General features: G+C 35.8%; 92 protein-coding genes and 1 tRNA gene. 62 read left to right on the forward strand and 31 right to left on the reverse strand.

Translation table 11 applies throughout. The annotated features are described in order from the left end of the window. The 7 genes from ACEN2H_RS09385 to ACEN2H_RS09415 form a co-directional block, all read right to left on the reverse strand. A tRNA-Val gene (locus tag ACEN2H_RS09385) sits at positions 1–75 on the reverse strand. Positions 76–162: 87 nt separating this feature from the next. Then, on the reverse strand, positions 163–1,383 hold the full coding sequence (locus ACEN2H_RS09390; protein ID WP_441732079.1) for a bifunctional folylpolyglutamate synthase/dihydrofolate synthase: 1,221 nt from the start codon (positions 1,381–1,383) through the stop codon (positions 163–165). A 46-nt stretch (positions 1,384–1,429) separates the two neighbouring features. Then, positions 1,430–2,221, reverse strand: coding sequence for an energy transducer TonB (locus ACEN2H_RS09395; RefSeq protein WP_441732080.1), 792 nt, complete (start codon positions 2,219–2,221; stop codon positions 1,430–1,432). 34 nt (positions 2,222–2,255) lie between these two features. Continuing rightward, entirely contained in the window at positions 2,256–2,648 is a 393-nt protein-coding gene (locus ACEN2H_RS09400; protein ID WP_441732081.1) for an ExbD/TolR family protein, read from the reverse strand. A gap of 81 nt (positions 2,649–2,729) precedes the next feature. Then, the gene (locus ACEN2H_RS09405; protein ID WP_441732082.1) at positions 2,730–3,434 is read right to left on the reverse strand and encodes a MotA/TolQ/ExbB proton channel family protein; all 705 of its coding nucleotides are present in this window, start codon (positions 3,432–3,434) and stop codon (positions 2,730–2,732) included. Between the two features lie 235 nt (positions 3,435–3,669). Beyond that, positions 3,670–4,896, reverse strand: coding sequence for a Glu/Leu/Phe/Val dehydrogenase dimerization domain-containing protein (locus ACEN2H_RS09410; RefSeq protein ID WP_441732083.1), 1,227 nt, complete (start codon positions 4,894–4,896; stop codon positions 3,670–3,672). 68 nt (positions 4,897–4,964) lie between these two features. Further along, positions 4,965–6,035, reverse strand: coding sequence for an anhydro-N-acetylmuramic acid kinase (locus ACEN2H_RS09415; protein WP_441732084.1), 1,071 nt, complete (start codon positions 6,033–6,035; stop codon positions 4,965–4,967). Positions 6,036–6,251: 216 nt separating this feature from the next. Between ACEN2H_RS09415 and ACEN2H_RS09420 the strand changes: the two genes are divergently transcribed. The 3 genes from ACEN2H_RS09420 to ACEN2H_RS09430 all read left to right on the forward strand — a co-directional run bounded on the left by ACEN2H_RS09420 (position 6,252) and on the right by ACEN2H_RS09430 (position 9,033). Continuing rightward, on the forward strand, positions 6,252–7,391 hold the full coding sequence (locus tag ACEN2H_RS09420) for an acyl-CoA dehydrogenase family protein (protein WP_441732085.1): 1,140 nt from the start codon (positions 6,252–6,254) through the stop codon (positions 7,389–7,391). A gap of 352 nt (positions 7,392–7,743) precedes the next feature. Further along, positions 7,744–8,421 (forward strand): SDR family NAD(P)-dependent oxidoreductase, encoded by a 678-nt coding sequence (locus ACEN2H_RS09425; RefSeq protein ID WP_441732086.1) that lies wholly within the window; start codon positions 7,744–7,746, stop codon positions 8,419–8,421. 12 nt (positions 8,422–8,433) lie between these two features. Then, the gene (locus tag ACEN2H_RS09430; protein ID WP_441732087.1) at positions 8,434–9,033 is read left to right on the forward strand and encodes a SprT-like domain-containing protein; all 600 of its coding nucleotides are present in this window, start codon (positions 8,434–8,436) and stop codon (positions 9,031–9,033) included. Between the two features lie 55 nt (positions 9,034–9,088). Here the strand turns inward: ACEN2H_RS09430 and ACEN2H_RS09435 are convergent, their stop codons facing one another. From ACEN2H_RS09435 to gcvP, 6 genes are all read right to left on the reverse strand, one after another. Then, positions 9,089–9,850 (reverse strand): ABC transporter ATP-binding protein, encoded by a 762-nt coding sequence (locus tag ACEN2H_RS09435; protein WP_441732089.1) that lies wholly within the window; start codon positions 9,848–9,850, stop codon positions 9,089–9,091. Continuing rightward, entirely contained in the window at positions 9,847–10,596 is a 750-nt protein-coding gene (locus ACEN2H_RS09440; RefSeq protein ID WP_441732090.1) for an MlaE family ABC transporter permease, read from the reverse strand. Before ACEN2H_RS09440 ends, ACEN2H_RS09435 begins: the two co-directional genes overlap by 4 nt. Positions 10,597–10,688: 92 nt before the next feature. Then, positions 10,689–11,537 carry a glycosyltransferase family 2 protein gene (locus ACEN2H_RS09445; protein WP_441732091.1) on the reverse strand — a complete coding sequence of 283 codons (849 nt, stop codon included), beginning with the start codon at positions 11,535–11,537 and terminating at the stop codon, positions 10,689–10,691. Further along, positions 11,537–12,061: a methyltransferase gene (locus tag ACEN2H_RS09450; protein ID WP_441732092.1), complete on the reverse strand. Its 525-nt coding sequence runs from the start codon at positions 12,059–12,061 to the stop codon at positions 11,537–11,539. The genes ACEN2H_RS09445 and ACEN2H_RS09450 overlap by 1 nt, the downstream gene beginning before the upstream one ends. A gap of 216 nt (positions 12,062–12,277) precedes the next feature. Beyond that, positions 12,278–13,336, reverse strand: coding sequence for a 3-oxoacyl-ACP synthase III family protein (locus ACEN2H_RS09455; RefSeq protein WP_441732093.1), 1,059 nt, complete (start codon positions 13,334–13,336; stop codon positions 12,278–12,280). Between the two features lie 301 nt (positions 13,337–13,637). Continuing rightward, positions 13,638–16,487, reverse strand: coding sequence for an aminomethyl-transferring glycine dehydrogenase (gene gcvP, locus ACEN2H_RS09460; protein ID WP_441732094.1), 2,850 nt, complete (start codon positions 16,485–16,487; stop codon positions 13,638–13,640). A 137-nt stretch (positions 16,488–16,624) separates the two neighbouring features. Here gcvP and ACEN2H_RS09465 point away from each other — a divergent pair, with 137 nt between their 5' ends. Next, on the forward strand, positions 16,625–17,437 hold the full coding sequence (locus ACEN2H_RS09465; RefSeq protein ID WP_441732095.1) for a hypothetical protein: 813 nt from the start codon (positions 16,625–16,627) through the stop codon (positions 17,435–17,437). Positions 17,438–17,496: 59 nt separating this feature from the next. Here ACEN2H_RS09465 and ACEN2H_RS09470 read toward each other — a convergent pair whose 3' ends face one another. Next, complete coding sequence (locus tag ACEN2H_RS09470) at positions 17,497–19,524, reverse strand: M3 family metallopeptidase (RefSeq protein ID WP_441732167.1); 2,028 nt, start codon at positions 19,522–19,524, stop codon at positions 17,497–17,499. A gap of 230 nt (positions 19,525–19,754) precedes the next feature. Between ACEN2H_RS09470 and ACEN2H_RS09475 the strand changes: the two genes are divergently transcribed. Then, on the forward strand, positions 19,755–20,426 hold the full coding sequence (locus ACEN2H_RS09475) for a hypothetical protein (protein WP_441732096.1): 672 nt from the start codon (positions 19,755–19,757) through the stop codon (positions 20,424–20,426). A 76-nt stretch (positions 20,427–20,502) separates the two neighbouring features. Here the strand turns inward: ACEN2H_RS09475 and purE are convergent, their stop codons facing one another. Beyond that, the gene (gene purE, locus ACEN2H_RS09480; RefSeq protein ID WP_441732097.1) at positions 20,503–20,991 is read right to left on the reverse strand and encodes a 5-(carboxyamino)imidazole ribonucleotide mutase; all 489 of its coding nucleotides are present in this window, start codon (positions 20,989–20,991) and stop codon (positions 20,503–20,505) included. A 49-nt stretch (positions 20,992–21,040) separates the two neighbouring features. Next, positions 21,041–22,198, reverse strand: a complete 1,158-nt coding sequence (locus tag ACEN2H_RS09485; RefSeq protein ID WP_441732098.1) for a 5-(carboxyamino)imidazole ribonucleotide synthase — start codon at positions 22,196–22,198, stop codon at positions 21,041–21,043. A 218-nt stretch (positions 22,199–22,416) separates the two neighbouring features. Between ACEN2H_RS09485 and hpt the strand changes: the two genes are divergently transcribed. From hpt to obgE, 4 genes are all read left to right on the forward strand, one after another. Then, entirely contained in the window at positions 22,417–22,947 is a 531-nt protein-coding gene (gene hpt, locus ACEN2H_RS09490) for a hypoxanthine phosphoribosyltransferase (RefSeq protein WP_441732100.1), read from the forward strand. 16 nt (positions 22,948–22,963) lie between these two features. Further along, positions 22,964–23,536: an adenylate kinase gene (locus ACEN2H_RS09495; RefSeq protein WP_441732101.1), complete on the forward strand. Its 573-nt coding sequence runs from the start codon at positions 22,964–22,966 to the stop codon at positions 23,534–23,536. A gap of 197 nt (positions 23,537–23,733) precedes the next feature. After that, positions 23,734–24,957, forward strand: a complete 1,224-nt coding sequence (locus ACEN2H_RS09500; protein WP_441732168.1) for a hemolysin family protein — start codon at positions 23,734–23,736, stop codon at positions 24,955–24,957. 152 nt (positions 24,958–25,109) lie between these two features. After that, positions 25,110–26,111 carry a GTPase ObgE gene (obgE, locus tag ACEN2H_RS09505; protein ID WP_441732102.1) on the forward strand — a complete coding sequence of 334 codons (1,002 nt, stop codon included), beginning with the start codon at positions 25,110–25,112 and terminating at the stop codon, positions 26,109–26,111. 79 nt (positions 26,112–26,190) lie between these two features. On the opposite strand, the gene ACEN2H_RS09510 is transcribed toward obgE, so the two are convergent. Both ACEN2H_RS09510 and ACEN2H_RS09515 read right to left on the reverse strand, forming a co-directional pair. Beyond that, positions 26,191–26,652 (reverse strand): Mpo1 family 2-hydroxy fatty acid dioxygenase, encoded by a 462-nt coding sequence (locus ACEN2H_RS09510; protein WP_441732103.1) that lies wholly within the window; start codon positions 26,650–26,652, stop codon positions 26,191–26,193. A gap of 233 nt (positions 26,653–26,885) precedes the next feature. Continuing rightward, positions 26,886–27,875, reverse strand: a complete 990-nt coding sequence (locus ACEN2H_RS09515) for a glycosyltransferase family protein (RefSeq protein WP_441732104.1) — start codon at positions 27,873–27,875, stop codon at positions 26,886–26,888. Positions 27,876–28,087: 212 nt separating this feature from the next. On the opposite strand from ACEN2H_RS09515, the gene ACEN2H_RS09520 reads away from it, so the two are divergent. From ACEN2H_RS09520 to ACEN2H_RS09545, 6 genes are all read left to right on the forward strand, one after another. Continuing rightward, positions 28,088–28,786, forward strand: coding sequence for a tetratricopeptide repeat protein (locus ACEN2H_RS09520; protein WP_441732105.1), 699 nt, complete (start codon positions 28,088–28,090; stop codon positions 28,784–28,786). Positions 28,787–28,839: 53 nt separating this feature from the next. Beyond that, the gene (locus tag ACEN2H_RS09525; RefSeq protein ID WP_441732106.1) at positions 28,840–30,195 is read left to right on the forward strand and encodes a UDP-N-acetylmuramate--L-alanine ligase; all 1,356 of its coding nucleotides are present in this window, start codon (positions 28,840–28,842) and stop codon (positions 30,193–30,195) included. Between the two features lie 9 nt (positions 30,196–30,204). Then, complete coding sequence (locus tag ACEN2H_RS09530) at positions 30,205–30,663, forward strand: GNAT family N-acetyltransferase (protein ID WP_441732107.1); 459 nt, start codon at positions 30,205–30,207, stop codon at positions 30,661–30,663. Positions 30,664–30,732: 69 nt separating this feature from the next. Continuing rightward, a complete protein-coding gene (gene radC / locus ACEN2H_RS09535) occupies positions 30,733–31,425 on the forward strand; it encodes a RadC family protein (protein ID WP_441732108.1) in 693 nt (230 codons plus the stop codon). 8 nt (positions 31,426–31,433) lie between these two features. Then, positions 31,434–32,123, forward strand: a complete 690-nt coding sequence (locus tag ACEN2H_RS09540; RefSeq protein ID WP_441732109.1) for a YjjG family noncanonical pyrimidine nucleotidase — start codon at positions 31,434–31,436, stop codon at positions 32,121–32,123. A gap of 2 nt (positions 32,124–32,125) precedes the next feature. Continuing rightward, on the forward strand, positions 32,126–32,881 hold the full coding sequence (locus ACEN2H_RS09545) for a hypothetical protein (RefSeq protein WP_441732110.1): 756 nt from the start codon (positions 32,126–32,128) through the stop codon (positions 32,879–32,881). 91 nt (positions 32,882–32,972) lie between these two features. Here the strand turns inward: ACEN2H_RS09545 and ACEN2H_RS09550 are convergent, their stop codons facing one another. Beyond that, positions 32,973–34,250, reverse strand: a complete 1,278-nt coding sequence (locus tag ACEN2H_RS09550; protein ID WP_441732111.1) for a replication-associated recombination protein A — start codon at positions 34,248–34,250, stop codon at positions 32,973–32,975. A 317-nt stretch (positions 34,251–34,567) separates the two neighbouring features. Here ACEN2H_RS09550 and ACEN2H_RS09555 point away from each other — a divergent pair, with 317 nt between their 5' ends. Next, the gene (locus tag ACEN2H_RS09555) at positions 34,568–35,350 is read left to right on the forward strand and encodes a rhomboid family intramembrane serine protease (RefSeq protein ID WP_441732112.1); all 783 of its coding nucleotides are present in this window, start codon (positions 34,568–34,570) and stop codon (positions 35,348–35,350) included. 37 nt (positions 35,351–35,387) lie between these two features. Here ACEN2H_RS09555 and rlmB read toward each other — a convergent pair whose 3' ends face one another. The 10 genes from rlmB to ACEN2H_RS09605 form a co-directional block, all read right to left on the reverse strand. After that, positions 35,388–36,122 carry a 23S rRNA (guanosine(2251)-2'-O)-methyltransferase RlmB gene (gene rlmB, locus ACEN2H_RS09560; protein ID WP_441732113.1) on the reverse strand — a complete coding sequence of 245 codons (735 nt, stop codon included), beginning with the start codon at positions 36,120–36,122 and terminating at the stop codon, positions 35,388–35,390. Between the two features lie 88 nt (positions 36,123–36,210). Further along, positions 36,211–37,059 (reverse strand): hypothetical protein, encoded by an 849-nt coding sequence (locus ACEN2H_RS09565; protein WP_441732114.1) that lies wholly within the window; start codon positions 37,057–37,059, stop codon positions 36,211–36,213. Between the two features lie 19 nt (positions 37,060–37,078). Further along, positions 37,079–38,464, reverse strand: coding sequence for a SusD/RagB family nutrient-binding outer membrane lipoprotein (locus tag ACEN2H_RS09570; protein ID WP_441732115.1), 1,386 nt, complete (start codon positions 38,462–38,464; stop codon positions 37,079–37,081). Positions 38,465–38,482: 18 nt separating this feature from the next. Next, positions 38,483–41,692 carry a SusC/RagA family TonB-linked outer membrane protein gene (locus ACEN2H_RS09575; RefSeq protein ID WP_441732116.1) on the reverse strand — a complete coding sequence of 1,070 codons (3,210 nt, stop codon included), beginning with the start codon at positions 41,690–41,692 and terminating at the stop codon, positions 38,483–38,485. Positions 41,693–42,545: 853 nt separating this feature from the next. Then, positions 42,546–43,439 (reverse strand): hypothetical protein, encoded by an 894-nt coding sequence (locus ACEN2H_RS09580; RefSeq protein ID WP_441732117.1) that lies wholly within the window; start codon positions 43,437–43,439, stop codon positions 42,546–42,548. Between the two features lie 15 nt (positions 43,440–43,454). Beyond that, entirely contained in the window at positions 43,455–45,164 is a 1,710-nt protein-coding gene (locus ACEN2H_RS09585; RefSeq protein ID WP_441732118.1) for a SusD/RagB family nutrient-binding outer membrane lipoprotein, read from the reverse strand. A gap of 10 nt (positions 45,165–45,174) precedes the next feature. Then, entirely contained in the window at positions 45,175–48,324 is a 3,150-nt protein-coding gene (locus ACEN2H_RS09590) for a SusC/RagA family TonB-linked outer membrane protein (protein WP_441732119.1), read from the reverse strand. Positions 48,325–49,182: 858 nt separating this feature from the next. Continuing rightward, positions 49,183–50,634 carry a SusD/RagB family nutrient-binding outer membrane lipoprotein gene (locus tag ACEN2H_RS09595; RefSeq protein ID WP_441732120.1) on the reverse strand — a complete coding sequence of 484 codons (1,452 nt, stop codon included), beginning with the start codon at positions 50,632–50,634 and terminating at the stop codon, positions 49,183–49,185. Positions 50,635–50,644: 10 nt separating this feature from the next. Further along, entirely contained in the window at positions 50,645–53,902 is a 3,258-nt protein-coding gene (locus tag ACEN2H_RS09600) for a SusC/RagA family TonB-linked outer membrane protein (RefSeq protein ID WP_441732121.1), read from the reverse strand. 680 nt (positions 53,903–54,582) lie between these two features. Continuing rightward, positions 54,583–56,295: a hypothetical protein gene (locus ACEN2H_RS09605; protein WP_441732123.1), complete on the reverse strand. Its 1,713-nt coding sequence runs from the start codon at positions 56,293–56,295 to the stop codon at positions 54,583–54,585. A 181-nt stretch (positions 56,296–56,476) separates the two neighbouring features. Here ACEN2H_RS09605 and rpsL point away from each other — a divergent pair, with 181 nt between their 5' ends. The 37 genes from rpsL to ctlX all read left to right on the forward strand — a co-directional run bounded on the left by rpsL (position 56,477) and on the right by ctlX (position 81,117). Then, positions 56,477–56,860 carry a 30S ribosomal protein S12 gene (gene rpsL, locus ACEN2H_RS09610; RefSeq protein WP_007136570.1) on the forward strand — a complete coding sequence of 128 codons (384 nt, stop codon included), beginning with the start codon at positions 56,477–56,479 and terminating at the stop codon, positions 56,858–56,860. 73 nt (positions 56,861–56,933) lie between these two features. Then, complete coding sequence (rpsG, locus tag ACEN2H_RS09615) at positions 56,934–57,410, forward strand: 30S ribosomal protein S7 (protein WP_007136569.1); 477 nt, start codon at positions 56,934–56,936, stop codon at positions 57,408–57,410. A 9-nt stretch (positions 57,411–57,419) separates the two neighbouring features. After that, positions 57,420–59,576, forward strand: coding sequence for an elongation factor G (gene fusA, locus ACEN2H_RS09620; protein WP_441732124.1), 2,157 nt, complete (start codon positions 57,420–57,422; stop codon positions 59,574–59,576). Positions 59,577–59,587: 11 nt separating this feature from the next. Further along, positions 59,588–59,893, forward strand: coding sequence for a 30S ribosomal protein S10 (rpsJ, locus tag ACEN2H_RS09625; RefSeq protein ID WP_040473603.1), 306 nt, complete (start codon positions 59,588–59,590; stop codon positions 59,891–59,893). Positions 59,894–60,047: 154 nt separating this feature from the next. Continuing rightward, positions 60,048–60,665: a 50S ribosomal protein L3 gene (rplC, locus tag ACEN2H_RS09630; RefSeq protein WP_091430435.1), complete on the forward strand. Its 618-nt coding sequence runs from the start codon at positions 60,048–60,050 to the stop codon at positions 60,663–60,665. After that, positions 60,665–61,294 carry a 50S ribosomal protein L4 gene (gene rplD, locus ACEN2H_RS09635; RefSeq protein WP_441732125.1) on the forward strand — a complete coding sequence of 210 codons (630 nt, stop codon included), beginning with the start codon at positions 60,665–60,667 and terminating at the stop codon, positions 61,292–61,294. Before rplC ends, rplD begins: the two co-directional genes overlap by 1 nt. A 6-nt stretch (positions 61,295–61,300) precedes the next feature. Then, positions 61,301–61,591, forward strand: coding sequence for a 50S ribosomal protein L23 (gene rplW, locus ACEN2H_RS09640; protein WP_441732127.1), 291 nt, complete (start codon positions 61,301–61,303; stop codon positions 61,589–61,591). Between the two features lie 9 nt (positions 61,592–61,600). Continuing rightward, complete coding sequence (rplB, locus tag ACEN2H_RS09645) at positions 61,601–62,425, forward strand: 50S ribosomal protein L2 (protein ID WP_035619640.1); 825 nt, start codon at positions 61,601–61,603, stop codon at positions 62,423–62,425. 7 nt (positions 62,426–62,432) lie between these two features. Then, complete coding sequence (gene rpsS, locus ACEN2H_RS09650) at positions 62,433–62,711, forward strand: 30S ribosomal protein S19 (protein WP_007136562.1); 279 nt, start codon at positions 62,433–62,435, stop codon at positions 62,709–62,711. 6 nt (positions 62,712–62,717) lie between these two features. Beyond that, complete coding sequence (rplV, locus tag ACEN2H_RS09655) at positions 62,718–63,128, forward strand: 50S ribosomal protein L22 (RefSeq protein ID WP_066081038.1); 411 nt, start codon at positions 62,718–62,720, stop codon at positions 63,126–63,128. A 6-nt stretch (positions 63,129–63,134) separates the two neighbouring features. Continuing rightward, positions 63,135–63,884 (forward strand): 30S ribosomal protein S3, encoded by a 750-nt coding sequence (rpsC, locus tag ACEN2H_RS09660; protein WP_441732128.1) that lies wholly within the window; start codon positions 63,135–63,137, stop codon positions 63,882–63,884. A gap of 19 nt (positions 63,885–63,903) precedes the next feature. Continuing rightward, positions 63,904–64,329 carry a 50S ribosomal protein L16 gene (gene rplP / locus ACEN2H_RS09665; RefSeq protein WP_441732129.1) on the forward strand — a complete coding sequence of 142 codons (426 nt, stop codon included), beginning with the start codon at positions 63,904–63,906 and terminating at the stop codon, positions 64,327–64,329. Positions 64,330–64,342: 13 nt separating this feature from the next. Continuing rightward, the gene (gene rpmC / locus ACEN2H_RS09670) at positions 64,343–64,540 is read left to right on the forward strand and encodes a 50S ribosomal protein L29 (protein WP_441732131.1); all 198 of its coding nucleotides are present in this window, start codon (positions 64,343–64,345) and stop codon (positions 64,538–64,540) included. A gap of 11 nt (positions 64,541–64,551) precedes the next feature. Continuing rightward, positions 64,552–64,812 carry a 30S ribosomal protein S17 gene (gene rpsQ, locus ACEN2H_RS09675; protein WP_441732132.1) on the forward strand — a complete coding sequence of 87 codons (261 nt, stop codon included), beginning with the start codon at positions 64,552–64,554 and terminating at the stop codon, positions 64,810–64,812. A 2-nt stretch (positions 64,813–64,814) separates the two neighbouring features. Then, positions 64,815–65,183: a 50S ribosomal protein L14 gene (rplN, locus tag ACEN2H_RS09680; protein ID WP_007136556.1), complete on the forward strand. Its 369-nt coding sequence runs from the start codon at positions 64,815–64,817 to the stop codon at positions 65,181–65,183. An 11-nt stretch (positions 65,184–65,194) separates the two neighbouring features. Further along, positions 65,195–65,509 (forward strand): 50S ribosomal protein L24, encoded by a 315-nt coding sequence (rplX, locus tag ACEN2H_RS09685; protein ID WP_441732133.1) that lies wholly within the window; start codon positions 65,195–65,197, stop codon positions 65,507–65,509. Positions 65,510–65,511: 2 nt separating this feature from the next. Beyond that, positions 65,512–66,063, forward strand: a complete 552-nt coding sequence (gene rplE, locus ACEN2H_RS09690; protein ID WP_441732134.1) for a 50S ribosomal protein L5 — start codon at positions 65,512–65,514, stop codon at positions 66,061–66,063. 3 nt (positions 66,064–66,066) lie between these two features. Beyond that, positions 66,067–66,336, forward strand: a complete 270-nt coding sequence (gene rpsN / locus ACEN2H_RS09695) for a 30S ribosomal protein S14 (RefSeq protein WP_007136553.1) — start codon at positions 66,067–66,069, stop codon at positions 66,334–66,336. A gap of 122 nt (positions 66,337–66,458) precedes the next feature. After that, positions 66,459–66,857 carry a 30S ribosomal protein S8 gene (gene rpsH, locus ACEN2H_RS09700; RefSeq protein WP_441732135.1) on the forward strand — a complete coding sequence of 133 codons (399 nt, stop codon included), beginning with the start codon at positions 66,459–66,461 and terminating at the stop codon, positions 66,855–66,857. A gap of 15 nt (positions 66,858–66,872) precedes the next feature. Next, positions 66,873–67,415 carry a 50S ribosomal protein L6 gene (rplF, locus tag ACEN2H_RS09705; protein ID WP_441732136.1) on the forward strand — a complete coding sequence of 181 codons (543 nt, stop codon included), beginning with the start codon at positions 66,873–66,875 and terminating at the stop codon, positions 67,413–67,415. 11 nt (positions 67,416–67,426) lie between these two features. Next, positions 67,427–67,777: a 50S ribosomal protein L18 gene (rplR, locus tag ACEN2H_RS09710; RefSeq protein WP_441732137.1), complete on the forward strand. Its 351-nt coding sequence runs from the start codon at positions 67,427–67,429 to the stop codon at positions 67,775–67,777. A 6-nt stretch (positions 67,778–67,783) separates the two neighbouring features. After that, a complete protein-coding gene (gene rpsE, locus ACEN2H_RS09715; protein WP_441732138.1) occupies positions 67,784–68,311 on the forward strand; it encodes a 30S ribosomal protein S5 in 528 nt (175 codons plus the stop codon). A 12-nt stretch (positions 68,312–68,323) separates the two neighbouring features. Next, complete coding sequence (gene rpmD, locus ACEN2H_RS09720; RefSeq protein WP_007136548.1) at positions 68,324–68,506, forward strand: 50S ribosomal protein L30; 183 nt, start codon at positions 68,324–68,326, stop codon at positions 68,504–68,506. Positions 68,507–68,517: 11 nt separating this feature from the next. Continuing rightward, a complete protein-coding gene (gene rplO, locus ACEN2H_RS09725) occupies positions 68,518–68,970 on the forward strand; it encodes a 50S ribosomal protein L15 (protein WP_441732139.1) in 453 nt (150 codons plus the stop codon). A gap of 10 nt (positions 68,971–68,980) precedes the next feature. Further along, on the forward strand, positions 68,981–70,327 hold the full coding sequence (gene secY / locus ACEN2H_RS09730; protein WP_441732140.1) for a preprotein translocase subunit SecY: 1,347 nt from the start codon (positions 68,981–68,983) through the stop codon (positions 70,325–70,327). Positions 70,328–70,331: 4 nt separating this feature from the next. After that, on the forward strand, positions 70,332–70,547 hold the full coding sequence (infA, locus tag ACEN2H_RS09735) for a translation initiation factor IF-1 (protein ID WP_007136545.1): 216 nt from the start codon (positions 70,332–70,334) through the stop codon (positions 70,545–70,547). Between the two features lie 12 nt (positions 70,548–70,559). Beyond that, positions 70,560–70,676 (forward strand): type B 50S ribosomal protein L36, encoded by a 117-nt coding sequence (gene ykgO / locus ACEN2H_RS09740; RefSeq protein ID WP_008992256.1) that lies wholly within the window; start codon positions 70,560–70,562, stop codon positions 70,674–70,676. A gap of 2 nt (positions 70,677–70,678) precedes the next feature. After that, entirely contained in the window at positions 70,679–71,053 is a 375-nt protein-coding gene (rpsM, locus tag ACEN2H_RS09745; protein WP_441732143.1) for a 30S ribosomal protein S13, read from the forward strand. 8 nt (positions 71,054–71,061) lie between these two features. Further along, positions 71,062–71,445 (forward strand): 30S ribosomal protein S11, encoded by a 384-nt coding sequence (gene rpsK, locus ACEN2H_RS09750; protein ID WP_007136543.1) that lies wholly within the window; start codon positions 71,062–71,064, stop codon positions 71,443–71,445. A 92-nt stretch (positions 71,446–71,537) separates the two neighbouring features. Beyond that, positions 71,538–72,143 (forward strand): 30S ribosomal protein S4, encoded by a 606-nt coding sequence (gene rpsD / locus ACEN2H_RS09755; RefSeq protein WP_441732146.1) that lies wholly within the window; start codon positions 71,538–71,540, stop codon positions 72,141–72,143. A gap of 21 nt (positions 72,144–72,164) precedes the next feature. Continuing rightward, entirely contained in the window at positions 72,165–73,157 is a 993-nt protein-coding gene (locus ACEN2H_RS09760; RefSeq protein ID WP_441732148.1) for a DNA-directed RNA polymerase subunit alpha, read from the forward strand. A 62-nt stretch (positions 73,158–73,219) separates the two neighbouring features. Continuing rightward, positions 73,220–73,708 carry a 50S ribosomal protein L17 gene (rplQ, locus tag ACEN2H_RS09765; protein WP_441732149.1) on the forward strand — a complete coding sequence of 163 codons (489 nt, stop codon included), beginning with the start codon at positions 73,220–73,222 and terminating at the stop codon, positions 73,706–73,708. Between the two features lie 331 nt (positions 73,709–74,039). Further along, a complete protein-coding gene (carA, locus tag ACEN2H_RS09770; RefSeq protein ID WP_441732151.1) occupies positions 74,040–75,140 on the forward strand; it encodes a glutamine-hydrolyzing carbamoyl-phosphate synthase small subunit in 1,101 nt (366 codons plus the stop codon). A gap of 1,261 nt (positions 75,141–76,401) precedes the next feature. Beyond that, on the forward strand, positions 76,402–77,694 hold the full coding sequence (eno, locus tag ACEN2H_RS09775; RefSeq protein WP_441732153.1) for a phosphopyruvate hydratase: 1,293 nt from the start codon (positions 76,402–76,404) through the stop codon (positions 77,692–77,694). Between the two features lie 154 nt (positions 77,695–77,848). Continuing rightward, on the forward strand, positions 77,849–79,126 hold the full coding sequence (locus ACEN2H_RS09780) for a citrate synthase (protein WP_441732155.1): 1,278 nt from the start codon (positions 77,849–77,851) through the stop codon (positions 79,124–79,126). 71 nt (positions 79,127–79,197) lie between these two features. Continuing rightward, positions 79,198–80,112 carry a dimethylarginine dimethylaminohydrolase family protein gene (locus ACEN2H_RS09785; protein WP_441732156.1) on the forward strand — a complete coding sequence of 305 codons (915 nt, stop codon included), beginning with the start codon at positions 79,198–79,200 and terminating at the stop codon, positions 80,110–80,112. Positions 80,113–80,181: 69 nt separating this feature from the next. Further along, positions 80,182–81,117 (forward strand): citrulline utilization hydrolase CtlX, encoded by a 936-nt coding sequence (ctlX, locus tag ACEN2H_RS09790; protein WP_441732157.1) that lies wholly within the window; start codon positions 80,182–80,184, stop codon positions 81,115–81,117. 46 nt (positions 81,118–81,163) lie between these two features. Here ctlX and ACEN2H_RS09795 read toward each other — a convergent pair whose 3' ends face one another. Next, the gene (locus ACEN2H_RS09795) at positions 81,164–81,793 is read right to left on the reverse strand and encodes a MarC family NAAT transporter (protein WP_441732158.1); all 630 of its coding nucleotides are present in this window, start codon (positions 81,791–81,793) and stop codon (positions 81,164–81,166) included. Between the two features lie 181 nt (positions 81,794–81,974). Here ACEN2H_RS09795 and ACEN2H_RS09800 point away from each other — a divergent pair, with 181 nt between their 5' ends. Then, entirely contained in the window at positions 81,975–82,340 is a 366-nt protein-coding gene (locus ACEN2H_RS09800) for a CoA-binding protein (RefSeq protein WP_441732159.1), read from the forward strand. Positions 82,341–82,433: 93 nt separating this feature from the next. On the opposite strand, the gene ACEN2H_RS09805 is transcribed toward ACEN2H_RS09800, so the two are convergent. Continuing rightward, positions 82,434–83,942 (reverse strand): sodium:solute symporter, encoded by a 1,509-nt coding sequence (locus tag ACEN2H_RS09805; RefSeq protein ID WP_441732160.1) that lies wholly within the window; start codon positions 83,940–83,942, stop codon positions 82,434–82,436. 142 nt (positions 83,943–84,084) lie between these two features. Here ACEN2H_RS09805 and recR point away from each other — a divergent pair, with 142 nt between their 5' ends. The 8 genes from recR (at position 84,085) to ACEN2H_RS09845 (ending at position 93,988) form a co-directional block, all read left to right on the forward strand. After that, positions 84,085–84,705 (forward strand): recombination mediator RecR, encoded by a 621-nt coding sequence (gene recR, locus ACEN2H_RS09810; protein WP_441732169.1) that lies wholly within the window; start codon positions 84,085–84,087, stop codon positions 84,703–84,705. A gap of 70 nt (positions 84,706–84,775) precedes the next feature. Then, positions 84,776–85,567 carry a polysaccharide biosynthesis/export family protein gene (locus tag ACEN2H_RS09815; RefSeq protein WP_441732161.1) on the forward strand — a complete coding sequence of 264 codons (792 nt, stop codon included), beginning with the start codon at positions 84,776–84,778 and terminating at the stop codon, positions 85,565–85,567. Positions 85,568–85,582: 15 nt separating this feature from the next. Next, positions 85,583–88,057 (forward strand): polysaccharide biosynthesis tyrosine autokinase, encoded by a 2,475-nt coding sequence (locus ACEN2H_RS09820; RefSeq protein WP_441732162.1) that lies wholly within the window; start codon positions 85,583–85,585, stop codon positions 88,055–88,057. Between the two features lie 12 nt (positions 88,058–88,069). Next, entirely contained in the window at positions 88,070–89,056 is a 987-nt protein-coding gene (locus ACEN2H_RS09825) for an SDR family oxidoreductase (protein ID WP_441732163.1), read from the forward strand. Between the two features lie 58 nt (positions 89,057–89,114). Beyond that, positions 89,115–90,506, forward strand: coding sequence for a UDP-glucose 6-dehydrogenase (locus tag ACEN2H_RS09830; RefSeq protein WP_441732164.1), 1,392 nt, complete (start codon positions 89,115–89,117; stop codon positions 90,504–90,506). A 598-nt stretch (positions 90,507–91,104) separates the two neighbouring features. Next, positions 91,105–91,569 carry a UpxY family transcription antiterminator gene (locus tag ACEN2H_RS09835; protein WP_441732170.1) on the forward strand — a complete coding sequence of 155 codons (465 nt, stop codon included), beginning with the start codon at positions 91,105–91,107 and terminating at the stop codon, positions 91,567–91,569. Between the two features lie 634 nt (positions 91,570–92,203). After that, a complete protein-coding gene (locus ACEN2H_RS09840; RefSeq protein WP_441732165.1) occupies positions 92,204–93,487 on the forward strand; it encodes a nucleotide sugar dehydrogenase in 1,284 nt (427 codons plus the stop codon). Positions 93,488–93,586: 99 nt separating this feature from the next. Next, positions 93,587–93,988: a four helix bundle protein gene (locus tag ACEN2H_RS09845; protein ID WP_441732166.1), complete on the forward strand. Its 402-nt coding sequence runs from the start codon at positions 93,587–93,589 to the stop codon at positions 93,986–93,988. Positions 93,989–94,073 lie beyond the last annotated feature (85 nt).

A 94,073-nucleotide genomic window follows, 5' to 3' on the forward strand; every position in this document is an offset into this window, starting at 1 on the left:
TGGGCAATGAGGGGTTCGAACCCCCGACCCCCTCGGTGTAAACGAGGTGCTCTGAACCAGCTGAGCTAATTGCCCTACTTCAATTTGGTAATTTTCATTTCCTTATTGCGAGTGCAAATATAGTGTTCTTTTATTGATATACAAGCAAAAAATAAAAAAAAATTATAAAATTTCTGCAACAACAAATGTGCTTCCACCAACGTAGATAAAGTCATTGTCTTTGGCAGCTTGTTTTGCTTTTTGATAAGCAGTTGTAATTGAATTGAATACTTCACCTTTTAGGTTGAAATCAAGCGCTTTTTTATAGAGTTCCTGAGAATCTAAACCTCTTGGGTTATTTGGTTTGCTAAAATAATAAATAGCATTCTTTGGTAGTAATGGTAGAATTTCATCTAAATTTTTGTCATTCACCACTCCAAAAACAATATGTAAAGTATCAAATGTCTCTTTTTCGATCTGACTTATTACTATAGACAAGCCTTCTTTGTTATGTGCGGTATCGCAAATGATTTTTGGTGAGTGTCCTAATTGTTGCCATCTTCCTTGAAGTCCGGTATTTTTTACAACATTGAGTAGCCCTGATTTTATTTGATCTTGAGATATTTTAAATTCTTTTTGTGAATTAATAATTTTGACTGTCTGTAGGACCGTTTTTTTATTGTGAATTTGATAGTTGCCCAGTAAATCAGACGGTAGGACTTCTGAAATTAAGTCTGATGCGAAATAGATTTCTGAACTATTTTCTTTGGCTTTTGCCAAAAACACTTTATTTGTTTCAGTTGTATATTCTCCAATTACCACAGGAAGTGTGTTCTTGATGATGCCCGCTTTTTCGAATGCGATTAGTTCGATTGTGTTTCCAAGAAATTGCGTGTGATCGAGTCCAATATTAGTAATTATTGATACAAGTGGTGTGATAATATTTGTAGCATCGAGTCTTCCGCCCATTCCAACTTCAATAATTGCAATGTCTACTTTCTCTTTCGAAAAATAATCAAATGCGAGACCAACACTCATTTCGAAAAAACTTATATCGTTAGCTTCAAAAAAGTCTTTATTTGCATTTATAAATTCGCAAACAAAATCTTCTGAAATCTCTTTTCCGTTAATTTTAATTCGTTCTCGATAATCTTTTAGATGAGGCGATGTATATAGTCCTACTTTGTATCCCGCTTCTTGAAGTATTGAAGACAGCATATGTGAGGTAGAGCCTTTGCCATTGGTCCCTGCAACATGAATGCATTTTAGGTTTAGATGTGGGTTCCCCAGATGTTGAACCAATAGCTGCGTATTTGTTAAATCTTTTTTATACGCAGTCGCGCCCTGAAGTTGATACATAGGAAGTTGTTTAAACAGCCATTCTGTAGTTTCTTGATAATTCATTCTATTTTGAAAGTTTAGAAAATTGAGTTCAGTTTTCAAATAAATATTATTCGCCTAATTTGAAATTCACTGTAATAAAACCTATTTGTGTTTCAGGGGCATTGGCATCTGCTTGCCATTTGTATTTTCTGGCTGTTGCCAAAGCAGGTTCCACTAGGCATGGGCTTGTATTTGTAGTTCCCTTGGTATATTTAGCAGCAATAACATTCCCATTTCTGTTCACCGTTATTTGTACTACAACAGTGCCAAATTCATTGCATTTTTGCACTTCTTTTCCTCGTGAGCTGATATTTCTGCCATTCAAGCCCCAGCCAATTCCGCTTCCAGTTGCGCTCCCAGAACCATAATAGCTGTTTGCATAAGGGTCTCCATTCAAACTTCCTTTATCGCCTGAAACATTGTCGTTGCCTTCGCCGCCTTTTGCTTTTCCGTCGGACTTGGGGCCATTTATCAAGCTGGATAGGGCATCTGACGTGCTTTTTGAAGGTTTTGGACTCTCTTTTGGCTTAACTTCTTGTTTTGCTATTTCTTTAGTTGGCTGCGCTTTTTTGACTTGCTTCATTACTACTGCTTCCTCTATGTCTTGAGAAAGTATTTCGTCCTCACTCGATGCAGCCTGTTTTGCAGCAGTAGCTTTGGGAGCCGATTGGATGGCTTCAGTGGGCTGAACATCTCCCGATCCAAACTCAGTTGTTCCAAAGTTTATCGCAATTCCATTTTCAGGGGGAGGGTCTAAAGAAGTTAATCCTAAATAAAAAAACAATACAAACATGACCACAAAAAGAACTGATGTGATGACAAATGATTTTTTTTCTTCTTCTGTTTCTAAATATTTCATGTAGAATCCGTCTTTTTTGAAGGTCAACTAAAGCCTACTTTGGCCTTACGGCTAAAACAACTTTGATTTGGTTTCTGTTAGCTATGTCCAAAACATTGACTGCTTTCTCAATTGGAACGCCTTCTTCGGCTCTTAAAATAATAGTTTTGGTCTTGTCTGCCGAAAAAAGCGACAATAGTTTTGATTCTAACTCAATTTCTGATACTGGCTTTTTGTCAATAAAAAACTCTAATTCTTTATTGATGCTCACAGCGATGTTATTATTGCTGTCTGTTTTTCCTTGAGCTTTAGGCAAAACTAAGTCCAGAGCATTTGTGGTTACCATAGTTGATGTTAGCATAAAAAATATAAGTAATAAGAATACAATGTCGGTCATGGATGACATGTTAAATTCGGCACTAACTTTATTTCGTCCTCTTAAATTCATAAGTAGATTTTGTTTGTTTTTATAGCAATATCCAGGGACTAAAAATTAGTAATTTTGTTTTTTTAGTCGTGAGCTGCGTAATTATGCTGGATCGTTTAATAAATCTAAAAAATCAACAGCATTAGCTTCCATCTGATGTACAATTTTATCTGTTTTGACAACTAAGTGATTATATCCTACATAGGCAATAATTCCTACTACCAACCCAACTACTGTTGTTGTCATTGCGGTATAGATCCCTTCAGAAAGCGCTCCAACCTCAATTTGTCCGCCTGCACTCGCCATTTTATGAAACGCCTGTATCATTCCAACAACTGTTCCCAAGAAACCAGTCATAGGACCCGCTCCAGAAATCGTAGCCAGCATACTTACATTTTTTTCAAGCTTATAAATTTCTAACTTTCCGGCATTCTCAATTGCAGTATTAATATCCTCAAGTGGTCTCCCTATTCTTGAAATTCCTTTTTCGATTAATCTGGCAACTGGTGATTTAGAATGTGCGCAGGCTATTTTAGCATTGTCGATGCGACCATTTCTTATGTTTTCTCGGATTTGCCCCATAAAATTACTATCAATTTTTGAGGCGGAGTTAATTGCCATGAGACGTTCAAAATAAAGATACAGTGCAGCAAAAAACATAAGGAATAAAGCAGTCATTATAATCTGACCCGCAATCCCTCCGCTAGTCAATAATTCAATAATTGATAAAGTTTTCTCAACAGGGGCAGCCTCGGCCAAACTTTCACGTGCAACAGACAAACTGTCCGTTTGTAGCAATATACTCATACAAATTTTCTTTATTATTGAAACGCTAATATATTATAAAAATTGTTACTTTTTAAGATTACAATGTCAAACAAAAATAGTGTTAATTGTGGAGGTATTTCCGAATCTTGGGGTCAAGTTTCAATATTTTATGAAAAAATCAGTTCAATAAATTCGCGTTAATGCGATTTCATCGAACTGATTAATTGGTATTATTGGGCACTATTAAAAAAGTGAAGTGACCCTAAATTATTTTTTAAACTAGTTGCTTTAAAGCAATTTCAAAAGCAGTAGCACTTATGTTTGTTTTTGAGTTGTTTAATTCGTGCGCTTTTTGAACTGCATTTTTTATAGTTGCGGAAGTGTCTTGAAAAATGGCCTCATCAGTCATGTGCACTTTCTTTTCCATGAAATAAGCAAAAACTCTCGCCATACCGCAGTTTGAAATAAAGTCCGGAATCAAGCTCACTTTGTTGTCTACATCTTCCATTATAGAACCAAAAAAGATTTTTTTATCGGCAAAAGGAACATTAGCACCACAGGAGATAACTTCCAGTCCATTAGCGATTAAACTGTCAATTTGAGATTGTGTAACCAATCTTGAAGCTGCACAAGGTGTGAATATTTCAGCACCAATTGTCCAAATTTTTTGATTGATTTCTTCAAAAGGAATCATATTCTCTGCGACTAATTTATTCCCGTCTTTTGCAAGGAACAAAGATCTTATTTCTTCAAAAGTGAATCCTTCTTCGTTTATCAGTCCGCCGTCCCTGTCGATTATACCAATGACTTTGACTCCCATTTCAGCTAAATAGAAGGCTGCTGCAGATCCTACATTTCCAAATCCTTGCACAATCGCTTTTTTTCCTTTTACGTCTCCTCCATATATAGAGTAGAAATGACGAACTGCCTCTGCAACACCAAAGCCAGTGATCATATCAGCTATTGTATATTTTTTGGAAACATCCGGAGAGAATTTAGGATTTTCGATTACTTTAACAACACCCTGGCGCAATTGACCAATTCTATTAATTTTATCTGCTTCGGTAGGTTTGAAATGACCATTAAAAACGCCTTCTTGCGGATGCCAGACCCCACATTCTTCAGTCATGGGTATTACTTCGTGAATTTCATCTACATTCAAATCACCACCAGTTCCATAATAACTTTTTAACAATGGAGATACCGCTTTATACCATCTTTGCAACACACCTTTTTTTCTTGGGTCATTTGGATCGAAGTTGATTCCAGATTTAGCACCGCCAATTGCGGGACCAGACACTGTAAATTTTACTTCCATTGTTTTTGCCAAAGACAATACTTCATTTATATCCAACCCTTTTCTCATTCTTGTACCACCACCAGCTGCGCCGCCACGAAGTGAATTTATTACCGTCCAACCTTCGGCTTCTGTTTCGGCATCTTTCCAGTTAAAAACAATTTCAGGCTCTTTATTTTCAAATTTCTTCAGTAAATCTTTCATTTAGTTGCGATATATTTAATTCACACAAATATAAAAAATAGAATTATGCGAATAGTGTATTTTGTGTTTTATTTCAAATTGTAAATCACACCCGAGCAGTGATTGCTAATAGCTCCGGTTACGCTCGACAAAACGTTGTTTTCTCCACGTAGCTTTAATATTCCAAGTAGGGCAAAAATTAAAGCTTCTTTGAATTCGAGAATTTTGACGTCTGGGATAATTATTGTTACATCGGGAAGGTGCTTTTGTATTCTTTCAATGTAGAAATTATTGTAGGCACCGCCACCAGTTATAAAAAGGCTACCTTTTTTGTTTGGTAGAGCCAATGCTATTTGCATAGCCGCGTGCTCCGTAAAGGTTCTTAACTTGTCTTCAGTGTTTATTTTGAATTTTTCGACAAGAGGTAAGACAGTTTCTTTTACAAACTCAAATCCCAATGATTTAGGATGTTTTCTGTGGTAATAAGGTAATTCGTTTAGTTCACCTAATAAGCTATGATTGATTTTTCCTGATCTTGAAATGGCCCCTTTGTCATCATAATCCAGCCCCAGTTGATTGGCATAGAAATTTAAAACTGTATTTAGGGGAGAAATATCGAATGCAATTCGTTTGCCGTTTTCTTCATAAGAAACATTCGAAAAACCACCTAAATTCATACAGTAATTGTATTCTGAAAATAAAATGCGATCGCCTATTGGAACTAAAGGGGCTCCCTGTCCACCAAATAGAACATCCTGCACTCTAAAATCACAAACTACTATTTGACCAATGATGCTGGAAATTTCGGGTAAATTTCCTATTTGAAGTGTTATTCCCTTTTCTGGTTGGTGTAAAATGGTATGTCCATGAGAACAAACGGCATCAAGATTTTCAATTTCATGTTTTTTTATAAAACTAGAAATAACGGAAGCCAGATACTTTGTGTAATCGAGGTTCGTTTTTTTTAGTTCAACTGCAGAAAAATCTACTGCCGATTTTAGGGTGTGTACCCATTCGTTACTATAGGAAACAGTTTCGCTTTCGAGAATCTGAAAGGTCCATTTATCACTGTTTTTATGAAACTGTATATGAGCCAAGTCGACTCCGTCAAGTGATGTTCCTGACATAACTCCTATAACGTTGTAATAATCCTCTTTCATGAGCCAAATTTACAAATCAAAATTGATAATTTCACAAGAATAAAGTATCTTTGAGTGCAATATTTAAACATAAAGCAAGATAATTTAGACAACATAAAGTAATCGTCAGTTCATAGGTAAAATAATATACAAATAAGTTCTAGAGTTAAATCTAAGGGGCCTTATGTTTTTTATTTTTAGAGAGAATTAACAAACTAATAAAAAAGTTATACAGTTATGGATTTTAATCTAACAGAAGAGCAGTTAATGATTCAACAAGCCGCTAGAGATTTTGCTCAAACAGAATTGTTGCCGGGAGTAATTGAAAGAGATGAATTTTCGAAATTTCCAACCGAGCAAGTTAAAAAGATGGCTGAGCTAGGTTTTTTAGGAATGATGGTTGACCCCAAATATGGAGGTTCTGGATTGGATAGTGTTTCTTATGTTCTAGCTATTACTGAAATTGCTAAAATTGACGCTTCTGCGGCAGTTATTATGTCGGTGAATAACTCATTAGTCTGTGCTGGAATAGAAAAATACTGTAACGAAGAACAAAAATTAAAATATCTTGTTCCCCTTGCCAAAGGAGAAGTAATTGGAGCTTTTTGTTTGTCTGAGCCTGAAGCAGGCTCTGATGCAACTTCACAAAAAACGACAGCGATCGATAAAGGAGACCATTATTTATTGAACGGCACTAAAAACTGGATCACAAACGGATCTTCTGCGTCTACATATATTGTCATTGCGCAAACGGATATCCAAAAAGGGCATAAGGGAATCAACGCTTTTATAGTTGAAAAAGCTTGGGCTGGATTTGATATTGGTCCAAAAGAAAAGAAAATGGGGATTCGTGGTTCAGATACACACTCTCTGCTCTTCAATGACGTAAAAGTTCCAAAAGAAAACAGAATAGGAGTAGACGGGTTTGGGTTCAATTTTGCTATGAGCGTTTTAAATGGAGGAAGAATAGGAATTGCATCGCAAGCTTTAGGAATTGCGACAGGTTCATATGAGTTAGCATTAAAATACTCTCAAGAACGTAAAGCATTTGGTAAAGAAATTTTCAAACATCAAGCTATCGCTTTTAAATTGGTAGATATGGCGACTCAAATTATGGCAGCTAAAATGTTAGTTATCAAAGCAGCAACTGAAAAAGACGAAGGAAAAGATATTTCTCAATCAGGAGCAATGGCTAAATTATTTGCCTCACAAACAGCGATGGACACTACTATTGAAGCGGTACAGATTCATGGCGGGAATGGGTATGTGGCAGAATATCATGTAGAGCGTATGATGCGTGATGCTAAAATAACTCAAATATATGAGGGGACTTCAGAAATATTGCGCATTGTAATTTCTAGAACTTTAGTTTCATAAATAAAATTTTATACTTTTTTTAAAACCCTTTCAAGTTTCGATTTGAAAGGGTTTTTGCTGTTAAGATCTAATTATTAACAGATTTAGAGAAAAGCTAATATTTCCTAAAATTAAAATTACTTTACAATGTTCTTGATGCATTTTGTCTGTCTATAAGTAGTTTTAATTACTGTGGTGAAGTTGAGGATTAATTTAAAGTGATGGATTTGGTACGTGTGATATTCTTAATTAATGAAATGATTGCGGCAGAGACTTAAATAGCCAATATGCTAAGTGGATAAATCCAAATGATTTCAGCTTTTTGAATGGCTGCCATAAGTGATGTTTTGTTTGTTTTGTTTATTTTTGTAGTATGAAAAACATTATAGTAACAGGTACAAGTAGAGGAATAGGATATGAGTTGGCTTTGAAATTTGCCAATGCGGGACATCATGTTCTCGCCATTTCCAGAAAAACGCCCAGAATTCTTATTGAAAATAAAAATATTACTTGCCTGTCTGTAGATCTGTCAAGTGAAGAGGATTTAGAAAAAGTGTGGAGCTTCCTATCGACTTCTTGGAAAAAAGTAGATGCGGTTGTTCATAATGCGGGTAGTTTTATGTTAAAGCCATTTTCAGAATCTACACAAAAAGATTTTGAAGATATTTATAAAGTAAATGTTTTTGCTGTTGCAAACTTGACTCGTGTTTGTTTGCCATATCTACAAAAAGGAAGTCACGTAGTTACCGTAAGTTCTATGGGAGGAATACAAGGCAGTCTTAAATTTGCTGGATTAGCAGCTTATAGTTCCAGCAAAGGAGCTGTTATTACTTTGTCTGAATTACTTGCAGAAGAATATAAAGAAAGAGAGATTTCTTTTAATGTTTTGGCTTTGGGGGCGGTACAAACAGAAATGTTAGAAGAAGCTTTTCCAGGTTACCAAGCACCAATAAAAGCCAGCGAAATGGCAGATTATATTTTTGATTTTACATTGACAGGAAACAAATATTTCAATGGGAAAGTATTACAAGTATCCTCAACAAATCCTTAATCAGTATAAATTTTGAGCGAAACACTTGCAAGGTATATCCCAGAACACGCTGTAAAACCAGTTTTTGAGCTAATTGTGGTTAATCGTGTGCATCTCAAAATTGTAAATGAAAGGCAAACACGTCATGGTGATTATAGGAAAGGGCTGAGTGGAAAGCATGAAATTACGGTTAATTCAAGCCTTAATAAATATAAGTTTCTGATTACCCTAATTCATGAAATTTCTCATTTGGTTGCTTTTGAGAAATTCGGACGAAATATAAAACCGCATGGGAATGAATGGAAGTATTCTTTTCAGCAGATGATGGTTCCTTTTATAAGGCCTGAAATATTCCCCAATAATCTGCTACCTTTAATAGCTAGGCATTTCAAAAACCCTACCGCAAGCAGTGATACTGACTCCACATTGTCTTTGGCGTTGAAGCAGTTCGACAAACAAAATGATAAAAATTATATATTTGAAATTCCGTATGGTAGTGTTTTCAGGATACAAAACGGAAAGATTTTTAAGAAAATAGCAGTAAGGACAAAGCGTTTTGAATGTCTTGAATTGAGTTCAGGAAAAATGTATCTTTTTAACCCAAATGCAGAAGTAGAGTTATTGCCGAAATGATTTAGGTCGGGCGTATATAAATCATTCAGAATAAATTTTTATCATTAGCTAAAAGTTAGTCTTTTAAGTAGGCTTCTCTGACTTTTTTGAACAAATTTGACGAATAAACAAAGTCTACAACATCTTGATTGTCAGTTCTAAAAACTTCTTCCTTTGTTCCTTGCCAAGCTTTCAATCCATTTTTTAGAAATAAAATGTTCTCGCCAATTTCCATCACTGAGTTCATGTCATGTGTGTTTATAACAGTGGTTATGTCGTACTCTTCTGTAATTTGTTTAATAAGGTTGTCAATTAATATAGCGGTGTTTGGATCTAAGCCGGAGTTGGGCTCGTCACAAAAAAGGTATTTTGGTTTATTTACAATAGCTCTTGCAATAGCCACGCGTTTTTGCATGCCGCCTGATATTTGCGAAGGCAGTTTATTGTGCGCGTCAACTAAATCAACTCTTTTTAGAACCTGGTCGACCCTTTCCTGAATTTTGGTATTATTATCTTTAGTAAACATCTTAAGTGGGAAGCCTACATTTTCGGCAACAGTCATTGAGTCAAATAAGGCACTGCCCTGAAAAACCATTCCGATTTCAGTTCTCAATTCTCTTTTCTCATCGTCTTCCAATTGGGAATATATTCTACCATCAAAACAGATTTTTCCTGACTCGGGGGTGTGAATTCCCAGAAGACTTTTTAATAAAACAGTTTTACCTGAGCCACTCTGTCCAATAATTAGGTTCGTTTTTCCAGTTTCAAATACGCTCGAAATCCCCTTGAGAATTTTGCTATCTCCGAATGATTTTTCTAGGTTTATTATCTCTATCATGATCCTAATAACAACTGGGTTAGTATATAATTGAATAGTATTATGCAAACTGAGGTCCATACGAAAGCTACAGTACTTGCTTTACCCACCTCTAATGCGCCGCCTTTCATATAATACCCATGAAAAGAAGGAATAGTAGCTAACAACATAGCAAATATTAGTGTCTTTATGAAAGCATATGCAATATGAAAGGGGATGAAATCCCTTTGTGCACCATCAACAAATTCTGCACTTGAGGTAAAGCCGCCGTAAACTCCTGCTATCCATCCTCCCAGAATACCTAGAAACATAGCGATTCCAATAAGGAAAGGGTATAGTAGCAGGGCAATTATTTTTGGGAATACAAGATAATTTAACGAATTGACTCCCATAACCTCCAACGCATCTATTTGTTCTGTCACCCTCATGGTTCCTATGCTAGATGTGATAAAGGATCCCATTTTCCCAGCCATAATTACAGAGATGAATGTAGGGGCAAATTCTAAGATAATCGATTGACGTGTTGCAAAACCGATTAGGTATTTGGGGATTAGTGGATTTGTGAGATTAAGTGCGGTTTGTATTGCTACAACTCCTCCAACAAAGAAAGAGATAAATGCAACTATACCTAACGACTCGATGATTAAATCATCAATTTCCTTGAAGATAAGCTTTTTCATTACAGACCATTTGGTTTGCTTGCTGAAAATTTCTTTTATCATCAAGAAGTATTTCCCTATCTGCGTTATATATCGAATGAGCATCATATGTTTTACGATTATGGACCTAAATTACAAAAATAGTTATGAGTTCTAAGTTATCGGTATTGAGTTTTTTCAAAAGACCTAATTTGATATATTTAAAGAAGCTTTTTCTTCATTTTTTTTAAGCGATAGCTCCTAATGAACTTTGCTTGTTCTGAGGTGACTAATAAGGGAGTTTTTGCAGCTTTCGCTTTCCAAAAACCTTTTATATAATCGATAAAGAGTAGTGGTTTTTTTTTCATTACCGCTAGTTTTGCCGATGCTATTGCTGTTATTGCAAATCCGTATCCCAGAGTGTAAAAGGCTTCGCCTTGCTTGTATCTTGCCGTTTTATTGTAATTGGCGCCTGTTGGTTTTAGGTGTTTTACAATTAAGGAGTCGTCAGTAATGACTTTCCAGTTGTAAAAATTACACAACAATTCATCAACAGTATCCCAACCCATCGCTGGTTTGAGGTTTCCTATTTGTTTAAAGCATTCTTTTCTATAGGCTTTAAATGCACCTCTGATATGATCCTTATCAGTTAGGTTTTCCAGAATCCATTCCCCATTTTTTTCGATGTAAGCAAATCCTCCCGCCATTCCTATTGTTGGGTCTTTTTGAAAATGTTCCATTATAGTTGCGAAATAATTATCGGGTAAAATAAGATCTGCATCTAGTTTTACAATAATATCGTAGTCGTCGTCCAAGGTTTCAAAGCCTTTATGAAAGGCCTGGATTACTTTACTGCCTGGTAAGTGTATCGCGCTTGATGTTTTGTTTACTAATGTGATAAACGGATTTTTTTGGGCGAATTCCAAAACAATTTCGGCTGTTTTATCAGTGGAATTATCATTGACCACAACCACTTTTTTTGGTAAATTGCTTTGTGAAATCAAAGATTGCAATGTTAAGGAGATAAAAGCTTCCTCGTTGTGTGCTGGGATAACAATATAGTAGTTCATTATTTTACTCTTTCGGCATAAACGATATAATACCTGTTGGTTAAACGACGCAATAGAGGACGTATACCCACTTTATTTACCGGATTTGTCCATTTTTTACGATCAATAATCTTCCAACCTGTCTTTTCTAAAAGCCAATCCAGTTGCCAATCTTCAAACTCGTGGTAGTGCCTATCCCACATGTCTGTTTTGCTCCTGTAAGCTGGTGAAAACCACAAACGCAGTGGTATGGAGATAAAAAGTTTATCGGATTGTATTTTACTTAATATTGTATAAGGATTCAAAAGATGCTCAAAAATTTCAAAAGCGGTTACCACGTCTTGCTTTTCTGTTGAAAAGATAGATTGGTCTAAATCTAAATCTTCTCCAGTACTGTTTTTTACTGAATAACCGGCTTCTTTCATGATTTTAGAGAAAGGATTTTCTACGCCAAGATCTAAAACAGTTTCAGTAGTCGAAATGTGTTTGTTTAAAAACTCTAAAGTGTGTTTGAATCTTTTATTTGGAAACGTTTTTTCGTACATTTTTTTAATTGGTATAAACAAAGCCGCAAAGGTACAAAGATATATTCCTTGTTTGAAAGATTTTTAGCCCAGATAGAAATGAAAAGTCCACAATTAAAAAAGATAGTTTTTATTATCTCAAACAAGTGATTGAAAGGAGCTCTTTTTGAGTTTTTTAAAAAACACATTTTTTAAGTGTGGACTTGTAGTGGATAGCTGGATTAGCTCCAGATAAAATTAATATCTGTAAATGAACGCGTTTACGTTCATGCCCGCTCCAACCGATGCAAACAGAAGAATATCTCCTTTTTGGATAGACTGATTTTTTATTTCACCGCGTATTAAAAGGTCGAAAAGGGTAGGCACAGTTGCGACGCTGCTATTTCCCAGCTCACTTATACTCATAGGCATAATGTCTAGTGGAACCGGTCTGTCGTGTAATTTATAAAAGCGCTGTATGATTGCTTCGTCCATTTTCTCGTTTGCTTGATGAATTAAGATTTTTTTGACTTCATCGATTGCGATACCACTTTTGTCCAAACAGCTTTTCATGGCTGCAGGAACAGTGGTTAAAGCAAATTCATAAATTTTACGTCCGTGCATTTTTATGTAACGAGTATTGGGGTCTAAATCGTTATTGTACGATTTTCCAAAAAACAAGTAGTTGGCTTCATCCATGGCATAAGTCCCACTTTCATAGGATAGCATACCAGTGTCGTCATCAGAAGCCTCAATAATGGAAGCGCCGGCACCGTCCGAGTATATCATAGAATCTCTGTCGTGATCGTCAACTACTCTCGACAAGGTTTCAGAACCTATAACCAAACACCTTTTTGCCATGCCAGACTTTATGTAGGCATTGGCTTGCAGCACACCTTCTATCCAGCCGGGGCATCCAAAAAGGATATCATAGGCAACACACTTTGGATTTTTTATTTGTAATTTATTCTTAACTCGAGTGGCTAAACTTGGAAGCATATCAGATTGATTTGTTCCGGAGTTTACATCACCAAAGTTATGCGCGAAAATAATGTAGTCGAGTGTTTCGGGATCGATAGCGGCATTTTGTATCGCCTTTTTTGATGCCATAAAAGCTAAATCAGAAGAGTTTAAATGGTCTTCGGCGTAGCGTCTGTGTTCAATTCCGGTTATACTTTTGAATTTTTTTATGACTACTTCGTTTGGGTATGCAAAAGAACTACCATCTTCATTTAAGAAAACGTGATTGCCAAAGTCAGTATTGCTTACTTTTTTCTCAGGAATATAGCTTCCTATTCCAGTTATTTTTATTTTCATCGGTTTATTTTGAAAAAAATTTTATGCTAATCTAAAGATAAAAAAATGATTACAAGCATGTTATTTACTATGCATGCATATAATTGTGAAATCTTATGTTTTTAGCTAAATTACTGATAAATTTTTAATTAAATTTTAAAAATACCTGTATTTTACGTAATGAGCGTAAAAGTATACAAACTATTTTGTTTTTAAATAAATCGCTTTAGTCAAAAAAAAAGATGTGAATTTAGTTTTGCATTTAACGTTATATAAAAAATGCCTCGAGTTACGAGGCATTTTTATTAATATAATATATGTATTAGCTTTCCATGTATGCTTCAATAGGTGCGCAACTACATACTAAGTTTCTATCACCGTATGTTTCATCAACTCGGCGTACACTTGGCCAAAATTTATTTTCAGCTACGTACTCTAATGGATATGCCGCTGTCTCTCTTGAATATGGTAATAACCAAGTGTCAGCAGTTAGCATTGCTAAAGTATGTGGAGAGTTTTTCAATACATTATTTGGTTCGTCTGCTGAAGACTCTTCGATTTCTTGACGAATAGCAATCATCGCATCGCAAAAACGATCTAATTCAGCAACATCTTCAGACTCTGTTGGTTCAATCATTAAAGTTCCAGCCACTGGAAAAGAAACTGTTGGAGCATGGAAACCATAGTCCATTAAACGTTTTGCAATATCAGAAACCTCGATGCCTTTTTCTTTGAAACTTCTACAATCTAAAATCATTTCGTGAGCTGCTCTTCCCGCTTCTCCAGTATACAAAATAGGATAATGTTCTTCTAAACGTGCCTTCATATAATTTGCATTTAAAATAGCATATTTAGTGGCATCTGTAATTCCTTCAGAACCTAACATACAAATGTAACCGTATGAAATTAAACATACTAAAGCAGAACCATAAGGAGCTCCAGAAATAGCGGTAATCGCTTTTTTACCACCTACTTGTACTAATGGATTGCTTGGTAAAAACGGAACTAATTTGTCGTTTACACAAATCGGACCAACACCCGGTCCTCCGCCTCCGTGAGGAATAGCAAAAGTTTTGTGTAAGTTCAAGTGACATACATCAGCTCCAATAGTTGCAGGATTAGTTAATCCTACTTGAGCATTCATATTCGCACCGTCCATGTACACTAGACCACCATTATCGTGGACAATTTGAGTGATTTCTCTAATTGCACTTTCAAAAACACCATGTGTAGAGGGATAAGTTATCATTAAGCAAGACAGTTGGTCTTTATACTTTAGCGCTTTTTCTTTTACATCTTCTACATCTATATTACCGTTTTCCATTGTTTTAGTAACGATAATTGTCATTCCTGCCATCGCAGCCGAAGCTGGGTTTGTTCCGTGGGCGGAACCAGGAATCAAACATATTTTTCTTTGATCATCGCCTCTTGATAGGTGATAGGCTCTAATGGTCATTAAACCAGCATATTCTCCTTGAGCACCCGAGTTAGGTTGCAAAGTAGTTCCTGCAAAACCGGTAATCACATTTAACTGATTCTCTAGTTTTTTAAGCATTTTAGTATAACCTTCTACTTGATCTAAAGGTGCAAAGGGATGAATTGTATTCCAATAAGGCATACTCAATGGCAACATTTCTGCTGCTGCATTTAATTTCATCGTACAAGAACCTAAAGCAATCATAGAATGGGTTAACGATAGGTCTTTACGCTCTAATTTTTTGATATAACGCATCAGACTAGTTTCAGAATGATATGTGTTAAATACTTCGTGCGCTAAGAATTCCGATTTTCTGTTTAAGGTCATCGGATAAATGTTTTCTGAAACGTATTCAGAAACTTCAAAAGCTTCTTTCCCTAATGCTTCCGCAAAAATCGCAATTATTTGATTAATGTCTGAAGATAAAATAGTTTCATTTATAGAAATGGAGACCGTTTCATTATCGACGTAATAGAAATTTACTTCATTTTTTTCAGCAATTGCTTTCACTTTTTGAGCATCGGCTTTTACTACTAGAGTGTCAAAAAAGGCAGTATTAGTTTGGTCGATACCTAACTTACTTAAAGCTAGCGCTAAAGTAGCAGTAGAAGAGTGTACCTTGTTAGCTATATATTTTAACCCTTTTGGACCGTGATAAACGGCGAACATTCCTGCCATAACAGACAACAATACTTGGGCGGTGCAAATATTTGAAGTTGCTTTTTCACGTTTAATATGTTGTTCACGTGTTTGTAGTGCCATACGCAAAGCACGGTTACCATTGACATCCTGCGAAACGCCAATGATTCGTCCCGGCATAGAACGTTTGTAATCATCTTTGGTAGCAAAAAAAGCAGCGTGTGGTCCACCGTAACCCATAGGGATACCAAAACGTTGTGTTGTTCCTACTACAACAGCAGCTCCCATTTCTCCGGGAGGTGTTAGTTTTACTAAAGACAAAATATCAGCAGCAACGGCTACTTTTATTTCATTATCATTCGCTTTTTTGATAAAATCAGCGTAATCGTAAACTTGACCGTATTTTCCAGGATATTGCAATATCGCACCGAAAAATTCATTTGAAAAATCAAACTCTTGATGATTTCCAAGTACTAATTCTACACCAATTGGAGCGGAACGCGTTTGTAAAACAGATATGGTTTGTGGTAATATTTCTTCGGAAACAAAGAATTTACACACGTTATTTTTCTTTTGATCTCTAGAACGAACATCGTACAATAGTGACATTGCTTCAGCTGCGGCTGTACTTTCGTCTAGTAAAGATGCATTTGCAATTTCCATTCCGGTTAATTCAATAACCATCGTTTGAAAATTCAGAATAGCTTCTAAACGACCCTGAGCAATTTCTGCTTGGTATGGTGTATAAGCTGTATACCATCCCGGGTTTTCAAAGATATTCCTTTGAATAGCAGCAGGGACAATTGTTGGGTGATAGCCCAAGCCGATGTATGATTTATATACTTTGTTAGAGCGACCTAGTAATCGAATATGATTTGCATATTCGTATTCAGTCATAATATGCTCCAACTCCAAAGGTTTTTTTAAACGTATGTCGCTAGGAATTGTTTCGGATATTAACTGGTCTAAAGTTTCAACACCGATGGTTTCTAACATTTTTGGCAAATCGTTTTCCCTTGGGCCTAAGTGTCTTAAAGCAAATGAGTCTGTTTTCATGTAAGTATGGTAATGTTGTGTTTTTTTAGTGCTGCAAAAATAAGTATTATAAACAATCTAATTCGTGTTTTGGACTGATTATTTATCAATTTTTCAACTAAATGATGTATTTGCTCAGAATTGACTAATTTTGTTTAATGATTAGTTTTAAAAAAATATTTGATTTCTATCTTAGAAGCAGTATTCATGTGGCTTTATCGGTATATGCTTTAGTGCGAATGACCCATTTTATGTTCAACATAACTGCTGATCAAGCTATGGCTAACTTTGCTTTTTGGGGAACTATTGTGGGCTATAACTTTGTGAAGTACGACGCGTTAGCCAGAGCCAAAAAAAGAGAAATGCGGAACGAGCTTAAATTGATTGCTTTGTTAAGTTTTATTTCATTGCTATGTGTTGGTTATTACTTTTTTCAGCTAGAATGGATTACTCAAATAGTCTCATTAGTTTTTTTAGTATTGACGTTATTGTATACGCTGCCTTTTTTCCCAAACAGGAAGAATGCTAGGAACTGGGCTGGTGTGAAAATTTATATTGTTGCTTTATGCTGGGTGGGAGTGACCTTGGTTTTACCTCTGTTAAACGCAGATATTCCGTTAGAATTTGATTTTTTTCTAAAATGTATTCAACGGTTTATATTGGTATTTGTGCTAATTCTAATTTTTGAGATACTTGATTTGACTAATGATGATCCGCATTTAAAAACCGTACCGCAACAAATAGGTGTGAAGCGAACAAAAATTGTAGGATTATTGCTGTTGCTTCCTTTTTATTTTTTAGAGCTTTTAAAGAATAATTTTATCGAAGAACAATTGATTGTCAATGCAATTCTAGTTCTCGCACTTTCTTTGTTTTTGGCTTTCGCCAATGAAAAGCAAACAAAATATTATACTTCTTTTTGGGTAGAGAGCATCCCGATTTTTTGGTGGCTTTTGGTAGTTTTCCTTTAATAAAAAAAACCGAAGCATCGCTGCCTCGGTTTTGAAATCAAATGTCTTTATTGTTATTTCTAAATTAGGCCAGCTCTTTTTAACAAAGCATCTGGACTTGGTTCGTGTCCTCTGAAACGTTTGTATAAAATCATAGGGTTTTCTGTCCCACCCTTGGAAAGGATATTGTCTTTGAATTTGTCGGCAACTTCTTTATTAAAAATGCCTTTTTCCTGAAAATATTCGAAGGCATCTGCATCTAGTACTTCGGCCCATTTGTAGCTGTAATAACCTGAAGAATACCCGCCTTGAAAAATGTGAGAGAATGAAGTACTCATGGCATTCTCTTTTACGTCAGGATACAATTGCGTCTCCGAAAATTGCTGCAATTCAAAAGTTTTTATGTCCTTGATGCTTGAAGGGTCTTGTGCGTGCCATCCCATGTCTAACATTCCAAAACTTAACTGACGCATGGTTGCCATTCCTTCTTGAAAATTAGAACTCTCCTTGATTTTTTGTACTAACTCAATCGGTATCATTTCATCCGTTTGATAGTGATAGGCGAACAGAGCCAATGCTTCGGGCTCGTAACACCAGTTTTCCATAATCTGACTTGGCAATTCCACAAAATCCCAATAAACGGAAGTTCCTGATAAACTCGGGTAGGTTGTATTGGCTAGCATTCCGTGTAAGGCGTGGCCAAACTCATGAAACAGTGTAGTTACTTCGTTAAATGTTAACAATGATGGTTTCGTTTCTGTTGCTTTTGTGAAATTGCAAACAATCGATATGTGTGGCCTTTCGTTAAGACCTTCTTTGATAAACTGTGATTTATAGGAAGTCATCCAAGCGCCATTTCGTTTCCCTTTCCTTGGAAAAAAATCAGCATATAAAATGGCAACTAATTGATTGTCTATATCCTTTACCTCATAAGTTGTTACTTCATCGTGGTATTTGTCAATTTCAAAAGTTTCCTCGAAAGTAATACCATATAGTTTTTTAGCTACTGTAAAGGCACCATCCAGCACTTTTTCTAGCTGAAAATAGGGTTTTAGTTTTTCGTCATCTAGATTAAAGAGTTCTTGTTTTAATTTCTCGGAGTAATATGCTCCATCCCATTTTTGCAACTGCTCAATTCCGTCGCGTTTTTTGGCGAAATCCGCTAACTCTGCAAATTCTTTCATTGCGGCCGGCTTTGCTTTTTGCATCAGGTCTGTAGCAAATGTTTTTACTTTTTCTGGATTCTCAGCCATTCTTTCTTCAAGAACAAAGTGGGAGTGGGTGGCATAACCTAAAACTTGCGCTCTCTCGAATCGCAATTTGGCAATTTTAAGTACATTTTCTTGATTGTCAAATTCGTTGTTTTGAAATCCTTTGGCGCCAAAAGCGACAGCCATTTTTTTTCTGAGCTCACGGTTGTCAGCATAAGTGACAAAGGGAACATAACTAGGGTAATCTAAAGTAAAAATCCATCCGTCGCTTTCCTGACTCTTGGCTAGTGAGCGAGCTGCCTCGATGGTTCCTTCTGGCAAACCGAATAGGTCTTTCTCATTTATAATGTGCAATTGAAAGCCTTGAGTTTCCGCTAAAACATTTTCGCCAAACTTAAGGCTTGTCTTCGATAGTTCTTTGTCGATTTCTCGAAGAATAATCTTTTTGTCTTCGGGCAAATTGGCGCCGTTTCTGGAAAAACTTTTGTATTTTTTGTCTAAAAGTGTGGCTTTTTCTGGATTGAGACTCAAGCTTTCTTTTTGATCGTACACGGCTTTTACTTTGGCAAATAAATCAGCATTTAGGGTTATGTCATTCCCGAATTCAGATAATAAAGGGGAAACTTCCTGAGCGATTTTCTGAATCTCGTCACTAGTTTCAGCCGAGTTCAGGTTAAAAAATATACTTGAAATGCGATCTAAGGCGTAGCCGCTAAAATCTAAAGCTTCGATAGTGTTCTCAAATGTGGGCTTGTCCTTGTTAGTTACAATGGCATCTATTTCATTTTTTGCCAATGCAATTCCTTCTAGAAAAGCGGGAAGAAAATCTTCATTTTTAATCATTGAGAAGGGAGCCGTGTCGTATTTAGTGTTGAATTTTGAAGTTAAGACTTTCATTGTATTGTAATTAGTTTTCATTATTTGAAACAAAATAATTTCAAACACAAATATAGCGATTTATAAAAAAATGAGATTAGAAAACAGGATGCATTTGCTACTTTAAATTTTAACTGTTGTGTTATAAAAATGTTATTTATTGCCGATAGTATTTTAAAAAGCTTAAATTGTAAGCTAAGATTAAATTTAGAAATAACTAATCACAAACAACAGAAAATAATATACAATAGATGAACTATCAAATTATAATAAAGAGTGTATTTAACGTCAATGAAATTGAAGGATATTGGTCAGATGAAGACTATGTCCAATTATTAGAAAAGTTCAATTATCCAGATGCATCTGCGGCCGAGAAACAGAATTTAGGCGAATTGCTTTCCATGGCCATATCAGATTATGAACCGAAAGAGGCCGCTGTAATGGTGTTGGAATACAAATTGAGCGAAAAGTTAAATGATGGTCAAATCCAACAAATATCAAACGACATGTTAATTGACACCGTTTGTGAGGAATATCCTGAGATAGATATGCAGGCGGCTTTGTTTAGTACGAATCAATTGCTTTTTAAAGCCTTTAATGGAACCTTCCCAAACGCAAAAGCTTCGGTTATTCGTTTTTCTATGGAGCCAAATGATGTTGAAGAAGTTAAAAAATTAACAGCAGAAAATGTGCTGAAATTATTGAACAACGGACTTTCAGATAGAAATTTGATTAAAAGATTGTTTGAAGATCAAATGACTCAAAACATCCCTTTCCCTGAAGCCGAAGATATAATTTGGGAACTAACTACGACAGATAATGTCAATTATAGTTTAGTAACTTCTGAGAAGTGGTTGAGTAAGGAAGATTTTATAGCTTCTGAATTTGAGGGTATTCTTGAAGAAATTGAAGAAGAGGACTAATTTCGATTGAAAGACAAAAATTTTAGCAATAACAAAGGCTTCCTATTAAGGAAGCCTTTGTTTGTATAAGGAAAGGTTATTTTTTAAGTAAACTTTCGGATGCAATAATTACGGACTCTTCTAGGCCTTTTTTATATTTGATTACCTTGTCTAAAACAGCTTTGTCGTGACTTCCGATTATTTGAGCTGCCAGGATTCCTGCGTTTTTTGCGCCATTTAAAGCTACAGTAGCAACTGGAACTCCTCCTGGCATTTGAAGGATTGACAAAATGCTATCCCAGCCATCAATAGAATTGCTTGATTTTACGGGAACACCGATAACTGGAAGAGGTGACATAGAGGCTACCATTCCTGGTAAATGTGCAGCGCCTCCAGCACCTGCAATAACGACTGAAATGCCACGAAGGTGCGCGTTTTTGCTAAAATCATAGAGCTTGTTTGGCGTTCTGTGAGCCGACACAATATCAACTTCTATTTCTATTCCAAACCCTTTCAAGACTTCAATGGCTTCTTGCATGACTGGCATATCAGAGATGCTTCCCATTATTATGGCTACTTTACTCATTGTGTTTTTTGTTTATAGTTTAATGTTTTTAACCTCTGTTGTAAACTGATTACTGCAAACTGATCACGCTTATTGTATTCTTTACATCCTCAGCAATTTGTCTAGCTTTATTCATGTCCTGGCTTACGATAGTCACATGTCCCATTTTACGAAAAGGACGTGTTTGTTTTTTACCGTAAATGTGTGGAGTGACCCCATTCCAGCCTAAAATAGTATGAATATTTTCATAAACTACATTTCCAGCAAACCCTTCTGCACCTACTAAATTAACCATTACGGCTGCAACCTTACTGTCTGTATTTCCTAATGGAAGATTTAATATTGCTCGTAAATGATTTTCAAATTGAGAAGTGTAGCTTCCTTCTATAGAATAGTGTCCCGAATTATGTGGGCGGGGAGCGACTTCATTTACTAATATTTCATCATCTTCAGTTTGAAACATTTCAACCGCCAAAAGTCCTACATGATTGAACTGTTCGGAAACGCTTAATGCAATGGCCCTAGCTTTATCGGCTACTTTGTCATCAATCCTGGCTGGGCAGATTACGTATTCCACCTGATTAGCTTCTGGATGAAACTCCATTTCCACCACTGGATAGGTTCTGATTTCTCCTGATGGATTGCGACAAACAATAACGGCCAATTCGTTTTTAAAAGGAATCATTTCTTCAGCGATACATTCTACATTAGGCAGCTCATCTAAATCAGAGATTTGTCTAATGACTTTGACTCCGTTTCCATCGTAACCAAATTCAGTGCATTTCCATACAAACGGGAATTTTGTTTTGTCGTCAAGGATGTCAATGATTAGACTTTTTAGATTGGTAAACCTGCCGTAAGGAGCAGTAGGTATATTGTGTTCTGTATAAAAATTTTTCTGAACTCCTTTATTTTGTATCAGTTTTAATGTTTTGGGCGAAGGATAAACATTCAATCCTTCTTCTTCTAATTTGACCAAAGCGGCAAGATTCACAAGTTCGATTTCAAAAGTTAATACATCTACCTGTTTCCCAAAATTATATACGGTTTCAAAATCCATTAAATCCCCTTTGAAGAATTTGTCACAGGCGATTTTGCAAGGTGCTTCATCACTTGGATCTAGAACGTAGGTCTGTATGTCAAATTTCCGAGTATCAAAAAGCATCATTTTACCCAATTGTCCGCCTCCTAGAATTCCCAATTTAAAATCCGAAGAAAAATAATTCATTGTATTAAAATTTTATTGAGAGCAAAGATACTTTTAAATGCTTAAGTAGGGAAATGATGCTTTATAATCTTTGTTGATTCTAGCTAATATGTTGCTAGTTTTGTGGTGTTTTTAGTTCTTTTATTTTAAAACTCAGATAAAAAGACAAAAATAAGTTCGTTTGCCAATTGTAAAAAGCGAATTCTGTATATTTGCGAATTATTTAAAATAGGATAATAATGATTCAACTTCACGATAAACAATTTGTTCCGTTTATTTCCGCCAAAGAAATAGAGTTTGCCATCACAAAAATGGTACAACAAGTGGAAGACGATTTTATAGATGAAACACCTGTATTTATTGGGGTTTTAAATGGCTCTTTTATGGTCGTTTCTGACTTCATGAAAAAATATACTAAACCCTGCGAAGTAAGTTTTATAAAAATGGCTTCTTATGAAGGGACTTCAACGACAAATGAGGTGAAACAATTGATAGGTTTAAACCAAGATTTGTCTGGACGGTCTGTTGTTATCATAGAAGACATTGTTGATACCGGTAACACTTTGGTTGAACTAAAGGAATTATTCAAACAACAGAATGTAAAGCATTTTAAAATAGCTACGCTTTTCTTTAAACCCGAAGCTTATAAAAAAGACATTAAAATTGATTATATAGGGATTAGAATTCCTAATAAATTTATTGTTGGTTTTGGTCTAGATTATGATGGTCTTGGAAGAAATTTACCCGAAGTATATAAACTAAAAGAATAACTACTCAACACACATTATGATCAACATAGTCTTATTTGGAAAGCCAGGAGCAGGAAAAGGAACTCAAGCAGAATTTTTGAAAGGAAAATACAATTTAACCCATATATCGACAGGTGATGTATTTCGTTTTAATTTAAAAAATGATACCGAACTTGGTAAACAAGCGAGAGTTTTTATGGATGCCGGTGATTTGGTTCCAGATGAATTGACAACCAAAATGCTTATTGATGAGGTTAATAAACACCCAGATACTAATGGAATTTTGTTTGATGGCTACCCAAGAACAATTTCGCAAGCTGAGGCCTTGGATGTCTTTCTTGAGTCAATTGGTTCTAAAGTCGCTGCTACAATTGCATTAGAAGCTGACGACGAAATCCTAATACAACGTTTGTTGGAAAGAGGGAAAACAAGTGGTAGGATTGACGATCAAGATGAAGAAAAAATAAGAAACCGTTACCAAGAATACAACGAAAAAACAGCTCCGTTAATGGGGTATTATAACGAGCAAGACAAGTTCTACGCCGTAAATGGGATAGGGACAATTCAGGAAATTACAGAGCGTTTAAGTACAGTTATAGACAAGTTATAGTAGCTATACAAGCTACGCGTTGTAAGTCATAATTTTTGTTGTGTTTGAAGTGTTGAAGTAAAAAGCGTCATTTAGTCGATTGAATGCGCTAATAAACCTGAAATAACGAGGCTGAAGTCTGTTCACTAGTATCTGGGCTGAAAAATATGGAAATACTAATAATATTTTTTTTAATACTGTTGAACGGGGTTTTCTCCATGTCTGAAATCGCATTGATTTCGGCAAGAAAAAACAGATTGGAATCTGCTGCCAAAAAGGGAAATAAAAGTGCTAAAGTTGCTTTGGAATTAGCCAATTCGCCAAACAAGTTTTTATCCACAATTCAAATAGGTATAACTCTGATAGGGATCCTAACGGGTATCTATAGCGGCGATAAGATAACGATGAATGTGGAGACTTTCGTCAAAACGTTTGATGTACTGATGCCTTATGCACATACCCTAGCAGTAGGGATAGTTGTAGTGGTCTTAACTTTTTTCTCATTGGTTTTAGGGGAGCTGTTGCCCAAAAGAATAGGTATGAACCATCCTATTGCCATTGCCAAAGCAGTTGCATTGCCCATGAAAATGGTTTCGATAATAACGGCACCGTTTATTTGGTTGTTAACACATGCTACAGAGTTTTTGTTGGGAATTCTGCAAATAAAACCAAATACAGACGGTAAGGTAACTGAAGAAGAAATAAAGGCATTTATAAAAGAAGGAACAGAAGGTGGAGAAGTTCAGGAAATTGAACAAGATATTGTAGAGCGCGTTTTTCATATTGGGGATAGAAAAGTAAATTCTTTGATGACCCACAGGAAGTCAGTTGTGTTTTTACCCTTGCATTCAAATAAAGTTAAGGTTAAGGAATGTATGTTAAAAGGACTGCATTCTATTTATCCGGTTTATGGCAATGATTATGACGACATTGTTGGTGTTGTGAATTTGAAAAGCATTTTTGCGCATATTGATGATGAAAGTATCAGTTTGTCGGAGATTATGACGGAAGCGCCATTCATGATGGAACATACAACGGCATACAAAGCCCTGGAAAGATTCAAGAAAACGGGTATTCATTATGCCTTTGTGGCCGATGAGTATGGCATTTTTCAGGGAGTTATAACATTGAATGATATTTTGGAAGCATTGGTGGGAGATGCTTCAGATTTTGATAAAGAAGATTTTCAATTGGTGGAGAGAGAAGATGGAAGCTGGTTGGTAGACGGACATTATTCGTTACATGACTTTCTCACTTATTTTGATCTGGACGAATTAATAAATGATTACAACGTGACTACGGTCAGCGGATTAATAATGACGGAACTTTCACATATACCAAAGCAGGGAGAAAAATTGTTTTGGCATAAATTTGAATTGGAAGTCATAGATATGGATGGAGTTAAGATTGATAAGGTAATGGTTAAATCATTGCGAAAATAAAAAGAGCTTGCCGCATTTAAAGTATTGTATAAATGCTCGATGCGGTAATTGAACATGGAATGCTAAAATAGATCACAGAAATTTGAAATTAAAAGAAGTACAGCCTGTGGCTGTCAGGTAATTTAATTTTTCAAATAAATACATTAGGAATTATGACTGAGGGGAACTTCGTAGATTACGTAAAAATATTTGTTTCATCTGGAAAAGGAGGGAAAGGGTCTACGCATTTACATAGAGAGAAATTTATTGAAAAGGGAGGACCAGATGGTGGTGATGGTGGTCGCGGTGGACACGTCTATCTTGTGGGTAACAAAGGGCTTTGGACCTTGTTTCACCTCAAGTTTGCACGTCACATTAAGGCAGGATTCGGTGGAGATGGTAGTGGAGACAGAAGTACCGGAGCTGACGGAGAGGACAAGTTCATTGAAGTGCCTTTAGGAACTGTTGTAAGAGATAAAGAAACCGGAGAAATATTATTTGAGATCACTGAAAATGGTGAAAAACAGGTGCTTTCCAGAGGTGGAAAAGGAGGTTTGGGAAACTGGCATTTTAGAAGTGCCACAAATCAAACTCCAAGATATGCGCAGCCTGGATTGCCCGGCAGTGAAATGGATGTTATTCTGGAACTTAAGGTTTTGGCTGACGTGGGTTTGGTTGGTTTTCCAAACGCAGGAAAATCGACATTACTGTCTGTATTGACTTCTGCAAAACCCAAAATTGCTGATTATCCCTTTACAACACTGAAACCAAATCTTGGGATTGTCGCTTACAGAGATTTTCAATCCTTTGTAATTGCTGATATTCCAGGAATTATTGAAGGAGCTGCAGAAGGAAAAGGATTGGGGCACTATTTTTTACGTCATATTGAGCGTAATTCTACTCTTTTGTTTCTTGTGCCGGTTGATACTCCTGACATCAAAGGAGAATATGATATTTTGGTAAATGAGTTAACAAAATACAATCCGGAAATGCTAGATAAAGAGCGTTTACTGGTAATTTCAAAATGCGACATGCTGGATGATGGTCTGAAAGCAGAACTAAAAACAGAATTAGATGTTTCTTTTAAGGGAATTCCTTATATGTTTATTTCGTCTGTAGCTCAACAAGGCTTAACAGAGTTGAAAGATAAACTTTGGAAAATGTTAAATGATTAAGTAAGTCTTTTTACATATTTAAAAAACCACTATGGAGCGAATGCTCTATGGTGGTTTTTTGTTTTAATGCCTTTGGAGTTTAATTCATTTTGAAGACCGAGTGAATAACCCAAGCTGGTCCAATGAGTAAAAATTGTAAATCTTTTATAAAGGAGGGCTTTTTACCTTCAATTTTGTGACCATAAAATTGACCAATCCAGCCTACTGTAAATACCAAAATAGAAAACCATAATAAAGGTACTGATTGAGCAATAATGTAGTTTCCAACTAGATAAATTGTAGTGAAAACAAGCATTTTTATTCCCATTACTATTGATAATCTGAAATAAAAAAACAGCACAAAAAGTAAGATTATAAAGGCCCAATTAGCCAAAACGGGATGTATTAAAGCGAATGGAGTTAGAATTTGGTTTGGAATACCCATAAAAAGTCCAATTACCGAAAAAAAGATTAAAGGAACACAGATGTAATGGATTTTTTTATTGGTTAGATTTTTGTGGCTAAGGCTATATTCTTCAAACCATTCGTTTAAGGTTTTCATGTGTCTTTTTTTAGAATTGCAAGCCAATTTAATAAAAAAATAGAACTGCCGATGTTTTGTTAGTTTCGATGAATTATTAGTTGGTGTAATCGTGGATTTATCCGACTTGGTTTTTTGGATGAGGGATAGCAGCAGAAATCCTTTATTGAGGTTTTTTCATCTCAATAAAGATTGTAGCGTATAGCCCGACCCACCTTTTTAGGTGGGGGAGCCCCTAAAAAAAAGAGGTCTTTTTAGTCTCTGTAGGTATCAAAAAGATATTCGAGAGTTTCTGGGATATTGTTAGCCTCTATTTTAGGGTATTTAAGGTCTAAATTGATCCAGTTTTCTATAATTGTATTGAAATCAGGGCCGGCTTCGTAAACGACAGGAACGCCCAGTTTTTTTAAAGCGGCCGCGTTGCATTCCTGTTCGTAATGATTGCGCACAGGAATAGAAAGCACTTTTTTGCCCAGATATAAAGCTTCCGATGGTGTTTCAAAGCCTCCTCCAGTTATTATGCCTTCGCAATTGATCAGGCTTTTGTTGAATTTTGTTTGATTTACCGGAAAATAGGTAATATTACCGATCGTGTGTTGTTGTTCTACTGTGTTTAAAAACCAATGAAATTGAATGTCAGGAATGCTCCTAAATGCTTTTTCTAAACAATCTTTGTCAAAAGAAGGAAGGTATATGGTTATGTGCTTTAAATTTATAGGCTGAGATTCTATAATCTCCTCTTTGATGATTGGAGGAAGTATAAAAGAATCGTATTTTTCAAAATGAAGACCAATGTTTTTAGGAGAAGGGGCATAGTATTTTAGAATCATTTCCCCCATAATACTCTTTTTTGTTGGTCTGGGTGTATGTTGTGAAATGAAACTAGCTTGATGTCCAAATTGTACCGAATGTAATTTTTGCATTTTACACCCTAATGAAGTAATGGAGTCAAAATCATTGATGATTATATCGTACTCTTTTAAGGGAAGTGAGTCGGCATCTTTGTAAATTTGGCGTGGTCTAATGTTTTTTACTATATCCCAGTAATTTAAGCCACCGCATTTGCTGTAATGTAGACTGCAGCCTTTACTTCTATATTTTATAGGCAATTTATTATCTAGAGTTGCATTATTGCCGCTTAGGAAAAAATCAACAGTCCCAAATTTTTGCAGATAAGGATACAGCTGCATCGCTCTACTTATATGTCCATTTCCAGTTGCTTGTATCGCATAAAATATTTTCATATAAGCCTTTTATTTAATGATAGAAGAACGATTTAGTTTAAACTATTGTTGGATTTTTTATGTTTTCTCAAGACAAAAGTAGTAGTCCTATGTTATGGTATAATGTTTTAAACTTTTCTAATACATTAAGATTTTAGTCGCGAGCTGTTTTTAAAGTTCCATGTTGGATAAAAATCTTTTCTATTCCTTTAAAATTTCCTTATTTTTGAAGAATGAAATATATTCTAACCCTCTGTTTACTGTTCCCATTGATAGTGTTCTGCCAATCAAGTTTTGATCAGGCCGAAAAACTATTTGAAGAAGGTAAATTAGAGCAGTCGCAAACTATTTTTCAAGTGGTTCTAAAAAAGGATCCTTCTAACCTCAAAGCAAATGAGTATTTGGGTGATATAGCGGGTCTTAATAAATCATGGGATGAAGCCATTACCTACTATGGAAGATTAAAGCAATTAAAACCATCTGAGGCAAATTTTTTTTACAAATATGGTGGTGCTTTAGGTATGAAAGCGTTAAGTGTTAACAAGTTTAGAGCGCTAGGGATGATAGATGAAATAAAAGGCTCTTTTGAAAAAGCTATAGAACTGGATGCGGGACATGTTGAATCTAGATGGGCTTTAATTGATTTGTATATAAAGCTTCCCAGGATAGTAGGAGGAAGCGAAACAAAAGCAATAAGATATTCAAATGAATTGTCAAAATTGTCTGCGGTGGATGGCTATTTATCACGAGGCCACATTGAGGAGTATTTTAAAAGATACAGTAGTGCTGAGCAACAGTATAAAAAAGGGATTTTATCTGGATATTCGAAAACAGGTTATCAAATGCTGGCTAATCTTTATAAGAATAAAATGAATGCACCTGAACGAGCCAAAATCGTATTGGAAGAATTCAGAAAGAAATCAAATAAATAATCGCTACTTCGGTTAATCAATTCACCTAGGAAAGTATAATAGAATCACAAAAAATGAAAACACACTTCATCGCAATAGGAGGAAGTGCAATGCATAATTTAGCATTAGCATTACACAATAAAGGATATCAAGTAACGGGAAGTGATGACGCTATATTCGAGCCATCAAAATCGCGTTTAGATAAAAAAGGAATTTTACCGATTGAACTCGGTTGGTTTCCTGAAAAAGTAACAGCTGATATCGAGGCTGTAATTTTGGGAATGCATGCAAAAGCAGATAACCCTGAATTGTTAAAAGCGCAGGAATTAGGATTGAAAATTTATTCTTATCCAGAGTTTTTATACGAGCAATCCAAAGATAAAACTCGTGTCGTAATTGGTGGCTCTCATGGAAAAACAACAATTACATCCATGATTTTGCATGTGATGCATTACCATGCCATTTCGGTGGATTATATGGTGGGTGCGCAATTAGAGGGTTTTGATACCATGGTTCATCTCACGGAGGAAAATGATTTTATCGTTTTGGAAGGAGACGAGTATTTGTCGTCACCAATTGATAGAAGACCTAAGTTTCATTTGTACCAACCTAATATTGCTTTGATTTCGGGAATTGCTTGGGATCATATCAATGTTTTTCCTACCTATGAGAATTATGTAGAACAGTTTGAGATTTTTGTCGAAAAAATTACCCGTGGTGGTATTTTAGTCTACAATGAAGATGATGCTGAGGTAAAGCGTGTAGCTGAAGCAGCGACAAATCCAACCCGTAGATTAGCTTATACTACTCCAAATTATAAAGTAGAGAACGGAACGACACTACTAGAAACTCCTGAAGGAGATATGCCTATTGAAGTTTTTGGAGCACACAATTTGAACAATTTGGCAGGAGCCAAGTGGATTTGTCAAAATATGGGAGTGGATGAAGCTGACTTTTATGAGGCTATTGCCAGTTTTAAAGGAGCATCAAAACGATTGGAAAAAATTGCCGAAAGCAGAACTAAAGTGGCTTACAAGGATTTTGCCCATTCTCCAAGTAAAGTCGCTGCGACTACAAAAGCGGTAAAGGAACAATACCCAGATCGAACCTTGGTAGCTTGTTTAGAGTTGCACACTTATAGCAGTTTGAATGCTGAATTCCTGAAAGAATACGAAGGGGCATTAGAGTTTGCTGATGTTGCTGTAGTTTTCTATTCGCCTGACGCTGTAAAAATAAAGCAGCTACAAGAAGTTAGTTCTGAACAAATAGCGAACGCTTTTAACCGAAAAGATTTAATTATATACACAAACCCAATAGAATTTAAAGACCATCTGTTTAGTTTAAATTTGGATAATTCCGCTCTGTTATTGATGAGTTCTGGAAATTATGGAGGATTGAATTTTGATGAGGTTAAAAAATTAATCGAATAATCTTTTTAGATGGATGATCAAATTAGAATTGTAAAAAGTACAAGCGAGAATAAAGATTTTATTGCGTTAGTTGCATCACTAGATCAGAGTTTGTGGGAAAGCTATCCGGAGTTAAAAGTTGATTATTGGGGGAATAACATAATGGAAATGAACCCTAATGTTGTGATTATTTATTTAAATGATGTGGCTGTTGCCTGTGCTTGCTTTAAGAAATACAATATCAATACAATCGAAATAAAACGTATGTTTGTTTCTGCCGAATTTCGTGGAAAAGGATTGGCTCAAAAGATGTTAAGAGAATTAGAATCTTGGGCAAAGGAAGTAGGGTTTTCCTTTTCTATTTTAGAAACCCTCTACAAACAAAATGCGGCCATTGCGATGTACCAGAAATTGGGCTATGTCGTTATTGAAAATTATGCGCCTTACATTGGTAGGGAAAGTAGTATTTGCATGAAAAAAAACATTTAAATTCAATTACGAGATTGGTTTTAAATAAATAACAAACGTCGGTATTTGTATCATTTTAAATCGTTAAGCGTGGAACAAAATAATTTTCCGATTACCCATTGGTCCGAAGACGACAGGCCACGCGAAAAACTGATGCTCAAAGGTAAGAGCGCTCTTAGTGATGCTGAACTTATTGCTATTTTGATTGGTTCGGGTAGTCGTAATGAATCAGCAGTCGAATTAAGTAAACGGATTTTGAAGAGTGTAAATAATAACCTGAATGCTTTAGGTAAATTATCCATTTCACAATTGATCGAATTCAAAGGAATAGGGGAGGCAAAGGCTATCTCTATTATTGCTGCTTTAGAACTAGGAAGGCGCCGAAGAACTGAGGATGCTGTTGAATTGATTAAAATCACGTCAAGTAAAATGATTTTCGAAATCATGCAGCCGATCATTGGAGAATTGGCACACGAAGAGTTTTGGATTGTTTATTTGAATAATTCTAATAAGATTATTTCAAAATCCCAACTTAGCAAAGGTGGTATTACTGGTACCTTGGTTGATGTGCGGCTGGTGTTTAAGAATGCGCTTGAAATGGGAGCGACTGGATTGATTCTTTGCCACAATCATCCTTCGGGGACTTTAGTACCAAGCGAGGCCGACAAGCAAATAACAAAGAAACTCAAAATAGCGGGCGATAGCTTAGAAATAAAAGTGTTGGATCATTTGATTGTTACTGAAGTAAATTACTTTAGTTTTGTTGATGAAGGAATATTTTAAAAAACAAAATGAAAATAACAGGTATAAAGAACATATTTTTCGACTTAGATCACACGCTTTGGGATTTTGACAAAAACTCGGAGTTAACTTTTGATACTATTTTTAAGAGAAATCACCCCAGTGTGCAGTTGAAAACATTTATCGAGAAATACGTACCCATAAATAGAGCGTGTTGGGAATTATTTCAATATGATAAAATTTCACATGCTGAATTGCGGTACAACAGATTGAAACACTCGTTTGACGCAATGGATTATGTAGTGTCTGATGAGGAAATTGAAAGTATTGCTCAAGAATATATTGATTTGTTGCCTGATAACAATCATCTATTTGATGGTACATTCGAAGTTTTGGATTATTTGAATAAGGATTACAATCTGCATATTATTACTAACGGTTTTGCTGATGTACAATTCAGAAAAATCAAAAATTCTAATTTAGCAAGCTACTTTGATACCATTACGAATTCTGAAATGGCTGGTGTTAAGAAACCAAATCCAATTATATTTGAATATGCGTTAGACTTGTCGAAAGCAAAAAAAGAAAATAGTATCATGATTGGGGATTCTCTAGAGGCGGACATTCAAGGAGCATTAGATATCGGTTTAGACGCTATTTTTTTTAATGAAAGAAATGTTCAAGCGGCACAAAACATTAAACAAGTGAATCATTTATTAGAACTAAAAAAATATTTATAATTATGAAAATCCGAATCTTTCTTATAGTTTTTTTTATTACGAGTTATAGCTTTTCGCAATCGGTTAACGATTTCAAAGCCCTAATTATACCATTAAAGTTTGATTTTTTAAAAAGCGATAATCAATACCGTCTTGCCACTATCTCAAAGTTTGAATTGGGTAAGGCTGGTTTTCAGGCCTATTATGATAATGAGCCTATCTTAGATCAAAATATCCAAAGGTGCGAGTTGCTGAATTTTGATGTAATTAATCAAAAAGCATTTTTGGCCACTAAATTGCACATTATTTTCAAAGACTGTTATGGTAAAATCATTTTTCAATCTGAAACAGGAGTTAGTAAAGAAAAAGATTATGAATTGGCTTATAAAGAGGCGTTAAGTAAAGCGTTTGTATCTATTTATGCTTTGAATTATAAATATACGGGAGAAAATAAAGTAAGTTCAGTGCCGAGTATTGAAGCGGAGGTTGTTAATGAATCGCTAGCTGTTGTTGCTACTAATGTGAGATCTGATGAATTGGTTGTTCAGGAAAAAACGAATCCAAACCTTCTTTACGCCCAACCAACAGCTACTGGTTTCCAATTAGTGGATAGTACGCCGAGTGTTGTTGTGGTTTTGTATAAAACGTCAATAAAAGAATGCTACATTGCGGTAAAAGGAAATAAGCAAGGGCTTCTCATAGCAAAGGGTAGCGAGTGGTTTTTTGAATACTATCAGAATGAAAAATTAACTTCAGAGAAAATAGAAGTGAAGTTTTAGATAATTGTTCTGTTTTTTAAAATGAAAATACATTAAAAATGGTTTAAAAAACGCGTTGAGGTAAACGTGTTTTTTAAACCATTTTTTGTTGTTAATAACCGTATTTGCCTTTCCAACGGTTTCTTAAAAATTCTCTGGTGCTGTTCTCCCGAGAATTATTTCCTGGAATATATATCGCTTTGTTGCTAAGTTCCTTAGGAAGGAACTCTTGTTCTGCAAAATTATTGGCGTAATCATGTGAATACTTGTACTCGTCGCCATAACCTAATTCTTTCATTAGCTTGGTGGGTGCATTGCGTAAATGTATGGGCACGGATAAATCACCAGTTTGTTTTACTAATTGTTGAGCAGTCCCGATAGCCATATAGGACGCATTACTTTTAGCAGACGTTGCTAGATAGATGGCGCATTGGCTTAATAGGATTCTGCTTTCGGGATAGCCAATTGTGGTAACTGCTTGAAAGGTATTGTTGGCCATTATGAAAGCGGTAGGATTTGCGTTTCCAATGTCTTCGCTCGATAGGATTAGTAATCGGCGGGCAATAAATTTCACGTCTTCACCACCCTCAATCATTCTGGCTAGCCAATATACGGCTCCATTTGGGTCACTTCCTCGGATCGATTTGATGAATGCGGAAACGATATCATAATGTTGCTCGCCACTTTTGTCATACAATACTGTGTTTTGTTGCACAAGTTGAAAAACCCGATCGTTAGTTATGACAATTTCGTCTTCAGCCGAAGCATTTACGACCAGTTCAAAGATGTTGAGCAATTTGCGTCCGTCTCCTCCAGAAAGTCGCAACAGCGCCTCTGTTTCTCTTAATTCAATATTCTTGGTGGCTAAAAAAGAATCAGTTTTCAAAGCACGTTGCAACAGGGACTCCAGATCCTCTTTAGTAAAGGCATTCAAGATATAAACTTGACAACGGGACAGTAAAGCGGGAATTACTTCAAAACTGGGGTTTTCGGTCGTAGCACCTATCAGGGTAATCCATCCTTTTTCTACCGCTGCCAGCAATGAATCTTGTTGCGATTTGCTGAAGCGATGGATTTCGTCAATAAACAGAATTGGATTTTTGGTGGTAAAAAGCCCGCCGCTTTGTTTAGCTTTTTCAATTACGTCACGGATGTCCTTCACTCCGGAGTTGATGGCGCTCAAGATATAAAACGGACGTTTTGATTCTTGGGCTATAATTTGTGCCAAAGTCGTCTTTCCTGTTCCCGGCGGTCCCCACAATATTAGTGATGGGATAATCCCTTTGGCGATTTGTTGGGTCAACGAACCATTAGGCCCAATAAGGTGTTCTTGGCTTATGTAGTCTTCCAGTTTTTGTGGACGTATGCGTTCTGCTAAAGGTGCTTCCATTTGTCTTTTTTAGTCTCAATTTCATATTCGTGTTCCTCTTCCTAGATTCATTTTTGTGATGCAAAATTACTCTATTTTTGGCGTTCTAGTTTTGAATCTGAATTTTTTTTGGAGCCACTTCCAGCTATCCGTTGCAATCTTTTTATTTCATTTGAATAAAATTGAAATAAAAAGGACTTTTCACTTCTATCTGGGCTATCATTTTTATAACAACTATTTATGCATACTGACAAAATAGCATTAAATTGCAAAGGGATAAATTTTTGCGATAGATTTTAAACAAGCAAGAAGGAAACCAAGACTAAAAAACCAATATAATGGATAAACATTTTAAGTATACGAATTCCGTTATAGGCCTGCCGCTTTTTTTTGTATTGTTCTTGTGGTTTGTTTATTGGTTAGAAATCCGTTTCGGTTTTGATTTCGATACTAATGGAATTTTACCTAGAACTGCTTCTGGATTGCAGGGAATCATCTTTAGTCCATTTATACATTCAGATATCAAGCACCTTTACAACAACTCTTTTCCTTTACTCGCATTACTGGCTGCATTACAGTTTTTTTATGCAAAGCAATCTTTTTTTATTATTGTGTTTGGCATTTTGTTTTCTGGTCTGATAACTTGGGTCATTGGACGGGAGAGTTACCATATAGGAGCAAGTGGTTTAATCTATGTCTTGGTAAGCTTTATCTTTTTTAAAGGTTTGATGACAAAATATTACCGATTAGTAGCACTTTCTTTAACCGTGATTATGTTATATGGAGGGATGTTATGGTATGTTTTTCCAAAAGTGGATGATACTATCTCTTGGGAAGGGCATCTGGCCGGATTAATAACTGGATTTGTTCTCTCTGTCATTTATAAAACACCGGAGTACAAGAAGGGAATCAAATACGACTGGGAAAAGCCTGATTTTGATCCAATCGAAGATAAATTTATGCAGCGTTTCGACGAGAATGGGAACTTTGTCAATTTACCTCCTGTAATTGAAGAGGATATTGAAGAGCCTGTAGCGCATTTAAGTTATTATACACCGACTTTTCCAGTCAATTATGAGATAGTCATAGACAAAAAAAATGAATCAAAGCCGGAGTCTTGATTCATTTTTGGTTAGATTCACTAAGGTAAAAGACGTGCTAATTCCTTTGTCTCACCGCTTCATATAAAAAGGCGCCGCAGGCAACCGATACGTTTAATGATCCGATCGACCCAAACATTGGTAGTTTAGCTTTTTCATCTACAATTTTTAATACAGATGGATTAACTCCGCGATCTTCTGATCCCATTATGATAGCGACTCCTTCTTTTAAATCAATATCATAAATGTTACTGTCGGTTTTTTCAGTTGCTGCTACGGTTTTGATACCACTTGCTTGCAGTAGGAAAATAGCGTCCTTAATATGTTCTACTTTACAAATTGGAATATTGAATACGGCTCCAGCCGATGTTTTTACCGTGTCTCCGTTAACTGGCGCAGAACCTGCTTTTTGAACAATGATTCCATTTACTCCGGTGCATTCGGCAGTTCGTATAATTGCTCCAAAATTACGGGCATCAGAAATTTGATCTAAAATCAAAAACAAAGGTTTTTTCCCGTTGTCGATAACGGATTCTATTAAGGTTTCTAAATCAAAAAAAGAGATAGGGGAGATGGTCGCTACAGCACCTTGATGGTTATTGGGCGTTAATCGGTTTAGTTTTTCAACTGGAACATAGGAGAAGTTTATATTACCACGCTTCATCACTTTCATCAAGTCTTTCATTAGTTCGCTGCTTGCTTCCTTTTGAATGTACACTTTGTCTACTGTTGCGCCTGCTTGTATAGCCTCGATAATTGCTCTAATCCCAAATATTTGATGTTCTTTTTCCATAGGGCAAATATAGTCATATTGTATGTAGAAAAAAACCGTTACTTATAAAGTAACGGTTTTTTAAAAGTAAAATAATAATTAATTTAAACTATTTACAAACTTTGAAATCTATTATACCTGCAGGATGTGCGCCGTCAACTGCTGAGTCCCAGTTGTAAGTACTACCGTCAGGAGCTGTGATTTTAAAGCTTATTTCTCCATATGCATCTCCAGGAAAGTACCATTCAGCAACTGTAGTTCCCTCAGGTATAACTACTGTAGTTGAGGCGTTCGATGGCCCTTCGGTACACGCATATGGGCTCGCCTCGTAATCGGTACACATACCAAATTCAGTAATTGTCGCACCATCTATTGTTAAGGTCATACCAGCTCCACCATCTCCTGTTGTTGTTTGCCAACCATCACCATATGTGTCAATCATGTCAATTTTATATGTTCCCGGTAAAGGAAGACATGCTCCCGGTCTTAGCATGGTATACTCTAATGTGGTTCCGGCAGTAGCATTGTTTTCGGAAACTATATCTAAAATTAGTTTCACTTCTTCATCTACAGGCATTTTTTCTGCAACTGTACTTACAGTTATTGAAGCTGAAACTGAACCAGCTGGAATTGTAACAGTTGAAGCGCTTAGTACATACATGTTCGATGTAGCTGTTGAAGACGTATTAGGTTGTAAATTGACAACTAAATCTTGTTTTAATGGAGTTCCCAAAATAGTTACAATAATAGTGGTGCTAACATCATCTATAATGTCTCCTGTTCCCGGGTCTACTTCTACAACTAAGGATTGATTAGCATCTTTAAATTGTAAATAGTAAGTTGCATTTTTATCAGGTGCTTTAGTTAATGCATCCCAACTTGTATCATCATTCTGGCATGATGTCGTAACAAACAGAGTAAGTACTACTACTGTTATAATTTTTAATATATATTTCATTATTTTATATTTTTAATTATTATTGGTTCCACCACACTTTATCTGATATCGTAACAGAAGGAACGTTCGCTTTGTTATAATCTAACTCATCTTGCGAGTATGGAAACCTTGTCGGTATGGCTGGAATCACAGCTCCTACTGCCAATGGCAAAACAGGAAATCCAGTTCTTCTATAATCAGCGTAAGGCTGATTTGTTGAGTACCCAGCAATATATTTTTGTTCAATAATATTTTTCAAAGTTACTGGAACATCATTAATATTTGCGTCTAACCAAGCTGTATTTGCAGCACCTGTCACTTTTAAAACAGAAGCTGCAACTGCTGCTTCATATGATGATTGAGCGAGAGCAGTTTGACCTAAGCCCAGATAAGCTTCAGCTTCAATGAATTTTAATTCAGAGTATGACATTAAAATTGTTTTTGAAGTTTCTGCTGAATTATATGTTCCTGGTTTTGAAGCGTCCGCATTTTGTGATCCAGCTATACTTCCTGTGTAGTTACCATCACCATCTTTCGAGGCATAAAACGCAATTCTTGGGTCTTCATTTGCTGATAGCATATTTATTAGAGTCGCCCCCATTCTTATGTCACCTCTTTGGGTCATAAACTGGTTAATTGGGTTTTTATTTGCTGCTTCCCAAGAAACTAAAAAGTCGTCTGCATTTGAAGCGAATCCTTTAGCTGCCGCAGCCAGTGCAGCAGTATAAGCTGCAGTCCCATTTTTCTTCGATAATTGCAATTCATGTCTCGCTTTAATCGAGTAAGCAGCTTTTTTCCATTTGGAAATCGTGCCTCCATAAATCGCGTCTCCAGTTACTTTCAATACGTTTGACGTGTTGTCCAAATTACTGACAGCATTATCTAAAAGCATGAAAATGTTATCGTAGATTACTTCTTGAGAGTCGTACTTAGGTTTCAATACATTTTCAAATCCCTTTAGACCTTCAGTATAAGGCATATCTCCAAATAAATCAGTTGCAATACCTAGTGTTGTAGCCTCTAGTACTTGAGCAACACCAACAAAATTTGGTGATTCATTACCAGCAGCTGACCCTTTTTCAATTATTAGATGAAGGTTGATCAACATTTCCGTGTAAATAGGATTCCAAATATTGGTTACATCCGCAGGTGTGTGTTGATATCTAGCTTCTGTGAAAGATTGGCGGTCAACACCGTCAAACTGTTGCATCCATATATTATTAGTTCTTACCGTATTGTTGCCAAGGAGATGGTATCCCATTGACTGCTGTACTGAAGGCAAAAGTAGGCCCATAGGAACATTAGATGGAGAATCAGGATCTGTATTTAATTCATGATCTATCCATTCTGAACATGAAGTGGTAAGTAGTGATAGTGAAAGTACTATAACTAAACTTTTTAAAATTAATTTATATTTATATTTCATGATTAATTTATTTATTTATTAAAATGTCATTTTAAGACCTAGTGTGTACGACTTTGAACCGGGATTGTTGAAATAATCCATTCCTTGTCCATTACCAGCTCCGGATAGACTAGTTTCTGGATCAACTCCGGTGTATGGTGTATCTATCCATAAATTTTTTCCAGATATAAAGATATTCAAATCTTTTATATTCTTTGAAAGTTTAGGGAAGGTATATGATAATGAAATGTCTCTCAGTCTGACCCATCCAGCAGGCTCCATCGCTGCAGATGAAGGACCACCTCCAAAGTTACTTCCTTGTCCTCTATACCACGCTTGGTCTTCAACTATTGGCGTAACGTTCTTAGTGCCATTAGAGACACCGTCTCCGTTGGCATCAACATGTCCGTAAACCCCGTCAAACACTTTTATATTTTCTGCAGGTGTTTTAGTAAAGTCTATACTCCCATCTGCAGTATAATAAACCTCTCGCCCTACAGTACGCTCTGATGTTCCGAAATAGTTCATCGCAAATGCAGTACCATTATACATTTGGCCACCTGACTTAACATCAATAAGGAATGAAAAAGATAGGTTCTTGTAGCTAAAAGTATTTGTGATATTAGCTGTCCAATCTGGATTTGTATCTCCTATTGGCACTAATCCTTGCTTTGTATTCGTCATTGGGTAACCATCTCTATATGAATCTGTTGGGTCATCATTTATCAAAATAGCTCCATTTGCATCTCTATACCAATCTTCTCCAAAAACGCTTCCGTATTGTCTGCCAACAACTGCACGAACTTGTGGAGTAGTAAATCCACCAGGAAGTGCGATGTTATCTACGCCGTCTGCTAGTGAGGTAACCGTATTTGAAAATTTCGTGAAATTAGTTAAAAGATCCCAATTAAAATTCTTTGTTTTTATTGGTGAGGCAGTTATACTAATTTCTATACCTTTAGACTCCATGGATGCTGCATTTAAAAATACAGACTGAAAACCTGACGATGGCGCAAGTGGCACTGACATTAATAGATCACTATTTTTGTTAGAGAAATAGGTGAAATCTATACCGAATCTATTAGAGAAGAATCTTAAATCAGCTCCTACTTCCCATGAATCTTGAGTTTCATGTTTCAAATCAGGGTTCCCTAAGCCTGGTGAAACTTGGAAACCTGTTTGTGCTTGGTATGGAAACTCAACTCCAGTTGTCCATCCGTCAGCGGTACTTGTCGCTTGGTAATAATTTGAAGTGTTATATGGTCCAGCGATATTTGCTACACGTGCAGCTGAACCTCTTAATTTACCAAAAGATAATACAGAATTATTTTTTAAGCCCGCTATTTCTGTAAATATAAATCCTAAACTTGCAGAAGGGTAAAAAGCATCATCGTTACTCGCGGGCATGGTCGTAGACCAGTCATTTCTTCCCGTAAAACCTAAATAAAGCATGTTTTTGTAAGCAAATTGTAAATCTGCAAATACTGCCATGGTTCTTTGTTGTGATGTTGATCCCGCGGTAGTATTACTACTCGTATTGCTTAATTGATAGAAGTCTGGGATCGAGAGTCCTTTTGCTACACCTGCTAAGCCTTTACTATAAGTTCCGTAAAAATTGTTTCCTAATGTTAATGTTGTTGTAAAGTCTTCTGAAAAATCTTTTTTGAAGTTGAATAACAAATCTGAATTAAAGGTACGCTGATATTGTTGAACTTCTGAGTACTGACCATCAGGAAAACCTCGTGACCCAATTTTAAATTGATCAATATATCTTCTGCTATACCAATCAACACCACCATTATAAGAAATATTGAAGAAATCACTAAACTTAATCTTAAAGTTTGCTCCTCCTGTAAAACGATTAACATCCTCGTCAAACTTGATGTTATTAGATACCCAATACGGATTGTCATAACCACCACCATTTCGATAATTTCTTTGAGTGCCATCAGGAAATTCATAACCAGCACTATTGTCAAAAGTAGAAGCGGTTCTTAATAATCCTAGCATAACACCAGAAACGTTAGAGCCTTTTTGAATTTGAACAGCTCGTGAATTTGTGTATGACATATCTACGCCAAAATCTATCATTTCTGTTAGTTTTGTTGTTGCATTTAATCTCATTGTAGTCCTTCCAAATTGATTGTTAGGAACAACACCTTCTTGCTCTAAATTAGATAAAGAAAAGTAAAAACTGCCGTCTTCGTTACCATTACTAATGTTTAAAGCATTGTTCGTAGTTAATCCAGTTTGGAAATAGTCGTATGGGTCATAATATTTACCAGGAGTTCCATTGCCAGTACCACTAGGGACTAGGCGTCCATTTGGATCCCATTTGTAACTTGTGTCTCCATCGTATTCTAATTGTGATATTTCAGCGCCAAATGAAGACGCATCACCGCCTTTCCAAGTGCCATCAAAACCTTGGGAGTATTTCTTTTGTCTTGCTGGTAATTGAGTAACAGAGGCGAAACCCACTGAAGTTGTAAATTCGATTTTTTTACTAGTTAAATTTTTTCCGCTTTTGGTAGTAATGATTACAGCACCATTTGCAGCTCGTACTCCGTAGAGCGCAGTCGCAGCACCGCCTTTAAGAATAGAAATAGTAGCAATGTCATCAGGATTTATATCAATACTTCTGCTAGAAGTATTAACTCCATCAGTGCCACTATAACCTCCACCAGTTATAACGGGCATTCCGTTAACAATGAATAATGGTTGGTTGTTTCCGGTAATGGATGAAGCACCACGTATTGTCATAAAAGTAGAGGCTCCAGCGTCTCCTGCAGAACTGATAATAGAAACACCAGATGTCGCTCCAGCTAATGAGTTTACTACATCGGCATTAGGCTTAGTTCTAATGTCTTCTGCCTTTACAGTTTGAACATTGTACCCTAATTCTCTCTCTTTTCTAGTTACGCCGACAGCGGTTACTACCACTCCCTCAAGCTCTACTGAAGTACCTAGCATCGCTACATTAATTGATACTGAGGAAGCTTTAATTTCTTGGGTTTTCATTCCGATGTAACTGAAAATTAAAATTTGACTCGGGGTTGCTTTGACCGCAAATTTCCCGTCAAAATCGGTTTGTGTTCCGAAGTTAGTCCCTTTAATTAATACACTTACACCTGGTATAGGCTGTCCTGCATTGTCAGAAACAACACCTGTCACAGCTCTCTCTTGCGCAAAGGTTAGTTGCGCCATAAGTACTAATAATAGTACTAAGATTCCATTAAACTTTAGTTTCATTTTTAAATATTTTGAATTAGTTTAACAAAAATCATAATAATTTGTTAACATTCCAAATTTATTAAACAAAACTTCACTTTTAAGTTTAAATAGTACGATATAATGACTAATAGACCCAATATATTGTAAGTAAAGTAATCTAAATAACTAATTATAAAAAATTTTTGTAGTTGAGATTTAGATTAGCTGTGTTGATAAAAGCAGTAGATAAATGGCCATAGATAAGTTAGATTTGGAGAGTTAGCCATGATAAAGCTTTAGTCAGTAGGTTTTCTTTTTTTTGATAATTGAGTTTGGAGAGCAATGAAAGAATATACAAAAAAGGATTTAATCGCGATTAGTATAGAAATTGAAGATATTAAAAAACTGATTAAATGAAACTTAATAGTAGGATAACATTAGTTTAACACGCATTCAGTAGTAGATGCTGTTGGGACTGTACCTATAACATTTGCTTTTGAAAAAACAGATATATCAAAATTTTATACTGTAATGATGTTAGCTGGAGATAGAGGTTAAAAATATTTAAAGTTTTCTGAGATTAGTAAACAGGTGTCATGTTACGGGTGAAATGAAGATTTTTAGCGTAATGGGAATAGTGAAGAGTTTAAAGAGATTTCAGTAAACGAGAGTCAGTCAAGACAATATTAACAAGGGTTTATACTTGCTCGACAAATATTCAATAACAGGTTTTGTTGAGGCAAGGTGTAAACGTAATTAGTAATGGAAGTTACAGCTTGTATTAATAACAGTTGGACTGATTTTAAATTCTTTTGTTTAGTATTTAAATTAGCAAAAAAAAGAGGTTGATCACAGATCAACCTCTTTTAAGAAATTTTAATTTATTAGTTATTTAATTTTTAGTGTATATAGCATCGCCAAAATCACCAAAATCATTATCCCAACGAATAGTTAAAGTACCATCAGGATTTACAGTTCCGGTGAGTACGTTACCTTCTGTAAAAGCTCCAATAAAAGTTCCGGAAAGATCACCACATACATCGTTGAAGGAACCCTTAACTTCAAACGTAAGTCCATAAGAACTGTACCATAAGATTTCAAGTCCACCAAATGCATCTGACATTGTGTAGCTACCGCCACCATTATCTGTTATTACAGTGGTATAAGGATAGTCTGTGATAGGGTTGTCTTCTGGACGCGGTGCAGAATCTGTAGATGTTCCTGAACTTAAAACGGAATAGGTTCCGCCTAAATCTGATGGGCAAGAAACATTATAGTTTTGTACTACTGCATATACGGTAGAGTTGGCAATGTCTTGACCATAATTTGTAGTTCCGTCATCATTTAGAATTTTGATTACGCTGCCATCTTTTAAAGTGAGTTCGGCAGAAACGGTTAATTGATCTCCTAGGGCAAAGTCGCTGTCTGAATTTAACTCGCTAAATGCTGCAATAATATCACCTTTACTTAAATTTACTGTTGCAGGGAAAGTAGTGATGTTTGTGTCAAAAGTTGCTTTCGAAACAAGGTCTCCTTTTCTATAAAAAGCTACGATATCCATAGAACTAACCTCGCCTTGACCTATAGATACGTTCAGTCCGAGATCGAATGTTCCTCCATTGTTTAAAGCGATTAAGTTAATGAAATCATCAGTTGTTGTGATTTTTACTAAATTAGGAATTCCTCCATTTTCAAATTCCCTTTTTGAATCACCGCCATCGTTTGAACAAGACGGAATCAGCACAATAAGCGCTAATAATGCGAATATTAATTTTATTTTTTTCATAATTTGATAGTTGTATTAATTGTCCCAAAAGATTTTATAAGTTGTCGGGTCTTTCTGATCTGGAGCATTTTGATTTGCATTTAATTCGCTTTGTGGCCAGAAAAGAGAGATTTGAAACAGATTATTTTGAATGGTTTGTGAGTCCGTCAATGGAAATCCATCAGCATTATTCAGCTGGTACTCAGGAGATGCTCCAGTTGGGTTTGCTAGGATTGGAAAACCAGTTCTTCTGTAATCATTATATTGATCCAACGGGTCTCCAAAAGTGGCTACCCATTTTTGAGTCATTATGATCTCTAATTTTTTATTTGAAGAAGCAGCGGTATATTCAGCCATCACGTTCTCAACAAACGCTACTACTTCATCTGAGCCTGTTAGTACAGGTATGTCAGTCTGGGATGAGTCATTATCATCAACCACTTTGTCTACTTTTGCAAAACTAGCTTTTATTGCTTGTTCTAATTTTGCTGCAGCGGTCCCAGCCCCACTCAGTTTACCTACTTGAATTAATTCCGCTTGAATGTATAAGAATTCATCATAAGTTAAAATTCGGCGCGGAGCAATTCCGGTTCCGCTTGATTGATCAATAACATCTCCTTTGCCATCGTCATAGCGTCCGCCAGCGGGAAAAATACCTGGGTAAGTATAGGAGGTTTCTGCACTAAGGTCTCTGTCCGGACCTACACTACCAAATCTAATACTATAAAACCCACTAGATTTATCCCAATAATCAGCTCTCGGATCACCAGTTTCTGGATTTCCTTGATCAGGAGGAAGTGTTCCTGCTGTTAATTGGTTAAAGAAATAATATTTCATTCTAGGGTCAGCATTATCCGTATGGATGTTAGGGTTTACTCCTTTTAATATTTCGTAAAACCAAGGACTTTGATAAGTGCTGAACTGTGTACTAGGATAAGATTCAATGAATAAATTATTTCTTTCATCCAATGGTGCTATGGTAGCTGTATGTATTAATTGAAAATCATCATCAATTGATGTGAAGAAATTGTTTTCAGCAACCAAGGCATCAAATCCAGACTGATCAAAAGTTGAGCTTAGTCGTACTTGATTGTATAGCTTCAATTTATAAGTGTTGATAAACTTTATCCATTTTGTGGTGTCACCGCCATAATATAAATCATCTGTACCTGGTTTTGCGTTACCAGCATCACTAGCGATGTTAGTTTTAGCAGTTTCTATTAAGCTAAAAATAGCGGCATAGATTTCCTCTTGATTGTCAAAGACAGGACTAGTGATGCCTGCAGTTAATTTTGAGGCTTCAGTGAACGGTACGTCACCCCATAAATCAACAGCAACAGACATTAAGTATGCTTTTTGCATTTGAGCCATACCTAGGTAAACTAAATTTCCTGATTCGGTGGTTTGACTTATTAAAGTTTCAATATTTGTTAAGGTAGTGTATAAAGTGTTCCAATCGTTAGAGATAGGACCGCTATCTACCCTAGTTCCATATTGGTCGTCATTTTCCCGTGTGGTCATCTGATGAGTAAATACTCCTAGGATATTGCCAGTAAAATTATTAAAATCACCAATTCTGGCTACATCAATTTCAATTTGTGTAAGCAAAAGAGCTTCTGGTGCTAGAGTTGGATTATCCTTGTCTGTATCAACATCTAAGTAGTCGCTACAACCTATAAAAAGAGTCGTAAGCAATAACAAAGCAATTTGAGTTTTGTTATTTTTTATTTTATTTAAAAGTTTCATGTTTTTTTTTTTAGAATGTTAAATTAAGTTTAAATCCATATCGCCTAGCTGTTGGTGCTGATGAAGTCTCAATACCTTGTAGGGCTGTAGATCCATAACTGGTAGTTTCAGGATCGAAATTAGTATACTTGGGTACATTAGGTGCAAAATACCAAAGGTTACTTCCAATTACACTAAAACTAATTTGTCCGAAAGGAGTCTTTTCTAAGAATTTTTTTGGTAAGTCATAGGTCAAACTTGCTTCTCTTAATCTGAATACGGTTCCATCATAAATAGACGCTTCATCAACTGCATTTATTCCAAAGGTGGATGATCCTGCAGGGGAGAAATAAAGTTCGTTCATGCTGATCTGAGTTGTATTAGGAATTTGATTTCCTGATTGATCTAAAATGGCTTCCCCTTGATTGTTTCCGTATGATCCAGGAATAATAAAAGTACGTTCTCTGTCCTCAGTATCTTTGGTCACTCCTCGTCCTAAAAAAGTTTGGATAGAAGAAGAGGAGATATCGCCTCCTTGTTTCCAGTCAAATTGTGTTCTTAAACTAAATCCTTTGTAGGTAAATGTATTGATTGAACTCATTTTAAAATCAGCATTTGGATCTCCTATTATGCCTGGTGTAGGATCTATAACAACTCCTCCTGAAGCTTCGTTGATAAGTAAGTTACCAGCATCATCTCTTGCGAATTTGCTACCATAAAATACTCCGAAAGCTTGGCCAGGTATTACATGTGCAACTTGATTGACATTTATAGCAAATCGGTCTAAACCTTCCGTTAACTTGGTTACTCTGTTTACGTTTTTGGTAAAATTTGTAAAAACGCTCCATTTAAAATCATTAATTTGTATGGGTACTAGAGTTAGTCCTATTTCAATTCCTTTGTTCTCAAGTGCCCCAAGATTGGTGTTAAATTCACGATACCCACTAGAAGAGGGTACTGTTATAGGAGTAATTAAATTAGTAGTCGTTTTTTTGTATAAACTAAAGTCTAATACAATTCTTCGTCTAAAAAATTCTAAATCAGCTCCAACTTCTATTTCATCTGTAAATTCAGGTTCAATATTTGGATTTGCAAGAGAAAGATCGTTTTCGATTACAGGCAGTGAATTATAGGCTTGACCTAAAATGAAAGTTTGATTTATAAATTCAGCCGGTGCATCTCTACCTACTTTGGCATAACCTCCTCTGATTTTTGCAAAAGTTAAAACATCGCTATTCATTTTTAGTGCATCTGTTAGAATGAATGATGCACTTACAGACGGATAAAAATAGGAGTTGTTGTTTTTAGGTAATGTAGAACTCCAGTCGTTTCTTCCTGTAGCATTCAAGAATAAAAAATCTTTATAGGAAAGAGTAACATCTGCAAAAGCGCCTATGGTCCTTTTTTGTGCTTGGGAGTCATCTAGATTAGTTATCGTTAGAACGTTACTCAAATTAAAAATATTTGGCACTTTAAAAGTCTCTCCTAAATTAGCTCTTCTGGAGTTATTGTTCTGTAAAATATTATTTCCAATAATAGCATTCAAGCCAAAATCTTCAGATAATTTATAATCGAAATTAACTAATAAAGTAGACTCTATGTCTTCGTTTGAAAAACTATCCGTTGTTAATGCTCCTATACCTGCGTTAGATCTGGAATTTAAATCTCGAATCTCTTTTCTATCTAAAGTATACCTGTTGATACCTGCTCTATATGAAGCTGTAATATTGTCATTAAACGTATAGTTTAAATTTATACCAGCTACAGTCCTATTTGTATTTGTTAAAATCTGGTCGTGTTCCCAAGACCATAAAGGGTGGTCAAATTGACCTGTGTTTGGAACTACTGAAGCACCTGTTGTAGGATTTACATATGGTAAATTTAGATCCCAGTTTCTTGCTAAAAACAGTGTTCTGGCAAAGGAGGAAGATGCTCCTCCGAATTGATTTTCGCCAAAAAACGCACCCACTTGTTTCGTGCTTGAATAACTCATATTTGCGCCTAAGGTCAATTTATTTGATAATTTAAAATTCCCTCCCATTGATATAGAAGTTCTGTCAAATGAGTTGTAAGGAATATATCCTTCTTGTCCTAAATCCGAGATAGTTACGTTGAAACTTCCATCCTTACCGGCGTACTTTAGTCCTACGGTGTTTTCTAATATAACACCTGTATCAAATAGATCTTTAACATTGTTAGGTTTCGCAACGTAGGGAACAGTTGGGCCTATCTCCGGAAAAGCAGCAAGTATTGGTGCCCAAGTAGGTATCGTTTCTAACGAATCGAATCGAGGTCCCCATGATCCATTTGCATTTGAATATTGAAAATTAGCTCCTGCTCCATACGTGTTTTGGTAGTCTGGTAAGTTTGAAATAGTTTCAAAATAAGTTGCATGTCCAACGTTTACGCTAAGTTTTTGACCTGATTTTGAACTAGGAGAGCCTGATTTTGTAGTAATTACAATTACTCCATTCACTGCTCTTGATCCATATAGAGCAGCCGAAGCCGTACTTTTTAGGACATTTACTGAGGCAATATCATTTGGATCTAAACTGGACAATGCAGATTCATAACCTCCACCTCCTGTAATTTGGCTAGATGTTGTCACCTGGCTATTGTCAAATGCAATTCCGTCAACAATGATCAAAGGCTGAGTGTTTCCTGTAAAAGAAGTAATTCCTCTAATTGTGATTTGACTCGCAGCACCGGCCACACCACTAGAAACATTTACGTTAACTCCGGCAACTTTTCCTGAAAGGGAACGAATTAAATCCGGTTCAGAAGACTCAGTCAGTTCTTCAGTTTCTATGCTGCTGACTGAATACCCTAATTGTTTTGGGTTTCTTTTAATTCCGAATGCTGTAACAACTACACTTTCTAGTTGCACAGAATCCCCCATCAATTTAATATTCATATTAGCAGAAATGGCTACAGTTTCTTGATTTTTCATGCCAATATAGCTAAAAATTAAGATCTGAGTTGGTGTTGCTCTGATAGAATATTTTCCGTCAAAATCAGTTTGTGTTCCGAAGTTAGTTCCTTTGATTAATACGCTTACACCCGGTATAGGTATTCCTGCATTGTCAGAAACAACACCAGTCACGGCTCTCTCTTGCGCAAAAGTTAGTTGCGCCATAAGTACTACTAGTAGTACTAAGATTCCATTAAACTTTAGTTTCATTTTTAATTATTTTTTGAATTAGTTTCTCAAAATTGTTGATAATTTGGTAATATTCCTAATATTAAACTGTTAAAAATTAACAATTGTTTAATATTTAAATAAAACACTAATCGTTATTCCCTATATTTTTGTGATAACATAATAGATTATAAGTAAGATTTATCATAATTAAAATAGTTTATTGTAAGAAAAAAAGTATTTTTATGCGAATTAATTTTTATGTTAAAACTTGGATCTGGGTTTTTATAATTTTGATAAATGTTAAACAATTTGGTTTTTTACCAATTGCTGCTTGAATGCTTAGGCTTGATTTATTAAAAAGTAGTCGTTTTTGTTGTGCTCTTTTGGAGTATTCGAAATCAGTTTTCCTGCATGTAGTTTAGTGATCGAATATTAAAGAGTTGTTTTTGGATTGAATATGACTAGAAAATGTAGACTAAATAGGATTGGTGGTATGGCTTAATGTACTGATCTAAATATTGGTCTTTTTTGTGTTTTAAAAAGCACTTTCTTTTTTAAAAATCTGATAACTAGCTTCAATAACTATGTTCTTTTCTTATCGCAATTTGGGTGATGCACCGTATGAAAAAGCAATATTTTAGCAGTGATGGATTTAATTTTTTGTTGGAGTATTGGATGCTTTCCGTGGTTTAATGTATTGTAAAGTGAACGGTCATTAATTAGTTTTTTCGGGTATTGCCATTGCAGTAATGGACAATTGAAAAAAAATACTACTTGGTATGTGTTGGTTTTGATGCGGTTATACTAATAAGGAAGTTAATGTCAGAAAGTGAACAAATTAAAAAGGCCGCCATAATTGGCAGCCTTAATAACTTCTAATAATATAAAATGATTATTCTAGTTTACGTCCCAGAATAATTTTGTTGTCTGTGCATCACCACCTATTGCTGATGAAGCTTCGTTATAGTTGGTAACATTTAGGTTTTGTTCACTAATAGGATATGTGTATCTTGTTGGAACTGGTAGTTCAGATACAAAAGGTTTTGCAAAACCGGGGATATCATAAGTTCTCCAAGCTGTCCAAGCTTCGTAACCTCTATTGTACATCGCTAACCAAAGTTGATTACCAATTTTTACTTTCCAGTCGCCGGGAGCAGTTGCATAAGCTACGTCAGGGTTTAATAAATAACTAGAAACGTCAGGAGCTCCCCAATAATCGAATGAAGCTGTTATACCTGCGTTATAGAAACCTTCCGCTTGGGCCGGTGTTCCTGATATACCACGTTCAGCAGCATCTGCTAAGTAAAAAGAAACTTCAGCAAAATCCATCAGTGATGCTGGATTGTCTGCCATTTCCATTCTCTCACCTATATGAGTATGGTCACCATATGGGCTGTTTTTGCCGTAAACTCCACCTACATAAATTGTGGCATCAGTAATAGAGTCTTTTATGTTGTCCTGAAAGTAAAATGGCCTTCTAGGGTCATTAACATCATTCATGAAGTCTACTAATGTATTAGCAGCGACGAAATCTGATCTTCCAGAAAGTACTAAAGCGTTCCAAACTGGATTCGTGTTTGGTGTCGTGGTAGTATAAGGTAAAGAGGTATTATCAGCGTTTGAAGTAAATACTCCACCGGTTACGGCCGATGTAATGGCAGCTTCTGCCATTGCAGACATACCTGGAGCATCAGCAATTCTTACACCCATTCTTAACTTCAATGAATTACCGAATTTTTTCCAAGCAGTAACATTACCTCCATAAAACGGATCTGCTGCACCGAAACCATCATTAGTTAAATTAGGTATTGCTGCACTTAGACGTGTAAGTAAATCAGCATAAATAGTAGCTGCATCATCGTACACAGGAAGTGGAAATTCAGTTCCTTTCAATGCTTGAGTATAAGGAATATCTCCAAATGTTTCAACTAAATTTGCCCAAGCGTAAACATTTAAGATCTCGATTTGAGCTAGACGTGATGCTTTTGTGGCAGTAGTCATTCTTGTGTTAGCCTCGATAGTTGTTTTAGCAACAGAAAGATCTAATAGAACATCTCTGTACATTTCAGACCAAAAGTTGTTTGTAATGTTACGTGTGTTGAAGTCGTAATTGGCTTCGTCTACATAAGTTGTTTCTGTCCAGTGTTGTGCTAACAGTCTGAAAATGTTGTCATTTACACTGGTGCTGGTCATCTGGTCCACTAAACTCTTAGATGCAGAATTGAATAAAAATTCTGAATTCACCTGAGTAGGGTTCTTCGGGTCTTTATTTAAATTTTCGTAAGAGTCATTAGATTGACACGATACGAAAGCAATAATAGATAAAGCTGTTATTATTATTTTTTTCATAATTTTTTTTTTAAAACTGTAATTTAAGACTTGCTCCAATTTCTCTTATTGATGGCTGAGCTCCAGATTGATATCCTTGAACATTTCCAGAACTTAAACCTGCTTCTGGATCTGCATAGGGTACGTTTTTATCGATAATCCACAAGTTTCTACCAATTAAAGAGATAGCAACGTTATTGAAAGGTAGTCTACTTAATACTTTTTTATCAAAATTATAAGTTAAACTTGCTTGACGTAATTTAATGTATCCAGCGTCATAAACATGAGCTTTATTTGGTGCTCTATAGTATCCAAATGAATTTGCATAAGTATTGGTGTTAGCTCTAACTTGATTCGTAGTCCCATCAGGTGCTACTCCAGGAAAGATTACACCACCACTATCAGCGCCGTAATTTCCGGGTGTACCCGTAACAACATCTCTTACTGGATTACCTAACTCATTGTCAGCTGCTGAGAAGTCATACATTCCTGTGGCGTAGCCATACCAAGTATCAAGAGAAAATACATCTCCGCCTTTTTGCATGTCAATTAAGAAAGATAAATTAAAATTCTTATAACTGATGTTGTTGGTAAGTCCCGCTTTCCAATCTGCATTGATATCACCAATTACATTATTACTTGATGAAGTTCTTTGGTAATTACCAATTGAACTTGAGGTTCCTGTCTGACTAACGATTGGTTGACCATTATCAGCATAGATGTAGTCGCTTCCTCTGATGGTTCCGTAAGGTTGTCCAGGTGTTGCATTAATTGATATACCACCTTGTAATGATGCCAATTGTAAGTTGTTAATACCATTAAGCAGTTCAACTACTAGACTTTTGTTCTGAGACCAGTTCAGATTTAAATCCCATTGAAAATCAGCTGTCTTTAATGGAGTGGCATTCAGTTGTACTTCAACCCCTTTATTTTCAATAGTACCAGCATTCAGTACTGCTGATCCATATCCTGTCGAGGTTGATAATGGAATGGCTGTAATTTGGTTGATGTTTTGATTGTTGTAATAAGAAAGGTCAAATCCAACACGTCTCTTTAAAAATGACATCTCTAAACCAAGTTCATAACTATTTTGTCTCTCAGGTAAAAGATTCAAATTAGCTAGTGTAGTAGGGTTTGAAGCAACAGCTGTTCCGTTAAATGGAGTTCCAAAAGATAATGTATTGAAAACTCTATAAGGATCTGTAGCGCTACCCACTTCTGCGTAATTGGCTCTCACTTTACCAAATGATAACCATGGAGCTTCAATTAAAGAAGAGAATACTAAACTTCCAGAAACGGAATAGTAACCAAATCTATTGTTCTCTTTTGGCAGGGTAGATGATCTGTCAGTCCTATAGGAACCCTCAAGGTAAGCAAAACCATCATAACCTAAACTTGCTCTGATGTACTCGCCATCAACCATGCTACTTGAACCGTATTCAATTGGAGCGTTAATTGGACTTACTGTGTTTGAAAGTGAGTATAGACTTTTTATATTTAGACCTCCGTTAGTCTGAGCGCGAATATCGTTTCTAACGTTGTTTCGTAAGTTAAAACCAATGTTACCTTCTAGGTTTAATTTTTCAGTTAAATCTTTATTGAAGTTTAGCATGGCGTCGTAGTTGTATTCAGCTACATTGTTGTTATATCTTGAGTATTCTGATACATCTGCACTTCCCACATTGATTCTCTCTTCTTGCAATTCGCTGTAAGTATCAAATGAGAATCTAACAGAGGCTGATAACCAATCATTTATTTTGTTGTCTAAGGCAACATTACCGAATAATCTTGTTCTCGTGTCTGTTTGGTAATTTTCATAGAAGGTCCAGTATGGATTATCTGAATAAATTGGGCTTAAGTCATCTGGTCCATTTGGGTTCCAAGTGATGTTGTCACCCGTAAGAAGGTAAGCATCTTTTTGAGCTCCGTAATCAACATTCATTTGATTCCATTGTCTAAACTGTTGCATGATGTTACCGGATGAGTAACCAGTTCCGTTTCTACCTTTCCCATCATTTTTAACAAAATTGAAATAAGTAGAAACAGTCATTTTGTCTGACAAATCTTGAGATCCAGAAAAAGATATAGTGTTTCTTTTGATGTTTTGGTTCGGTAAATTACCCTCTTGTAGTAAGTTAGTGAAACCTAGTCTAAAAGAGCTTTTATCAGTTCCACCATCTAAGGACACAGAGTTCACTACGGTACTTCCCGTACCCCAAACTGAATTAGGATTGTTTTTCCCAGCGATCCAAGGAGTCGCCTTTTGATAAGTGTCTGTTAATTGAGGGTAAATAGAGTTCCATTGATACACCATTAAACTTGGATCAAATGCGGCTCCATAAGATGCATCCTCAGTAAATGGAGTTGTTAAATCATCAACGCCATCTCCGTTGATGTCTGCTAAATTAAAATAACCATCAGCTGATGCATAGTAAGGTCCGTAACCTGCTCCGTATTTATTTTGGTATGTAGGTAAGGTTGATTTATCTGCAGTGCCTAAAGTAACACTAGAGTTGATAGTTACACCAATACCTTTTTGTTTCCCCCCTTTTTTGGTAACAATCATTACTACACCATTAGAAGCTCGGGAACCGTAAAGTGCTGTTGCAGCAGCTCCTTTTAGAACGTTGATAGATGCAATATCATCAGGATTAATATCTGAAGCTGCATTTCCATAGTCATAACCACCTCCACCTGCTTGTTGATTTGCAGTGTTTGTGTTACCATTATCAATAGGTATTCCGTCAACTACAAATAAAGCCTGGTTATTACCAGATATAGAACTATTACCTCTAATGACAACTTGAGTAGATCCGCCTAAGTTACCAGATGTTTTAATGTCCAAACCTGCAACCTTACCAGAAAGTGAGTTTACGAAGTTAGAACTTTTAACATTAGATACTGCATCACCTGAGACTTCTTGTGTGGCATAACCTAAGGACTTTTTCTCTCTTTTAATCCCTAAGGCAGTAACGACTACTCCTTCAAGTTCAAAAGCAGTATTTTTCATTTTAACGGTAACTATTATTGATGTAGCTTTTAATTCTTGGGTTTCCATCCCAATGTAGCTAAAAATTAAAATTTGACTTGGGGCTGCATTAATTGCGAATTTCCCGTCAAAATCAGTTTGCGTTCCGAAGTTAGTTCCTTTGACTAATACACTCACACCTGGTATAGGCATTCCTGCATTATCAGAAACAACGCCAGTCACGGCTCTTTCTTGCGCAAAAGTTAGTTGCGTCATCAGTACTACAAATAGTACCAAGATTCCATTGAACTTTAGTTTCATTTTTAATTATTTTGAATTAGTCTCACAAAATTCTTAATAAAACGTTAAGTACCCTAGTATAACTGTTTGTTTAACTACATTCATCTACAATAGACATTATCGGTGTTAAATTAACGGGTATTCCTGTTTTATTTGTGCCTGACGTTAAGGGAAGGTTAACAAATTGTATTTTTTAATTACAGTTGCGAGCTGTTTTATATAAGAAATTACGGATGATTGAGGATGATTTTTGATATAGTGTTGTTTTTTGGATGGAAATAGATGTCTATTATTAAGCGATTGCTAGGTTTTCTGACAATATATGGTGGAGCTGAAAGATAACTTTTGAGCTATTTTTTTTTTACGCACTTATTGGCACTGAGTTAATAATTCCACTTTTGTCGGTAGGTACTTTGAATATAAAGTGTTGAAGTTAGTTGTCAAAAAATATGCAAAATGGATGATTTGTCAGTCGTAAGACTTCCGGATAGTATTAAGAGATTTGTCGAAAAAGAAGTGAAACTTGGAATGGAACGTTGGCAATTGTTTAACTAAATTGGAAAGTCACGGTCCTTCGGGGTTAGTGAGTCTATTTTCTCTAAAAAGCAACTTGTGTTGTTCTGTAATAATTACTTTTTTGTTGCAGATAGGAACGCATTTAGCTAGGTCAAAGAATTGTTTTGTTAGTCATTACCTGAAGTTTAAAACTTGACGTTGTAATTAAGGTTAAGAATCGTGTTAGAAAACTCTAATTTTTGGTCGTTCTCACTTCCAGCTGCGATCGAGATTTTTAAGGATCCGCTTTTTGTTTTTATTCCAAGCCCAAGCCCAATCCCCAATAAGTTAGTTTTGACATTAGCTTCTGTTTGTATTGATGAGTCTTGAAGAACGGAATAGTCAATTATGGTGTGAAAGTAAAGTGAGGGTGATGCAATGTAGCGATACTCCGTTAGAAGTGCTGTCATTAAATTCGCTTGAAGGCTATTTTCTGCAAATCCACGAATAGAGTTGACTCCTCCAAAACGGAATAATTCATTTGGGATGTAATTCGTGCTTTGCAAAAAGTAGTTTTGGCTTCTTATGTTAATTGAGTTTTTCTCGTTCAAATAAAAAGTATGTGTAGCGAGCAAATCAATGTAGAACTGTTTGTTCATGACAGAGCTATCTAGTAGATTATTTGTTTCTCTTGTTCCTATCCCGGTTTTAATATTCAGTTGAGATCCGTAAAAAAACATTGAATTGCGACTGTCTATTTTCGAATAGGCTAATTCTGAGGTGAGGTAGGAGCTTTTGTAATCAGTGATAAGTGAGTTATTGATGTTTTGAATATCGCTTGACAATGTAGATTGATAACCTAAGTAGAGACGAGTGTCATAGTTTAGATAGTAGCTTAAAGCTATGGCTATTTTGGTGTTTTGAAAAGTGCTGTCTTGTTTAAAGATGTTTAACTGGCCTCTCAATCCCAAGGAGCTTTTTAGTATGTAGGGAAGTTCTAGGGCAGTTTTAAATGTTTTTTGGTCGTTTCCGTCGCTTTTCCAATAAAGTGAAAACTGTTCCCCTGCTTTTATAATGTTTTGAAGAGTTAGGTCAAGATAGCCATTGAACGTTATTTTATTATTGATGTCGTTGTTGTTAAACCCTATAAAACCGTCAAATGTGTTGGTTTTTACGTTTTCGATATAAACGTAGACTTTGGTACTGTCGTTAGTAAATAATACCTCCGGATATTTTAGTTGGGTAATAAATGGGTATTTTTTAAAGTCGTCATGAATTTTACTCACGAGATCCTGGTTGAATATTTTGTTGTTGTATTTTCGATGGATTTGAGCTAAATGACCTTTAGGGAAGTACTTGTTTTCTGCTGCGCTGCCGTATTTAACCACGATAGAATTTAGTGTTCTCGGCTTTTCTGCTTCCAGTTTCAGTGTGGTAAATAGTGTGTTTCCTTTTATTTTTAGCTTAGTTAGATTTATTTTTGTGAAAGCGTATCCTTTTTCGTCCATTTTTTTTAAACTCTGGTCTAAAAAGGCTTCGGTCTGTATATAAGGTAGAACAAGGCTGTCTTTGTTCTCGTTTGAAAACAACAATCTATTGATTGTAGAATTTGTACCTATATATATATGTAACCATTTAATTCTGTTTCCTAAGTTTAGTTTTACGGTATAGCTGGAATCACTGACTTTATTTTGTGCAAGTATTTTATTTGTGAGGAATCCTATTTTTGATAGTTTTTCAACTATTAGTTCAAGCTCGTCAGCTACTGATTTTGCATTTGTATGATTAGAAATATAACCAAGGGAATCTATTGTTTTTGTTTCAGAAACTGAACTTCCTATAAGTTTTAGTTGCATCGTTTGTGCATAGGAGCTAAGCCCAAAAGTAAATAGTAAAATATAAATTAACTGATGTTTCAATTAAGTCGGGGTTTTGATAAAAGTAGTGCAAATATTTAAGGTTTGAAATAAAATTATGACCACGAAAGAATGTTGCTAAAAATTAATGAGTTAGCATTTGTAAATTTAAAAAAAAAGCATACATTTGCAAGCCCGTAAAAAGCGGGAATTAAATATACATAATAAATTTTTAGTATTAATTATGCCAACAATTCAACAATTAGTAAGAACAGGAAGAACTCAGATAACTAAGAAGAGTAAATCGGTTGCTTTAGATTCTTGTCCTCAAAGAAGAGGGGTTTGTACGCGTGTTTACACTACAACACCAAAAAAACCAAACTCTGCAATGCGTAAAGTAGCGCGTGTACGTTTGACAAATGGTAATGAAGTAAATGCCTACATCCCTGGTGAAGGACACAATTTACAAGAGCACTCGATAGTATTAGTTAGGGGTGGAAGGGTAAAAGATTTACCAGGAGTTAGATATCACATCGTTCGTGGTGCACTTGATACGTCAGGAGTAGCAGGAAGAACGCAGAGAAGATCTAAGTATGGTGCTAAACGCCCAAAAGAAGCAAAAAAGTAATTTAAAAAGTTATTCTTGTATTAGCATGATTCGTCATGGTTATACTAGTATGGCATTTTATTAAAAAAAAGACATGAGAAAAAGAGCGGCAAAGAAGAGACCACTTTTACCAGACCCTAGGTTTAATGACCAATTGGTAACACGTTTTGTAAACAACTTAATGTGGGATGGTAAGAAATCAACAGCTTTCAAAGTGTTTTATGATGCGATTGATATCATAGAATCAAAAAAGCAAGATGCAGAAAAATCATCATTAGAAATTTGGAAAGATGCCTTAACCAATGTTATGCCTCACGTAGAAGTGCGTAGTCGTAGAGTTGGTGGAGCTACATTTCAAATTCCGATGCAAATTAGACCAGACAGAAAAATTTCTTACGCGATGAAGTGGTTGATACTTTATTCTAGAAGAAGAAATGAAAAATCTATGGCTCAAAAATTAGCTTCAGAATGTTTAGCTGCGGCTAAAGAAGAAGGTGCTGCTGTTAAGAAAAGAATGGATACTCACAAAATGGCAGAAGCGAATAAAGCTTTCTCTCATTTTAGATTTTAATTCTACGAAATGGCTAGAGAACTTAAATATACAAGAAACATAGGAATTGCTGCTCATATTGATGCTGGTAAAACAACAACAACTGAGCGTATATTATTCTATACTGGAAAATCACACAAAATTGGTGAAGTGCACGATGGTGCTGCAACAATGGACTGGATGGCACAAGAGCAAGAAAGAGGGATTACGATTACTTCTGCTGCTACTACTTGTGAATGGAATTTCCCAACTACACAAGGCAAGCTTTTACCTGAGACATTGCCTTATCACTTTAATATTATTGACACACCGGGACACGTTGACTTTACAGTTGAAGTAAACCGTTCTTTACGTGTTCTTGACGGTTTGGTTTTCTTATTTAGTGCTGTTGATGGTGTTGAGCCGCAATCAGAAACTAACTGGAGATTAGCAGATCAGTACAAGGTGCCTCGTATTGGGTTCGTTAATAAAATGGATAGACAAGGGTCTGACTTTTTGATGGTATGTCAACAAGTAAGAGATATGTTAAAATCTAATGCCGTTGCGATCACTTTGCCAATTGGCGAGGAGAATGATTTCAAAGGAGTGGTAGACTTGGTGAGAAATCAAGCTATTGTTTGGGATGAAGAGGGTATGGGTGCTACATATGATATTGTGCCTATTCCGGAAGATATGTTGGAAGAAGTGAAGGAATACAGATCTATCCTTATTGAAGCGGTTGCTGATTATGATGAGAATCTGTTAGAAAAATTCATGGAAGATGAAAACTCTATTACTGAAGAAGAGATCAACGTTGCTTTAAGGGCTGCGGTTATGGACATGGCTATCATTCCAATGATTGCTGGTTCTTCTTTCAAAAACAAGGGTGTTCAGTTTATGTTGGATGCGGTTTGTAAATACTTGCCTTCACCAGTGGATAAAGATGGTATTCAAGGGATTCATCCTGATGATGCTGATTTGTTAGAAGAGGATCAAACTAAAATTTTGCGTAAGCCAGATGTTAAAGAGCCATTTGCTGCTTTAGCTTTTAAGATTGCCACTGACCCATTTGTTGGTCGTTTAGCTTTCTTTCGTGCTTACTCAGGACGTTTAGATGCAGGTTCTTATGTTTTGAACACACGTTCAGGAAATAAAGAAAGAATCTCGCGTATTTACCAAATGCACGCTAACAAGCAAAACCCTATCGATTTTATCGAAGCAGGTGATATTGGAGCTGCAGTAGGATTTAAAGACATTAAGACTGGAGATACTTTGTGTGATGAAAAGCACCCAATTATTCTTGAGTCGATGAAATTTCCTGCACCGGTAATTGGTATTGCAATTGAACCTAAAACAAAAGCTGACGTAGATAAAATGGGTATGGCTTTGGCTAAATTAGCTGAAGAAGATCCTACGTTTACTGTTAGAACAGATGAGGCTTCAGGACAAACTATTATTTCAGGTATGGGTGAGCTTCACTTAGATATCCTTGTTGATAGAATGCGTCGTGAATTTAAAGTTGAAGTGAACCAAGGTGAGCCTCAAGTTGAATACAAAGAAGCTTTTACAAAAACTGCTCAACACAGAGAAACATATAAGAAACAATCTGGAGGTCGTGGTAAATTCGGTGATATCGTATTTAAACTAGAGCCTGCTGATGAAGTGGATGGTAAAGTTCCTGTTGGATTGCAGTTTGTGAATTCTGTAAAAGGTGGTAACGTTCCTAAGGAATATATACCGTCTGTTGAAAAAGGTTTCAGAGAAGCTATGAAAACTGGTCCGTTAGCGGGTTACCAAGTTGATAGTTTAAAAGTAACTCTTTTAGATGGATCTTTTCACCCAGTGGATTCTGATGCACTTTCTTTTGAACTTGCAGCTAGAATGGGATACAGAGAAGTGGCTAAGGCTGCTGGAGCTGTAATTCTTGAGCCAATCATGAAAATGGAAGTTATTACACCAGAAGAAAACATGGGAGATATCGTAGGAGATATTAACCGTCGTAGAGGTCAAGTGAATGACATGGGTGATAGAGCAGGTGCTAAAACCATTAAAGCAGATGTGCCATTGTCTGAAATGTTTGGATATGTTACGACATTAAGAACACTTTCGTCAGGAAGAGCAACTTCTACTATGGAATTTTCACACTACGCGGAAACTCCTTCTAATATTTCGGAAGCAGTAATCAAAAAAGCAAAAGGAAACGCTTAATCTTTAAGAAAATGAGTCAAAAAATCAGAATAAAACTAAAATCTTACGATTATATGTTAGTAGACAAGTCTGCTGAGAAAATCGTAAAAACGGTAAAAAGTACCGGTGCAGTTGTAACAGGTCCAATCCCATTACCAACACACAAAAAACTTTTCACAGTACTACGTTCTCCACACGTTAACAAAAAAGCTAGAGAGCAATTCGAGGTAATGTCATACAAGAGATTAATTGACATTTACTCATCTTCATCAAAAACTATTGATGCTTTGATGAAACTTGAATTACCTTCTGGAGTTGAAGTAGAGATCAAAGTTTAAGTAGCTTACTAGTAAGAAAAGGGCACATTATTTAGGTGGGAATATTTTTTTAGGAATATCTGTAAATAAGTTATACTTTTGCAGCTCTAAAAAAATAGGTATCGCTTAAATAGTGTGTTCTATATTTATATTTAATAATTAATAATTAATAATTATGTCTGGGTTAATTGGTAGAAAAATCGGCATGACTAGCATTTTCGACGAGAACGGGAAGAATATTCCTTGTACAGTAATCGAAGCTGGACCATGCGTTGTTACCCAAGTCAGAACCAAAGGTGTTGACGGGTACGAAGCGTTGCAACTTGGTTTCGATGACAAAAACGAGAAACATTCCACAAAAGCGGCTTTAGGTCACTTTAAAAAAGCGGGAACTGTAGCTAAGAAAAAAGTCGTTGAATTCCAAAATTTTGCAACTGAACAAAAACTAGGAGATCTTATAGATGTTTCTATGTTTGTTGAAGGAGAATTTGTAGATGTACAAGGTGTATCTAAAGGTAAAGGTTTTCAAGGGGTTGTAAAACGTCACGGTTTTGGTGGTGTTGGTCAGGCAACTCATGGTCAGCATAACCGTTTAAGAGCGCCAGGTTCTGTAGGAGCTTCTTCTTATCCATCTAGAGTATTCAAAGGAATGCGTATGGCTGGACGTATGGGAGGAGAAAATGTAAACGTTCAAAACCTTAGAGTTTTAAAAGTAGTTGCTGAAAAGAATCTACTTGTTATAAAGGGATGTGTTCCTGGATGTAACAACTCTTATGTAATCATTCACAAGTAATGGAAGTAAAAGTATTAGATTTCAACGGAAAAGATACTGGAAGAAAGGTTGAACTTTCTGATTCAGTATTCGCAATTGAACCAAATAATCATGCAGTATACCTTGATGTTAAGCAGTATTTAGCTAATCAACGACAAGGAACGCACAAGGCTAAAGAAAGAGCTGAAGTTGCGGGAAGTACACGTAAGATTAAAAAACAAAAAGGAACAGGTACTGCTCGTGCGGGTAGTGCAAAGAATCCATTGTTTAAAGGTGGTGGAACAGTTTTCGGTCCAAGACCAAGAAGTTATTCATTCAAATTGAATAAGAGCTTGAAACGTTTGGCTAGAAAATCTGCTTTCTCAATCAAAGCAAAAGAGTCGAACATAATCGTTCTTGAAGACTTTAATTTTGAAGCGCCAAACACTAAAAATTTCATCAATGTTTTGAAGGCTTTAGAGTTAGAAAATAAAAAGTCTCTGTTTGTCTTGGGTGATGTGAATAAAAATGTATATTTGTCGTCACGCAATTTAAAAGGGTCTAGCGTAGTAAGTAGCTTAGAATTAAGTACTTACGCTATTTTAAATGCTACTAACTTAGTTCTTTTAGAGAGTTCTTTGGAGATAATTGAAGAAAATTTAAGTAAATAATAGGATATGAGCATCATAATTAAACCTATAGTAACGGAAAAAGTAACCAAAGAAAGTGAAGTTTTAAACCGCTTCGGATTCGTTGTTAACAAAAAAGCAAATAAAGTTGAGATTAAGAAAGCTATTGAAGCTGCTTATGGTGTAACTATATTGAGCGTTAACACGATGAACGTAAGACCGGATAGAACTACAAAATACACTAAAAGTGGTTTAATCAGTGGAAAGACGAATGCAACTAAAAAAGCAATTGTACAAGTACAAGAAGGAGAAACAATTGATTTTTACAACAATATCTAAGATAGAAAAATGTCAGTAAGAAAATTAAAACCTATTACCCCAGGTCAGCGATTTAGAGTTGTGAATGGTTATGACGCCATTACAACTGATAAGCCGGAACGCTCTTTGATAGCGCCGATAAAAAACTCTGGTGGTAGAAATAGTCAAGGAAAGATGACCATGCGTTATACGGGTGGTGGTCACAAGCAGAGATATCGTATTATTGATTTCAAAAGAACAAAGGAAGGAATTCCTGCGACAGTGAAATCAATCGAATACGATCCAAATCGTACTGCGTTTATCGCATTATTAGCTTATGCTGATGGTGAGAAAACTTATGTTATTGCTCAAAACGGATTGAAAGTAGGTCAGAAATTAGTTTCTGGTCCTGAATCTCAACCGGAAATTGGTAATACATTGCCGTTAAGCAGAATTCCTTTGGGAACTGTAATATCTTGTATTGAGTTAAGACCGGGTCAAGGAGCTGTAATAGCTCGTTCGGCTGGAACATTTGCTCAATTAATGGCAAGAGACGGGAAATATGCAACAATCAAAATGCCGTCAGGTGAAACAAGGTTAATCTTGTTGACTTGTGCTGCTACCATTGGAGCTGTTTCTAATTCAGACCACCAATTAGTTGTTTCTGGTAAAGCAGGTAGAACGAGATGGTTAGGTAGAAGACCTAGAACAAGACCTGTAGCGATGAACCCTGTCGATCACCCAATGGGTGGTGGTGAAGGACGTTCTTCTGGTGGACATCCACGTTCAAGAAATGGAATACCAGCAAAAGGTTATAGAACTCGTTCTAAGAAAAACCCGAGTAACAAGTATATCGTAGAACGTAGAAAGAAATAATTAAGATATGGCACGTTCATTAAAAAAAGGACCTTTTGTTCATTATAAGTTAGACAAGAAAGTTCAAGAAAACATCGCAGGTGGAAATAAAGGGGTTGTTAAGACATGGTCTAGAGCTTCTATGATTACTCCAGACTTTGTTGGGCAAACTATCGCAGTTCATAACGGTCGTCAATTTGTACCAGTTTACGTTACAGAAAACATGGTAGGTCACAAATTAGGAGAATTTTCACCAACTAGATCGTTTAGAGGTCATGCTGGAGCAAAAAATAAAGGTAAAAAATAAGAAGCAATGGGAGTTCGTAAAAGAGAAACAGCAGATGCGAGAAAAGAGGCTAATAAGTCTATAGCTTTCGCGAAATTGAATAACTGCCCTACTTCACCTAGAAAAATGCGCTTAGTAGCGGACTTGGTAAGAGGTCAGAAGGTAGAAAGAGCACTAAACATCTTAAGATTTAGTTCTAAAGAAGCTTCAAGAAAATTAGAAAAATTGGTTTTATCAGTAATTGCCAACTGGCAAGCAAAAAACCCTGAAGCTAATATGGAAGAAGCTGGTTTATTTGTTAAAACGATTACAGTAGATGGTGGAATGATGTTGAAAAGACTTCGTCCAGCTCCACAAGGTCGTGCTCACAGAATAAGAAAACGTTCTAATCACGTTACAATCGTATTAGGATCTATTAATAACACACAAGCAATTTAATACAAGATGGGACAAAAGACAAATCCAATTGGAAATAGACTTGGTATCATCAGAGGATGGGACTCAAACTGGTATGGTGGAAATGATTATGGTGATAAACTTGCCGAAGATCACAAAATCAGAAAGTATATCCATGCTCGTTTATCAAAAGCTAGTGTATCAAAAGTAATTATCGAGAGAACTTTGAAACTTGTAACCGTTACTATCACTACTGCTAGACCTGGTATTATTATCGGAAAAGGTGGCCAAGAGGTAGACAAGTTAAAAGAAGAACTTAAGAAAATTACTGACAAAGAGGTTCAAATCAACATCTTTGAAATCAAAAGACCTGAACTTGATGCTTATTTAGTTGCAACAAGTATCTGTCGTCAAATCGAAAGCAGAATTTCTTACAGACGTGCAATCAAAATGGCTATTGCTGCCTCAATGCGTATGAACGCAGAAGGTATCAAAGTTTTGGTTTCTGGTCGTTTGAATGGTGCTGAAATGGCACGTTCAGAAGGTTTCAAAGAAGGTAGGGTTCCTCTATCAACTTTCAGAGCTGACATTGATTACGCACTTGCTGAGGCGCATACTACTTATGGTAGAATGGGAATCAAAGTGTGGATCATGAAAGGTGAAGTCTATGGAAAGAGAGATCTTTCTCCTCTTGCAGGAATGGACAAAAAACAAGCTGGTGGTAAAGGTGGAGACGGTCCTCGTGGCAAATCTAACTTTAACAGAGGTGGAAAACCAGACGCTCGTAAAAGAAAGTAAATTTTTAAATTAAAGAAAAATGTTACAGCCTAAAAGAACAAAATACCGAAAGGTACAGAAAGGTAAAATGAAAGGAAACTCTCAGAGAGGGCACGAACTTTCTAATGGAATGTTTGGTATTAAATCTGTACATGAAGATGGATGTTTTCTAACTTCTCGTCAAATTGAAGCTGCACGTATCGCTGCAACTCGTTTTATGAAAAGGGAGGGACAATTATGGATCAAAATATTTCCAGACAAACCAATCACAAAGAAACCTCTTGAGGTACGTATGGGTAAAGGTAAAGGTGCAGTTGAATACTGGGCTGCCGTAGTTAGACCCGGAAGAATCATGTTTGAAGTTGGAGGAGTTCCTTTGTCAGTTGCAAAAGAGGCATTACGTCTTGCTGCACAAAAGCTTCCAGTAAAAACCAAATTCGTCGTTGCTAGAGATTTCGAAGCATAATCTATATTATATTATGAAACAATCAGAAATAAAAGATCTTTCTGCAGCGGAGTTGCAAGAAAAGCTTAGCCAGACTAAGAAAGTATATGCTGACCTAAAAATGGCTCACGCTATATCGCCAATTGAGAATCCACTTCAAATTAGAAGTATTAGGAGATCAGTTGCTAGATTAGCTACAGAGCTCACAAAAAGAGAGTTGCAACAATTGTAATCTGCTGAAAGATGGAAGAAAAAAGAAATTTAAGAAAAGAGAGAATCGGTGTTGTGACTTCAGACAAAATGGATAAGTCCATTGTAATTGCTGAAGTGCGTAAAGTAAAACACCCATTATACGGTAAGTTCGTGTTGAAAACTAAAAAGTATCACGCACACGACGAAAAGAACGACTGTAACATTGGAGATACCGTAAGGATTAGCGAAACGCGTCCTTTAAGTAAAACTAAATGTTGGAGGTTAGTTGAAATCCTAGAAAGAGCTAAATAATTATGGTACAACAAGAATCAAGACTAAAAGTAGCAGATAACACTGGGGCGAAGGAAGTTTTAACTATCCGTGTTTTAGGAGGTACCAAAAGAAGGTATGCCTCTGTTGGTGACAAGATTGTAGTTTCTATAAAAGATACAACTCCAAACGGAAGCGTTAAAAAAGGAGCTGTTTCAACTGCAGTTGTTGTACGTACTAGAAAAGAAGTGAGAAGAGCCGATGGTTCTTATATTCGTTTCGATGACAATGCATGTGTTCTTTTGAACGCTGCAGGAGAAATGAGAGGAACTCGCGTTTTTGGACCAGTAGCAAGAGAACTTCGTGAAAAACAATTCATGAAAATTGTATCATTAGCACCTGAAGTGCTTTAATTCGTTTTAAGATGATAAAGCTAAAAATAAAAACAGGAGACATCGTAAGAGTAATTGCCGGAGACCATAAAGGTTCAGAGGGTAAAGTTTTACGAGTTGACCGTGAGAAAAACAAAGCGATTGTTGAAGGTGTAAACATGGTTTCAAAACATACGAAACCTAGTGCAAAAAGCCCTCAAGGCGGGATCGTGAAAAAAGAAGCTGCTTTACAGATTTCTAATGTATCTCTGATAGATCCTAAAACTAAGGAAACAACTAGAGTTGGAATCAGAGTTGAAGGAGATAAGAAAGTAAGATTTTCAAAAAAATCTAATCAAGTACTATAGTAATGACGTATATACCTAGACTGAAAGAGGAATATAAGAACAGAGTTATCTCTGCTCTTAAAGAGGAGTACGGATACATAAACGTAATGCAAGTTCCTAAATTGGAAAAAATCGTTTTGAGCCGTGGAGTTGGTGCAGCTGTATCTGATAAAAAACTTATTGACTATGCTGTTGATGAGTTGACAAAGATCACTGGACAAAAAGCAATATCTACTATATCAAAGAAAGACGTTGCGTCTTTCAAATTGAGAAAAGGTATGCCGATTGGAGCAAAAGTTACTTTGCGTGGAGAAAGAATGTATGAGTTTTTAGATAGACTTATTACTTCTGCTTTACCACGTGTTAGAGATTTCAGTGGTATTAAAGCTACTGGTTTTGACGGAAGAGGAAATTATAACCTTGGTGTTTTGGAACAAATCATTTTCCCAGAAATTGATATTGACAAAGTAAACAAAATTTCAGGTATGGATATCTCTTTTGTAACTACTGCTAAAACTGATAAGGAAGCAAAGTCATTATTGACTGAATTAGGATTACCTTTTAAAAAGAATTAAGACATGGCTAAAGAATCAATGAAAGCCCGTGAGGTGAAGAGAGAAAAAACAGTAGCTAAGTATGCTGAGAAAAGAAAAGCTTTGTTAGAAGCTGGAGATTTCGTAGGTTTGCAAAAGTTACCAAAAAATGCTTCGCCAGTTCGTTTGCACAATCGTTGTAAATTAACAGGTAGACCTAGAGGTTATATGCGTCAATTTGGTCTTTCACGTGTTACATTTCGTGAAATGGCAAATAACGGATTGATACCTGGTGTTAAAAAAGCATCTTGGTAAAACGTAATTTATTGCGTTCTAATACAGACTTAACGTTGTTACGTCTGTATTATTAATATTTATAAATTGGTTTCAGGTTCGATTAGTTGTTAATTGAAAACCAAAACCGCAAATCAATAAACATGTATACAGATCCTATTGCGGATTATTTAACAAGAGTTAGAAATGCTGTGGCTGCAAACCACAAAGTTGTCGAAATTCCTGCATCTAATCTAAAAAAAGAAATCACAAAGATCTTATTTGATCAAGGTTATATCTTAAGTTACAAATTTGAAGACAACTCTGTACAGGGTTCAATCAAAATTGCTTTGAAGTATGATAAAGATACTAAAGAGTCAGTAATTAGAGATATCCAAAGAATTAGTAAACCAGGTTTACGTAAGTACTCAAGCTCTTCTACCATTCCTAGAATCCTTAATGGATTAGGCATAGCTATCGTTTCAACATCAAAAGGTTTGATGACTGGAAAGAAGGCGAAGCAATTGAACATAGGTGGTGAAGTAATTTGTTACGTATACTAATAAATATTCTATAAGATGTCAAGAATAGGTAAAAGCCCAGTCGTAATCCCTGCCGGAGTAACTGTAGAAGTTAAAGATGGTATTATTACGGTAAAAGGAAAAAATGGTCAACTTACACAGGAGTTTTCGGACGTTACTGTAACAGTTGAAGATGGTCTAGTTCAAGTAGACAGATCGTCTGATCACAAAGACCACAGAGCAAAACACGGTTTGTACAGATCTTTAATCAGTAACATGGTTATCGGTGTAACTGATGGTTTTACAAAATCATTAGAATTGGTAGGAGTTGGTTATAGAGCTTCAAATCAAGGACAAAAATTAGATTTAGCTCTTGGATTTTCACACAATATTGTTTTAGAAATAGCTCCAGAGGTTACTTTAGAAACAATATCTGAAAAAGGTAAGAACCCAGTTGTTAAGTTAACTTCGTTTGACAAGCAACTTTTAGGCCAAGTAGCGGCTAAAATAAGAGGTTTCCGTAAACCAGAGCCGTACAAAGGAAAAGGTGTGAAATTTGTAGGTGAAGTATTAAGAAGAAAAGCAGGTAAATCAGCATAAAAAATAAAATTATGTCATTAACGAAACCTCAAAGAAGACAGAGAATTAGATTCAGAATTAGAAAATCGATTAGTGGTACAACTGCCAATCCAAGACTATCTGTTTTTAGAAGTAACAAAGAAATTTATGCTCAATTAATTGATGACGTAAACGGAGTTACATTGTTAGCTGCATCTTCAAGAGAAAAAGAAATAGGAAAAGGTACAAACGTAGAAGTTGCTGTAGCAGTTGGAAAACTAGTAGCAGAGAAAGCGTTAAAAGCTGGGATTGAAGTAGTAACATTCGATAGAGGAGGTTACTTGTATCACGGTCGTATTAAATCATTAGCAGAAGGCGCGAGAGCGGCTGGACTTAAATTCTAATATAGTATGTCTAATAGCAAATACAAAAATGTAGAGTTAATAAAACCAAGTGGTCTTGAATTAAAAGATCGTTTAGTGAGTGTTAATCGTGTTACTAAGGTTACAAAAGGTGGTAGAGCTTTCGGTTTTTCTGCTATTGTAGTTGTAGGTGATGAAAATGGAGTTGTAGGTCATGGATTAGGAAAATCTAAAGATGTTTCTGAAGCAATTGCGAAAGCAGTAGAAGATGCTAAGAAAAATTTAGTAAAAATTCCTTTACTTGGTCAATCAGTTCCTCACGAACAAAAGGGTAAATTTGGTGGTGCACGTGTTTTTCTAATTCCTGCCTCTCATGGTACAGGAGTTATTGCTGGTGGAGCTGTTCGTTCAGTTCTTGAATCAGTAGGGGTTCACGATGTATTGTCTAAATCTCAAGGATCATCAAATCCTCACAACGTAGTCAAAGCAACTTTTGATGCTTTGTTACAAATGAGAAGCGCTCACACTGTTGCAAGACAAAGAGGAGTTTCTTTAGAGAAAGTTTTTAAAGGTTAATTCAAGGAAATTATGGCTAAATTATTAGTAAAACAGGTTAGAAGTAAAATCAACTGTCCGCTTGATCAAAAGAGAGGATTAGTAGCTTTAGGTCTACGTAAAATGGGTCAAGTTGTAGAGCATGATTCAAACCCTACAATCCTTGGGATGATAAACAAAGTTAAACACTTAGTTTCTGTAGAAGAAGCTAAATAACAAATACTGTTATGAATTTAAGTAACTTACAACCAGCTGAAGGGTCGACACATAGTCAAAATAAAAGATTGGGTAGAGGAGAAGGTTCTGGAAAAGGTGGTACTTCGGCAAGAGGTCACAACGGACAGAAATCTCGTTCTGGTTATTCTAAAAAGATTGGTTTTGAAGGAGGGCAAATGCCACTTCAAAGACGTGTTCCTAAGTTCGGTTTTACAAACATCAATCGTAAAGATTACGAAGGTGTGAATCTTGATACGCTTCAATTATTGGTTGATAATGGTGTGATTACCGATACTGTCGATATGACAGTTTATGTATCTAATCGTTTGGCAACTAAGAATGAAATTGTCAAGATTTTAGGAAGAGGAGAATTGAAAGCGAAATTAAAAGTAACCGCTCACAAATTTACTGCTACTGCAAAAGCCGCTATTGAAGCTGCTGGAGGGGAAGCTGTAACAATGTAATTTTGGATTTATGAAGAAATTTATTGAATCATTAAGCAATGTTTGGAAAATTGAGGAGCTAAAAAATAGGATTCTAATTACATTAGGACTTCTTTTGGTTTATCGTTTCGGAGCACATGTTACGCTTCCGGGAATCGACGCGACGCAGTTAACTAGTTTAGCAGGTCAAACTAAAAATGGTATCGGATCTATTCTGGATATGTTTACTGGTGGTGCGTTCTCTAAAGCGTCAGTTTTTGCTTTAGGAATAATGCCTTATATTTCGGCATCGATTGTTGTTCAGCTAATGGGAATTGCTATTCCTTATCTGCAAAAACTTCAAAGTGATGGTGAGAGTGGTAGAAAAAAGATTAATCAGATTACACGTTGGTTAACTATAGTTATTACTTTAGTTCAAGGGCCAACGTACATCTATAATCTTTACAGAACTTTACCTAGTAGTGCATTCTTATTAGGGTTTAATTCGTTTGAATTCTTATTTTCTTCAGTAATTATCTTAGTGACGGGTACAATTTTTGCCATGTGGTTAGGAGAAAAAATAACTGACAAAGGAATTGGAAATGGTATTTCGCTATTAATAATGGTAGGTATACTTGCTAGGTTTCCACAAGCATTCATTCAAGAATTCACAACGAGAGTTACGAATAACAATGGAGGGCCGATGTTATTGGTCATCGAAATTATTATTTGGCTTTTAGTGATTGTTGCATGTGTTTTGTTAACTATGGCAATTAGAAAGATACCAGTTCAGTACGCTCGTCGTACCACATCAGGAGATTTTGAACAAGATATGATGGGCGGTAATAGACAGTGGATTCCTTTAAAGCTTAATGCTTCAGGAGTTATGCCTATTATTTTTGCTCAGGCGATTATGTTCATACCCGCTGCTGTGGCTGGCTTGTCAAAATCAGATGCATCACAATCCATTGTTGGCGCTTTTAGTAATATGTTCGGGTTTTGGTATAACCTTGTATTTGCAACTTTAATAGTTGTCTTTACATTCTTTTATACTGCCATTACCGTTCCTACTAATAAGATGTCTGATGATCTTAAGAGAAGTGGAGGATTTATTCCAGGTATTAGACCAGGTGTAGAAACTTCTGATTTTCTTGATAAAGTGATGTCTTTGATAACTTTCCCAGGATCTTTATTTCTTGCTTTGATAGCTGTGTTCCCAGCAATTATCGTTAGTCTTATGGATGTTCAACAATCTTGGGCGATGTTTTTTGGGGGTACCTCATTAATAATTATGGTTGGTGTCGCAATAGATACAATTCAACAAATTAATTCATACTTGTTAAACAAACATTATGATGGTTTAATGAAGAGTGGCAAAAATAGAAAAGCAGTAGCTTAATTTTATGGCAAAACAATCAGCAATAGAACAAGACGGATCGATAATCGAGGCATTGTCAAATGCAATGTTCCGTGTGGAGTTAGAAAATGGACATATCGTAATTGCTCATATATCTGGAAAAATGCGTATGCATTATATCAAATTATTACCTGGTGATAAAGTGAAACTAGAAATGAGCCCCTATGATTTGTCAAAAGCAAGAATTACTTATAGATATTAAAGGATATTCACAATGAAAGTTAGAGCATCAGTAAAGAAGAGAAGTCCCGAGTGCAAGATTGTGCGTAGGAAAGGGAGATTGTACGTTATAAACAAAAAGAATCCTAGATTTAAACAAAGACAAGGATAGTTATGGCAAGAATAGCAGGGGTAGATATCCCGAAAAACAAGAGAGGTGTTATAGCACTTACCTACATCTTCGGATTAGGAAATAGTAGAGCTATTGAGATTTTAGATAAAGCTCAAGTTAGCCAAGATAAAAAAGTTCAAGACTGGAATGATGACGAGATCGGAGCAATTCGTGAAGCTGTGTCGGCATTCAAAATTGAAGGAGAATTACGTTCAGAAGTTTCTTTAAACATCAAGCGTTTAATGGATATTGGTTGTTATAGAGGTATCCGTCATAGAACTGGTCTTCCTTTAAGAGGGCAAAGAACTAAGAACAACTCTAGAACAAGAAAAGGTAAAAGAAAAACTGTTGCGAACAAGAAAAAAGCAACTAAATAATAAGTAATATGGCTAAAGCAACTGCAAAAAAACGTAAAGTTATCGTTGAATCAACGGGAGAAGCTCATATTTCTGCTACCTTCAATAACATCATTATTTCCTTGACAAACAAAAAAGGTGAGGTTATTTCTTGGTCTTCAGCTGGTAAAATGGGTTTTAGAGGTTCGAAAAAGAATACTCCATACGCAGCCCAAATGGCAGCAGAAGATTGTAGTAAAGTAGCTATTGAAGCTGGACTTAAAAAGGTTAAGGTTTATGTAAAAGGACCAGGAAATGGACGTGAGTCTGCTATCCGTTCTTTGCATAACGGTGGAATTGAAGTGACTGAGATTATCGATGTTACTCCAATGCCTCACAACGGATGTCGTCCTCCAAAAAGACGTAGAGTTTAATATTATATTTAAGTATAACTAGGTAGAATAATCGATTATCGAAGGATATGACCTGAATTCATAATCTCTACCTTAATTTAATTTTTTAAGAAATGGCAAGATATACTGGTCCAAAAACAAGAATTGCTCGTAAATTTGGCGAAGCAATATTCGGAGATGATAAAGCTTTCGAAAGAAGAAGTTACCCACCTGGACAACACGGGATGGCTAAAAAAAGAGGAAAAAAGTCTGAATATGCTATCCAGTTAATGGAAAAGCAAAAAGCTAAATATTCTTATGGAATTTTAGAAAAACAATTCAGAGGTTTATTCAAAAAAGCATCAGCTACTAAAGGTGTTACTGGTGAGGTTCTTTTACAATTGTGTGAGGCAAGATTGGATAACGTAGTATTCAGAATGGGCATTGCCCCTTCTAGAAGAGGAGCTAGACAATTGGTATCACATAGACACATTACCGTTAATGGTGATGTTGTAAATATCGCTTCTTACCACCTTAAGCCTGGTGACAAAGTTGCTGTTCGTGAAAAATCTAAGTCTTTAGATGCTATCGAACGTTCTTTATCTAATTCAAGTCAAGTTTATGAATGGATTACATGGAATAATGATGTTAAAGAAGGTACTTTTGTTTCTGTACCAGCTAGACTTCAAATCCCAGAAAACATTAAAGAACAATTAATCGTAGAGTTGTACAACAAATAATAATTGACTTAGTCGAAATTTATGGCAATATTTAATTTTCAGAAGCCCGATAAAGTTATCATGATCGATTCAACCGATTTTGAAGGTAAGTTTGAATTCAGACCTTTAGAACCAGGATACGGATTGACCGTTGGTAATGCACTTAGAAGAGTTTTGCTTTCAGCATTAGAAGGTTATGCTATTACATCTGTTCGCATAGAAGGTGTAGATCATGAGTTTTCTACTATCTCAGGAGTTGTTGAAGACGTTACCGAAATTATTCTTAATCTAAAACAAGTACGTTTCAAGCGTCAAATTGAAGATATAGATAATGAAGCAGTCACTATTTCTGTTTCAGGTAACGACCAATTAACAGCTGGTGATTTTCAAAAATTTATTTCAGGTTTCCAAGTTTTGAATCCAGAACTTGTTATCTGTAATCTTGACCCAAAGATCAAACTGAACTTTGATTTAACAATCGAAAAAGGTAGAGGATATGTTCCTGCTGAAGAGAACAAAAAACAGAATGCTGCAATTGGAACCATTTTTACTGACTCAATTTTTACTCCGGTAAAAAATGTAAAGTATGCAATTGAAAACTTTCGTGTAGAGCAAAAAACAGATTACGAAAAATTAGTTTTTGAAATAAAAACTGATGGCTCTATAAATCCTAAAGATGCACTTACTGAAGCTGCCAAAGTTTTAATTCACCATTTCATGTTGTTTTCTGACGAAAGAATTACTCTCGAGGCTGATGAAATCGCACAAACAGAATCGTATGATGAGGAATCATTGCATATGAGACAATTGCTTAAAACTAAGCTTGTTGATATGGACTTGTCTGTAAGAGCATTAAATTGTTTGAAAGCGGCAGAAGTTGATACACTTGGGGATTTAGTATCGTTCAATAAAAATGACCTAATGAAATTCCGTAATTTTGGAAAGAAATCTTTAACTGAGCTAGATGAACTAGTTGCAATTAAAAATTTAAACTTCGGAATGGATTTAGCAAAATACAAATTAGATAAAGAATAATTTACTTCATATTTTGCTCTCCATAATGGATCGTAGCAAGATGAAGTTAAAATAAATTGGTCATGAGACACGGAAAAAAATTCAATCACCTTAGCAGACAGACTGCACATAGAAAATCTATGTTAGCTAATATGGCTTGTTCTCTTATTGAGCACAAACGTATTAACACTACTGTTGCTAAAGCAAAGGCGCTTAAACAATTCGTTGAGCCCTTAATAACAAAATCAAAAACTGATACTACTCACAATCGTCGTATTTGTTTCGCTTACTTACGTAGCAAATATGCGGTAACTGACTTGTTCAGAGACGTAGCTGCTAAAGTGGGTGACCGTCCAGGCGGATACACTCGTATCATTAAAGTTGGAAATCGTTTAGGAGATAATGCTGATATGGCAATGATCGAGCTTGTAGATTTCAATGAGCTTTACAATGGAGGTAAAAAAGAAGTTAAAAAAGCAAAAAGCCGTCGTGGTGGGAAGGCAAAGAAGGCAGATGAAGCTACTGAAGCTCCAGCTGCTGAAACCGAACCAACTACTGACGCTGCTGAATAGTTATGAAAGTAATCATTCAATAAAAAATAAGGATAAGCTATTTATAGTTTATCCTTTTTTTTTGTTTAATTTTTTGCAAGGAATGGGAAGCTTTTTGCGCTAGCGTTTCTACTTTTATTAATAAGGTTATATTTATAAAGATTAGAGTAGAATTTTCTTTTTCGAATTTTTGTTACGATAAGAGCCGGGTTAGTGCGGTTTATTTTTATAATAAATTTTAAAAGTTTGTTTCCATTGCATTAAAGAATTAAATTTGCATAATATTTAACTATATATGAAGCTAGCTTAGCAAGTTTCAAGAGGCTATTAAAATATAAATAGAAATCATCGAATGAAATATACTACAAGACAAAGTGCCATACTCTTATTAAGTGATGGAACTATTTTTCACGGTAAGTCCATTGGGATAAGCGGAACTACTTTTGGGGAAGTTTGTTTCAATACTGGAATGACAGGTTATCAGGAAATTTTTACTGATCCTTCTTATTTCGGACAAATCATGATTGCTACTAATGCACATATTGGAAATTATGGCGTTAATGAAAAAGAAGTGGAGTCATCAAGCATAAAAATCTCAGGTTTAGTTTGTAAAAACTTTAGTTTCAATTATTCACGTGCCGATGCTTCACAAAGTTTAGAGGATTACTTTATTAAAGAAAACTTAATCTGCATTTCTGATGTAGATACTAGAGCCTTAGTTAGTTTTATAAGGGATAATGGTGCTATGAATGCTGTGATTTGTACGGATGGTTCTTCCGTTGAAGTATTAAAAGCTGCACTAGCCAATGTACCGGATATGAAAGGGTTGGAGTTGGCGTCAAAAGTTTCTACCAAGGAGCCGTATTTTCATGGAGCTGCTGACGCAACGTATAGGATTTCTGCTTTAGATTTAGGTATCAAAACAAATATCTTACGTAATCTTGCAAAGAGAGATTGTTATATTAAAGTGTTTCCCTTTGATTCCTCTTATGAGGATTTGAAGTCTTTTAAGCCAGATGGTTATTTCTTGTCGAATGGACCAGGTGATCCTGAGCCGTTATCAAGTGCGATTGAGTTGGCTAAGGAAGTGATAAAAGATAACAAACCATTGTTTGGTATTTGTTTGGGACATCAAGTGATAGGTTTGGCAAATGGTGTTTCGACTTATAAAATGTTCAATGGACATAGGGGAATAAACCATCCTGTAAAAAACCTTATTACTGGAAAGGGAGAAATCACTTCTCAAAATCATGGTTTTGCTGTAAACAAGGAAGAGCTAGACAGTAATCCAGACTTAGAGATAACGCATCTTCATCTTAACGATGGAACTGTTGCTGGTATGCGTATGAAAAATAAAAATTGTTTTTCAGTACAATATCATCCAGAAGCAAGTCCTGGACCTCATGATTCTGCTTATTTATTTGATCAATTTATTGAAAATATTAAAGGATAAATATAATCTTGTTGTCGCTTTAAAGGACAGTATATGAAAAAATTTGGAGTCTGATTTTTTAGCAAAGTCAGGCTCTTTTTTTATACACTCTAGGTTTATTAAACTTTAAATGAGTAGTTTTCTGGAGTTTGTAATGGGTTCAGTCGATTATACAGTTTATTCAATTGATTGTTCAATTTAGATTAAAGCATCATGTCTTTTTGGTAAATTCATAGGGACATAATTTCCATATCCTTTATGTTTTGGATTATAGACTAGTCCATTTGTTCGTTGAGGAATACATCCCTAAAGGCATTGTTCTTGTGTAATATTATGTAGTAGTACTGGTCTATTTTGACCATTGCTGGGAATGTAAAAAGTGTGATCCCAGTTTTCCTTAACTGATTTGTTCAGTTTTATTTTTCTTATGTTTTCGGATCATTTTTTTTAAAATATTCAATTATAGAATTCATTGAGGCGGGAAATTTGCAAATATCTAGCCCATAAAACCTGATTCTTTTGTCTGCGGATACGTGTCGTTTATATTTTTAGCCAAACTATAATTGCTGCTAGCTCCCCATTAGCCCACATTAAGGCGGGGGTCTTTTAAACTCAGTAAGAACAACGTAGATAGTTTTTTAGATCCTAGGTATTCTTTTTCTTATCGAGTTAAACGATAGCAGTATGGCAATCGGCTTCGACATTCACACATTGAAATTCCTTTTTAGGGATTAGAAGTTGTGTTATTTTTGCTACCGAAGCATTGTATTCTGGCGTACCGTCAGATTCTTCGCTAAGAAGTATATATATTTTGCGTTGCCTATATAATTTAGTAAAGCGTTAAGGTCTTCTAGATTTTCCAAAGAGGAGGAATGATGCTTTAGTAATTAAACAATTTGAATTTAATTTTCGTTGTGTCCATTTTATTTAGTGCTCCATTCTCATTTAATTTTTTGTATAAACTATCTTTCAATAATAATTTGGAATTGCCTTAGTAAGATGGTTTACTATAAATAAATAAATAATAGAGAGAGTAGTATGTCATAAATTATGTTAATTAAAGATTACAGATTTTAGTTAAGTAGTTTTAAATCATTTTTCTAATTTTTAACTAATTTTTAAACGAGAAGTTAAAAATGTACAGTGATTTTATTTGAGATATGCTAATTACAGGTTTTTAAAAAATAATTATAACGTTATCGTTAATAACATTCATTATTTTCACAATATCATTTCAAAAGATAGGATATATTTGTATAATTAAAATTTTAAATAAAATAATATGAGTATTATTATCAAAATTCACGCAAGACAAATTTTTGACTCGAGAGGAAATCCTACTATTGAAGTAGATGTAGTGACAGAAAACGGTGTTTTAGGAAGAGCAGCAGTTCCATCAGGAGCGTCAACCGGTGAGCATGAGGCCGTAGAATTACGTGATGGAGGAAAAGCCTTTTTAGGAAAAGGAGTTTTGAATGCAGTGAAAAATGTTAATACTGTTATTGCTGAAGAATTATTAGGAACCTCCGTTTTCGAACAAAATTTAATTGATCAAACGATGATTGAATTAGATGGTACTCCAAACAAATCAAAATTAGGTGCAAATGCAATTTTAGGAGTTTCTCTTGCTGTTGCAAAAGCGGCTGCTAATGAATTAGGATTGCCATTATACAGATACGTGGGTGGGGTTTCTGCAAACACACTACCTGTGCCAATGATGAATATCATTAATGGAGGTTCTCATTCTGATGCACCAATCGCATTTCAGGAGTTTATGATCTTTCCAGTAAAAGCGACTTCTTTTACACATGCTATGCAAATGGGAACAGAGATCTTCCACAGTCTTAAAAAAGTTTTACATGATAGAGGTTTAAGTACGGCAGTTGGTGATGAAGGTGGTTTTGCGCCTACTTTAGCCGGTGGAACGGAAGATGCCTTAGATACTATCAAAAAAGCTGTTGAAATTGCAGGATATACTTTTGGAGACGAAATCATGATCGCTTTAGATTGCGCTGCCGCCGAATTTTATGTTGATGGAAAATACGATTATTCTAAATTTGAAGGTGCAGCGGGTAAAATAAGATCTTCTGCTGAACAAGTAGAGTATTTAGCTGAATTGGCTGCTAAATACCCAATTATCTCTATTGAAGACGGTATGGACGAAAATGACTGGGAAGGATGGAAAATGTTAACTGATAAAATCGGAGACAAAGTACAACTAGTTGGAGACGATTTGTTTGTTACAAATGTAGAACGTTTATCTACCGGTATCGAAAGAGGGATTGCAAATTCTATCCTGATTAAAGTTAACCAAATAGGTACCTTGACGGAGACAATTGCAGCTGTGAATATGGCTAAAAATGCAGGTTACACTTCAGTGATGTCGCACCGTTCTGGAGAAACCGAAGACAACACAATTGCTGATTTAGCTGTGGCTTTGAACTGTGGGCAAATAAAAACAGGTTCTGCATCTCGTTCTGATCGTATGGCAAAGTACAATCAATTGTTACGAATTGAAGAAGAATTAGGAAATACCGCTTATTTTCCTGGTAAAAATGCATTTAAAATAAAATAATACTTCGATTTTATAGTTTAAGAAGCCATTCGTGTTAAACGAATGGCTTTTTTATTGAATTTAACAATAACAGTGATAATTTCTCTTTTTAATTCATGTTATTATTCTTAGATTTGGTAGATTATTAAATATAAAGATTTATTTTCAAAATATTATGTCAAAAACAGCTACAATAGAGATTGATGGTAAGAAATATGAGTTTCCTATAATTGAAGGAAGTGAAAACGAAGAAGCTATCGATATTAAAAAATTAAGAGAATTAACCGGGATCATAACTCTTGACCCAGGGTATAAAAATTCAGGTTCTTGTACGAGTAAAATTACATTTTTGGATGGTGAACTTGGAATTCTACGTTACAGAGGATATTCAATTGAAGATTTAGCGGAGAAAGCTGATTTTTTAGAAACTTCATATCTTTTAATTTTCGGAGAGTTACCAACTGCAGATCAATTGGAACAATTTGAAAATGACATTAGAAAATATACTTTAGTCAATGAAGAAATGAAAAGTATTATCGATGGTTTTCCTAAAACAGCGCACCCTATGGGAGTTTTAGCTGCTTTGACTAGTGCTTTGACCGCATTTAACCCTAAATCGGTAAACGTTGACAATGAAAAAGAGATGTACCAGGCGGTTTGCAAGACTATGGGTAAATTCTTGGTTATTGCAACTTGGACATATCGAAAAAGTATGGGCTTTCCTTTGAACTATTACGATAACACAAAAGGATACGTTGAAAATTTCATGGAATTAATGTTTAAATTACCAACGGAGCCTTATAAAGCAAGTCCGATAATAATAGAAGCCTTGGATAAACTATTCATTCTCCATGCTGACCATGAGCAAAACTGCTCTACGTCGACCGTGAGAATGGTAGGTTCTTCTCATGCAGGATTATTTGCATCTATATCTGCAGGAGTTTCTGCGCTTTGGGGTCCTCTTCACGGAGGTGCAAATCAAGCTGTTCTGGAGATGCTAGAAGAAATTTACAAAAATGGAGGAGATACAGATGCGTATCTAGCTAAAGCCAAAGATAAAAATGATCCATTCCGTTTAATGGGATTTGGACATAGGGTTTATAAAAGTTTTGATCCAAGAGCGCAAATTATAAAGAAAGCGGCAAATGAGGTTTTGGCAACTCTAGGAGTAGATGATCCTATTTTGGCTATAGCCAAAAAATTAGAGGTCGCTGCCTTAGAAGATGAGTATTTTAAATCAAGAAATTTGTATCCAAATGTAGATTTCTATTCTGGTATCATTTATAGAGCATTAGGTATTCCAACTGATATGTTTACTGTAATGTTCGCTATAGGTCGTTTGCCAGGTTGGATTGCGCAATGGAAAGAGATGCGAGAAAACAAAGAGCCAATTGGAAGACCAAGACAGATATATACAGGCGCTGCCTTAAGAGATTTTAAGAAACCTCAATAAAATGGGATCAAAAAGCTTCACTAACTAGTGAGGCTTTTTTTATCTTTGTTTAAAAAAAATCAAATAAATATATGCTAGAATTAAAAGTAAATAATGAGACTTCAAGGTTGCGAGCTGTAGTTTTAGGTACTGCGGTTACTAATGGACCAACTCCTTCTATTGATGAGGCATATGATCCAAAGTCGCTTGAGCATATTTTAGCTGGAACCTATCCATTAGAAAAAGACATGGTCATTGAGATTGAAGCACTTAATAAAGTGCTCCAGAAATATGATGTAACTGTTTTTCGTCCTGAGTTAATTGAAAATTATAATCAAATATTCACTAGAGATATTGGTTTTGTCATTGATGACGTCTTTATTAAATCTAATATTTTACCGGAACGGGAAGGGGAGTTAGATGCAATTCAACATGTTATTGATAAAATGGACCCTAGGAAAGTGGTGCGCCCTCCCGATGAAGCTCATATAGAGGGTGGTGATGTGATGCTTTGGGACGACCATATATTTGTGGGTACCTATAAAGGAAGTGATTATGCGTCCTATATAACGGCAAGAACAAATGCAGAAGGAGTTCAATTTATTAAAGATTTATTCCCAAATAAAATTGTAAAAGAATTTGATTTGGTTAAATCTAAAATAGAAGCTAGGGATAATGCCTTACATCTGGATTGCTGTTTCCAACCTGTAGGCGTAAATAGTGGAATTATATATAAAAGTGGTTTTCGCGAAGAAGCTGACTATATGTATTTAGTAAACCTTTTTGGGAAAGAAAATTTATTCCACATCACGAGGGAGGAAATGTATAAAATGAATTCAAATATTTTCTCTATTGATTCCAATGTGGTAGTTTCAGAGAAAAACTTCACTAGGTTAAATAATTGGTTAAGAGCCAATGGTTTCGTAGTAGAGGAAATTCCTTATGCCGAGATTTCGAAGCAAGAAGGTTTGTTGAGATGCTCGACTTTACCGCTTATTAGGGATTAATTTTATAGTACAATAAAGGAGGACTGTAGTGATTCTCTGCAGCGAAAATAAATAAAACAAAATACAAAGATGAAACAAACGACAAACTCCATATTAATGATTCGTCCGGTTGCGTTTAGAATGAACGAGCAAACGGCAGTTAATAATTATTATCAGAAAGTGTTAGATGGCCTTATGCCAGCAACCGTAAATGCAAAAGCACAACAAGAATTTGATGATTTTGTGTTGAAATTAAGAGCAGTTGGTGTTGACGTGATAGTTGTAGATGATACCGTTAATCCAGATACACCAGACAGTATTTTTCCTAATAATTGGATTTCATTTCACGAAAATGCTGATGTGGCTTTATATCCCATGTTTGCAGAGAACCGTCGTGAGGAACGTCGTGAGGAAATCTTGGATATGCTAGAAGACAAGGGCTTTAAAATTCAAAATATTGTTGACTATACTGAAGCGGAAGACGATGGGTTTTTCTTGGAAGGAACAGGTAGTTTGCTTCTTGACAGGGCAAATGAGAAAGCATACTGTGCTTTGTCCCCCCGAACCGATGAAGAGCTTTTTATAGAGTTCTGTGAGGATTTTGACTACGCTCCGATCCTATTCGAAGCGTTTCAAACGGTCAATGGAGAGAGAAAGTTAATCTATCATACCAATGTGATGATGTGTTTGGGAGAAACCTTTGCCGTAATCTGTGCAGACTGTATTGATGACAAAAAAGAGCGCAAAATGGTTTTAGATAACCTAAAAAAGGACAGTAAAGAAATTATTTTAATTACAGAAGCACAAGTCAATACTTTCGCAGGTAATATGTTGGAAGTTCGCGGGACCGACGATAAAAGATATTTGGTGATGAGTACGGCTGCACATCAGAGTTTGACGCCAAAACAAATAGGACAGTTAGAAAAACATGCTACGATTCTTAGTTCAAGTTTAGATACTATAGAAGCTTGCGGCGGTGGAAGCGCCCGATGCATGATGGCGGAAATTTTCCTTCCAAAAGCATAAAAAAAAGACCTTCAGAAATGAAGGTCTTTTTTTTCAATGCTTTTTTTTACATTAAATTTGTTTGAACTATTGTTATTACAGAGCTAATAATATATTGAATCCCGATTGCAATTACGATAAACCCCACAATTCTAGAAATAGCTACAATTCCTGAAGCTCCGAGTATTTTAGCTAAATAATGAGCGCTTCTTAATATAATAAAAATCGTAACAGCGACAGCTAGAATAGCTAAAACGGATATGACTATTTCAAACATTTCATGATGTTCGTGGTAAAAAGCAATCAATAGTGAGATCGATCCAGGACCTGCTAGCATCGGAATAGCTAGTGGTGTCAAAGCAATATCATTTCTCCTTTGGGCATCACTGGCTACTTTTTTACTTACCCCTCTTTTCTTGTTGAAATTTCCTGTAAGTAATGAAAACCCTGAAGTTGCTATAATGATACCTCCTGCAATACGAAGTGCTTCAATGCTAATACCGAAGAATGATAGAACATATTCACCGAAAAAAAAAGAGATTATCAAGATCGCAAAAACGTTTATAGCAGTCCATAATGAAATACGGGAGCGTTCTTTTTTATCATCATCCATAGTAAGTCCGACAAAAATGGGTACGGTTCCTATTGGGTTCAAAACCGAAAAAAGTCCTGCAAATAAATAAATAAAAAGTTCCATGTTTTTTTGCGAAATTAGGGATTTGGGTAAGGGGAATTGCCTGCTAAATATTAATAAATGGTTATAATTAAAGTAATTTTCAGCTTTCCATTCCAGCAAATGAAATCGAAAGATATTGATTTAAAATGAAAAGGGACTATAGTATTTTAGTACTTTTGCAAAAGTAATAATAATTGAGACGATGAAAAACAAAAAAACTGTAGTTTTAGGTGCGACTACAAAACCAGAACGAGCTGCATGTAAAGCGATACAAATGTTAGTGGATAGAGGGCATTCAGTATTAGCTATTGGGCAAAATGCAGGTGAAGTGGCAGGAATAAAAATTAAAACTAAAGCAATTCCTTTATCGAACATTGACACAATCAGCTTATATTTAAACCCAGTCCGTCAACGCGACTATTATAATTATATAGTGGAGGCAAAGCCAAAACGTGTAATTTTTAATCCTGGCACCGAGAATCCCGAGTTATACCAGCTTTTAGAATTAAATAACATCAAAGTTGACGTGGCTTGTACATTAGTGCTATTGACCACAAATAGGTATTAGTTTTTTCGGGAGCTAATTCCTGCTATTCGTTGCAATCTTTTCCTTTTTTAAGAAAAAAGGAAAAGGATTTACACTTCTATCAGGGCTAAAAACCTAGAAAATCATTTTTTGTGAGCTTGGTTTACTAATCAATAGTAAGCCAATAAAAGTGATTAGACCATTGATGATAATCAGTTCGTTGTCAAAAACGTATCCGAAAAATAGTGTTTTAGAATTTTCACTAATCAAAAAAGTTAATGCTGGAGATAGCAGGCATATTAGGGGTACCCATTTATCCTTGACCGTTTTTGATTTAATAAACAGTCCAAAACAGTACAACCCCAATAAAGGTCCATAAGTGTATGAAGCGACCCTAAATATCATTCCTACAACGGAGCTGTCATTGATTACATTAAAAAATACGATAACCAGAAACATTAAAAAACAAAAAATAAGATGAACAAAATGTCTTGTTTTGACTGCGTTAGCGTTGTTTGCATTTTCAGCTTTATCCATCGCTAAAAAATCAACACAGAATGAAGTAGTAAGAGCCGTTAAAGCGGAATCAGTGGTGGCAAATGTTGCCGCCGTCAATCCCAACAAAAAGATCACCGATGGAATCAGGGTCAAGTGACGAAAAGCGATTTCAGGAAAGAGTAGGTCGGTTCTCGGTTTTCCTGTAACCAGATCGGTGGGTACTTCGATACCGTTTTTTGCGGCATAGATATAAAGTAAGGCACCTACACTAAGAAAGAAGATATTGATTAATACAAATATCGCTGTGAAGCTATACATGTTTTTTTGGGCTTCGCCAATAGTCGCACAACTTAGGTTTTTCTGCATTAAGTCTTGGTCTAAGCCTACCATAGCAATTGTGACAAACATCCCTCCTAATATTTGTTTTACAAAGTGAAATTTGCTCGATAGAAAATCTTCAAAGAAAAATATTTTTGAATAGTTGCTGTTTTTTACAGCTGAAAAAGCTTCAATGACATTCAGGTCCATACTTCGGCAGATGAAATAAATAGTCAGAAAGACCGAGCTGACTAGGAAAAAAGTTTGCAAAGTATCCGTAATAATAATGGTTTTAAGGCCGCCGCGATAGGTATAGGCGAAAATTAAAGCTAAAGAAATTAAGACGGTAGCAGCAAAAGGAATTCCGTAAAAATCAAAAACATAACGCTGTAGAACAATCACTACCAGATAAAGTCTGAAGGCAGAACCAATAGTCCTACTTATCAGGAATATTGTGGCCGCAGTTTTATAGGAGTAGGTTCCCAATCTACGCTCTATATAGCCATAAATCGAAGTCAAATTCATCCTATAATACAATGGCAGCAAGACTTTGGCAATTATGACAAAGCCAATTGCATTTCCCAGTACAAACTGAAAGTATTTAAATTGTTCTCCGCTTGGTGCGCCTACTTCTCCGGGCACCGAAATGAAGGTCACTCCGGAAAGTGCTGTTCCGATCATTCCAAAAGCGACCAAGTACCACTTCGAATTTTTATTTGCTTTAAAAAAAGCATCGTTTCCGCTGTCTTTTTTACTTGTAAAGTGGGAAATCGCAAACAATATTCCGAAGTAAACTATGATAATCGAGAGTATGGCAAATGCTGTCATTTTGTTAATTTATGGGGCCAAAATACAATTTTTTGTTTAATCGGATATTTATTGATTCAAAGATTTGAAAAAGAGTAGCTTTGATATAGGGATTAGTCTTTTAAGATGGCAAACAAATAAACAAATTACTACATTTGCAGTTATGGAATTTTCATCAAAATTAATAGAAAAAGCGGTTAATGAAATCGCTCAATTACCAGGAATAGGTAAAAGATCTGCCTTGCGATTAGTACTGCATTTATTGAAACAACCCAAAGAGCAAACTGGTTTTTTGGCTCAAGCATTGGTCAATATGCGGGAGGATATTAAATATTGCGAGAACTGTAACAATATTTCTGATAGCGCTGTCTGCGAAATCTGTTCTAATAAAAACAGGAATCACCAGCTTATTTGTGTTGTAGAGGATATTCGTGACGTAATGGCGATTGAAAACACAGGGCAGTACAGGGGAATATATCACGTCTTGGGAGGTAAAATTTCGCCCATAGACGGAGTGGGCCCAAGTCAGTTGAAAATTACCAGCTTAGTGGAAAAAGTAAAGCTAGGTAGTGTCAACGAAGTGATTTTTGCTTTAAGCTCAACAATGGAAGGAGATACTACTAATTTTTATATCTACAAACAGATTGCCGATGCGAATATTGTTATTTCTACAATTGCTCGAGGAATTGCGGTAGGTGACGAGTTGGAGTATGCTGACGAAGTTACCTTAGGGAGAAGTATATTGCAACGGGTTCCTTTTGAAAAATCGTTTAAAAACAATTAAATTGCTTATTAAATTTTTAAACTTTTGATATAATAAATGAAAAGCTATATTTGTTATCTAAACTATTAAAATGAAGAAGTATATATTCTTTTTATTCATAAGTATCAGCTTAGTATTTACTTCATGTATTCCAACCCAGGATTTAATTTATTTGCAAAAAAAAGATGGAGCTGATGTGGAAAGCACGATTTCTGTTGTAATGGCAAAACCTTACAGATTGCAAACTAATGATGTTTTGAGTATAAGCATTAAAGCGATTGATCCAAAATTAGTGGCGATTTTCAACACAACAAATCAAGGTGAAGCAGGCAAGTCAGAATCAGGATTGTATTTTGAGGGGTTCACTGTTGATGACCACGGTAATATCAGAATGCCTATTTTGGGTGATATAAATGTAATTGGTTTTACCTTGGATGAAATAAGACTTAAAATTGAGAAGCAATTACTTGCAGAGTATTTTAATAAGGAAGCTAATATTTTTGTGATCGTAAAATTAGCTGGTTTCAAATATACTATTAACGGAGAGATTGGTAGCACGGGAACTAAAACCTTATTTCAAGAGAACGTATCTATCATGGAAGCTATAGCAAATGCAGGTGATATAACTATAACTGGAGATAGAAAAGCGGTTACCATAATTCGAAAAACACCCACTGGAGTACAAATGCACGATCTTGACCTTACAGATATCAAAGTGATGGAGTCGCCTTATTTTTATTTGCAACCCAACGATTATGTTTATGTTAAGCCATTGAAACAAAAAACATGGGGTACAGGTAAAACAGGGATAGAGTCACTGGGGACAATTATTACCTTGTTGTCATTGGCAACAACAACCTTCTTTTTATTATTTAGAAATTAAAAAAGAATTCAAAAAATGTTAGATATAAAAGATTTTTCGATTTTTGAAAATCAGGCAAGTTTTGATTTTAAGGGGTTTTTAATAAAAATCGGAAGTTACTGGAAATGGTTTTTATTGAGTTTAATCATCACTTTTACGATTGCCTATCAGGTTAATATTCGTAAGGGGAAAATTTATGGTATGGAAACGCTTATTTCCGTAAAGGAAGAAAGCAATCCTCTTTTTACGTCCAATACCAGTTTAGTTTTCAACTGGGGAGGTACTTCTGACCAAGTCCAAACTATTTCAACCACAATACAGTCAAGATCCCACACTGAACTGGTGGTTGATAAATTGCAATATTATATCGATTATCTGGTTCAGGGAAAATACAATATGGAAGATGCCTATGGAGCAGTTCCTTTTTATGTGCAGATAGATAAATCCAAAGCGCAGATTGCAGGTAAGCAAATAGGAATTACTTTTTTGAGCAATACGGAGTATGAAATCACAATGCCGTTTGAGAGTAACTCAGTATCCACAATTAACTATTCCGATAATTCTTATAGTAGCAATTCGGTTGTGGTTGGCGATTTTGTCAAAAGATTTAAAGTGGGGGAGCAGGTTTCGTTGCCTTTTTTAAACTGGAAATTACAAATAAATGATAATCCCGGTTTTTACATAGGGAAGCAATATTTTGTTCAGTTTAATGATTTTAATGGCACAGTTGCCCGCTATCAAGGGATAAATGTGAGATCTGATGACAAAGGTGGCTCCATAATTACATTGGGAATGCAGGGCTCAAATAAGGCAAGAATGGTTGAGTACCTTAATTCAACTGTAAAAATGCTTATCAAAAGACAATTGGACAGTAAAAACCAATTTGCAACCAACACGATTTCGTTCATTGACAGCACCTTGGTCGCCATGGAATCACAGTTGAAAGAAACTGGGAATGAATTGAAATCGTTCAGGAAAGGGAAGAATATTTACGATATAGAAGAAGGGGGTGCGAAATTCTCGGATAAGATGCTTGAATTCGATGTCCAGAGGGACGAGGTAATCCGCAAAATAACCTATTACAATTCCTTAAAATCTTATTTAAAAAACAGTGTTGATTATTCTAAACTTCCTGCGCCATCAGTAGCGGGTATTGACGATCCAAATGTGGTCGTTAATGTTTCTAAATTGATCTCACTTTCCACCCAAAGATCCGAAATGGCTTATGCTGTAAAAAGTGATAAGATATTCAAAGACTTTGATAATCAGATGGAAGCCATCAAAAGCGTATTATTGGTGAATATAGCTGCTGCAAAAGCCGAATTGCAATTTGACCTCTCGATAGTGAACAGTAAAATTAGTCAAACGGAAAGTACCATTAAAGACCTTCCTGACGACCAACAGGAACTGATTAAGATAAAACGAAAATATGATTTGAGCGATAATATCTATAGCACCTTCCTTCAAAAAAGAAGTGAGGCAGATATTGTTAAAGCGGCAAATTTATCGGATATTCATTTTATAGATCCTGCAAAAGATGTGGGTGGGGGATTAGTAGGGCCCAAGACTTCCGTAAATTATGTGTTGGCATTGTTTCTGGGTATTCTATTCCCTTTACTTTTTGTCTTTTTCATTTTCTTTATCAATAATTCAATTCAGAATACGGAAGATATCAGTAAACTGACTCAAATTCCTTTGATTGGAGTTGTGGGGTTGAATAAAGAAAACTCGGAATTAGCAGTGTTTGACAAGCCTAAATCTGCCTTGTCAGAATCTTTTAGGGCGATCCGTTCTTCCCTTCAGTATTTGTATAAGCAGAAAAATGTCGGTGGAGCAAAAACGCTGATGATTACTTCATCAGTCAGTGGAGAAGGAAAGACGTTCTGTTGTATAAATATAGCGACGGTTTTCGCGTTAAGCGGAAAAAAAACGGTTATTATCGGACTGGATTTAAGGAAACCTAAATTGTATGAGGAGTTTAATTTATCAAATGATGTGGGAATCGTAAATTACTTGATTAAACAAAAAAGTCTAGACGAAATCATTAATCACACTCAGGTTCCCGATCTGGATGTTATCCTCTCGGGGCCGGTGCCGCCAAATCCGTCCGAATTACTCATTGGTGACGCGATGGCTGATTTAATTGTAGAATTAAGGAAGACCTACGACTATATCATTTTAGACACGCCACCAGTAGGATTGGTGTCAGATGCATTAGAATTATCTCAATATTCGGATGTTACTTTATACATAGTGAGGCAGAACTTTTCGAAAAAAGAGATGATCACTTTACTTAACAATAGGATTAAACGAGGAGAATTGGACAATGCGTCCATTATTTTCAATGGGTTTGAACATAAGGCCAAATATGGAGCCGGTTATGGCTACGGCTACGGCTACGGCTACGGCCAAGGTTACGGCACATATTCAAATGGTTATGATGATGAGGAGGAGCCCAAAACATTTATTCAAAAAATGGTCAAAAAGATCCGCAAGATAGTAAGTAAATAAACAGATTAGATAATGACGAAAGAAGAAAGGAGAAGTACGATACTAATCACTGGAGGAGCAGGATTTATTGGATCTAACCTGAGCGAGTATTTTTTGTCTCAAGGGCAGAAAGTAGTCTGTTTGGATAATTTCGCCACTGGGCACAGACATAACATAGAGAGATTTATAAATAATCCTAATTTTCGTTTGATTGAAGGGGACATACGCAATGCATCCGATTGCAGCAATGCAGTGAAGGGGGTGGATTATGTATTGCATCAAGCCGCTTTGGGCTCTGTTCCGCGATCCATAAATGATCCGGTTACGACCAACGATGTAAATGTCTCTGGATTTTTGAATATGTTGGTGGCTGCTAAGGATGCCAAAGTAAAACGGTTTGTATATGCGGCCAGCTCTTCCACTTATGGAGATTCAGTTGGATTGCCAAAGGTAGAAGATGTTATAGGAAAACCTTTGTCTCCTTATGCCATAACTAAATATGTAAACGAGCTATATGCTGATATTTTTAGCAAAACCTATGGGTTAGAAACGATAGGCTTGCGCTATTTTAATGTTTTTGGTAGAAAACAGGACCCTAAAGGCGCTTACGCAGCAGTGATACCAAAATTTGTGATGCAATTGATGCAGCATGAAAGCCCCGTGATTAATGGAGATGGAAATTACTCACGCGATTTTACCTATATCGATAATGTCATTCAAATGAATGAACTGGCAATGACCACTACCAATGCGCTAGCTTTGAATACAGTTTATAATACAGCCTACGGAGACAGAAACACACTGAACAATTTGGTAGACTACCTGAAGGAATTTTTATCGAAATACGATCCGGAAATTGCAAACGTTAGTATTGAGTATGGTCCTAATAGAGCTGGGGATATTCCGCATTCTTTGGCCAGTATTGATAAAGCAAAAGAATTGTTGGGTTACGACCCGAAATTTTCCTTGAAAGCAGGACTGCAAGAAGCGGTAGACTGGTATTGGAAGAACCTTCGTTAAGAAAGAGTAAAGAGAAGAGAATAAAGAATAAAATATAGAAAAACAGAAAATTATTAAAATGAAAATTACAAAAATTTGTTGCATTGGAGCAGGATATGTTGGTGGACCTACAATGGCTATAATTGCGGAAAAATGTCCGCAGATACAAGTTACTGTTGTAGATTTGAATGAAGAAAGAATCGCTGCCTGGAATGATGAAGATGTTGAGAATATTCCGATTTACGAACCGGGTTTGTCTGAGATTGTTAAGAAAGCCAGAGGAAGAAATTTGTTTTTTTCCACTAATGTGGAAAAGGCCATTGACGAAGCTCAAATCATATTTATATCAGTGAATACGCCTACTAAAACCTATGGAAAAGGAAAAGGTATGGCAGCTGATTTGAAATATATCGAATTATGCGCCAGACAAATTGCTAAAATTGCTAAAGACGATAAAATTGTAGTCGAAAAATCAACCCTGCCAGTACGAACTGCCGAGGCCATCAAAAGTATTTTGGACAATACTGGAAATGGAGTCCAATTTCAGATTCTTTCCAATCCTGAATTTTTGGCTGAAGGAACAGCGGTGCAAGATTTGTTAAACCCAGATCGAATCTTAATAGGTGGCGATACTACTGAAGAAGGACAAAAAGCCATACAGGCACTTGTTGAGGTGTATGCGAATTGGGTATCACCAGATAAAATATTGACCACAAATGTATGGTCGTCAGAATTATCAAAATTGACCGCGAATGCGTTTTTGGCACAGAGAATATCTTCTGTAAATGCAATGTCAGAACTTTGTGAGAAAACGGGTGCCGATGTGAATGAGGTGGCTAAGGCCATCGGTATGGATAGCAGAATTGGATCTAAGTTCCTTAAAGCTTCTGTTGGTTTTGGAGGCTCGTGTTTTCAAAAGGATATTCTAAATTTAGTATACATTGCTAAATCCTACGGGCTGCACGAGGTGGCTGATTATTGGGAGCAGGTGATCATAATGAATGATCATCAAAAAAGACGTTTTTCTAACAAAATAGTGCAAACTTTATATAACACGGTAGCCGATAAAAAGATTGCTTTCTTGGGATGGGCTTTCAAAAAAGACACCAACGACACTAGAGAATCAGCGGCAATTTATGTTGCGGATGATTTGATCAATGAGCAGGCGCAAATAGCTGTATACGATCCAAAAGTGTCCGCCAACAAAGTGTTTGCCGACTTGGATTATCTAGAAACTAGGACTACAGAAAAAAATAGGGCTTGCGTGACTTCGTTTGCTGATCCTTATGAAGCCTGTGCCAATGCACATGCGATAGCCGTAATGACCGAGTGGGATGAATTTGTAGAATATGATTGGCAAAAGATCTACGATTCGATGCAAAAACCCGCTTTTGTCTTTGACGGAAGAAATATTTTAGATCGATCTAAAATGGAATTAATAGGATTTGTATATCAAGCGATAGGTTCGTAAATCCTCACCCCAGCCCTCTCCAAAGGAGAGGGAGGCTAAGCGGAAAAAAAAGAGTTTGTTTATTAAATAAATTTGTACAAGTTTGATAGCTAATAAAATTAGTTTTCGGCTGCGATTCTCGATACATTTTTATAAAAATGCTTTCGCTATTTTATAAAAAACTTCTCCAAGCGCTCGGTAGCTATCGGGATCAGACAGGAAATCGAAGATTAATTAATACCCAAAAAAACAATAGTAAAAACATGAATATTTTATTGTTATTCCAAGGGAATTTACTTCTTATTAGCTCGCAATCCTGTATTGTTTTTTTCAAGGCAAATCGAAAATTTGGCGAACCCGACTTAAATAAAAGTAATTGAGCTAAAAAAGTAAAATCGTATTATTATAACAAAAGCGCAATCGGTATTGAAAGTAGTTTAACTATTAATTCGGTAATTTGCGGTTAATACGGACATAGGCGAGTCAATTAGTTTCGCTAATAGATAAATTAGGGCCGATTTGGGTCATTCGTGGCTAAAAATAGTTAGCGAACAATAAATAGATATTTAAATAAAATAACGGAATAACAAGAAGATGTTATTTCAATACAAAGCAAATGATGAACTGGTACGTAGTGTATACAAAACCTAAATGGGAAAAAAAAGTAGCTGAGCAATTAACTAAGTTTGGTATTGAATGTTACTGTCCATTGATCACAGTAGTGCGTCAATGGTCAGACCGAAAGAAAAAAGTCGAATTACCTCTTTTTAATTCCTACGTATTTGTTCAGCTAGAAGAAAAAGATAGAAATTTAGTATTTCAATCTGCAGGCGTGGTTCGTTACCTATTCTGGTTAGGGAGCCATGCCATTGTTAAGGATTATGAGATTGATACTATCAAAAAGTGGCTAAGCAGTCCTGAGAAATGCGATGTTTCGTTAGCAGCCTTTAAAATTGGGGATAAAATCATCTTAGAATCTGGTCCCTTCGTCACACAAGAGGCTACTGTTCAAGAAATCAAAAATACACATTATGTTCTGGTGTTGGAATCATTGGGCTGTACCTTAAAAATGGATTTGAAGTAAATTTGCAATTATTTTTCATGTAGTTTTCACAGCAGTGGGTATTTAGCACGAAATTTCGGTGGATTAAAGTCTAAACGATAGACCCCGCTGCGATTGACATAAACATCTAAAAATTTAGTATTGTATACCATTGTTAATTTTCTAATTTTATAAAAAAAGATCTGCTAAACTCATGTTGCAATCGCTTGATTGAGTAGTGGAGTCAATTCGTGTTTAGTAGTGTAGTCTTTTTACTTTCTCTTATTTCTTTAGTGACCTTAGTTGCGTTAGAAGGGGACTTGAGTTTCGTAACAATGACCGATATCTAAGGATAGAGAAAGTAGGCGTGAAAAAATACACGATTAAAAAAAATGGTTTTTAGGGAATTTTAAGGCTCACCTAATTAGGTGATATTTCTATTTATTTAAATTTTTAAAGCTAATTTTAACATCTGTTAACCAACGGCCTACACTTTTTGTATGCTGTTAGTCATTTTTTTTAATTCTTTAACAAGAAAAGTCGTTTTGACATGACGATTTAAAGTTGTTATATTTGCAGACATAAATTTATAATATTTTCTACCATTTTTTTGTGGGTTGGGAATGCGGAGCTGTGGAAGATAGTTAACAAATGTGTCAATATTTTTAGATTATAGATGATTCAAAATTCAAAAATAGCAGTTATAGGTCTTGGTTACGTTGGTTTGCCTTTGGCCCGATTATTCGCCACAAAACATGCCGTAATTGGGTTTGACATCAATGAGTCGCGGGTGGTAGAATTAAAATCAGGCTATGATGCGACACTTGAAATTGATTCGATTTCTCTGTTTAAGGTATTGCTGGAAAAAACGAGCTCCAAAGCTGGACTTTATTGTACTTCAATTTTAGAAGAAGTAACGGATTGTAATTATTATGTGGTTACAGTTCCTACGCCAGTTGATAAAAACAATCGTCCTGATTTAACTCCTTTATATAAGTCATCTGAAACAGTCGGGAAATTATTGAAAAAGGGAGACATTGTCATTTATGAGTCGACGGTTTATCCAGGTGTAACGGAGGACGAGTGTGTGCCTGTGTTGGAAAGAGTATCCGGACTAAAATTCAATGTTGATTTTTTTGTGGGGTATTCACCCGAAAGAATTAATCCAGGAGATAAGGAGCACACGATAGATAAGATTTTAAAGGTCACTTCAGGTTCTACAGCTGAAACAGGCCAAAAAGTAAATAAATTGTACCAATCCGTAATTACGGCTGGTACCCATCTAGCGCCATCTATTAAAGTGGCCGAGGCGGCAAAGGTAATTGAGAATTCGCAACGAGATATTAATATTGCCTTTGTGAATGAATTGGCAAAAATATTTCAATTAATGGATATCGATACACAAGCGGTCTTAGAAGCTGCTGGAACCAAATGGAATTTCCTTCCTTTTAAGCCCGGACTCGTTGGTGGACATTGTATCGGAGTTGATCCTTATTATTTGGCACAAAAAGCACAAGAGATGGGTTATCATCCTGAAATCATTTTGGCGGGAAGACGTTTGAATGACAGTATGGGAGAATATGTCGCTTCACAAATTGTGAAATTAATGATTAAGAAAGGAATTTCGGTGAATGGAGCTACGCTCTTGATGCTTGGAATCACTTTCAAAGAAAATTGCCCAGATGTACGCAATACTAAAATTGTAGATGTGATTGCTGCTTTAACGGATTACGGAATTACCGTTACTATATATGACCCTCTGGCTAATCCTGAAGCGGTCAAAAAAGAACACGAATTAATCACCACAAATACGGTTCCAAATCAAAAGTTTGACGCAGTAGTTTTGGCTGTGGCACACACCGAATTTTTAGACTTAGATTTGTCGCAGTTACAAAATAGAAAGAGCGTTTTATATGATGTAAAGGGAGTTTTGGGAGATAATGTAGACGGAAGATTGTAAAAGTCGAATACCGTTCATCGTTGACCGTTTTTCGTCCAACGAACATCGGTCATCGAACAACGAAAATCGTGCATCGAACTAACGAACATCGAATAACATATGGAATCCAATTTAGAGGTGTGGAAAACAGCGCATCAGTTGACATTGGCCGTATATAAGCTTACTCAGAACTTCCCGAAGTCGGAGCAATTTGGTCTTACAAGTCAAGTGAGAAGAAGTGCCGCCAGCGTTCCTACTAATATAATTGAAGGCCAAGCCAGACAGTATAAAAAAGAATTCGTCCAGTTCTTGTACATTTCAAAAGGTTCTTTGGAAGAAACAAATCAGCATTTATTTTTATCTAAAGAGCTGGGATATATTTCAGAGGATGAGTACAAAATGCTATCTGAATTATGCACAAGGATAAAAATGATGTTGTATAAATTGATTAAAGTCCTTAAACGTCTAACGTTAACCGTTGATCGTCCATCGATAGGAGAAAAACGTTTCACGTTTTTCTAAGGAACATCGAACATCGAACATCGAACATCGAACATCGAACATCGAACATCGAACATCGAACATCGAACATCGAACATCGAACATC

It is taken from the genome of Flavobacterium sp. W22_SRS_FP1 (genome assembly GCF_052113685.1).
Lineage (GTDB): Bacteria > Bacteroidota > Bacteroidia > Flavobacteriales > Flavobacteriaceae > Flavobacterium.

Excerpts from the sequence above, each read along its gene's own strand:
- ACEN2H_RS09390 (WP_441732079.1), bottom strand. The coding sequence starts at position 1,383 with ATGAATTATCAAGAAACTACAGAATGGCTGTTTAAACAACTTCCTATG.
- ACEN2H_RS09395 (WP_441732080.1), bottom strand. The coding sequence starts at position 2,221 with ATGAAATATTTAGAAACAGAAGAAGAAAAAAAATCATTTGTCATCACA.
- ACEN2H_RS09400 (WP_441732081.1), bottom strand. The coding sequence starts at position 2,648 with ATGAATTTAAGAGGACGAAATAAAGTTAGTGCCGAATTTAACATGTCA.
- ACEN2H_RS09405 (WP_441732082.1), bottom strand. The coding sequence starts at position 3,434 with ATGAGTATATTGCTACAAACGGACAGTTTGTCTGTTGCACGTGAAAGT.
- ACEN2H_RS09410 (WP_441732083.1), bottom strand. The coding sequence starts at position 4,896 with ATGAAAGATTTACTGAAGAAATTTGAAAATAAAGAGCCTGAAATTGTT.
- ACEN2H_RS09415 (WP_441732084.1), bottom strand. The coding sequence starts at position 6,035 with ATGAAAGAGGATTATTACAACGTTATAGGAGTTATGTCAGGAACATCA.
- ACEN2H_RS09420 (WP_441732085.1), top strand. The coding sequence starts at position 6,252 with ATGGATTTTAATCTAACAGAAGAGCAGTTAATGATTCAACAAGCCGCT.
- ACEN2H_RS09425 (WP_441732086.1), top strand. The coding sequence starts at position 7,744 with ATGAAAAACATTATAGTAACAGGTACAAGTAGAGGAATAGGATATGAG.
- ACEN2H_RS09435 (WP_441732089.1), bottom strand. The coding sequence starts at position 9,850 with ATGATAGAGATAATAAACCTAGAAAAATCATTCGGAGATAGCAAAATT.
- ACEN2H_RS09440 (WP_441732090.1), bottom strand. The coding sequence starts at position 10,596 with ATGATGCTCATTCGATATATAACGCAGATAGGGAAATACTTCTTGATG.
- ACEN2H_RS09445 (WP_441732091.1), bottom strand. The coding sequence starts at position 11,537 with ATGAACTACTATATTGTTATCCCAGCACACAACGAGGAAGCTTTTATC.
- ACEN2H_RS09450 (WP_441732092.1), bottom strand. The coding sequence starts at position 12,061 with ATGTACGAAAAAACGTTTCCAAATAAAAGATTCAAACACACTTTAGAG.
- ACEN2H_RS09455 (WP_441732093.1), bottom strand. The coding sequence starts at position 13,336 with ATGAAAATAAAAATAACTGGAATAGGAAGCTATATTCCTGAGAAAAAA.
- gcvP (WP_441732094.1), bottom strand. The coding sequence starts at position 16,487 with ATGAAAACAGACTCATTTGCTTTAAGACACTTAGGCCCAAGGGAAAAC.
- ACEN2H_RS09465 (WP_441732095.1), top strand. The coding sequence starts at position 16,625 with ATGATTAGTTTTAAAAAAATATTTGATTTCTATCTTAGAAGCAGTATT.
- ACEN2H_RS09470 (WP_441732167.1), bottom strand. The coding sequence starts at position 19,524 with ATGAAAGTCTTAACTTCAAAATTCAACACTAAATACGACACGGCTCCC.
- ACEN2H_RS09475 (WP_441732096.1), top strand. The coding sequence starts at position 19,755 with ATGAACTATCAAATTATAATAAAGAGTGTATTTAACGTCAATGAAATT.
- purE (WP_441732097.1), bottom strand. The coding sequence starts at position 20,991 with ATGAGTAAAGTAGCCATAATAATGGGAAGCATCTCTGATATGCCAGTC.
- ACEN2H_RS09485 (WP_441732098.1), bottom strand. The coding sequence starts at position 22,198 with ATGAATTATTTTTCTTCGGATTTTAAATTGGGAATTCTAGGAGGCGGA.
- hpt (WP_441732100.1), top strand. The coding sequence starts at position 22,417 with ATGATTCAACTTCACGATAAACAATTTGTTCCGTTTATTTCCGCCAAA.
- ACEN2H_RS09495 (WP_441732101.1), top strand. The coding sequence starts at position 22,964 with ATGATCAACATAGTCTTATTTGGAAAGCCAGGAGCAGGAAAAGGAACT.
- ACEN2H_RS09500 (WP_441732168.1), top strand. The coding sequence starts at position 23,734 with ATGTCTGAAATCGCATTGATTTCGGCAAGAAAAAACAGATTGGAATCT.
- obgE (WP_441732102.1), top strand. The coding sequence starts at position 25,110 with ATGACTGAGGGGAACTTCGTAGATTACGTAAAAATATTTGTTTCATCT.
- ACEN2H_RS09510 (WP_441732103.1), bottom strand. The coding sequence starts at position 26,652 with ATGAAAACCTTAAACGAATGGTTTGAAGAATATAGCCTTAGCCACAAA.
- ACEN2H_RS09515 (WP_441732104.1), bottom strand. The coding sequence starts at position 27,875 with ATGAAAATATTTTATGCGATACAAGCAACTGGAAATGGACATATAAGT.
- ACEN2H_RS09520 (WP_441732105.1), top strand. The coding sequence starts at position 28,088 with ATGAAATATATTCTAACCCTCTGTTTACTGTTCCCATTGATAGTGTTC.
- ACEN2H_RS09525 (WP_441732106.1), top strand. The coding sequence starts at position 28,840 with ATGAAAACACACTTCATCGCAATAGGAGGAAGTGCAATGCATAATTTA.
- ACEN2H_RS09530 (WP_441732107.1), top strand. The coding sequence starts at position 30,205 with ATGGATGATCAAATTAGAATTGTAAAAAGTACAAGCGAGAATAAAGAT.
- ACEN2H_RS09540 (WP_441732109.1), top strand. The coding sequence starts at position 31,434 with ATGAAAATAACAGGTATAAAGAACATATTTTTCGACTTAGATCACACG.
- ACEN2H_RS09545 (WP_441732110.1), top strand. The coding sequence starts at position 32,126 with ATGAAAATCCGAATCTTTCTTATAGTTTTTTTTATTACGAGTTATAGC.
- ACEN2H_RS09550 (WP_441732111.1), bottom strand. The coding sequence starts at position 34,250 with ATGGAAGCACCTTTAGCAGAACGCATACGTCCACAAAAACTGGAAGAC.
- ACEN2H_RS09555 (WP_441732112.1), top strand. The coding sequence starts at position 34,568 with ATGGATAAACATTTTAAGTATACGAATTCCGTTATAGGCCTGCCGCTT.
- rlmB (WP_441732113.1), bottom strand. The coding sequence starts at position 36,122 with ATGGAAAAAGAACATCAAATATTTGGGATTAGAGCAATTATCGAGGCT.
- ACEN2H_RS09565 (WP_441732114.1), bottom strand. The coding sequence starts at position 37,059 with ATGAAATATATATTAAAAATTATAACAGTAGTAGTACTTACTCTGTTT.
- ACEN2H_RS09570 (WP_441732115.1), bottom strand. The coding sequence starts at position 38,464 with ATGAAATATAAATATAAATTAATTTTAAAAAGTTTAGTTATAGTACTT.
- ACEN2H_RS09575 (WP_441732116.1), bottom strand. The coding sequence starts at position 41,692 with ATGAAACTAAAGTTTAATGGAATCTTAGTACTATTATTAGTACTTATG.
- ACEN2H_RS09580 (WP_441732117.1), bottom strand. The coding sequence starts at position 43,439 with ATGAAAAAAATAAAATTAATATTCGCATTATTAGCGCTTATTGTGCTG.
- ACEN2H_RS09585 (WP_441732118.1), bottom strand. The coding sequence starts at position 45,164 with ATGAAACTTTTAAATAAAATAAAAAATAACAAAACTCAAATTGCTTTG.
- ACEN2H_RS09590 (WP_441732119.1), bottom strand. The coding sequence starts at position 48,324 with ATGAAACTAAAGTTTAATGGAATCTTAGTACTACTAGTAGTACTTATG.
- ACEN2H_RS09595 (WP_441732120.1), bottom strand. The coding sequence starts at position 50,634 with ATGAAAAAAATAATAATAACAGCTTTATCTATTATTGCTTTCGTATCG.
- ACEN2H_RS09600 (WP_441732121.1), bottom strand. The coding sequence starts at position 53,902 with ATGAAACTAAAGTTCAATGGAATCTTGGTACTATTTGTAGTACTGATG.
- rpsL (WP_007136570.1), top strand. The coding sequence starts at position 56,477 with ATGCCAACAATTCAACAATTAGTAAGAACAGGAAGAACTCAGATAACT.
- rpsG (WP_007136569.1), top strand. The coding sequence starts at position 56,934 with ATGAGAAAAAGAGCGGCAAAGAAGAGACCACTTTTACCAGACCCTAGG.
- fusA (WP_441732124.1), top strand. The coding sequence starts at position 57,420 with ATGGCTAGAGAACTTAAATATACAAGAAACATAGGAATTGCTGCTCAT.
- rpsJ (WP_040473603.1), top strand. The coding sequence starts at position 59,588 with ATGAGTCAAAAAATCAGAATAAAACTAAAATCTTACGATTATATGTTA.
- rplC (WP_091430435.1), top strand. The coding sequence starts at position 60,048 with ATGTCTGGGTTAATTGGTAGAAAAATCGGCATGACTAGCATTTTCGAC.
- rplD (WP_441732125.1), top strand. The coding sequence starts at position 60,665 with ATGGAAGTAAAAGTATTAGATTTCAACGGAAAAGATACTGGAAGAAAG.
- rplW (WP_441732127.1), top strand. The coding sequence starts at position 61,301 with ATGAGCATCATAATTAAACCTATAGTAACGGAAAAAGTAACCAAAGAA.
- rplB (WP_035619640.1), top strand. The coding sequence starts at position 61,601 with ATGTCAGTAAGAAAATTAAAACCTATTACCCCAGGTCAGCGATTTAGA.
- rpsS (WP_007136562.1), top strand. The coding sequence starts at position 62,433 with ATGGCACGTTCATTAAAAAAAGGACCTTTTGTTCATTATAAGTTAGAC.
- rplV (WP_066081038.1), top strand. The coding sequence starts at position 62,718 with ATGGGAGTTCGTAAAAGAGAAACAGCAGATGCGAGAAAAGAGGCTAAT.
- rpsC (WP_441732128.1), top strand. The coding sequence starts at position 63,135 with ATGGGACAAAAGACAAATCCAATTGGAAATAGACTTGGTATCATCAGA.
- rplP (WP_441732129.1), top strand. The coding sequence starts at position 63,904 with ATGTTACAGCCTAAAAGAACAAAATACCGAAAGGTACAGAAAGGTAAA.
- rpmC (WP_441732131.1), top strand. The coding sequence starts at position 64,343 with ATGAAACAATCAGAAATAAAAGATCTTTCTGCAGCGGAGTTGCAAGAA.
- rpsQ (WP_441732132.1), top strand. The coding sequence starts at position 64,552 with ATGGAAGAAAAAAGAAATTTAAGAAAAGAGAGAATCGGTGTTGTGACT.
- rplN (WP_007136556.1), top strand. The coding sequence starts at position 64,815 with ATGGTACAACAAGAATCAAGACTAAAAGTAGCAGATAACACTGGGGCG.
- rplX (WP_441732133.1), top strand. The coding sequence starts at position 65,195 with ATGATAAAGCTAAAAATAAAAACAGGAGACATCGTAAGAGTAATTGCC.
- rplE (WP_441732134.1), top strand. The coding sequence starts at position 65,512 with ATGACGTATATACCTAGACTGAAAGAGGAATATAAGAACAGAGTTATC.
- rpsN (WP_007136553.1), top strand. The coding sequence starts at position 66,067 with ATGGCTAAAGAATCAATGAAAGCCCGTGAGGTGAAGAGAGAAAAAACA.
- rpsH (WP_441732135.1), top strand. The coding sequence starts at position 66,459 with ATGTATACAGATCCTATTGCGGATTATTTAACAAGAGTTAGAAATGCT.
- rplF (WP_441732136.1), top strand. The coding sequence starts at position 66,873 with ATGTCAAGAATAGGTAAAAGCCCAGTCGTAATCCCTGCCGGAGTAACT.
- rplR (WP_441732137.1), top strand. The coding sequence starts at position 67,427 with ATGTCATTAACGAAACCTCAAAGAAGACAGAGAATTAGATTCAGAATT.
- rpsE (WP_441732138.1), top strand. The coding sequence starts at position 67,784 with ATGTCTAATAGCAAATACAAAAATGTAGAGTTAATAAAACCAAGTGGT.
- rpmD (WP_007136548.1), top strand. The coding sequence starts at position 68,324 with ATGGCTAAATTATTAGTAAAACAGGTTAGAAGTAAAATCAACTGTCCG.
- rplO (WP_441732139.1), top strand. The coding sequence starts at position 68,518 with ATGAATTTAAGTAACTTACAACCAGCTGAAGGGTCGACACATAGTCAA.
- secY (WP_441732140.1), top strand. The coding sequence starts at position 68,981 with ATGAAGAAATTTATTGAATCATTAAGCAATGTTTGGAAAATTGAGGAG.
- infA (WP_007136545.1), top strand. The coding sequence starts at position 70,332 with ATGGCAAAACAATCAGCAATAGAACAAGACGGATCGATAATCGAGGCA.
- ykgO (WP_008992256.1), top strand. The coding sequence starts at position 70,560 with ATGAAAGTTAGAGCATCAGTAAAGAAGAGAAGTCCCGAGTGCAAGATT.
- rpsM (WP_441732143.1), top strand. The coding sequence starts at position 70,679 with ATGGCAAGAATAGCAGGGGTAGATATCCCGAAAAACAAGAGAGGTGTT.
- rpsK (WP_007136543.1), top strand. The coding sequence starts at position 71,062 with ATGGCTAAAGCAACTGCAAAAAAACGTAAAGTTATCGTTGAATCAACG.
- rpsD (WP_441732146.1), top strand. The coding sequence starts at position 71,538 with ATGGCAAGATATACTGGTCCAAAAACAAGAATTGCTCGTAAATTTGGC.
- ACEN2H_RS09760 (WP_441732148.1), top strand. The coding sequence starts at position 72,165 with ATGGCAATATTTAATTTTCAGAAGCCCGATAAAGTTATCATGATCGAT.
- rplQ (WP_441732149.1), top strand. The coding sequence starts at position 73,220 with ATGAGACACGGAAAAAAATTCAATCACCTTAGCAGACAGACTGCACAT.
- carA (WP_441732151.1), top strand. The coding sequence starts at position 74,040 with ATGAAATATACTACAAGACAAAGTGCCATACTCTTATTAAGTGATGGA.
- eno (WP_441732153.1), top strand. The coding sequence starts at position 76,402 with ATGAGTATTATTATCAAAATTCACGCAAGACAAATTTTTGACTCGAGA.
- ACEN2H_RS09780 (WP_441732155.1), top strand. The coding sequence starts at position 77,849 with ATGTCAAAAACAGCTACAATAGAGATTGATGGTAAGAAATATGAGTTT.
- ACEN2H_RS09785 (WP_441732156.1), top strand. The coding sequence starts at position 79,198 with ATGCTAGAATTAAAAGTAAATAATGAGACTTCAAGGTTGCGAGCTGTA.
- ctlX (WP_441732157.1), top strand. The coding sequence starts at position 80,182 with ATGAAACAAACGACAAACTCCATATTAATGATTCGTCCGGTTGCGTTT.
- ACEN2H_RS09795 (WP_441732158.1), bottom strand. The coding sequence starts at position 81,793 with ATGGAACTTTTTATTTATTTATTTGCAGGACTTTTTTCGGTTTTGAAC.
- ACEN2H_RS09800 (WP_441732159.1), top strand. The coding sequence starts at position 81,975 with ATGAAAAACAAAAAAACTGTAGTTTTAGGTGCGACTACAAAACCAGAA.
- ACEN2H_RS09805 (WP_441732160.1), bottom strand. The coding sequence starts at position 83,942 with ATGACAGCATTTGCCATACTCTCGATTATCATAGTTTACTTCGGAATA.
- recR (WP_441732169.1), top strand. The coding sequence starts at position 84,085 with ATGGAATTTTCATCAAAATTAATAGAAAAAGCGGTTAATGAAATCGCT.
- ACEN2H_RS09815 (WP_441732161.1), top strand. The coding sequence starts at position 84,776 with ATGAAGAAGTATATATTCTTTTTATTCATAAGTATCAGCTTAGTATTT.
- ACEN2H_RS09820 (WP_441732162.1), top strand. The coding sequence starts at position 85,583 with ATGTTAGATATAAAAGATTTTTCGATTTTTGAAAATCAGGCAAGTTTT.
- ACEN2H_RS09825 (WP_441732163.1), top strand. The coding sequence starts at position 88,070 with ATGACGAAAGAAGAAAGGAGAAGTACGATACTAATCACTGGAGGAGCA.
- ACEN2H_RS09830 (WP_441732164.1), top strand. The coding sequence starts at position 89,115 with ATGAAAATTACAAAAATTTGTTGCATTGGAGCAGGATATGTTGGTGGA.
- ACEN2H_RS09835 (WP_441732170.1), top strand. The coding sequence starts at position 91,105 with ATGAACTGGTACGTAGTGTATACAAAACCTAAATGGGAAAAAAAAGTA.
- ACEN2H_RS09840 (WP_441732165.1), top strand. The coding sequence starts at position 92,204 with ATGATTCAAAATTCAAAAATAGCAGTTATAGGTCTTGGTTACGTTGGT.
- ACEN2H_RS09845 (WP_441732166.1), top strand. The coding sequence starts at position 93,587 with ATGGAATCCAATTTAGAGGTGTGGAAAACAGCGCATCAGTTGACATTG.